89 protein-coding genes (1 of these 89 cut by a window edge) are annotated in these 105,336 nt (G+C 71.4%); 34 read left to right on the top strand and 55 right to left on the bottom strand.

Features of this window, described 5'->3' with window-relative positions:
• A partial coding sequence (locus ACFVYL_RS23555; protein WP_389719194.1) for a trypsin-like serine protease occupies positions 1-1,224 on the bottom strand: 1,224 nt, incomplete at its 3' end.
• 101 nt (positions 1,225-1,325) lie between these two features.
• Positions 1,326-1,838 carry a hypothetical protein gene (locus ACFVYL_RS23550; RefSeq protein ID WP_389719192.1) on the bottom strand — a complete coding sequence of 171 codons (513 nt, stop codon included), beginning with the start codon at positions 1,836-1,838 and terminating at the stop codon, positions 1,326-1,328.
• Positions 1,839-2,271: 433 nt separating this feature from the next.
• On the opposite strand from ACFVYL_RS23550, the gene ACFVYL_RS23545 reads away from it, so the two are divergent.
• Together ACFVYL_RS23545 and ACFVYL_RS23540 are read left to right on the top strand one after the other, a co-directional pair.
• Entirely contained in the window at positions 2,272-5,643 is a 3,372-nt protein-coding gene (locus tag ACFVYL_RS23545; protein WP_389719191.1) for an ALF repeat-containing protein, read from the top strand.
• 640 nt (positions 5,644-6,283) lie between these two features.
• Complete coding sequence (locus ACFVYL_RS23540; RefSeq protein WP_389719190.1) at positions 6,284-6,505, top strand: hypothetical protein; 222 nt, start codon at positions 6,284-6,286, stop codon at positions 6,503-6,505.
• A 1,071-nt stretch (positions 6,506-7,576) separates the two neighbouring features.
• On the opposite strand, the gene ACFVYL_RS23535 is transcribed toward ACFVYL_RS23540, so the two are convergent.
• The 4 genes from ACFVYL_RS23535 to ACFVYL_RS23520 all read right to left on the bottom strand — a co-directional run bounded on the left by ACFVYL_RS23535 (position 7,577) and on the right by ACFVYL_RS23520 (position 11,349).
• Positions 7,577-8,485: an AAA family ATPase gene (locus ACFVYL_RS23535; RefSeq protein WP_389719188.1), complete on the bottom strand. Its 909-nt coding sequence runs from the start codon at positions 8,483-8,485 to the stop codon at positions 7,577-7,579.
• Positions 8,485-9,573: an RNA ligase gene (locus tag ACFVYL_RS23530; RefSeq protein WP_389719186.1), complete on the bottom strand. Its 1,089-nt coding sequence runs from the start codon at positions 9,571-9,573 to the stop codon at positions 8,485-8,487. The genes ACFVYL_RS23535 and ACFVYL_RS23530 overlap by 1 nt, the downstream gene beginning before the upstream one ends.
• A 379-nt stretch (positions 9,574-9,952) precedes the next feature.
• Positions 9,953-10,441, bottom strand: coding sequence for a DUF4265 domain-containing protein (locus ACFVYL_RS23525; protein ID WP_389719185.1), 489 nt, complete (start codon positions 10,439-10,441; stop codon positions 9,953-9,955).
• 455 nt (positions 10,442-10,896) lie between these two features.
• Positions 10,897-11,349, bottom strand: a complete 453-nt coding sequence (locus ACFVYL_RS23520) for an SRPBCC family protein (RefSeq protein ID WP_389719183.1) — start codon at positions 11,347-11,349, stop codon at positions 10,897-10,899.
• 166 nt (positions 11,350-11,515) lie between these two features.
• Here ACFVYL_RS23520 and ACFVYL_RS23515 point away from each other — a divergent pair, with 166 nt between their 5' ends.
• A complete protein-coding gene (locus tag ACFVYL_RS23515) occupies positions 11,516-12,481 on the top strand; it encodes an ornithine cyclodeaminase family protein (RefSeq protein ID WP_389719181.1) in 966 nt (321 codons plus the stop codon).
• Positions 12,482-12,486: 5 nt separating this feature from the next.
• On the opposite strand, the gene ACFVYL_RS23510 is transcribed toward ACFVYL_RS23515, so the two are convergent.
• The 8 genes from ACFVYL_RS23510 to ACFVYL_RS23475 form a co-directional block, all read right to left on the bottom strand.
• The gene (locus ACFVYL_RS23510) at positions 12,487-13,752 is read right to left on the bottom strand and encodes a sulfite oxidase (protein WP_389719180.1); all 1,266 of its coding nucleotides are present in this window, start codon (positions 13,750-13,752) and stop codon (positions 12,487-12,489) included.
• 104 nt (positions 13,753-13,856) lie between these two features.
• Positions 13,857-14,465 (bottom strand): sugar kinase, encoded by a 609-nt coding sequence (locus ACFVYL_RS23505; RefSeq protein ID WP_389719178.1) that lies wholly within the window; start codon positions 14,463-14,465, stop codon positions 13,857-13,859.
• Positions 14,466-15,623 (bottom strand): ROK family glucokinase, encoded by a 1,158-nt coding sequence (locus ACFVYL_RS23500; RefSeq protein ID WP_389719177.1) that lies wholly within the window; start codon positions 15,621-15,623, stop codon positions 14,466-14,468.
• Between the two features lie 226 nt (positions 15,624-15,849).
• On the bottom strand, positions 15,850-16,671 hold the full coding sequence (locus ACFVYL_RS23495) for an ATP-binding cassette domain-containing protein (RefSeq protein WP_389719260.1): 822 nt from the start codon (positions 16,669-16,671) through the stop codon (positions 15,850-15,852).
• An 8-nt stretch (positions 16,672-16,679) separates the two neighbouring features.
• Positions 16,680-17,735 carry an ABC transporter permease gene (locus ACFVYL_RS23490; protein WP_389719176.1) on the bottom strand — a complete coding sequence of 352 codons (1,056 nt, stop codon included), beginning with the start codon at positions 17,733-17,735 and terminating at the stop codon, positions 16,680-16,682.
• Entirely contained in the window at positions 17,732-18,751 is a 1,020-nt protein-coding gene (locus ACFVYL_RS23485; protein WP_389719175.1) for a sugar ABC transporter substrate-binding protein, read from the bottom strand. The genes ACFVYL_RS23490 and ACFVYL_RS23485 overlap by 4 nt, the downstream gene beginning before the upstream one ends.
• Before the next feature lie 95 nt (positions 18,752-18,846).
• A complete protein-coding gene (locus ACFVYL_RS23480; protein ID WP_389719173.1) occupies positions 18,847-19,848 on the bottom strand; it encodes a sugar ABC transporter substrate-binding protein in 1,002 nt (333 codons plus the stop codon).
• Between the two features lie 120 nt (positions 19,849-19,968).
• The gene (locus ACFVYL_RS23475) at positions 19,969-20,706 is read right to left on the bottom strand and encodes a GntR family transcriptional regulator (RefSeq protein WP_389719258.1); all 738 of its coding nucleotides are present in this window, start codon (positions 20,704-20,706) and stop codon (positions 19,969-19,971) included.
• Positions 20,707-20,860: 154 nt separating this feature from the next.
• Between ACFVYL_RS23475 and ACFVYL_RS23470 the strand changes: the two genes are divergently transcribed.
• Complete coding sequence (locus ACFVYL_RS23470) at positions 20,861-21,883, top strand: Gfo/Idh/MocA family oxidoreductase (RefSeq protein WP_389719171.1); 1,023 nt, start codon at positions 20,861-20,863, stop codon at positions 21,881-21,883.
• 36 nt (positions 21,884-21,919) lie between these two features.
• On the opposite strand, the gene ACFVYL_RS23465 is transcribed toward ACFVYL_RS23470, so the two are convergent.
• The 4 genes from ACFVYL_RS23465 to ACFVYL_RS23450 all read right to left on the bottom strand — a co-directional run bounded on the left by ACFVYL_RS23465 (position 21,920) and on the right by ACFVYL_RS23450 (position 25,609).
• Positions 21,920-22,360 (bottom strand): PaaI family thioesterase, encoded by a 441-nt coding sequence (locus ACFVYL_RS23465; RefSeq protein WP_389719169.1) that lies wholly within the window; start codon positions 22,358-22,360, stop codon positions 21,920-21,922.
• Between the two features lie 10 nt (positions 22,361-22,370).
• A complete protein-coding gene (locus tag ACFVYL_RS23460; protein ID WP_389719168.1) occupies positions 22,371-23,573 on the bottom strand; it encodes a cytochrome P450 in 1,203 nt (400 codons plus the stop codon).
• A 78-nt stretch (positions 23,574-23,651) separates the two neighbouring features.
• On the bottom strand, positions 23,652-24,335 hold the full coding sequence (locus ACFVYL_RS23455) for a response regulator (RefSeq protein WP_389719166.1): 684 nt from the start codon (positions 24,333-24,335) through the stop codon (positions 23,652-23,654).
• On the bottom strand, positions 24,332-25,609 hold the full coding sequence (locus ACFVYL_RS23450) for a sensor histidine kinase (protein WP_389719164.1): 1,278 nt from the start codon (positions 25,607-25,609) through the stop codon (positions 24,332-24,334). The genes ACFVYL_RS23455 and ACFVYL_RS23450 overlap by 4 nt, the downstream gene beginning before the upstream one ends.
• Before the next feature lie 156 nt (positions 25,610-25,765).
• Between ACFVYL_RS23450 and ACFVYL_RS23445 the strand changes: the two genes are divergently transcribed.
• Positions 25,766-25,972, top strand: a complete 207-nt coding sequence (locus tag ACFVYL_RS23445) for a hypothetical protein (protein WP_389719162.1) — start codon at positions 25,766-25,768, stop codon at positions 25,970-25,972.
• A gap of 25 nt (positions 25,973-25,997) precedes the next feature.
• Here ACFVYL_RS23445 and ACFVYL_RS23440 read toward each other — a convergent pair whose 3' ends face one another.
• Both ACFVYL_RS23440 and ACFVYL_RS23435 read right to left on the bottom strand, forming a co-directional pair.
• Entirely contained in the window at positions 25,998-26,411 is a 414-nt protein-coding gene (locus ACFVYL_RS23440; protein WP_389719161.1) for a ribonuclease domain-containing protein, read from the bottom strand.
• A 168-nt stretch (positions 26,412-26,579) separates the two neighbouring features.
• Positions 26,580-27,188: a dihydrofolate reductase family protein gene (locus ACFVYL_RS23435; protein ID WP_389719160.1), complete on the bottom strand. Its 609-nt coding sequence runs from the start codon at positions 27,186-27,188 to the stop codon at positions 26,580-26,582.
• A gap of 249 nt (positions 27,189-27,437) precedes the next feature.
• Here ACFVYL_RS23435 and ACFVYL_RS23430 point away from each other — a divergent pair, with 249 nt between their 5' ends.
• The gene (locus tag ACFVYL_RS23430) at positions 27,438-28,178 is read left to right on the top strand and encodes an SDR family NAD(P)-dependent oxidoreductase (RefSeq protein WP_389719158.1); all 741 of its coding nucleotides are present in this window, start codon (positions 27,438-27,440) and stop codon (positions 28,176-28,178) included.
• 73 nt (positions 28,179-28,251) lie between these two features.
• Here the strand turns inward: ACFVYL_RS23430 and alc are convergent, their stop codons facing one another.
• Both alc and allB read right to left on the bottom strand, forming a co-directional pair.
• The gene (alc, locus tag ACFVYL_RS23425; RefSeq protein WP_389719156.1) at positions 28,252-29,367 is read right to left on the bottom strand and encodes an allantoicase; all 1,116 of its coding nucleotides are present in this window, start codon (positions 29,365-29,367) and stop codon (positions 28,252-28,254) included.
• Positions 29,368-29,369: 2 nt separating this feature from the next.
• The gene (gene allB / locus ACFVYL_RS23420; protein WP_389719155.1) at positions 29,370-30,743 is read right to left on the bottom strand and encodes an allantoinase AllB; all 1,374 of its coding nucleotides are present in this window, start codon (positions 30,741-30,743) and stop codon (positions 29,370-29,372) included.
• Positions 30,744-31,103: 360 nt separating this feature from the next.
• Between allB and ACFVYL_RS23415 the strand changes: the two genes are divergently transcribed.
• Positions 31,104-31,919, top strand: coding sequence for an IclR family transcriptional regulator (locus tag ACFVYL_RS23415; protein ID WP_389719153.1), 816 nt, complete (start codon positions 31,104-31,106; stop codon positions 31,917-31,919).
• A gap of 61 nt (positions 31,920-31,980) precedes the next feature.
• On the opposite strand, the gene ACFVYL_RS23410 is transcribed toward ACFVYL_RS23415, so the two are convergent.
• Complete coding sequence (locus tag ACFVYL_RS23410; RefSeq protein ID WP_389719151.1) at positions 31,981-32,547, bottom strand: universal stress protein; 567 nt, start codon at positions 32,545-32,547, stop codon at positions 31,981-31,983.
• 113 nt (positions 32,548-32,660) lie between these two features.
• Between ACFVYL_RS23410 and ACFVYL_RS23405 the strand changes: the two genes are divergently transcribed.
• Complete coding sequence (locus ACFVYL_RS23405) at positions 32,661-34,139, top strand: PLP-dependent aminotransferase family protein (RefSeq protein ID WP_389719150.1); 1,479 nt, start codon at positions 32,661-32,663, stop codon at positions 34,137-34,139.
• A gap of 42 nt (positions 34,140-34,181) precedes the next feature.
• Here ACFVYL_RS23405 and ACFVYL_RS23400 read toward each other — a convergent pair whose 3' ends face one another.
• Complete coding sequence (locus ACFVYL_RS23400) at positions 34,182-34,475, bottom strand: DUF5955 family protein (protein WP_389719256.1); 294 nt, start codon at positions 34,473-34,475, stop codon at positions 34,182-34,184.
• 231 nt (positions 34,476-34,706) lie between these two features.
• Here ACFVYL_RS23400 and ACFVYL_RS23395 point away from each other — a divergent pair, with 231 nt between their 5' ends.
• Both ACFVYL_RS23395 and aceB read left to right on the top strand, forming a co-directional pair.
• Positions 34,707-35,384, top strand: a complete 678-nt coding sequence (locus tag ACFVYL_RS23395; protein ID WP_389719149.1) for an NTP transferase domain-containing protein — start codon at positions 34,707-34,709, stop codon at positions 35,382-35,384.
• A gap of 228 nt (positions 35,385-35,612) precedes the next feature.
• Positions 35,613-37,232, top strand: a complete 1,620-nt coding sequence (gene aceB / locus ACFVYL_RS23390) for a malate synthase A (protein WP_389719148.1) — start codon at positions 35,613-35,615, stop codon at positions 37,230-37,232.
• 74 nt (positions 37,233-37,306) lie between these two features.
• Here the strand turns inward: aceB and ACFVYL_RS23385 are convergent, their stop codons facing one another.
• Positions 37,307-38,212 (bottom strand): HipA family kinase, encoded by a 906-nt coding sequence (locus ACFVYL_RS23385; protein ID WP_389719254.1) that lies wholly within the window; start codon positions 38,210-38,212, stop codon positions 37,307-37,309.
• Between the two features lie 134 nt (positions 38,213-38,346).
• Positions 38,347-42,195 (bottom strand): hypothetical protein, encoded by a 3,849-nt coding sequence (locus ACFVYL_RS23380; RefSeq protein WP_389719146.1) that lies wholly within the window; start codon positions 42,193-42,195, stop codon positions 38,347-38,349.
• A gap of 269 nt (positions 42,196-42,464) precedes the next feature.
• Between ACFVYL_RS23380 and ACFVYL_RS23375 the strand changes: the two genes are divergently transcribed.
• The 5 genes from ACFVYL_RS23375 to ACFVYL_RS23355 all read left to right on the top strand — a co-directional run bounded on the left by ACFVYL_RS23375 (position 42,465) and on the right by ACFVYL_RS23355 (position 49,225).
• Positions 42,465-43,595 (top strand): alpha/beta fold hydrolase, encoded by a 1,131-nt coding sequence (locus ACFVYL_RS23375; RefSeq protein WP_389719145.1) that lies wholly within the window; start codon positions 42,465-42,467, stop codon positions 43,593-43,595.
• Complete coding sequence (locus ACFVYL_RS23370; protein ID WP_389719143.1) at positions 43,592-46,012, top strand: GMC oxidoreductase; 2,421 nt, start codon at positions 43,592-43,594, stop codon at positions 46,010-46,012. Before ACFVYL_RS23375 ends, ACFVYL_RS23370 begins: the two co-directional genes overlap by 4 nt.
• Positions 46,013-46,106: 94 nt before the next feature.
• Positions 46,107-46,925: a putative protein N(5)-glutamine methyltransferase gene (locus ACFVYL_RS23365; protein WP_389719142.1), complete on the top strand. Its 819-nt coding sequence runs from the start codon at positions 46,107-46,109 to the stop codon at positions 46,923-46,925.
• Positions 46,926-47,161: 236 nt separating this feature from the next.
• Positions 47,162-48,181, top strand: a complete 1,020-nt coding sequence (locus ACFVYL_RS23360; RefSeq protein ID WP_389719141.1) for a phospholipase — start codon at positions 47,162-47,164, stop codon at positions 48,179-48,181.
• 99 nt (positions 48,182-48,280) lie between these two features.
• Positions 48,281-49,225, top strand: coding sequence for an aldo/keto reductase family oxidoreductase (locus tag ACFVYL_RS23355; protein WP_389719139.1), 945 nt, complete (start codon positions 48,281-48,283; stop codon positions 49,223-49,225).
• 27 nt (positions 49,226-49,252) lie between these two features.
• Here the strand turns inward: ACFVYL_RS23355 and ACFVYL_RS23350 are convergent, their stop codons facing one another.
• A complete protein-coding gene (locus tag ACFVYL_RS23350) occupies positions 49,253-49,885 on the bottom strand; it encodes a winged helix-turn-helix transcriptional regulator (protein WP_389719138.1) in 633 nt (210 codons plus the stop codon).
• Between the two features lie 84 nt (positions 49,886-49,969).
• Between ACFVYL_RS23350 and ACFVYL_RS23345 the strand changes: the two genes are divergently transcribed.
• The 8 genes from ACFVYL_RS23345 to ACFVYL_RS23310 all read left to right on the top strand — a co-directional run bounded on the left by ACFVYL_RS23345 (position 49,970) and on the right by ACFVYL_RS23310 (position 57,660).
• Entirely contained in the window at positions 49,970-51,181 is a 1,212-nt protein-coding gene (locus ACFVYL_RS23345; RefSeq protein WP_389719137.1) for a pyridoxal phosphate-dependent aminotransferase, read from the top strand.
• 127 nt (positions 51,182-51,308) lie between these two features.
• Complete coding sequence (locus ACFVYL_RS23340; RefSeq protein WP_389719136.1) at positions 51,309-51,599, top strand: hypothetical protein; 291 nt, start codon at positions 51,309-51,311, stop codon at positions 51,597-51,599.
• Positions 51,600-51,850: 251 nt separating this feature from the next.
• Complete coding sequence (locus ACFVYL_RS23335; protein ID WP_389719253.1) at positions 51,851-53,077, top strand: FAD-dependent monooxygenase; 1,227 nt, start codon at positions 51,851-51,853, stop codon at positions 53,075-53,077.
• Positions 53,078-53,179: 102 nt separating this feature from the next.
• A complete protein-coding gene (locus ACFVYL_RS23330) occupies positions 53,180-54,472 on the top strand; it encodes a VWA domain-containing protein (RefSeq protein ID WP_389719135.1) in 1,293 nt (430 codons plus the stop codon).
• Positions 54,472-55,260, top strand: coding sequence for a hypothetical protein (locus ACFVYL_RS23325; protein ID WP_389719134.1), 789 nt, complete (start codon positions 54,472-54,474; stop codon positions 55,258-55,260). Before ACFVYL_RS23330 ends, ACFVYL_RS23325 begins: the two co-directional genes overlap by 1 nt.
• Positions 55,261-55,406: 146 nt before the next feature.
• Entirely contained in the window at positions 55,407-56,012 is a 606-nt protein-coding gene (locus ACFVYL_RS23320) for a histidine phosphatase family protein (RefSeq protein WP_389719133.1), read from the top strand.
• 55 nt (positions 56,013-56,067) lie between these two features.
• Complete coding sequence (locus tag ACFVYL_RS23315) at positions 56,068-56,961, top strand: TIGR03619 family F420-dependent LLM class oxidoreductase (protein WP_389719132.1); 894 nt, start codon at positions 56,068-56,070, stop codon at positions 56,959-56,961.
• 66 nt (positions 56,962-57,027) lie between these two features.
• Positions 57,028-57,660: a hypothetical protein gene (locus ACFVYL_RS23310; RefSeq protein ID WP_389719131.1), complete on the top strand. Its 633-nt coding sequence runs from the start codon at positions 57,028-57,030 to the stop codon at positions 57,658-57,660.
• Positions 57,661-57,667: 7 nt separating this feature from the next.
• Here the strand turns inward: ACFVYL_RS23310 and ACFVYL_RS23305 are convergent, their stop codons facing one another.
• The 6 genes from ACFVYL_RS23305 to ACFVYL_RS23280 all read right to left on the bottom strand — a co-directional run bounded on the left by ACFVYL_RS23305 (position 57,668) and on the right by ACFVYL_RS23280 (position 65,626).
• Positions 57,668-59,365, bottom strand: coding sequence for a class I adenylate-forming enzyme family protein (locus ACFVYL_RS23305; RefSeq protein ID WP_389719130.1), 1,698 nt, complete (start codon positions 59,363-59,365; stop codon positions 57,668-57,670).
• Positions 59,366-59,476: 111 nt separating this feature from the next.
• Positions 59,477-61,378 (bottom strand): anthranilate synthase family protein, encoded by a 1,902-nt coding sequence (locus ACFVYL_RS23300; protein WP_389719128.1) that lies wholly within the window; start codon positions 61,376-61,378, stop codon positions 59,477-59,479.
• Positions 61,375-61,998 carry an isochorismatase family protein gene (locus tag ACFVYL_RS23295; RefSeq protein WP_389719127.1) on the bottom strand — a complete coding sequence of 208 codons (624 nt, stop codon included), beginning with the start codon at positions 61,996-61,998 and terminating at the stop codon, positions 61,375-61,377. The genes ACFVYL_RS23300 and ACFVYL_RS23295 overlap by 4 nt, the downstream gene beginning before the upstream one ends.
• Positions 61,999-62,048: 50 nt before the next feature.
• The gene (locus ACFVYL_RS23290) at positions 62,049-62,819 is read right to left on the bottom strand and encodes a 2,3-dihydro-2,3-dihydroxybenzoate dehydrogenase (protein ID WP_389719125.1); all 771 of its coding nucleotides are present in this window, start codon (positions 62,817-62,819) and stop codon (positions 62,049-62,051) included.
• Between the two features lie 32 nt (positions 62,820-62,851).
• Positions 62,852-64,033 carry a 3-deoxy-7-phosphoheptulonate synthase gene (locus tag ACFVYL_RS23285; RefSeq protein WP_389719123.1) on the bottom strand — a complete coding sequence of 394 codons (1,182 nt, stop codon included), beginning with the start codon at positions 64,031-64,033 and terminating at the stop codon, positions 62,852-62,854.
• Positions 64,034-64,171: 138 nt separating this feature from the next.
• Positions 64,172-65,626, bottom strand: coding sequence for an MFS transporter (locus ACFVYL_RS23280; RefSeq protein WP_389719121.1), 1,455 nt, complete (start codon positions 65,624-65,626; stop codon positions 64,172-64,174).
• Between the two features lie 338 nt (positions 65,627-65,964).
• On the opposite strand from ACFVYL_RS23280, the gene ACFVYL_RS23275 reads away from it, so the two are divergent.
• The gene (locus tag ACFVYL_RS23275; protein WP_389719119.1) at positions 65,965-67,875 is read left to right on the top strand and encodes a LuxR C-terminal-related transcriptional regulator; all 1,911 of its coding nucleotides are present in this window, start codon (positions 65,965-65,967) and stop codon (positions 67,873-67,875) included.
• Positions 67,876-67,958: 83 nt separating this feature from the next.
• Here ACFVYL_RS23275 and ACFVYL_RS23270 read toward each other — a convergent pair whose 3' ends face one another.
• The 3 genes from ACFVYL_RS23270 to ACFVYL_RS23260 all read right to left on the bottom strand — a co-directional run bounded on the left by ACFVYL_RS23270 (position 67,959) and on the right by ACFVYL_RS23260 (position 70,466).
• Entirely contained in the window at positions 67,959-68,243 is a 285-nt protein-coding gene (locus ACFVYL_RS23270; RefSeq protein WP_389719118.1) for a hypothetical protein, read from the bottom strand.
• Complete coding sequence (locus ACFVYL_RS23265) at positions 68,240-68,833, bottom strand: SigE family RNA polymerase sigma factor (protein ID WP_389719117.1); 594 nt, start codon at positions 68,831-68,833, stop codon at positions 68,240-68,242. Before ACFVYL_RS23265 ends, ACFVYL_RS23270 begins: the two co-directional genes overlap by 4 nt.
• Positions 68,834-68,915: 82 nt before the next feature.
• Entirely contained in the window at positions 68,916-70,466 is a 1,551-nt protein-coding gene (locus tag ACFVYL_RS23260) for a sodium:solute symporter (RefSeq protein WP_389719116.1), read from the bottom strand.
• Positions 70,467-70,776: 310 nt separating this feature from the next.
• On the opposite strand from ACFVYL_RS23260, the gene ACFVYL_RS23255 reads away from it, so the two are divergent.
• Positions 70,777-71,601 carry an endonuclease I family protein gene (locus ACFVYL_RS23255; protein ID WP_389719114.1) on the top strand — a complete coding sequence of 275 codons (825 nt, stop codon included), beginning with the start codon at positions 70,777-70,779 and terminating at the stop codon, positions 71,599-71,601.
• Positions 71,602-71,610: 9 nt separating this feature from the next.
• Here ACFVYL_RS23255 and ACFVYL_RS23250 read toward each other — a convergent pair whose 3' ends face one another.
• Positions 71,611-72,501: an aldo/keto reductase gene (locus ACFVYL_RS23250; RefSeq protein WP_389719113.1), complete on the bottom strand. Its 891-nt coding sequence runs from the start codon at positions 72,499-72,501 to the stop codon at positions 71,611-71,613.
• A 97-nt stretch (positions 72,502-72,598) separates the two neighbouring features.
• On the opposite strand from ACFVYL_RS23250, the gene ACFVYL_RS23245 reads away from it, so the two are divergent.
• A complete protein-coding gene (locus ACFVYL_RS23245) occupies positions 72,599-73,297 on the top strand; it encodes a DNA-binding response regulator (RefSeq protein ID WP_389719112.1) in 699 nt (232 codons plus the stop codon).
• Between the two features lie 12 nt (positions 73,298-73,309).
• Here ACFVYL_RS23245 and ACFVYL_RS23240 read toward each other — a convergent pair whose 3' ends face one another.
• The 7 genes from ACFVYL_RS23240 to ACFVYL_RS23210 all read right to left on the bottom strand — a co-directional run bounded on the left by ACFVYL_RS23240 (position 73,310) and on the right by ACFVYL_RS23210 (position 80,931).
• Complete coding sequence (locus tag ACFVYL_RS23240; RefSeq protein ID WP_389719110.1) at positions 73,310-74,146, bottom strand: colicin immunity domain-containing protein; 837 nt, start codon at positions 74,144-74,146, stop codon at positions 73,310-73,312.
• Positions 74,143-74,706: a hypothetical protein gene (locus ACFVYL_RS23235; RefSeq protein WP_389719109.1), complete on the bottom strand. Its 564-nt coding sequence runs from the start codon at positions 74,704-74,706 to the stop codon at positions 74,143-74,145. The genes ACFVYL_RS23240 and ACFVYL_RS23235 overlap by 4 nt, the downstream gene beginning before the upstream one ends.
• A 21-nt stretch (positions 74,707-74,727) precedes the next feature.
• Positions 74,728-75,168 (bottom strand): contact-dependent growth inhibition system immunity protein, encoded by a 441-nt coding sequence (locus tag ACFVYL_RS23230; protein WP_389719107.1) that lies wholly within the window; start codon positions 75,166-75,168, stop codon positions 74,728-74,730.
• An 84-nt stretch (positions 75,169-75,252) separates the two neighbouring features.
• On the bottom strand, positions 75,253-75,726 hold the full coding sequence (locus tag ACFVYL_RS23225; protein ID WP_389719105.1) for an SMI1/KNR4 family protein: 474 nt from the start codon (positions 75,724-75,726) through the stop codon (positions 75,253-75,255).
• Positions 75,726-80,108: an HNH/ENDO VII family nuclease gene (locus tag ACFVYL_RS23220; RefSeq protein ID WP_389719103.1), complete on the bottom strand. Its 4,383-nt coding sequence runs from the start codon at positions 80,106-80,108 to the stop codon at positions 75,726-75,728. Before ACFVYL_RS23220 ends, ACFVYL_RS23225 begins: the two co-directional genes overlap by 1 nt.
• Before the next feature lie 5 nt (positions 80,109-80,113).
• Positions 80,114-80,428 carry a hypothetical protein gene (locus ACFVYL_RS23215; protein ID WP_389719101.1) on the bottom strand — a complete coding sequence of 105 codons (315 nt, stop codon included), beginning with the start codon at positions 80,426-80,428 and terminating at the stop codon, positions 80,114-80,116.
• A gap of 107 nt (positions 80,429-80,535) precedes the next feature.
• A complete protein-coding gene (locus tag ACFVYL_RS23210; RefSeq protein WP_389719100.1) occupies positions 80,536-80,931 on the bottom strand; it encodes a winged helix-turn-helix transcriptional regulator in 396 nt (131 codons plus the stop codon).
• 104 nt (positions 80,932-81,035) lie between these two features.
• Here ACFVYL_RS23210 and ACFVYL_RS23205 point away from each other — a divergent pair, with 104 nt between their 5' ends.
• Positions 81,036-82,487 carry an MFS transporter gene (locus ACFVYL_RS23205; protein ID WP_389719098.1) on the top strand — a complete coding sequence of 484 codons (1,452 nt, stop codon included), beginning with the start codon at positions 81,036-81,038 and terminating at the stop codon, positions 82,485-82,487.
• A 30-nt stretch (positions 82,488-82,517) separates the two neighbouring features.
• Here ACFVYL_RS23205 and ACFVYL_RS23200 read toward each other — a convergent pair whose 3' ends face one another.
• Together ACFVYL_RS23200 and ACFVYL_RS23195 are read right to left on the bottom strand one after the other, a co-directional pair.
• Entirely contained in the window at positions 82,518-83,822 is a 1,305-nt protein-coding gene (locus tag ACFVYL_RS23200) for a phytase (RefSeq protein ID WP_389719097.1), read from the bottom strand.
• 132 nt (positions 83,823-83,954) lie between these two features.
• On the bottom strand, positions 83,955-84,422 hold the full coding sequence (locus ACFVYL_RS23195; protein ID WP_389719096.1) for an ATP-binding protein: 468 nt from the start codon (positions 84,420-84,422) through the stop codon (positions 83,955-83,957).
• A gap of 155 nt (positions 84,423-84,577) precedes the next feature.
• Here ACFVYL_RS23195 and ACFVYL_RS23190 point away from each other — a divergent pair, with 155 nt between their 5' ends.
• Positions 84,578-85,411 (top strand): helix-turn-helix domain-containing protein, encoded by an 834-nt coding sequence (locus tag ACFVYL_RS23190; RefSeq protein ID WP_389719095.1) that lies wholly within the window; start codon positions 84,578-84,580, stop codon positions 85,409-85,411.
• Positions 85,408-85,653 (top strand): DUF397 domain-containing protein, encoded by a 246-nt coding sequence (locus ACFVYL_RS23185; protein WP_389719094.1) that lies wholly within the window; start codon positions 85,408-85,410, stop codon positions 85,651-85,653. The genes ACFVYL_RS23190 and ACFVYL_RS23185 overlap by 4 nt, the downstream gene beginning before the upstream one ends.
• On the opposite strand, the gene proP is transcribed toward ACFVYL_RS23185, so the two are convergent.
• The 3 genes from proP to ACFVYL_RS23170 all read right to left on the bottom strand — a co-directional run bounded on the left by proP (position 85,635) and on the right by ACFVYL_RS23170 (position 90,595).
• The gene (proP, locus tag ACFVYL_RS23180) at positions 85,635-87,113 is read right to left on the bottom strand and encodes a glycine betaine/L-proline transporter ProP (RefSeq protein WP_389719093.1); all 1,479 of its coding nucleotides are present in this window, start codon (positions 87,111-87,113) and stop codon (positions 85,635-85,637) included. The genes ACFVYL_RS23185 and proP overlap by 19 nt on opposite strands.
• Positions 87,114-87,268: 155 nt before the next feature.
• The gene (locus tag ACFVYL_RS23175) at positions 87,269-89,134 is read right to left on the bottom strand and encodes an alpha-L-fucosidase (RefSeq protein WP_389719091.1); all 1,866 of its coding nucleotides are present in this window, start codon (positions 89,132-89,134) and stop codon (positions 87,269-87,271) included.
• A 150-nt stretch (positions 89,135-89,284) separates the two neighbouring features.
• On the bottom strand, positions 89,285-90,595 hold the full coding sequence (locus tag ACFVYL_RS23170; RefSeq protein WP_389719090.1) for an aldehyde dehydrogenase family protein: 1,311 nt from the start codon (positions 90,593-90,595) through the stop codon (positions 89,285-89,287).
• 347 nt (positions 90,596-90,942) lie between these two features.
• On the opposite strand from ACFVYL_RS23170, the gene ACFVYL_RS23165 reads away from it, so the two are divergent.
• Positions 90,943-93,135, top strand: coding sequence for an alpha-N-acetylglucosaminidase (locus ACFVYL_RS23165; RefSeq protein WP_389719089.1), 2,193 nt, complete (start codon positions 90,943-90,945; stop codon positions 93,133-93,135).
• A 130-nt stretch (positions 93,136-93,265) separates the two neighbouring features.
• Here ACFVYL_RS23165 and ACFVYL_RS23160 read toward each other — a convergent pair whose 3' ends face one another.
• Positions 93,266-93,916: a DUF4360 domain-containing protein gene (locus tag ACFVYL_RS23160; protein WP_389719087.1), complete on the bottom strand. Its 651-nt coding sequence runs from the start codon at positions 93,914-93,916 to the stop codon at positions 93,266-93,268.
• A gap of 254 nt (positions 93,917-94,170) precedes the next feature.
• On the opposite strand from ACFVYL_RS23160, the gene ACFVYL_RS23155 reads away from it, so the two are divergent.
• On the top strand, positions 94,171-95,043 hold the full coding sequence (locus ACFVYL_RS23155; RefSeq protein ID WP_389719086.1) for a chitosanase: 873 nt from the start codon (positions 94,171-94,173) through the stop codon (positions 95,041-95,043).
• Positions 95,044-95,251: 208 nt separating this feature from the next.
• A complete protein-coding gene (locus ACFVYL_RS23150; protein ID WP_389719084.1) occupies positions 95,252-96,217 on the top strand; it encodes a hypothetical protein in 966 nt (321 codons plus the stop codon).
• A 36-nt stretch (positions 96,218-96,253) separates the two neighbouring features.
• Here ACFVYL_RS23150 and ACFVYL_RS23145 read toward each other — a convergent pair whose 3' ends face one another.
• Complete coding sequence (locus ACFVYL_RS23145; RefSeq protein WP_389719083.1) at positions 96,254-97,270, bottom strand: helix-turn-helix transcriptional regulator; 1,017 nt, start codon at positions 97,268-97,270, stop codon at positions 96,254-96,256.
• A gap of 124 nt (positions 97,271-97,394) precedes the next feature.
• On the opposite strand from ACFVYL_RS23145, the gene ACFVYL_RS23140 reads away from it, so the two are divergent.
• Positions 97,395-97,793 (top strand): VOC family protein, encoded by a 399-nt coding sequence (locus ACFVYL_RS23140; RefSeq protein WP_389719082.1) that lies wholly within the window; start codon positions 97,395-97,397, stop codon positions 97,791-97,793.
• Positions 97,794-97,844: 51 nt separating this feature from the next.
• Here the strand turns inward: ACFVYL_RS23140 and ACFVYL_RS23135 are convergent, their stop codons facing one another.
• On the bottom strand, positions 97,845-99,326 hold the full coding sequence (locus ACFVYL_RS23135; protein WP_389719080.1) for an MFS transporter: 1,482 nt from the start codon (positions 99,324-99,326) through the stop codon (positions 97,845-97,847).
• 547 nt (positions 99,327-99,873) lie between these two features.
• Here ACFVYL_RS23135 and ACFVYL_RS23130 point away from each other — a divergent pair.
• Entirely contained in the window at positions 99,874-100,800 is a 927-nt protein-coding gene (locus ACFVYL_RS23130) for a hypothetical protein (RefSeq protein WP_389719078.1), read from the top strand.
• A gap of 102 nt (positions 100,801-100,902) precedes the next feature.
• On the opposite strand, the gene ACFVYL_RS23125 is transcribed toward ACFVYL_RS23130, so the two are convergent.
• From ACFVYL_RS23125 to ACFVYL_RS23115, 3 genes are all read right to left on the bottom strand, one after another.
• Positions 100,903-102,264, bottom strand: coding sequence for a nucleobase:cation symporter-2 family protein (locus ACFVYL_RS23125; protein WP_389719252.1), 1,362 nt, complete (start codon positions 102,262-102,264; stop codon positions 100,903-100,905).
• A gap of 380 nt (positions 102,265-102,644) precedes the next feature.
• A complete protein-coding gene (locus ACFVYL_RS23120) occupies positions 102,645-104,045 on the bottom strand; it encodes an 8-oxoguanine deaminase (protein WP_389719077.1) in 1,401 nt (466 codons plus the stop codon).
• A 74-nt stretch (positions 104,046-104,119) separates the two neighbouring features.
• On the bottom strand, positions 104,120-105,336 hold the 3' portion of the coding sequence (locus ACFVYL_RS23115; protein WP_389719075.1) for a nucleobase:cation symporter-2 family protein. It continues 217 nt past the right edge of the window; only the last 1,217 of its 1,434 coding nucleotides appear in the window; its start codon lies beyond the right edge, outside the window — the gene reads right to left on this strand; it ends in the stop codon at positions 104,120-104,122.

The raw sequence follows: 105,336 nt of genomic DNA, 5'->3' as shown, positions 1-105,336 counted from the left end.
CTTGTTCATACGCACAGACACCTTCCCGTCCGTGCCATGGACAACCAGATCCGCCCGAGCATCACCATTGACATCAGCGAAGTAGAGGCGACCCTCACCCGGCCGGCCAAGGAAGTTGCCCCAACCCGCACTCCATTCGGCACCACCGTCGAAGTAACTCCCCTTGTTCATACGCACAGACACCTTCCCGTCCGTGCCATGGACAACCAGATCCGCCCGAGCATCACCATTGACATCAGCGAAGTAGAGACGACCCTCACCCGGCCGGCCAAGGAAGTTCCCCCAGCCCGCACTCCAGTGGGCTGCGGGAGTGAAGCGGTATGCGGGCTTGCCCGGCTGCGGTGCGAAGTTCTTCACGGCGGTCCGCACCGTGATGTTGCCGTCCGCGCCCAAGATGACCAGGTCGTCCGCGCCGTCACCGCTGACGTCGGCCATGTTCACGACCTCACGCAGCCGCTCCCGCGCCTCCTTGGCCCAGTCCTGGATGGCGGCGTCGTCGACGAGGGACGAGAGGGCGCCGGTGCGGGTCTCGGCCGGCTCTTGGCCGAAGCACCCTCCCTGCCAGGAGCGGCTGTTGATGCCCACAAGCTCGGCCTTGCCGTCCTTCTCCCGCACCAGGGGCCCGCCGGTGTCGCCCGCACACACGGCTGCACCGTCCTGCCCGGTGATCGCCGCTTGGCCGTCTCCGGCGGAATCCACGGTGAAAGAGCCCGCGTGCACCGCGAGGGGAGACCACTCGGTGCGGGTCCGGCCGTATCCGGTGGCTTTCAGAGTCTCTCCGGCAGTGGGCGCGGTGGTGGCGAGGGGGATCGGGGAGATCCCGGCGACGCCGGTGGTCGGCTGCTCAAGGCGCGCCAGGACCAGATCACGGCCCTGGTAAGGGACCAGCTCCACGACCCTGGTGACCAGGCCCGCGCTGGTGGTCAGGTCGCTGCGGCCGAGGGTGGCGACGGTCTTCCTCGCCGGGGCTCCGGCTACGGGCGTGGCGCCGGAGGCGGGGTTGTCGACGAAGCAGGACGCGGCGGTGAGCACCCATCGCGGGTTCACGAGGGCGCCGGAGCAGGCGCGTTCGCCGTCGCCGATGGCCAGGCGCGCGGTGTAGGCGGAGGCGGCGGTCGCGGGGGCGCCGGAGACGGTATGGGCGGGCACGGTGACCAGTGCGAGCGGGAGGGCGACGAGGGCTGCCGCGGCGGCGGTGCCGCGCAGGTGTGTGACGGAGGGCATGGCCTTGGTTCCCTTGGTGAGAGGTCCGCGCGTCGGGTGGTCACCGGGGCTTGGTGGTCGCCTGAGCGCGGCACGGCTGGTGACAGGGCGCTGTGCGGGAGCTACTTGTTGGTCCTGATCTCCACGAGCATGTGCTCGCGTCCCTGTTCGTCCGCGCTCTCGCCGACCGCGGTCCAGGCGTTCTTGCCGATGTCGAAAGTCTTCTCGTCGGCGCCGGCGGTCATGTCCACCTGGGCCGCGTAGTCATTGCCCTTGACGGCGAAGACCGAGGGGATCTCCATGGTCAGGTAGCCGCTGTTGCCGGTGGTCCGGAAGCAGACCTTGTCGTTCTTGCGCGTCCAGACTTCGATCAGGTCGGTCGCGCTCGCGCACTCGGCGAGGACGACATGGCCGTCGCCGCGCTTGAGGGTGATCTTCTTCTCCTCGAGGATCTTGTCGGCCCGCGGGTAGTTGAAGTCCTCGATGGCGTAGCCGGGGGCTTCGCCCGCGACGGCGCTGACGGCACTGCCCGGGGCGGGAGTGTCCGGCTGGCTGCCCGTTACTACGAGCCATGCGAGAGCGGCCGCGGCCGTGCCGGTTCCCAGGATGCACGCTATTGGGCTACGTACCTTCATCGCTGTCCTAGTCGTCGGTTCTGAAGGAAGCTCGAAACAACTGTCGAAATGAGGGGGAAATGCGGAGCCGGTGAGTTCGGGGCGCCACCGGATATCCCTCGCTTTGCATGAGAACCCCCGGCTTGCGCCGCGTCCATCGTCATAAATGCCTCATACATGGACGACTACGGGGAGGCTGGGCGTGACGTGCATCACCTGCGCGAACGGTTGTACGGGCTTCTATCAAGGCTCGATATGGAAGCGATTACGGAATCGCATCCCCCCATTTCTGCGATGTCTCGGGATTCAGCCACCTTGCGCCTTTTCCCGCCAGGTTCCCACCCGCATGGGTAGGCAAGGCCCCTCTTATTTGCATAGTTCGGCAGAGACGAAATTCTGTCTGGCGATGTGCCACACGCGCGCCCCGCCAGGCGCCGATCCCAAAGGACCCAGTGTGGAGATCACTTTATGGAGCAGACGGCGCGTCCTGGCCGCCGTCGCGGCCACCACGGCCGCCGCGGCCACCACGAGCCTCGTCCTCACCCCCACGGCCGCCGGCGTCGGCACCCCGCCGGACGACAGCGACGACGGTGACCCGTTCCAACTGCCCGACACCGACCGGGCGAAGGTCATCAAGGCGTGGCTCTTGGGCGGCAAGGCCACCCGGACCGCCGCGGAAGCGGCGCTGACCGGCACCGACACCGACATCCAGGCCTTCCTGACCGCTGAACTCCCCCAGGTGACGGCGGAGGACAACCGCGTCGCCATCATCACCTCCCTCGCCGCGGGCGGTAAGGGCACCCGGCGCGAGGCCTCCGCGGCGATCGAGGGCGGCGACGCCGCGATTGCCGACTACCTCACGGGCGGCTTCGCGGCGGCCATCACCGAGGACCTGCGCGTGGCCACCACGACCGTGATGGCCGCCGGCGACAAGGCCGTGAACCGGGAGGGCAGCGCCGCTCTGGACGCGGGCACTCAGGCTGCGTTGGAGACGTTCCTCACCGAAGGCCAGTACACCGCCCGCGCCGAGGACATGCGGTTCCAGGCGTCCAAGCTCATGGTGAACGCGGGACCGGAGGTGCAGAAGTACGCCTCTCGGGCCCTGTCCGGCAGCGCCGAGGACGTCGACTGGTTCCTCGACACCGGCCAGCACATCGCCCGCGCCCGCGACCAGGAATCCGCGAAGATCGAAGAACTCGTCGCGGTCGTCGAACGCGAGGGCAAGAAGGCCGACGCGAAGACGAAGCAGGCCGAAGAGGCCGCCGCCCGCGCCATCACGGCTGCTGCCAAGGCCAAGGAAGCGGCGGAGAAGGCCGCTGCCGAGGCTCAGGCGGCCCAGGACGATGTGCGCAAGTCCGGCAGGGCGGCCCGCAAGGCGGCCGAGGCCGCGACGGGCGCGGCCGACGCGGCCCGCGTCGCCATCCGCGCCTCCCACGCCGCCGTCCAGGCCTCCCGCCGCGCCGCCTATGCCGCGACCGCCGCGAGCCAGGCCGCTGCCACCGCCGGATCCGCGGCGGCCGCGGCGTACGGCGCCGCCATCGCCGCCTCCAAGGACGCGTCCAAGGCGTCCGCAGCCAAGGATGCCGCCATCACCGCCCGCAACGCCGCGGCCAGGGCCCGCACCGCGGCGACGGCCGCCGGCTTCGCGGCCGCGGCCTCGGCCCAGGCCTCGAGCGCCGGCAGCTCCGCCGCCTCGGCGGCCCGTAACGCCGCCGCTGCCGCAAACGCCTCCGCTACGGCCGCCTCCGCCGCAGGCAAGGCGCAAGCCGAGGCGGCCGAGGCCAAGCGGCAGGCGCAGATAGCCAACGCCAACGCTGCGATCGCCACCAACGCGGCCGGAACGGCACAGGCGTTGGCGAACGCCTCGGCGAAGGCCGCCCGCACGGCGCGGGACGCGGCGAACAGCGCGGCCGACCACGCCGAGAAGTCCGCGCAGGCCGCCGAGTGGGCCGCGAAGTACGCGGGCCAAGCCGTCGAGTACGCGAAGAAGTCCACCGAGTTCGCCAACGAGGCCACCAAGGCCGCGAACGTCGCCACCGATGCCGTCAGCCAGGCGGTCGAGGTGGAGAAGCAGGCGCGGGAAGGCGAATGGCAGCGCCTGGACGAGGACATGAAGCAGGCGATCGAGGAGACCCGGCTGCTCGCGGAGCTCGAGGAGGAGGACAGGGCGGAACTGGTCGACCGGCGTACCCAGGCCGAGCAGCTGGAGAAGACCGCACAGGACGTCATCTCACGGGCCGAGTCCGCCCTGGCCTCCGGCGACCTGGGGCTGTCGGCCACCCTTGGGCGCAAAGCGGCCCTGGCCCTCATGAACTCCCGTGGCACCTGGTCGCGGGAGGCCGCACGGTTCGCGCTGTGCGGTACGGACTCCGACATCCATGTCTGGATCGACACCGACCGGCAGGTCGCACAGCGCCAGGACGACCGGGAGACCGCCCTCTACCTCGCCCAGACCTGCCCCCCGGACGTCGCCGATGCCGTGACCAAGGCGCTGGAGAGTGACGACCCGGACGCCGCCACGACGTTCCTCGGCTCCGGCGCCGTCGAGGCCGCCGCCGTGGACAACCGTGTCGTGGTCACCCGGATCCTGGCCGACACCCCCGGCAGCGCGGTGACGAAGGCGGCGAACGACGCACTCGACGCCGGTACCGCCAAGGCCCTGTACGAGTTCCTGACGGACACGTACGGCGCGGCACAGCGGGAGGACGACGCAGTCGCCACGGCCGCCGTCATCGCCAATGCCGGCCCGTACACCAAGGCTCACGCCCAGGCGGCGATGGCGGGCCCGGCGTGGATGCGCCGCAACTTCCTCGGCTCCGTGCAGTACAAGACCGCGCAGCTCGACCACGACTCCGCCACCCACATCGCCGCCATGCAGGGCGCCATCGCTGCCGCCGCGAAGATCGCACACAAGGCCCAGGTGGACGCCGCGCGTGCGCAGGAGGCGGCGGCGAAGGCCCGCAACGCCGCCGCGGAGGCCCTGCAATGGGCGAACCGGGCGACGAAGTCGGCCGAGCAGGCCGCTGCCTTCGCCAAGCAGGCGGACGCGAACGCGGACGCCGCGGAGAAGTCCGCCAAGGACGCGCAGGCCTCGGCCGACCAGGCCAAGAAGGCGGCCGCCACCGCCCGCACCGCCGCGCGGTCGGCGAACTACTCCGCCAATCGCGCGGTGGACGCCGCCCGCCGAGCGGTCGCCTCCGCCAACTCGGCCCAGGCGTCGGCGGCTTCGGCCCGCGCCTCCGCCATCCAGGCGGGCAAGGACGCCAGGACGGCGGCCACGGCCGCGAGCCAGGCGCAGCAGATCGTCATCGCCAAGCGGAAGGCCGAAATCGCGGAGGCGGCGCGAAGAGCCGCAGAGGAGGCGCGCCGAGCCAAGCAGGCCGGGAAGAATCCGGCAGACTCACCCGACCACGACGACGTCAAGGGCGGGCTTCCCTGGTGGCAGGCGGGCGCACGATGGATGGCGAACGCCACCAACTGTGCCAGCATCGGCACCGGATTCGCTGCCGCGGCCCTCGGTCTCGCTGGCGCGGGGGCGGGCCTCTTCGTCATCACCGCCGGCGCGGTGCCCTTCCTGGCGGGTTTCGCTGTCGGCCTCAGCAAACTCTCGCTCGCCTTCGCCGGCCTCAACGTCCTTTTCACCGGGATCGGCTACGGCTTGGGGAGTAGCGAGTTCAAGTCCTCCCTCGCCAGTGCCGCCCTGAGCGCCATCACCTTCGGCCAGTCCAAGTGGATTGGCGCTCTCGGCGGCTCCCGGGTCGCTACGAAGCTCTCGCAGGCCGGCCACGATCTGATCTCCCCGATCGGCGGCCTGCTGGGGTTCTAGCGGCCCGTGGACGCCCACCGCACGGGGCCGACGGCGACGCTGCCGTCGGCCCCCGTCACACCGGCGGTCGGCGTACGCCGCACGGGGCTCAGGCGACACTCAGGCCGCAGTGGTCAGGATTTCGGGAGCTTCGCCCGCGCTGAGCGGAGTGCCGGTCTCTGAAGTGGTCATCAGGTCGGCTGGCAGGCGTCCGGCCGAGGAAGCACGTCGACCGGTCATTCGGTGGCTCTGCCACCAGCTGCTGCAGGAACGGCGTGCGGGGATAACGGCTGCGCACCCGCGCCGAGCTTCTGCCGCAGTCCGGGCAAGCAACCGGCGCCTCACGGGTGCGGGCGGAAATATGGACCACACCGCTCTCCACCCACGCCTGTTCCACCCGCCCTGCATCCAGATGCGGGGACACGGTCCGAACGAGGTCGTCACACTCACTGACGGGACCCACCACGTGTTACGGAGCGTCACCGGGGCGCGGTGGCACATGCCTTCTTCACGGAAATCTTGCCAGGGCCGTGAACGTGCGCCACCTCGTACGGAGGGATGGGCGCCAAATCTGGTGCAGTGATGGGGAGCGAGCCGTGAGTCTGCTGCTGTCGGTTCGGCCGGTGCCCGCTACGCGGCAGGCGATTCGATTCCCGTGCACGTGCGTCGGCATGACGGGACGTGGACGACGATCACCGACGTCTACTGGCCCCGGGCTGTCCACTACGAGGCGCTGACCGCCGCGGGCTTCACCGGAATCCACGAGCGCGCCCCGCTCTTGGCAGACGCACACGGCATCGCCGAACCGGAGCTGATCACCGCCCGGCCCTGGACCGTTGAGCGCGAGACCGCGCCCTTCCTGCTCGTCACCGCTCAGCGCTGAAGTCCAGAGGCGTTCATTGCACACCCAGATCAACGAGTTGCCACAGCCAGTGACGACCACAACAGCGAACCGGTCATCGTTTCCTCTGTGGCCGTACGGGAACGCGTGTGTGGTCGTACGGGTACGCGTGCGATACATCCGGACCGTGGCTTCCCCGACAGCCTCGGGATGCCGCACGAACACAGGGAGACATGCCATGACCAAGGCACGGGACATCCATCGTAGTGAACCTCCTCGGCGCGGGCAGGGACCCCGCCACCTGTCCGGCCGGTGATCCGGCCAGGGCGAGGCCGTGACCATCGGCGCCGACGAGGACGTGAACGAAGTCTTACGCACGATGAGCGCCCACAAGCTACCTGGAGGATGGCCTATACCTCCACTGTCTACGGCTTGCACGATGGGCGCCGACGGCCCGGGCGGCGCGTTCGGACGGCAGCTCGTCGGTGCTGGCGCGTGCGCCGGCGGAGCGCTGGGCCAGGCCGTACGGCGAGGACGTCGCGGCCCGCATCCGCTGGACGAGGTCCGCGTCGGTGGTCATCGCGGTCGTCCTGGCCTGCGACAGCGCGCCGCGCCCCGCGGGGGCCATCAACGCAGTACTGGCCGGCAGGCGGTGCTCGGCGGCGGTCATCTGGTGCGCGCGGGCGAGGTGCGGGCCCAGGGAGCGGAATCGGCGGCCGCAAGAGAGACAGGTCGCCAGCCCGTCGCGGTCGGTCCGAGGGGCGGCAGGACCGGGCGGCGGCCTGCCGGGAGACTGCCCGGAGGGCGGCCAGGTCCCACAACAGGGCTCTGCCGCGTACGCGGCAGGCGACCGGGGCGGGCCAGCGGTCGCGCTGCTGCTGCATCACGGCCTTCAGGCTGCCGGCGCGTAGCCGAGGAGCGGTCCGGCCTCGCGCCGGGTGACGAGACGGGGCGAGGCATCATCCGGGGTGCGCACGGTCAGCGGCGGCGGTCGCGCCATCTGGTAGAGCCGCTCCCGGACACCCTGGCAGCCCTGGTCATGGCGGTGACGGGCGCCTCCGGGGGTGCGGCGGGTGCACCTTCGGGTACTGCTGCACCCCCGGACCGGTCGCGTCAGAAGTTTCCTTCGGCGACCTGGAGCACGGTCAGGCCGATGGCCCGCCACGCCTGGACGACCTGGCTGCGGTCGTCGAGCACGCAGACGACGTCGTACGTGTCCCGCACATGGGCGTCGAAGAGCTCCACCTTGACGATCGAGTCCTTGCGGGAGTCGCCGGCCGGCCGCATGAACGGACCCGCGTACGGGACGCCGACGTGCTCGGTCAGCCACGCCTCGGTCGCCTCGCGGCATCCCTCGGTGCGGCCGGAGAGGAACACGATGTGGTTGCCCGCCGCGTGCAGCGCCCGTACGACCTGGACGACCGGCGGGTTCGGCCGGTCCTCGTGCACCCGGGTCTCGTCGAACGGGCTGCGGCCCGTCATCTGGGCGACCGTGCCGTCGATGTCCACCAGAACCGCCTTGGGACTGTCGGGCTTCGGCTCGTACAGCCGTCCCGTCGGTGTGGCGGTCCGGCTCTCCTCGGGCAGTGGCAGCGGGGAGGTCTTTCCCGCCAGGTAGCGCAGGTGGAGGTCGCGGATGGCGTCCTCGCCCACGGGGGCCTCGCGGGCCGCGTCCCGCTCCAGGCAGGTGGCGAGCGGGACGGGGGTGAAGTCCCGCACGTGCAGCTCGGCGCCGGCCTGGTCCGCGAGCCGGGCCAGGTCACGGGCGACGCGCTGCGGCAGGTTGGTGTCGTCGCAGACCACGTCGTACCCGCGGCGCAGCAGGTCGAGGATGGCCGCGTCGCGGACCGCCATGACACGCTTTTCCGTCACGCCCTTGACGTGCTCGCCGGAGTCGAGCATGGCGCGCAGGTCGTCACGGTTGACGCGGGCCCGGCCCGCCCGGTCCTCGGCGGTCCAGGCGCGTGCCCACGTGGTCTTGCCGCTGGCGGGCAGGCCACGCGTGAAGTGCAGGGAAGGCATCAGGAGTTGTCCTCGGTGGTGGAGTGGAAGGGGCGCGTGTCGCCCTCGGGCCGCAGGGTCTGCCAGATCCGGTCCGACGGATCGCGGCCGTCCAGGAGCTGGAACAGCCAGCCGCGCAGCGGTGAACGGCCCGCGAGGGCGGCGTACTCCTTGCGCGTCCACCCCTCGGGCAGGGCCGCGAGGACCCGCCGGTACTCGGCGTTCGCCTCGGTGAGGACCGCGTCGCGCCGTGCGGTCAGGTCGGCCGCGACCTCCTTGACCCAGCCGTGGAACTCGTCGGGCAGCCCGTCGCAGATCTGCGCGACGGTGTCGCCCGCGCCGAGGCGCTCCCAGACCACCCGGGCGTTGAGACCGGTGATGATCCGGTGCAGCGCCACGTAGTCGTCCTGCTTGATCTTGATCATGGTGTCGTCACGGCCGGGGAACCGCAGCACGAAGCCCTCTGCGCCCGGACGCGGTGCGGCGGCCAATGCCTCGGCGAGCGTCGCGAAGTCGAAGGTGTCCACTCGGGGCCCCTCCCACGGCAGGTCGGCCGCCGGTATGGGCGCGCCGGTCGCGAGTTCGACGCCGCCGAGCAGCACGAGGTCGTCGAGGGCGCCGTAGTCACAGACGATCCGGTTCTTCGGGAAGATGATCTCGAAGAGGTAGGTGACGCCGGGCGCGATCGTGGCGGTGGCGGCGTAGCGCTCCTGCCATATCTCCGTCGCGTGCAGGGCCTGGTCGGAGGCGAACGAGCCCCGGGTGGCTATCGCGTGGCCGCCGCCGGGGACCGGGTAGAGGATGCCCAGCGAACCGTCGAGCTTGTCGGTGACGACCACGGGGTCGTCAAGGCCGAAGGTGCCTTCGGGGTGTTCCGAGTAGTTGAAGAACTTGGTGTACGGCCGGGCGACGACGTGCCCTTGTCCGTCGACGACGAGCCCGCGACACTGCCGGGTGACCTGGTTCCACTCTCGCTCGAACTGCGCCTTCTCCGTGTAGTTGAGAATGCGCAGCGGCAGCGTGGGGTGGCTCTGCTCGCGGACGAGGCCTTCGTCGAGGCAGCGCGCGAGCAGGGCGGGGTCGAGCAGGTCGCCTATGGGGGCAAGCATCGTCGTCTCTCCTGACGAGCCGAGTGGTCGGAAGATCCGATCATGCCTGAATGCCCGAGAGTTCCGCCTTTGGTTTTTCGCGCGGAGGTGCGTGCCAGACCCCGCGAACCCGGCCTATCCAAACGAAAGGCCCTGCCCGCCACCGAGCCCTCCGCCATGCGCGTTCGCCGGGATCAGCCCGTGACGCCTCCACCCGGACAACTGCCTGCCCGTGACCGCGAAACCGTGGTCACGGGCATGATCGATGAGCTACTGGTCCGCCCGGCCGGGCGACCTCACGCTGTCCATCCTGCGACCGTACCGGCGACCGCCTACACCGCCAGACCTCATTCAGAACTTAGAACTCCTAACGGAATGAGCGCTCGAGTCACGACTCGAGTCAGGAGTCGATCTCCCAGTGGAGGGCGCCGACTTGGGCGGGTGCCTTCAGGGCCTCCACAAAGGCTGTCGGGTCGGTGCCGGGTTGCAGGTCCACCGAGAGGCAGGCGCCCTGGAGCCACTCGTGGGGCAGAGCGGCTTCAACGACCTTGCCGTGCAGGAGCTCATGCAGCTGGTCCCTGTCCTGGTGTTCCGCGACGAGCGCGACGCGAAGGGTCCGGTGGCCGGACTTCTGCACTACGGAGGCCACCAGGTGGTTACTGTCAATGGTCACCACGTCGCGGTAGCAGATTCCGTAGGTGAAGAAGGGCAGACAGGCCACCTCGAACCTGTCCTCGGTGAGCTGGCGGGTCCACAACTGCTCGCGCCAGCCGTCCTGTCGGTCCGACAGGTCAGCGTGGACTATGTAGTTAGTGGGGCCCCTGCCGATGGGGTCCTCGTGCGTGATGATGGTGATGGGGTGCCTCCCGGAGCCGGATCCCGAACTCAAGATCCTCCAGCAGCACCTCCTGCTGAAACACGCCGGGGCACGTTCAAGCGTCGCCAGCAGATGAGTGCGCATCCCAGGGTGAGGAAGGCTTCGTGGATGTCGTCGCGGATCTCCCGGCGGATCCGCAGGCGGCAGAACCAATGCAAATGGGCGAAGGCTCGCTGTTCACCGTGCGCCCTGCGAACTCCCCCGTCAGCTCGTGCCGGGTGCCCACATGTCCTTTCACGCGGGCGAGCTGAGCTTCCGTGGGTGTGCAGGAGCATGAGCATGCTCCTGCACACCCCGAGTAGCGGTGTTCCTTCGGCGGCGGCCCGGCGTATGAGGTGCTCTTCGAGCTGGTCGTGTTCACCAGCATCGCCACCGATGGACATCTGCAAGGGGTCACCGAGCTGGCAGTTGGCGGCACAGCTGCGTGACCAGGCGTGAGAGGCCGGACGCGCGGCGGTCTCGCGGTCTCAGACCTCGCCGCGCCAGGCGCCCGTCTCCACGCCGCCGCGCTCCTCGATGAAGTGCTTGAAGCGGCCCAGGTCGCCGGCGACCTGCCGCTTGACGAAGCCGAGCTTGTCGCCGACCGTCTCGGCCAGGCCCTCGGGGTCGTAGTGCATCTGCAGCATGACCTTGGTACGGGTGTCGTCGAGGCGGTGGAAGGTGACGACGCCGGCCTGCTTGGCCTCGCCCTCGACGGTGGTCCAGGCCACGCGCTCGTCGGGGATCTGCTCGGTGATCGCCGCGTCGAACTCGCGCTCCACGCCGTCGATCTTCGTCACCCAGTGGGTGAGCTTGTCGGTGCGCTGCTCGATCCGCTGCACCCCCTTCATGAACCGGGGGAACGACTCGAACTGGGTCCACTGGTTGTACGCCGTGCGGACCGGCACGTCGACCTCGATGGACTCTTCGACCTTCGACACGGATGACACCTTTCTCGTGAAGTTCCGCGTGCCGTTCGGCGGAGGATTTCCGCGGTGGATTTCTGCCGTGGATTTCCGCGGGAACGGGCGCTTCTTTCCTTCACCTCCGCGAGTGCCCCGAGCCTCTGTTTTCACTCACGTGCTGCCCAGTGGGTAGAGGAACCCCATGAACGCACCGATCCCCGCACCGGCCCCGACCCCCGCCACGCCGCACCTCGACGCCGAGACCGTGGAACGGCTCGTCCCCATGTCGGCCGCGATCGGCGCGCTGGAGGCCGTCCTCGCCGCCGGGCTCGACCCGGCGGCACAAGCGCCCCGCTCGGTCGTCGAGGTGCCCGGCGGTCAGCTGCTCCTGATGCCCTCGGCCACCGCCTCGTACGCGGGCGTGAAGGTCGCCACGGTCACGCCGGGCAACGCGGAGCGCGGTCTGCCGCGCATCCAGGGGCTGTACCTCCTCCTGGACGGGCTGACCCACACGCCCGTGGCCCTCCTGGACGGGATCGCGCTGACGTCGTTGCGCACTCCGGCCGTGTCCGGGGTGGCGGTCGGGCGGCTCGCGGTCCCCGGGGCCGAGCGGCTGCTGGTCTTCGGGACGGGGCCGCAGGCGTGGGGCCACGTCGAGGCGGTACGGGCGGTGCGTCCGGCCCTGCGGCACGTCGACGTGGTCGCGCGCAATGCCCGCCGGGTCGCCGCCTTCGTCGACCGCTGCCGCGCCGCGGGGCTCTCCGCGGCCGCGGCGACGGCGGACGCGGTGGCCCGCGCGGACGTGGTCTGCTGCTGCACCACGGCCCGCGAGCCCCTCTTCGACAGTTCCCTGCTGCCCGGCCACGCGACGGTCGTCGCGGTCGGCTCGCACGAGCCGGACGCCCGCGAGGTGGACGCCCGGCTCGTGAGCCGCGCCACGGTGGTGGCGGAGTCCCGCGAAGTCGCGGAGCGGGAGTGCGGCGACCTGGTCCTCGCGGCCGCCGAAGGGGCCTTCGCCATGGAGCGGCTGCACACGCTGGACGCCTTGGTCCGGGGCGAGGTGCGGCCGGCGGAGGGCGCGCCCCGGCTGTTCAAGTCGGCGGGGATGGCCTGGGAGGACCTGGCGGTGGCGGTCGCCGTGTACGAGGGGTGGGCGGCCGCCGGGTGAGTGCGTCAGGCGCCCACCGTCACCGCGTGCCGCACCACGGCGTCGAACAGGTACCCCTGCGTGTTGTGCACCGTCGTCTCCGGCTGGGTCCGGCCCGTGGAGTCCGTGGCGCGGGAGAGGAGTTCGACGGGTCCGGGCTTGCCCGTACTCCACGGCGTCGACCAGCGGGTCCATGAGCCGGGATGTGAGGGATCGTGCAGGCGGGCCCGGCGCCAGGAGGCGCCGCCGTCCGTGCTGACCTCGACCCGGGTGATCGCGCCCGACGCGGACCAGGCGCGGCCGGTGAGCCGGTGCTCGGTGTGCGCGGGCAGGGTCGCGTTCCAGGGGAGTTCGAAGGCCGACTTGAGGGTCTGGCGGGTGAGCGGGGCGCTGCCCTCGGGCGGGTAGGCGTCGCCGTACAGCCGGTAGAAGTCGGTGTTCCAGGGCGAGTAGAGGGGCACGGTCGAGACCTCGATGTCGCCGAGCCACTTGACCGAGGAGATGCCCACCCAGGACGGGGCGAGGACCCGGACCGGGTAGCCGTGGTCGGGGGGAAGGGGCTCGCCGTTCATCTCGTACGCGAGGAGGACGTCGTCCAGGGCCTTGGAGACGGGCATGGGGCGGCGCACGCGGCCGTAGTTCGTGCCGTTCGACGTGACGTACTCGTCGTCGAGGCCGCGCGGCATCACGTCCACCGCCCGGCGGGAGAGGCCTGCCAGGCGCAGGACGTCGGAGAGGCGTGCGCCGCGCCAGCGGGCCGTGCCGATCGCGCCCGTGGTCCAGGGCGTGCCGGAGACCGGCTGGTCCTGCTGGGTCTTGAAGAAGTTCCTGGAGTTGCCCGCGCACTCGACGAACGCCGTGCGCGTCACCGGGGGAAGGCTCTGCAGCTCCGCGAGGCCGAACTGCCGCGCGCCGCCCGTCAGTCCGTCGCCCCAGACGTTCAGCCGCCAGGCCGCGGCGTCCAGGCGCGGCGTCGTCGTGTGGTTGCGGACGAAGAAGTGGGAGGCGGGGGTCAGGTGGCCGGTGTCCGCGAGGGCCTCGAAGCGGGTCTCCGCGTTCGTGCCGTGCACGATGAAGCGGTCCGGGGGCAGCGGCTTGACGATGCCCTCGCCCGTCGCCGCGCTCGCCGTGTTCGCCGAGAGGCCGGCCGGCGCCGCGGAGACGAGGCCCGCGGCCGCCAGGAGCCGCAGGAGGTCACGGCGCGCCACCCCGTCGGCGCGGGCCCGGCCGCCCAGCCACTGGTGCAGCCTGCGCCGGTCGTACGCCGCTTCTGATTCCGGGAATCTGGTCATGGCCACACGCTAGGAGGGCCGCACTGAGGCGCACCGGAGAACGCCCTGATCTTCACCGGCGCGAAAGAATCGCGCGAGGACGACAGGGGTTCGAAGACAGGCTCTCAGGGCGTCGTCGACGACACCACGTACACCATCGGGTGCTGCGCGTTCGAGCGGTCCACGACCACGTCCTGAGTGGGCGCCGGGTTCTTCCGGTCGTGGGTCAGGCCGGACCAGGGGCCGGGGCCCGTGAACTCCCAGCCGACGACCTTGCGGTCGCGCTTGCTGATGGTGATGTCGTCCGGCTTGAGCTCGTCCTCGGTGGTGCCGATCTGCTTGAGGAACCTCCGCAGGCCCTCGTTGCTGGTGAGGAACTGGACGTAGAGCCGGCTGGTGCGCCAGTTGTTCGTCTCGTAGTAGGCGACCTCCGCCGAGTACGGCTGGACCGGCACGTCGTACAGGCGGCGCTGCACCTTGGAGGGCCAGCCCGCGGTGAGGCCGGTCGCGGAGTACTTGTCCTCCTTGTCCCGGCCGCTGTTGCGGCTCTGGTTCGCGGAGATCACCAGATAGCCGGCGGGGACGCCGATGAGCAGCACGATGATGATCGCCGTCAGCCAGCGGCGGCGGATCATGTGGCGGCGGTCCTCGGTCTTGCTTGCCCTGGCTCCGTCGCGGTCCGGCTCGGGCGGGCCGGGGAGGTCCGGGGACGAGGGCTGGCGGGGCACGGTCATCTACTGGGTTCCCTGGGAGGTGCGGTCGTTGGTGCGGCGCGCCTCTGCGTAGCGCTCGTAACGTTCGTAGCGTTCCACGCGGCGCCGGTTGGCGCGGCGGAAGCGGCGGGCGACCAGGCGGGAGAGGTCGGCGGCGCCCACCATGCCGGCCTCGGGGCCGAGCTGGGCGCGGGCGATACGGGCCTCGGGGCGGTAGCCGCGGCCGGTGAGATGGCGGCGGAAGGCGTCGCGGGCCGGGCCGATCAGGAGGTCGTCGGCGGCCGAGACGCCGCCGCCGATCACGAAGCAGGAGGGGTCGAGCGCGGCTGCGAGGTTGGCGATGCCGACGCCGAGCCACTGGCCGATGTCCTGGAGGAGCTCCACGCACATGGCGTCGCCCTCGCGGGCCAGCTCGGTGATGAGGGGGCCTGTGATGTCGGGGACGTTGCCCTTCACCCGTTCGACGATGCCGTACGCGACCGGGGAGTCGGCGGCGGCGAGCTCGCGGGCCTCGCGGACGAGGGCGTTGCCCGAGCTGTACTGCTCCCAGCAGCCGCGGTTGCCGCAGGGGCAGCGGTGGCCGCCCGGGACGACCTGCATATGGCCGAACTCGCCCGCGACGCCGAACTTGCCGCGCTTGACCTGGCCGTCCTCCAGGATCGCGCCGCCGATGCCGGTGCCGAGCGTGATCATGACCAGGTGGTCCTCGCCGCGGCCCGCGCCGAAGCGCCACTCCGCCCAGGCGGCGGTGTTCGCGTCGTTGTCCACCATGACGGGGACGGCCAGGCGTCCGGAGATCCGGTCGCGCAGGGGCTCGTTGCGCCAGGACAGGTGGGGCGCGAAGAGCACGCGGTTGCGGTCCGCGTCGACCCAGCCCGCCGCGCCGATGCCGACGGCGTGCACGTCGTGCCGGTCGGAGAGGTCGAGGACCAGCTCGATGATGGTGTCCTCGACGACCCTGGGGCTCTTCGACTTGTCCGGGGTCTCCGTGCGCAGGGTCTCCAGGATGTTGCCGTCGGGGTCGACGACTCCCGCCATCACCTTGGTGCCGCCGATGTCGATGCCGACGGTGTTGACGCGTGGCGCCGTGAGGTGCGATCGGCGTTCGCGGGTGCCCACGGTCCGCAGGACGGTGGCTCGTGCGGAGCCGCGGTGCGCGAGGTCGCGGTAGGTGCTCATTGCGGCGATTCTGCCTCAACCTCGCGGGGGCGCGCACAGTGGGACCCCGGGGCGGGGGGCTTATCACGTGGGCCCCGGGGCGGCGTCCCCAGGGGCGCGGGGAACTGCGCGAGCAACCACGAAAGAGCCGCAGACGCATCTGCCGGGCAACTGTGCAGACGCGACTGCGGCTCTTCCTGGGCCGAGCGCGCAGTTCCCCGCGCCCCTGACACAGCTCCCCCAGCCGTCAGGCTGAACCGCGGTCCTCCAGTTCGTGACGGAGGTCGTCCAGTTCGGAGCCGCCCGCCATCTCACGGGTGAGGTCGTCGAGGGAGATCTCCTCGCGGGTGTAGGAGCCGGACATCACTCCTCGCTTGAGGAGGACGAACCGGTCCCCGACCAGGTACGCGTGGTGCGGGTTGTGGGTGATCAGGACCACACCCAGACCCGCGTCCCGCGCCGCGGCCACGTACTTCAGGACGACGCCCGACTGCTTGACGCCGAGCGCCGCCGTCGGCTCGTCGAGGACGAGGACCTTCGCGCCGAAGTAGACGGCGCGGGCGATGGCCACGCACTGGCGCTCGCCGCCCGAGAGCGTGCCGATGGGCTGGTCGACGTCGCGCAGGTCGATGCCCATGCGCAGGAGCTCCGCGCGGGTCGTCCTGCGCATGAGGTCGACGTCCATACGGCGGAAGGGACCCGTGCCCTTCGTCGGCTCGGAGCCGAGGAAGAAGTTCCGCCAGACCGGCATCAGGGGGACCACGGCGAGGTCCTGGTAGACCGTGGCGATGCCGAGGTCCAGGGCCGCGCGCGGCGAGCTGAGCCGCATGTCCTCGCCCTCGATGCGCAGGGCGCCCGCGTCGTGCCGGTGCAGCCCTGCGATGATCTTGATGAGGGTGGACTTGCCGGCGCCGTTGTCGCCGAGGACGCAGGAGATCTCCCCCGCGTGCACTTCGAGGGAGACGCCTTCGAGCGCGCGGATGTTGCCGTAGTACTTGCTGACGTCGTCCAGCTCGACGAGCGGCGTGCGTCCGCTTTCGTCCTCGGGGACCGCGTCGGCCTTTGTCATGTCCGTGGTCACTTCGTCGCCTCCGCGCGCTTGCGGACCCAGTGGTTGAGCAGGGTCGCCAGGAGCAGCATCACGCCGAGGAAGAACTTGAACCAGTCCGAGTTCCACTCGGCGAACACGATGCCCTTGCTGACCATGCCGAAGATCAGCGCGCCGACCGCCGCGCCGACCGCGGAGCCGTAGCCGCCGGTGATGAGGCAGCCGCCGATGACGGCCGCGACGATGTAGATCAGTTCGCTGCCGACGCCCTCGCCGGACTGCACGGTGTCGTACGAGAAGAGCAGGTGCTGGCCGGAGATCCAGGCGCCGAACGCGACGCCCATGTAGAGGCCGATCTTGGTCTTGGCGACCGGGACGCCGACCGCGCGGGCCGCGTCCTCGCCACCGCCGACCGCGAAGATCCAGTTGCCGACGCGGGTGCGCAGCAGGATCCAGGTGGCGACCGCGATCAGGGCGAGCCACCAGAGGATCGTGACCTTGAAGTCGACGCCGCCGACCGGGATCGTCGAGGCGAAGACCTCCTTGGCGGAGGAGAAGCCCTCCATGTCGGAGATCGACTTGGTGGAGACCGTGCCGCTGATCATCTTGGTGAAGCCGAGGTTCATGCCGGTCAGCATCAGGAACGTACCGAGCGTGATGATGAAGCTCGGCGGGTCCGTGCGGGTCAGCATCACGCCGTTGAAGACGCCGATGGCGAGCGTGACCAGGAGCGAGACGGCGACGCCCACCCAGACGTTCGCCGTCATCTGGTAGCTGAACATCGACGAGACAAGGGCGGACGTGGTCACGAGCACGCCCGCCGACAGGTCGAACTCGCCGCCGATCATGAGCAGCGCCACCGGCACCGCCATAATGCCGAGCGTCGAGGCGGCGTAGAGGACCGTCGCCAGGCTGGTGGCCTGCAGGAAGCTGTCCGCGACGAACGAGAAGAAGAGGAAGACGGCGATGGCGCCGACGACGGAGCCGAGCTCGGGACGGCCCATCAGCTTCTTCAGCGGCGAGGCCTTCACCAGGCGCTCGTCGGCCTTGGCGTCGGGGGCGGGCGCGGGTGCTGTCGCGGTCATCGGGTCCCTCGCTTCGCGTAGTCCTCCAGCTCGGCGGCCTGGTCCTTGGTGACGATCTGCGGACCGGTGAGGACGGGCTTGCCGCCGCCGAGGACGTCGGCGTTGTACTTGTACAGCCAGAGCAGGTCGACGGCCTCGTAGCCCTGGAGGTAGGGCTGCTGGTCGACGGCGAAGCCGAGGTCGCCCGACTTCAGACCGGCCGCGACCTTCTCGTTGAGGTCGAAGGTGTCGACCTCGGCCTTGCTGCCCGCGCTGTCCGCGGCCTGCACCGCGGTGTCCGCGAAGGGCGCGCCGAGCGTGACGACGGCGTCGACCGACTTGTCGGACTGCAGCTTGGCCTCGATGGAGGACTGCACGTCGGGCATGTTGGTGCCGGTCACGTACAGGTTCTGCATGGTGCCGTCGAAGGTCTTCTTGGCGCCCGCGCAGCGCTGTTCGTGGCCGACGTTGCCCTGCTCGTGCAGGACGCAGAGCGCCTTCTTCCTGCCGCGCTTGTTGAGCTCTTCGCCGACGGCCTCGCCGGCGATCGTCTCGTCCTGGCCGATATGGGTGAGCGCGCCGAACTCCTTGGACTCCGCGGAGCCGGAGTTCACCGTGATCACCGGGATGCCGGCCTTCTTGGCGCGGGCGAGGGCGCCCTTCATCGCGTCCGGCTTGGCCAGCGTGACGATGATCCCGTCGACCTTCTTGTCGATGTAGGAGTCCACGAGCTGGGCCTGCTGCTGGGCCTCGTCGTCGTGCGCGTACAGGAACTTGATGTTGTCCTTGACCGCGGCCTGCTTGGCGCCGCTCTGGACGATGTCCCAGAAGGTGTCGCCGTCGCCCGAGTGGGTGACCATGCCGAAGGTCCAGCGCGGCGTGTCCACCGCGGCCTTCCCGCCCGCCGCTGCCGCCTTGCGGGCGTCCTCGGCGCGCTTTCCGCCGGTGCTGCTGCATCCGGTCAGTCCGGCGGTCACACCGAGCACCGCCACCAGCACGGCGCCTACCGCTCGTACCCCTGTCTTCACCCTTGCCACGACGCCGTGCCCTTCTTGCTCTGCTGCTCCGTGCGGCCGGTCCGGATCCCCGGCCCCAGCCGCCCAAGTATCGACCACGCGGATCACGCATGTGTTCATCGGGTACCGCGAGCGGTGTACTTCTCCAGCTTCGGCACGTCCTTCCCGGTGACGACGGCGGGTCCCGTGAGGACGGGTTTGCCGCCTCCCAGGACGTTGGCGTTGGTCTTGTACAGCCACAGTTCGTCGAGGGCGAGGTATCCCTGGAGGTAGGGCTGCTGGTCGACGGCGAACCCGACCTCCTTGGCCTTCAGGCGCTTGACGACCTCGGCGTTCAGGTCGAACGTGTCGACCTCCGCCTTGCTCCCCGTCTCGCCCTTGGCCTTCACCGAGTACGCGGCGATCGGCGCGCCGAGCGTGACGACGGCGTCGATGTCCTTGGTGGCCTGGAGCTTCGCGCTGATGGAGGACTGGGCGCCTGGCGCGTTGGTGCCTTCGACGTTCAGGTTCTCCACCGATCCCTCAAAGGTCTTCCTGACGCCGGCGCAGCGCTGTTCGAGGGAGACGTTGCCCTGTTCGTGGATGACGCAGAGCGCCTTCTTCTTCCCGCGCGTGTTGAGCTCCTCGCCGACGGCCTCGCCCGCGACGGACTCGTCCTGGCCGATGTGGCCGAGCGCGCCGAACCGCGCGGAGAACTCGCCGCCGGAGTTGACCGTGACGACCGGGATGCCCGCGGCCTTCGCCTTGGCGAGCACGGCCCGCATCGCCTCGGGCTTGGCGAGCGTCACGACGATCCCGTCGACCTTCTTGTCGACGAAGGACTGGACGAGCTCGGCCTGGCCCTTGGCCTCCTTGTCGTTGGCGTAGAGGAGCTGGATGTTGTCCTTGCGGGCAGCCTGCTCGGCGCCGCTGCGCACGATGTCCCAGAAGGTGTCGCCCTCGCCGGAGTGCGTGACCATCGCGATCTTGAGGCGGGGAGTGCCGACGCCCTTGCCGCTTTCGCCGCCGTCCCCCGATCCGTCCTCGTCGTCCTTGCCGCCGGAGCTGCTGCAGCCGGCGGCGAGTGCGATCACCGCCAGACAGGCCGTGACGCCCCTCGCCGTACGGGATGTGCGCATGGTGGACCACCCCTCTGCTCCCGGCCGCCTCGGTGCGGCTTGAGGAGTTCTAGCGGGGTGCGCGCGGGAGCGTCAATGGCTTTGTCAGAACATTCTGACGGCTGGTGGGGCGCCGGGCTGCTACGGCCGTACGAGGAGCTGGAACTCGAAGGAGTAGCGCGAGGCCCGGTAGACGTGCGCGCCGTACTCGACCGCCCGCCCCGTGTCGTCGAAGGTCGTGCGCCGCATCGTGAGCAGCGGCGCCCCGGCCGGCTCGGCGAGCAGCTCGCCCTCGTCGGCGGTGGCGGCGCGGGCGCCGACGGACTGGCGCGCGCTGTGCAGGGTGTGGCCCGCGGCGCGCATCAGGCGGTAGAGGCCGGTGGCCTCCAGACGTGCGGTGTCGAGGTCGAGGAGCCCGGTCGGCAGGTGGTTGCGCAGATGGGCCATGGGTTCGCCGTGGGCGAGCCGGAGCCGCTCGACGAGGTGCACCTCGTCGCCCTCGGCGACGCCGAGCGCCGCGGCGACCTCGGCGGAGGCGGGCTCGACGGTGTTGCGCAGGACGCGCGTCTCGGGGCGCTGGCCCGCGGCTTCCAGGTCGTCGAAGAGGCTGCTGAGCTCCAGGGGCCGCTTGACCTGGCTGTGCACGACCTGGGTGCCGACGCCGCGGCGGCGCACGAGCAGGCCCTTGTCGACGAGGGACTGGATCGCCTGGCGGACGGTGGGCCGGGAGAGCCCGAGCCGCCCGGCGAGCTCGATCTCGTTGCCGAGGAGGCTGCCGGGGGTGAGGGCGCCGCGCTCGATCGCCGCCTCCAGCTGCTGGGCCAGCTGGAAGTAGAGCGGGACGGGGCTGCTGCGGTCGACGCCGAGCCGGAGGTCCACGGTGGGGTCCTGGACCGGCTTGTCCTGAGCTGCTTTGGCGACTGGTTTGGACACGGGGCGAGCGTAGTCCCAGGAGAGGATGACGGGAAGTTCTTAAGTTCTGTTGTCCGGACAAAGTATTGACAGCGGGGGCAGGCGTCGCGAGGGTGGGGCCATGCGCATCGGACTGATCGGAACCGGCCGGATCGGCACCTTTCACTCGGCGGCCCTGCTCCGCCATCCGGCGGTGACGTCCCTCGTGGTCGCCGACGTGGACGCCGCGAGAGCGGCCGACCTCGCGGCACGGACCGGCGCGACGGCCGTGCCCTCGGTCGACGAGGTGTTCGCCGCCGGGGTGGACGCCGTGGTGATCACGGCGGCGACCTCGGCGCACGCCGCGCTGATCGGCAGGGCGGCGCGGGCCGGGCTCCCGGTGTTCTGCGAGAAGCCCATCGCCCTCGACCTGCCGGGCACGCTGGCCGCACTCGCGGAGGTGGAGGCGGCGGGCACCGTGCTGCAGCTCGGCTTCCAGCGGCGCTTCGACGCGGGGTACGCGGCGGCGCGCGAGGCGGTGCGCACGGGCCGGCTCGGGCGGCTGCACACGGTGCGGGCGATCACCTCGGACCCGGCGCCGCCGCCCGCCGCGTACCTGCCGCTCTCCGGTGGTCTCTACCGCGACTGCCTGGTCCACGACTTCGACATCGTGCGGTGGGTCACGGGGCGCGAGGTGACGGTGGTGTACGCGACCGGTTCCGACAAGGGTCCCGCGATGTTCCGCGAGGCCGGTGACGTCGACACGGCGGCCGCCGTCCTCACCCTGGACGACGGCACGCTGGTCACGGCGACCGCGACCCGCACCAACGGCGCGGGCTACGACGTCCGCATGGAACTGGCCGGGGAACGCGACCAGTTGGCGGTCGGCATGGACGAGCGCACGCCCCTCACCTCGGCGGAACCGACGGGCCCGCCCGCCCCGGTCAAGCCCTGGCCCGGCTTCCTGGAGCGCTTCGCGCCCGCGTACGAGGCGGAGCTCGCGGCCTTCGTCGACGTCGTGCGCGGGGAGCGGACGAACCCCTGCGACGGCCGCGAGGCGCTGCACGCGCTGCGGATCGCGGAGGCCTGCGAGCTGTCGCGGCGGGAGCGGCGGCCGGTGCGGATGTCCGAGATCCCGCGGGACCCGGAGGGCTACGAGGGCTGAGCCCCCGCAGGGGCCGGGAGGGTCGGAGACAGCCTCTCAGCCCGTGGAGAGCACCGTGCCCTGCGCGATCGCGCACAGCGTCTCCGTGCCGTCCTCGCCCACGGCGGACAGCTCGCAGCGGACCACCGCCTGACGTCGGCCCGAGTGGACGACGACGGCGCGGGCGGCCAGTCTGACGCCCGTCGCCGGACGTAGGTACTGGATGGAGAAGCCCGAGGTCAGTACGGCGGGTCCGAGGGTCGTGCCAGCCGCGAACGTGATGCTGTTGTCGGCTGCGTACGCGAGCACGCCGCCGTGCAGGAAGCCGTTCTGCTGGTGGAGTTCCGTACGGATGCCGATCTCCAGCGTGGCCGCCCCCTCGCCGAACCGCGTGAGGCGGGCCCGCACCAGAGTGCTGAACGGCTGGGCGTCCAGGACCTTCTGGGCCCTGGCGAGGTCGAGGGGGTCGGTCGGCTGCGCGGGCGGGGGTTCGGTCATGACCGAACTACTACCACCGGACGGGAAGCCGGCGCACCCCTCTGATCAGCGTCCCCGGCAGCCACTCCCCCGGCGGCCCGTCCGGGGCGAGGTCCGGGCAGCGGGTCAGGAGCGAGCCGAGCGCGATCCGCGCCTCCAACCGGGCCAGCGGCGCGCCCAGGCAGTGGTGCAGGCCGTGCCCGAAGGCGACGTGGCCGCGCGGGGCGCGGCGGATGTCGAAGCGGTCCGGGTCGGGGAAGCGGGCGGGGTCCCTGTCGGCCGCGGCGAGGGAGATCCGGACGACGGAGCCCTGGGGGATGACGAGGCCGCCCAACTCCGTGTCCTCGGTGGCGAAGCGGTACGTCGCGCCCTCCACCGGGCCTTCGAAGCGGAGGCCTTCCTCGATCGCGCCGTCGAGGAGGCTCATGTCGGCGCGCAGCGCGGCCAGTTGGCCGGGGTGGGTGAAGAGGGCGTGCACGGTGTTGGCGAGCAGGTTGACCGTCGTCTCGTGCCCGGCGATCAGCAGTACGAAGGCCATGGCGCGCAGTTCGGCGGGCGAGAGGCGGTCGCCGTCCTCGTCGTCGGTGGCGCGGATCAGGGCGCTCAGGAGGTCCTCGCCGGGCGACGAGCGCTTGGCCTCGACCAGGTCGGCGAGGTAGCCGGCCAGTGCCACGAAGGCGGCGCGCTCCTCCTCCTGGTTCGGCGAGGCCACCACGCCGTTCGACATGCGGCGGAAGGCGCCGCGGTCGATGTCGGGGACGCCGAGCAGCTCGCAGATGACCGTGATCGGCAGCGGGAAGGCGAGGACTTCGAGCAGGTCGCCGCGGCGGTCGCGCGCCGTGTCGCCCTCCGTGAGCATCGCGTCGAGGAGGCCGTCGGTGATGTCCTGGATGCGGGGGCGCAGGGCCTCGACGCGGCGGGCGGTGAACTCACGGGTGATGAGCCTCCGCAGGCGCGTGTGGTGGGGCGGGTCGGCGATCAGCAGATGCGTGCCGATCAGCTCCTCCTCGTGGAAGGCGAAGCCGGCCGCCGCCGACGAACTGGCGAAGCGGGGGTCGGTCAGCGCGGCCCTGCACTCCTCGTACCCGAGGACCAGGTAGGCGTCGCCCATGTCCTCGGGGGGTGGCAGGCGCACGCGGTGGACGGGCCCGAGGGCGCGCAGTTCCGCGTAGACGGAGTGGGGGTCCTGTCTGAACCGCGGGCCGTACGTCGCCAGGTCGATCGTGTCCGCCATGCAGGTCTCCTCCAGAGGTTCAGGTGGTCAACGCGCCGGACGAGGTGTCTGTTCCCCCTCGGCCGTCCGCGTCCTCCCTCAGCCGTCCTGATCGAGGAGCCCCGCGTCGTGCGCCAACAGAGCGATCTGGACGCGGTTGTTGAGGTCCAGTTTCGTCAGGATCCGGGAGACGTGCGCCTTGACCGTGGCGACGCTCAGGAACAGCTCGGCCGCGATGTCCGCGTTGGACCCGCCGCGGCCGACCGCGACGGCCACCTCGCGCTCGCGCTCCCCCAGCGAGTCCAGCCTCTCCAGCGCCCGCCGCCTGCGGTCCAGTTGCGGGTCCACGCCGGTCACCCGGGTGATCAGCTGCTGGGTCACCGTCGGCGAGAGCACCGGCTCCCCGGCGGCCACCGCGCGCACCGCCGCGACGATCTCGGCGGGTGCCGTGTCCTTGAGGACGAACCCCGCCGCGCCCGCGCGCAGGGCGCGCAGGACCTGCTCGTCGGCGTGGAAGGTGGTGAGGACGATGACCTCGGGGGCGCCCGGACGTCCGCGCAGCGCCTCCGTGGCGGCGAGGCCGTCCATCGTGGGCATGCGGATGTCCATCAGGACGACGTCGGGGCGCACTTCACCGACCAGCGCGGCGACCTCGGTGCCGTCGCCCGCCTCGCCGACGATCTCGATGTCGTCGGCGCCGCCGAGCATGAAGGAGAGTCCGGCGCGCACCAGCGGATCGTCGTCGACGAGCAGCAGCTTGATCGGTTTCGTGACCGGTTTCATGGCGCCCACGGTAGCCAGGCCTCCAGGTGGAATCCGCCGTCGGGTCCTGGCGTGTGGTGCAGCCTGCCGCCCGCGAGCGAGGCGCGTTCGGCGAGCCCGATCAGGCCCTGTCCGGAGCCGGGCACGTCGGGCACGTCGCCGGGCGGCGCGGGGTTGCGCACGGACAGGGTCAGGCCCTCGTCGGGCATGCCCGTGACGGTCACCGTCACCTCGGCGCCGGGGGCGTGCTTGCGGGCGTTGGTCAGGCCTTCCTGCGCGATACGGTAGGCGGTGCGGCCGAGGGCGGTGGGGACGGCGGCGGGGTCGGGGACGCGGTTGTCGAGGACGACCTTCATGCCCGCCTCGCGGGACTCGGCGACCAGGGTGTCCAGGGCGGCGAGCGTGGGCTGCGGGCGGCCCGAGGCGTCCGCGTCGCCGCCGCGCAGGACGCCGATCACCTGGCGCAGGTCCTGCAGGGCCTCGTGGGCGCTCTCCCGGATGACGCCGGCCGCCCGGGCGATCTCCGCGCGGGGTGCGTCCGGGCGGAATTCGAGGGCGCCCGCGTGCACGCTGAGCAGGGTGAGGCGGTGCGCGAGCACGTCGTGCATCTCGCGGGCGATGTCCTCGCGGGCGAGCCGCTGGGCCTGTTCGGCGCGGAGCGCGGCCTCGTTCTCCGCGCGGACGGCGCGGTCCCGCAGGCTGATCAGGAGCTCGCGCCGGGAGCGTACGAACATGCCCCAGCCGATGACCGCCGCGCTCGCCACGACGCCGAAGCCGATGGCGACCCCGTACGGCATCTCCGCGTCGGGCCGCAGCCGGTAGACGACGGGAACGGTGGCGATCGAGGCGCCGCCGACCCACGCGACGTACCGGAACGGGCGGTGCACGGCGAGGGTGAAGAGGGCCACCGCCGACGCACCGCCCGCCGTGTCGGAGATGAGCGAGACCGGCACCATCGCGACGGCGAGGCCGAGCGGCCAGCGCCTGCGCAGCCAGACCGCGGCGCAGGCGAGCGCGCCGACCACCTGGTCGAGCTCGGCGGCTCCCGGGGAGACGTTCGGGTTGGCGCCGACCGCGTCGGCGCCGATCATCCCGATGAGGACGGCGGCCAGGAAGCAGCCGAAGTCGGTGAACCAGTCGCGCGCGGTCCGCCGTGACCTGCGCCCCGCGCGGTCAGGGTCGAACTCCCGGGCAACGGCGGACGGCAGCGCCCACGGGCTCCCGGCCAGGGGCGTGCGACCGGGCTCGGACCTCGGCCCGGGCTCGGCCCTTCGCGTGGGGTCAGTGCCGCTCATGGTCGACAAATCTACGCACCGGTGGCCGCCGCGGCCCGCTCCGCGCGTGATCGTCTACCAAAGTCGCGCAGGTCACCGACTTTCGGACCGCTCACAAGGGAGATCCTCGCCCCGCGGCGGATGTCCGCGCGAAGGGTGCGGGACGACGATCTCCCCATGAAGCGGCTACTGGAGTTTCTCGGTGTGTTCCTGCTGTTCCAGGGCGCGGTCGGCCTGGTCAACGAGGTCACCGGCGGACTGCGCGGCTGGGGCCTGGTGCGGCGCCTCGGCTTCCTCGACGGCCATGAGATCTACGCGAGCGTGGCGCTGACCGTACTGGCCTTCGCGCTGTTCGCCGTCGCGGGGAGCCGGGGGACGGACTGAGTGCGCCCAGTGACCCGCAAAGGGGTCAGCAGCCGTGGTCGACCCGGTCGAACGAGGCGTAGTGGTCGGCGGTGTAGTAGTCCTCCTGGCTCTGCTCGCCGGTGACGATGCGGCGGGCACCGCGGTCGTCCGAGCCCGGCGTAATGACCGTGTACTCGTGGTAGTAGCCGGAGCCCTGCTGCGGCAGCTCGTTCTCGCGGTTCTGGAAGACCGTGCCGTCCTGCGGGAACGGGTAGGGGCCGCCCGCCTTGATCAGGTCGAAGGTGTCGTGCGCCTGGGAGGGCAGCGCGGAGTAGCAGATCTTGCCGACGGCGGTGACGGAGTGCGCGACCGGGGCGGCCGGCGCGGCGCTCGCGGTGGCGGCGACGGGACCGCCGACCAGGAGGGCGGCGGCGAGGGCGGTGGCGCCGAGGAACCGGCTTCGTGGGGGGATTCGCATGGGTCCAGTGTGACGCGCGTAGAGGTTGGCGTGTCAACGTCAAGTCTGTGAAGTTTTCCGGGAGTTCACCCCCTACCGCCGACCGGACACCCGAACGCCGTGAAGGAGGCCGCCGCGAGGAACCCCGCGGCGGCCGGACCCGGTTCGGCGTGACCCCGGCCCAGGGCCCTAGTAACTGCCGTACTCCGGGCGCCCCTCGCGCTCGTAGGTGCTGATGATGACGCCCGTGGACGTCGTGCGTGACTGCGCGTGCCGGAAGGCGGTGGGCAGGGCGCCCTCGGTGAAGAGGCGCTTGCCCGTGCCGAGGACGACGGGGAACGTCATCAGGTGCAGGGTGTCGATCAGGTCGTGCGCCATCAGGGAGCGGGCGAGGCCGGCGCTCCCGTGCATCTGCAGCTCGCGTCCCGGCTGCTCCTTGAGCGCGGTGACGTCCTTGACCAGGTCGTCGCGGCCGATGACGCGCGTGCCCTGCCACTCGGGGTCGGTCAGGGTGGTGCTCGCCACGTACTTCGGCAGGGAGTTGAGCCGCGAGGCGACCGGGTCGGTGGGGTCCGTCATCCTCGGCCAGTACCCGGCGAAGATCTCGTACGTCGCCCTGCCGAGCAGGAAGGCGTCGACCCGGTCGAAGTTCTGGCGCATGAAGGTGCCGAAGTCCTCGTCCCCGTAGGGCACCGACCAGCCGCCGTGTTCGAAGCCGCCGTCGCGGTCCTCGTCCGGGCCGCCCGGGGCCTGGATGACGCCGTCGAGGGTGAGGAACTGGGTGAGGGTGAGCTTCATGGCGAGCGCCTTCTCTCCGGTGGGGACCTGCCGAGGCCGTTCCGTACGGCTCTCACCCAGTCAGACCCCGCGGCCGCGCCGAAGTCATCGCTCGCCGCCGGACGTCGTGGCGCGCCCCCCGAACGGGCCGAGATCCGTGTCCGATTGCCGCCAGCCGATGCCGGCCCCGACGGCTTTCATTGAACCCGCAAGCACTTCTCGCCCAGAGCGGTGCGGAACCACCGATACACCTGCGGAAGAGGTACGGACATGTCTTCTCTCAACGGCAAGACCGCCCTGGTCACCGGCGGCAGCCGCGGCATGGGCGCGGCCATCGCGCTGCGCCTGGCCGAGGAGGGCGCGGACGTGGCGATCACCTACGTCCACGACGAGCCCGCGGCCCACGAGGTCGTCGCGAAGATCGAGTCCATGGGGCGGCGCGGCATCGCGCTGAAGGCCGACGCGGCGGACGCCGGGGACGCGGCCGGAGCCGTGGACCGGGCGGCCGACGACCTGGGCGGCCTGGACATCCTGGTGAACAACGCGGGCATCGGAGTCCTCGCCCCCCTCGGCGATCTGACGCTCGCCGATGTCGACCGCGTCCTCGCCGTCAACGTCCGCGGCGTCTTCCTGGCCTCGCAGACGGCGGCCGGGCTGCTGCGGGACGGCGGCCGGATCATCACCGTCGGCAGCGCCCTGGCCCGACGGGTGCCCGGCCCCGGCGCCGCCCTCTACGCCACGAGCAAGGCGGCGCTGATCGGGCTCAACAAGTCGCTCGCCCGGGAGTTGGGCGGCCGCGGGATCACGGCGAACCTCGTCCAGCCGGGCCCGGTCGACACCGACATGAACCCGGCGGACGGCCCCTTCGCCGACGGGCAGCGCGCCATGACCGCGCTCGGCCGCTTCGCCTCCGCCGGTGAGGTGGCGTCCCTGGTCGGCTATCTCGCCGGGGAGGACGCCGCGTTCGTGACCGGCACGGAGCTCACGGTCGACGGCGGGCACGCCGCCTGAGGCGCGTACGGAGAAGTGGGTGTGGGGCGCACCGGGGCTGTCCACCCGGTGCGCCCCACGTTCGAGGGGCGGGTCAGCCGCCCAGCTCCTGGTGACGGGCGGCCAGCTTGGCCGCGCCGTCCTCGGTCAGCGAACCGAACAGGCGCAGGCGGGAGATGCCGCCGTCCGGGAAGATGTCGACGCGGACGTGCGTGCCGACGACCGGCGCGTCGAGGACGAAGCGGTGGTTGGTGTCGGGCTGCAGGCGGGTGCGGGGCAGCGCCTCGGCCCACTCGCCCGATGCGCCGTCGCGTACCGAAAGGGCGGCCCAGCCGGCCGAGTTGCCCTTGAGGTAGGCGGTGTCGATCTCGACGACACGGATCTCGGACTGCTGGACCAGCCGGTAGCGGATCCAGTCGTTGCCGTTGTCGCGGCGCCGGCGGGTCTCCCAGCCGTCGTCCATCTTGCGGGAGCGGCCCGGCTGGATGGTGTTGGTGGCCGGGGAGTAGAAGCGGTCGGAGGCGTCCTCGACCTGGCCGCCGTTCTCCAGGGCGACGACGTCGAACGAGCCGAGCGCGGCGAGCCACTTGGGGTCGGCGACGACCTCGCCGTAGACCCGCAGGCGGGCGATGCCGCCGTCGGGGTGCTGGTTGACGCGCAGGTGCGTGAAGCGCTGCTCGACGTCGACGGCGAAGCCGTTGGCGGCGTGGCCGCCGACCGGCGTGCGCGGCACGAGGGTCGTCCACTTCACGTCGTCGCCGCAGAGCTCCTCGGGCGTCGGCGAACCGTCGACGCTGGTGCCCTCCACGGAGACGGCCTGCGGGTAGTTGCCGCGGAAGTGGGCGGTGTCGATGACGATGCCGCGCACGACGCCCGGGGCGCCGAGCCGGACGAGCGCCCAGTCGTGGTCGTCCGCGGTGGGCCAGGGGTGCTCGCTGGAGACGCCGCGCCGGCGGCGGGTCTCCCAGCCGTCCATGACCTTGCCCTTGTGCCCGAAGTGCTCGGGGTCGAACACGGCGGGGTGTGCGAGCAGCAGGTTCTCGCGCATCGCGAAGAACTCGTCGTTGGCGGCGATCACACCGGCGCCGAGCTGCCGGTCGGCGAGGTTGGCGTACTGGGTGAAGGGGAAGTCGGCCGTGCGGTAGTCGGCGTAGGGCTCGCCGCCGCCGTAGGGGCTGGCGTCGCCGGTGAAGTGAGGTATCGCCGTCACGTTCAGTTGTTCCTTTCCAGAAGTCGGCCTGCGGGTTCGCTGAACTCGCCGCCGTGCAGGATGCGTTCGCCGCGCAGCCAGGTGGACTTCACGACGCCGCTGAGGGTCTTGCCCGCGTACGCGGTGACCCGGTTCCGGTGCTGCAGCTCCGCGGGGTCCACGGTGAAGGTCTCGTCGGGCGCGAGGACCGCGAAGTCGGCGTCGCGGCCTGCCTCGATGGCGCCCTTCCGGTCGAGTCCGACCAGTTCCGCGGTGCGGGCGGACATCCACCGCACCACGTCGTCGAGACTGTGGCCGCGCTTGCGGGCCTCGGTCCAGATCGCCGGGAGGCTGAGCTGGAGCCCGGAGATGCCGCCCCACGCGGTCGCGAAGTCGTCGGTCTTGAGGTCCGCGGTGGACGGCGAGTGGTCCGTCACGATGCAGTCGATGGTGCCCTCGGCGAGCGCGTCCCAGAGCAGGTCCTGGTTGGCGGCCTCGCGGATGGGCGGGCAGCACTTGAACTCACTGGCGCCGTCGGGGACTTCCTCGGCGGTCAGGGTCAGATAGTGCGGGCACGTCTCGACGGTCAGCTCGACGCCTTCGCGCTTGGCGGCGGCGATGAGCGGGAGCGCGTCGGAGGAGGACAGGTGCAGGACGTGGACCCGCGCGCCGATCCGCTTGGCGACGGCGACGAGCCCCTCGATCGCGGTGTCCTCCGAGATACGGGGCCGGGTCTCCAGGTAGTCCGCGTACTTGGGCCCGCTCTTGTGCGGGGCGGCGTCCAGCTCGTGGGCGTCCTCCGCGTGCACGATCAGGAGCCCGCCGAACCCGGCGATCTCGGCCATGGAGGAGGCGAGCTGGTCCTGGTTCAGCGAGGGGAACTCGTCGACGCCCGAGGGCGAGAGGAAGCACTTGAAGCCGTAGACACCGGCGTCGTGCAGCGGCTTGAGGTCGGCCACGTTGTCGGGCAGTGCGCCGCCCCAGAACCCCACGTCGATGTGGGCCTTGGCGCGGGCGACCTCCTGCTTGGTGCGCAGGTTGTCCACCGTCGTCGTGGGCGGCAGGGAGTTCAGGGGCATGTCGACCAGGGTGGTGATGCCACCGGCGGCCGCGGCGCGGGTGGCGGTCCAGAAGCCCTCCCACTCGGTGCGGCCCGGGTCGTTCACGTGGACGTGCGTGTCGACCAGACCGGGCAGCAGCGCGTCGTCGCCGAGGTCCTCGAGGCGTGCGCCGTCCGGCACCTCGGCGTCGTACGCGTCAACCGCCACGATCCGGCCGCCGGAGACGGCGACCGAGGCGGCCCGAGTCCCCTGCGGAGTGACGACGCGGGTCGAGCGGAGCACCAGCTCCACCTCAGCACCCACCGTCGCGTCCACGTCCACGCCCTGTCCGGACACCCGCGTCCCCTCTCTTCTGTTCCGCTACACAGACCTTTTGCTTCCGCTTAACGGAATTCAACGTTCTGTTGAAGGAGTTTTCACGCTGGTGTCCACGGCGTCAAGGGTGGGCTTCGGCACCTCGCCGCCGGTGCACACTGATTCCGCCGCGCACTGGACGTTTCCACAACGTGGAATTAGAATTCCGCCTTACAGAACGTAGCTACGCACAACGTGAGCGCCGAGGGGAGCCGGGACAACCCTGCGAAGACGCGGACAAAGGCCCCCTGACCGGCGACGACGGCAGGCCGAGCAACAGTCCTCGGGAAGAACCGACCGGTAGGCTGCTTCCTTGCCCGCCAGCACCGAAAGGAACGCGCCGTGCCGACGTCAAGCGCCAGCGACGCCCCTGCTGAACTCGCCGCATCCAAGACCCCCGCCGCGAGCGGTGGCGTCCAGTCCCTCGAGCGCGCCTTCGATCTGCTCGAGCGGATGGCGGACGCGGGGGGCGAGGTCGGTCTCAGCGAACTCTCCGCCAGCAGCGGCCTGCCGCTCCCCACGATCCACCGTCTCATGCGCACCCTCGTCGCCTGCGGGTACGTACGCCAGCAGACCAACCGCCGCTACTCCCTCGGCCCCCGCCTGATCCGCCTCGGCGAATCCGCGTCGCGCCTGCTCGGCACGTGGGCCCGGCCCTACCTCGCCCGGCTCGTCGAGGAGACCGGCGAGACGGCGAACATGGCCCTGCTCGACGGCGACGAGATCGTGTACGTCGCGCAGGTGCCCTCCAAGCACTCCATGCGGATGTTCACCGAGGTCGGCCGACGGGTCCTGCCGCACTCCACGGGAGTCGGCAAGGCACTGCTCGCCCACACGTCCCCCGACGAGGTGCGGGCGCTGCTCGCCCGTACCGGGATGCCGGCCGCCACGGAGAAGACGATCACCACGCCGGAGGGCTTCCTCGCGGCCCTGGAGGACGTCCGCCGCGCCGGGTACGCGGTCGACGACAACGAACAGGAGATCGGCGTCCGGTGCCTGGCCGTGCCGGTCCCCGACTCCCCCACGGCCGCGGCGATCTCCATCTCGGGCCCCGCGGGCCGGGTCACCGAGGCGGCCACGGACAAGATCGTGCCGGTCCTTCAGCAGGTGGCGGTGGAACTGTCGGCGGCGCTGGCCAGCGCGGGGTCCGGCTCCTGAGCCCTGCCTTCCTCCTGAGCCCTGCCTCCCGCTGAACCCTGCTTCCCGCTGAACCCTGCTTTCAGCGACTCACCAGGGCGAAGTCCTGCGGGGTCATCCTCCGCAGGGTCCGGCGGTAGCCCCGCGGCTTGCGGGGGGCCGGGACCGTGAGGACCGCGCAGGGCGCGTGGGCGCGGAGGTAGCGGTGGGTGGCCGTCGTGCCGTGCCGGCCTGGGCGCGTGCCCAGGACCAGGAGGTCGTCCGGGTCCGTGGCGAGGCCGCACAGGGCGGGACCCGGACGGGACCTGATCACCCGGCGCTCGGCCACGACGCCGGGCGGCATACCGCCGAAGGCCTCGTCGAAGGCGCGGTCGAGGCGGGCCCGCGCCTGAGTCCACCAGTGCCTGGCCCACTCCGGGTCGGGGCGGTGCAGATATTTCCCCTCCCCCTCCGGCGGCTCCCAGGCCAGCACCGCGACCAGCACGCGGCCTCCGCGCCGGGCCTGCTCCGCGCCCGCCCGCAGCGCCGCGAGGCTCGCGAGCGACCCGCTCACCCCGACCACGACGCGCCCCTCGCGCCGCTCCTCCCCCGAGCCGCTTCCCGACCCGGCCCCTGCTCCGCTCCCCGCTCCCGCCTCGTGCCGCGCCATCAGTGGTACCCCTTCCCAGGCCAAAGCAGCCGTCCGGACTCGTCCGAAGATCTCTGAGAGGGAGTCTGTACGCTGACTGGCCTGGAAGGCAGGGCCAATCAGCGGGAGTTGGCATGGAAGACATACGTGTGGTCCACCCCGTGGACAGGAGGCTCGGAAGCCGTCAGCTGGCCGGACTCCTGACCGGCACCTGCGGCGAGCGCCCCGGCTACCGAGCCCTCGCGCACGGCGTGCGCACCCTCCTGCTCGACGGCCGCATCCCGCTGCACACCCGGCTGCCCGCCGAGCGCGAGCTCGCCTCGGCCCTGACCGTCAGCCGAGCCACCGTCACGGCGGCGTACGACGTGCTGCGCGAGGGCGGCTACGCGCGCAGCCGCCGCGGCGCGGGCACCTGGACCGAGCTGCCGCAGGGCCGCCGGCCGTCCAGCGTGGCGGTGTTCCCCGCGGGCGACGACGTCCTGGACCTGGCGGTGGCGGCGCCCGGCGCACCCGAGGCGGAGCTCACGGCGGCGCTGGCCTCGGCGGGCGCGATGCTGGCCCGGCACGCGCCGACGCCGGGCTACCACCCGTACGGGATACCGGAGTTGCGGGCCGCCGTCGCCGACCGCTTCGCCCGGCGCGGGCTGCCCACGCTGGCGGACCAGATCCTCATCACCACCGGCGCCCAGCACGCGGTGTCCCTGGTCCTCTCCCTCCTCGGCAGGCAGGGCGACCGGGTCCTCGTCGAGAACCCGTCGTACCCGAACGCCCTCGACGCGATCCGCGACGCGCAGCTGCGGGCGGTGCCGGTCCCGGTCACCGAGGACGGCTGGGACAGCGATCTCGTCGAGTCGTCGCTGCGGCAGGCGGCGCCCCGCATCGCGTACCTCGTGCCGGACTTCCAGAATCCGACGGGCTGCCTGATGCCGCGCGAGCAGCGGGTGCGCATCCTGGAGACGGCCCGCGCCACGGGCACCTGGCTCCTGATCGACGAGACGATCGCGGACATCGCGCTGGACGTACCGCCGCCCGCGCCGTTCGCCTCGCTGGCGCCGCACGGGGTGGGCGAACAGGTCCTCACCGTGGGCTCGTTGAGCAAGACGCACTGGGGCGGACTGCGGATCGGCTGGGTGCGGGCCGGGTCGGGGCTGATCACCGAACTGGCGACGAAGCGCGTGGCGAGCGACATGGCCACGCCCGTCATCGAGCAGCTGGTGGCGCTCCAGCTGCTGCGCGGGATGGACGACGTGCTGCGCGAGCGGCTGCCCCGGCTGCGGGCGCAGCGGGACGCGCTTGCCGCGTCCCTCGCCCGCCATCTGCCGGAGTGGCGCTGGCGGTTGCCGCCGGGCGGGCTCTCCCTCTGGGTGGACCTGGGCCGGCCGATCGCGTCGTCACTGGCCCGCGCGGCGCTCGCGCACGGCGTACGGATCGAGGGCGGTTCGCGCTTCGGCGCGGACCCGGGGACGCACGAGCACCGGCTGCGCATTCCGTACACGCTCTCGCCGGAGCGCTCGGAACAGGCCGTGCTGCGCCTTGCGACCGCGCTCTCCGGCGACCTGCGGGCCACGGGCGCCCCGGGGACGGACGTGAACCGCCGCCACTGGGTGGCCTGACGCCGAGCCCGCCCGGGCTGAGAGCCTGGCTCTGACCGGCTCTCAGCCCTTCCCCGGCTCCCCGAACATCTCCACCGCGCCCCGTACCCCCGCAAGGCCCGCGGCGAGTGCGCTGACCGAGCCGATCGCGCCCGCCACGAGCAGGAGGGACCGGCGCATCCTGGGGATCTCGGGGGCGCCGCCGTACGCCATCTCGGCGAGCGCGGCCAGTTCGTCCTCGGCGATGCCACGGTCCGTGAACTCCGCCGGGTGCGCGGCGAGTTCACGGCGCAGCCGGGCCACGGCGGTGCGCAGTTCCGCCACCCGCGGGTCCTCGTCGCTGCCGTTCACTCGCATCTGTCCCACACTCGGCAACACAGTTCTCCCCCTCGCGCGCCTCCGGCGCGCCGTTCTCGTGCTTGTCGTGCTTGTCGTGCTGATTCCAGCGGTCCTCGTGGTGCTGGTCAGGCACCTGGGGACCGCGGGTCAGTAAACCTTCCCCGATAGTGATGCGCCACTTTGCGAGGGCTGTGAAGGACGTGACCACTGCCACGCACACGTGGACCCCGTTGGGTGTATCCAGGAGGCATGACGACTGAAGCGACGAACGCGCAGGCCGACGGGGCGGGGGAGGTCGTCGGGCTACTGCTCGCCGCGGGGGGCGGGCGGCGCCTCGGCGGGCGCCCGAAGGCCCTCCTGGAGCACCGGGGCCGCCCGCTGGTGGAGCACGCCGTACGGGTGCTGCGCGAGGCCGGGTGTGCACGGGTGCACGTGGTCCTCGGGGCGTCCGCCGACGCCGTGCGCGCACGGGCCTCGCTCCCCCACTGCGTACTGATCGACAACCCGGAGTGGGAGGAGGGGATGGGCTCCTCGCTCCGGCTGGGCCTGGACTCGCTGCGGGGCACCGGCGCGGCCGCCGCCCTGGTCTCGCTCGTCGACCAGCCGGGGATCGGTGCGGCGGCCACCGCCCGCGTGCGCGCCGCGTACCGCTCGCCCTCGACGCTCGCGGCGGCCGCGTACGGCGGGCGCCGGGGCCATCCGGTCCTGTTCGGGTCCGCGCATTGGGCGGGGATCGGGGCGACCGCGGTGGGCGACCGGGGGGCACGCGACTACCTGCGGGAGCACGCGCGTGAGATCTCTCTCGTCGAGTGCGGGGACGTGGCGCAGGCGTACGACATCGACACGGCCGAGGACCTCCACCGGCTGGAGCCGGAGCCCGGAATCACGGCCTCCGGGGCGTCCGGCGCCCCGGCCCACATGGAGTGACCGGCATGGCACTCAGCGACACGTTCTGTCGACGAGAAGAATCTCGACATCAACAAACCATTGAACTTCCACCATGAGGAAACTAGTATCCACTGACCAGAAGGCCCGTTACCTCGGACGGGGCCCCTCAGCCGTACCTCGGCTCCTGTGGCACCCAGTGCCACCGTGTCTGCCCGGCGGCTCGGCCGCGGCACCGTCCGTGCAGCTCTCTGAAGGAAGTGACAGCTCATGTCCGCACTAGCGCCGTCGCCGCTGGCCATCGTCGACGCAGAGCCCCTGCCCCGGCAGGAAGAGGTGCTCACCGACGCGGCCCTCGCCTTTGTGGCCGAGCTGCACCGGCTGTTCACGCCCCGGCGTGACGAGCTCCTCGCCCGCCGCGGCGAGCGCCGTGCCGAGATCGCCCGCACCTCCACCCTGGACTTCCTCCCGGAGACCGCCGCGATCCGCGAGGACGACTCCTGGAAGGTCGCGCCGGCCCCGGCCGCGCTGAACGACCGCCGCGTGGAGATCACGGGTCCGACCGACCGCAAGATGACCATCAACGCCCTCAACTCGGGCGCCAGGGTCTGGCTCGCCGACTTCGAGGACGCGTCCGCCCCCACGTGGGAGAACGTGATCCTCGGCCAGCTCAACCTCACCGACGCCTACGAGCGCCGCATCGACTTCACGGACGAGCGCAGCGGCAAGTCGTACGCCCTCAAGGGCGCCGACGAGCTCGCCACGGTCGTCATGCGGCCGCGCGGCTGGCACCTGGACGAGCGGCACCTCCAGGTCGACGGCAAGCCGGTGCCCGGCGCGCTCGTCGACTTCGGCCTGTACTTCTTCCACAACGCCAAGCGCCTCATCGAGCTCGGCAAGGGCCCGTACTTCTACCTCCCGAAGACGGAGTCGTACCTGGAGGCCCGCCTCTGGAACGACATCTTCGTCTTCGCGCAGGACTACGTCGGCATCCCGCAGGGCACCGTCCGCGCGACCGTCCTGATCGAGACGATCACGGCCGCGTACCAGATGGAGGAGATCCTCTACGAGCTGCGCGACCACGCCTCCGGGCTGAACGCAGGCCGCTGGGACTACCTCTTCTCCATCGTCAAGAACTTCCGTGACGGCGGCTCGAAGTTCGTCCTGCCGGACCGCAACCTGGTGACGATGACCGCCCCGTTCATGCGGGCGTACACCGAACTCCTCGTCCGCACCTGCCACAAGCGCGGCGCGCACGCGATCGGCGGCATGGCGGCCTTCATCCCGTCCCGCAAGGACGCCGAGGTCAACAAGGTCGCCTTCGAGAAGGTCAAGAACGACAAGGACCGCGAGGCGGGCGACGGCTTCGACGGCTCCTGGGTCGCACACCCGGACCTGGTCCCGATCGCGATGAAGTCCTTCGACGCCGTCCTCGGCGAGAAGCCGAACCAGAAGGACCGCCTGCGCGAGGACGTGAACGTCGCCCCTGGCGACCTGATCGCCATCGACTCCCTCGACGCGAAGCCCACGTACGACGGGCTGGTCAACGCCGTCCAGGTCGGCATCCGTTACATCGAGGCCTGGCTGCGGGGCCTCGGCGCCGTCGCCATCTTCAACCTCATGGAGGACGCGGCCACCGCCGAGATCTCGCGCTCGCAGATCTGGCAGTGGATCAACGCGGGCGTCGTCTTCGAGACGGGCCAGACCGCCACCGCCGACCTCGCCCGCGAGGTCGCCGCCGCCGAACTGGACGCCATCCGCGCCGAGATCGGCGACGAGGCCTTCGCGGCCGGCAAGTGGCAGCAGGCCCACGACCTCCTCCTCCAGGTCTCCCTGGACGCGGACTACGCGGACTTCCTGACCCTCCCCGCGTACGAGCAGCTGCGCTGATCTCCGCAGGCAGCGCAGGACGAAGCCCCCGGCACCGCACAGCGCCGGGGGCTTCGGCGTTCAAAGACAGGCTCTCAGCCGACGTGCCGCGACCAGTCCTGCTCCGCGGGGGGCTTGCCGTGCAGGTCGGGGACCCGCTTCAGCCAGGCGGGCCGGCCCTTCTCGGTGGCCTCGGCACGGCGTGCGTCGGCGGCCGCCAGCTCGCCCCTGCTGGGGAAGTCGGTCGGCAGCCACGCGGCGGAGGAGCGGGCGCGGGCCAGCAGATGACCGACGTACGCCGCGCGCGCCTCGTCCGGAGAGGTGAAGCCGGGCTCGTCGGCCAGCCAGGCGTCCGGGACGAGGCCGACGATCTCGCGGAGCACCGACTCCGTGACGAGCGGCGCCAGTTCGGCGTCGGCCGCCACCGTGTCCGGGCCGTACACCCCCAGGGCGTGGTGGCGGAAGTCGTACGCCTTCTCGGGCGCGGAGGCACCCCAGCGGTGGTGGAAGACCAGGGCGGCCCCGTGGTCGATGAGCCACAGCTTCGGCGGCCGGACGCCGAAGGTGGGCCAGACCATCAGGTTCGAGCTGTGCACCGTGCGGTCGACGTTGGCCGTGAGGGCGTCGAGCCAGACGACCTTGCCCGCCTCCAGCGGGTCGACGTCGACGGCGTCCGGGGTGAAGTCCTTCGCGCCCGGCAGCAGATCCATGCCGAGGTTGAGACCGGCGCTGGCGTGCAGCAGGTCCTGGACCTCCTGGTGCGGTTCGTCGGCGGCGACGGCCGGATCGAAGTGCACGAGGACCAGCTCCGGGAAGCGCAGCCCGAGACGGCGCGCCAGCTCACCGACGATGATCTCGGCGACGAGCGCCTTGCGCCCCTGTGCGGACCCGGTGAACTTGACGACATACGTACCGAGATCGTCGGCCTCGACGACACCGGGGACGGAGCCGCCGGTGCGCAGGGGTTCGACGTAGCGGATCGCGGTGACCTCTCGCAGCATGTCCACGGCCCCCAGTCCTACGAGGGCGTTACGCCCTTGCTTCCGGCTTCCGGTATCCGGTATCCGGCACGAAGTGAGCATATTAACCGGGCGGGACGCGAGGGGTGGGGTGGTGGTGCCGTGGTGGAGGCGGTTCAGCAGATCGACCGGTAGGGGACGTCCGGGATGTACGTCTTCCACTCCTCCCGCGACAGCGGGCCGCCGACGCGCCCGCACGCGTCGTCGGCTATCCGGTCCGGTGCGACGGTGTAGCGCTGTACGGGGGCGTGCTCACCGGAGACGCGCAGCGCGTCGCCCCGTCGGCTGAAGGAGAGCGCGAGCACGGCGCCGCCGGGGGTCAGCACCCGTGTGCCCAGCTGCGTGCGGGAGGGGATGTCCCACAGGTGCACGGCCCCCGCCCCGTCCCCGACGGCGAGCGTGCGCTCGTCGGGCGAGAACGCCAGGGCGCGGATGGGCAGCGAGTCGTTGCGCCGGCTGGGGGCGGGCGGCCCGGCCAGAACTCCCCGGCGCCTCCTGACGTCACCGTCCCACAGGGTCACGCGGCCGGCCGTGTCACCGACCGCGAGGTACGTGCCGCCGGGGCTGAAGGCGAGGGAGCGCGGCGCTTCATCGCTGAGGGTGTGGTCCGCGAACTGCTGGATGCCGGTCCTCGCGACCTTGTTCCGGGTGGTGGCAAGGAGCCTGCCGTCCGGTCGCAGGGCCACTCTGCCGCCCCCCGTGACGACCAGCGCGGAGCCCTGGTAAGCCATCCTGCTCGTCCGCCTGCCCTTCTCGGTGTTCCACTCCTCGACGCGCCGGCCGTCGGACCGCAGGACCCAGAGATGGCCCGCGTCCGCACCGAGTGCGACCGCGCCTGCGCCGTCGACGACGGGAATTCCCCCGAAGCTCGTCGAGTGGCTCTCGTAGTTCTTCCCGACGTCGCTCTTCCCGACATCGTTCTTCCCGACGTCCCACGTGGTGAAGGCCGTCGGGTGCCGGGCGTCACGTACGGCTGCCGCGTATCCGAAGGTGGCGCCGTCCGAGCTGAACGTCATCGCGGTGGCGGCGGAGCGACGCGGCGGCTTCCGGTGGGGCGGCACCGAGGGCACGAGCCCCGTGACCGAGCGCAGCACTGCGCCGGTGTCCGGGTGCCGGAAACTCAGCGTGTCCTTCCCCGCGTCGCGGCGGACCGTGCTGAGGAGACCGCCGTCGGGGCTGAACAGGGCGGCGTCGACCGGGTCCGCGCTCCACGTGGCATCGGCCATGTCGGCCACGTCGATCGACCGGACCTCTCGCCAGGAGCCCCCGGTCTGGAACCGCAGGGTCCTGCCGTCGGCGCCCCATCGCAGTGCGCGGGCCCGGCTCTGGCCTCTCAGTGGATAGCGCAGCGACGGCGTGTCCGAGCGGGCGGTGCGCCATATCAGGATCTCCCCGTCCACCACACCGGCGAGAAACCTGCCGTCAGGGCTGAAGGCGGCTTCCCGGAGCCCCGGCCTCCTGATGCTCCAGGACTTCTCTCCGCCCGGGAGCCGCCACGCGTCGACCCCGTTGTCGCCCATACGCGCCAGGGTCTTCCCGTCGGGAGTGAATCCGAGGCCGCCGGGGAGGAGTTCCGGGCCTGACCGTGCGGATCCGCACCTCCCGCCGGAGTCGATGGTGACGGTCTTCCTGCGTCGGGCGATGTCCCAGACCTCTATGAGCCCGCCCGGCCCGCAGATCGCCGTCTGCCGGTCGTCCGCGCTGACGGTCCGCGACGACGGGCCGTCGGTCCTAACCTTCAGGAGCGTTCGGTGGTGGGCCAGGTCCCACAGCCGGACGGTCTCCCCGGCCCCGGCCCCGGCCCCGGCCCCGACCCCGACCCCGTGTCCGTCTCCGTCTTCGTCTTCGTCTCCGTCGGATTCGGTGACGGTGAGGATGCGGCCGCTCGGGCTGAAGTCCGCCGCTTCGCCGGAGGAGTTCGGCACAGGGGCACCGTCCAGCCAGCCGGACTCCAGGTCCCAGAGGCTGATCCCCTCCAAACCGTCGAGCGCCAGCTTCTTCCCGTCCGGGCTCAGCTCCACCGGTCTCAGGGAGTTGACCCGGAACCAGTTGCGGGATTCGGTGACCTGCCGGTGCGAGCGCACGTCCCAGCTCTGTGCGTAGTCGTCGCTCACGCTGACGACCCGCCTCCCGTCGCCACTGAGACGGCGCAGGGCGGCGGGGTGGGTGTCGCGCAGCCGGAAGACGTCGTCCTCCCGGTCCGTGGTGAGGCCGATGAGAGCGGACCGCGTCTCGGGGAGGTCGGCGAGCCGGTAGGCGGCGACACTCAGCAGCCGCGCCCTTTCGGGGTCGGTGTCGCGCAGCCCCTCCGCGACCTCGGCCACCTGGCGGGCTCTCGCCTGGAGGCTCTGCCGCTCGCTGGAGCGACTCTGCTGCCACGCGACGGACCCGGCGACCAGAGCCACCACGACCAACAGGGCCAGTGCGCCGATCGCGGCGTGGCGCACGCGCCTCTCGCGGGTACGGGCGGCCGTGCCGGCCGTGAGGTAGCGGCGTTCCCGTGACGTCAGTTCCTCCTGGCGGCGGGGCGTGCCGAAGGCCGCTTCCGCTTCAGCGAGTGCGTTGCCGCGCAACAGTGACCCGCTGTCCTGCCCCCGCTCGGCCCAGTCGCGTGCGGCTTCGGCGAGCCGGTGGTGGAGGAGGAGTGTCCTGCGGTCCTCCTCGATCCAGCTCCGCAGCCGGGGCCAGGCGGTGATGAGTGCCTCGTGGGCCAGGTCGACGGTGCCGTCGGCGACCGTGATCAGCCGTGCCCGGGCCAGACATTCCAGGACGTGGTGGGCGTGCGTGCCCTCGCCGGCTTCCAGCTCGTCCCGCCCGGCGGGCCGCCTGGTGTCCGGCGTGCCCTGGCCGGGGGTGATCAGCCGGAGCAGCAGGCGGCGGGCCAGGACCTGTTCATCCGGTGTCAGCCCGCCGTAGACGGCTTCGGCGGTGCGGGCGACGGCGCCGTCGATGCCGCCCACGGCCTCGTAACTCTCCAGCGTCAGTGTGCGGCCGCGGCGCCGGCGCCAGACTTCGCGCAGGGCGTGCGACATGAGGGGCAGGCCGCCCGGCTCGTCGGCGACCTCGTCCACCAGCCGTGCGGTCAGGGCGCGTTCCACGATCAGGGTGCGCGCCGCGGCGGGCTTGATGATCGCCTCCCGCAGCTCGTGCCGGTTCATGGGCACGACCGGCAGCGCGGCCTCCGCCAGTACGGCGACCAGGGCCCGGTGCTCCAGGCAGCGCGCGTAGAAGTCGGCTCGTACGCCGATGACGACGCGCACCCGGGCGTCGAGCCCGTCCCCCAGGAGCGCGTCCAGGAAGGCGGTGCGCTCCTGGATGTCATGGCAGAGGGCGAAGACTTCCTCGAACTGGTCGACGATCAGCCAGGTTTCTCCCGGTGCGCTCGCCGGGACGAGCTTGTCCCGGTGCGTGTGCAGGGGCCGCGGCCCGGGGGTGAAGATCCGAATGGCGGCCGGTCTGTCGGCTGTGTCGGTGGCGCGTCGCAGGTGGGCGATCAACCCCGCGCGCAGCAGTGAGGACTTGCCGCTGCCCGAGGGGCCGAGCACCACGCTGGTCCGGTGGGCGCGTGCCAGGGCGACCAGGTCGTCCATCAGGCGCCGCCGTCCGAAGAAGCAGTCGCTGTCGTCCACTTCGTAGCGGGCCAGCCCCGGGTAGGGGCCGCTCTCCTCGGAGTCGTCGGCGTCGGGCACCGGCTGCCGGGCCAGTTCGCGGCTCGTCTCCTCCCAGTGCCTCTCCCAGTGCGCGGGGTCACCACCGCAGGCCCGCGCGTACGCGAGCGTGATCTCCAGCGACGGCAGCCTCTCCCCCGCCACCGCCTGGGACAGCGCGGTCACCGAGTAACCGGTCCGCTGGGCCATCGTCCGGTACGGCAGGCTCTCGGCCTCGTGCCGCAACTTCCGCAGCTCGTAGGCGAGACGGGACACCGGTCCGGCCGCGGGATCCACTGGTTTCTCTCGTCGCCCCATCCACGGCCCCCCTGACCATTCGTCACGCGATCACAACCTACGGACGTACGGAGAACGATCACAAGGGCACTCTCGGCCCGCCCCGCCGCACGTCGACAGGCGCACACCCGCAGGTCTGTACCGGGCGCAGCGAATGGCGAATTGTTCGCAGCACGGAACGGGGCTGCTGAACAATTCCCCGGCACGCTGAGATGGGAACGAACCACCGCGCAGGACGGCTGCGCGGGACCCGCACGGCACGAGGTGCGGCACGAGCACCGGGGGGACTCATGCGGCAGGGCATCGCGCGGCACACGGTCGAGGGGGTGCCGGACGCGCGCGTATCGACGTATCCCTTCACGACCGCCGACGGACTGACTCTGCACCTGACCCGCTTCCACCGGGGCGACTGCGACGATGTGGTGCTGCTGTTGCACGGTCTGACCGGGTCCAGCGACATGTTCATCATGCCCGAGCACCGCAACCTGGCGACCCACCTGCTGGACGACGGGTTCACCGATGTGTGGACCCTCGACTTCAGGATGAGCAACCGCTTTCCGTACAACACCGAGCCCGGGGACCACACGCTCGACGACGTCGCGCTGCACGACCATCCGGCCGCGCTGGCCGAGCTGCGCCGGCACATCGGGCAGCGCAGGGTGCACGTCTTCGCGCACTGCCTCGGTTCCACGACCTTCGCCATGAGTCTGGCGGCGGGCACGGTCACCGGCGTCTCCAGCTTGGTGTCGCAGAGCGTGGCCCTGGCCGTACGGGTGCCGAGCTGGTCCCGGTGGAAGCTGGCGTTCGCGCCGACGCTCCTCGAACACGTGCTGGGGCTGTCGGCCGTCGACCCCCGCATGGCCGACGCCGCGCCGTTCACCCGCGCCTGGGCCCTGGCACGGCTGGTGTCCCTCGGCCACCCCGAGTGCGACAACCACGCGTGCAACCTGGTGAGTTTCATGTGGGGGGCGGGGTGGCCCGCGCTGTACAGCCACGGCAACCTGGCGCCGGAGACGCACGAGCGCATCGCCGATCTTCTGGGGCCCACCGGGGTGCACTACTACCGGCACATCCGGAAGATGGCGCGCGCCGGGCGGGCCGTGCGCTCCGACCCGGCGGACCCGCGCCATGCCGCGCTGCCGGTCGACTACCTGGCAGAAGCCGCCGCCGTCCGCACCCCGGTCCTCTTCCTCACCGGTGCGGACAACCACGTCTTCGGTGACGCCAACGTCGTCTGCCACCGGGAGTTCGCACGCCACGCACCCGACCGGTACGAGCTGGCGGTGCTGCCCGGTTACGGCTACATCGACCCGGTCATCGGCAAGGACGCGCACCGGGACGTCTTTCCGCTCGTCTGCGACTTCATCAGGCGACGAGCCGGTGAACCGGAGCAGTTGGATCCCTCGGAGCCGACGACATGAGCGGGGACCGCGCTGTGGCCGAGCACGTGGACGTCCTGGTCGTCGGGTCCGGATTCGGCGGCTCCGTCGCCGCGTACCGGCTCGCGCAGGCGGGGCTCGGCGTGCTGCTGATGGAGCGCGGCCGGGCCTATCCGCCCGGCAGTTTCGCCCGCACCCCCGCCCAGGCCTCCCGCGCCTTCTGGGCCCCCGAAGCCGGGTCGCACGGCCTGTTCGACGTGCGAGGCTTCCGCCACTTCGACTCGGTGGTCTCCAGCGGACTCGGCGGCGGCTCGCTGATCTACGCCAACGTGCTGCTGCGCAAGGACGAACACTGGTTCGTCCAGCGGCAGACGCTGCCGGGCGGGGGCTACGAGACCTGGCCGGTGACGCGCGCGGACCTCGACCCGCACTATGCCGCCGTCGAACGGATGCTGACCCCCACCCCCTACCCGCTGGACCGGCCCGGCCACGACGACGTGCCCAAGGCCCACGCGATGCGCTCGGCGGCCGAACGGCTCGGCCTGGAGCACTCCCTGCCCCCGCTCGCCATCAGCTTCGCGCCGGAACCGGGGGCGGAGCCGGGGATCGGGCTGCCCGTCGCCGCGGCCCCGTACGGGAATCTGCACGGTGTCACGCGCAGAACGTGCAAGCTCTGCGGCGAGTGCAACATCGGCTGCAACGAAGGGGCCAAGAACAGCCTGGACTTCACCTATCTCTCCGCGGCCCGGCAGCACGGCGCGGAACTGCGGATCGGCCACGAGGTGCGTGCGATCCGGCCGACGGCCCGGGGAGGTTACGAGGTCGACTACGTCCGGCACGACATGGAGCCCGCCCGACACCGCGACGCCGCACCCGCCCGGCACCTGCCGGTCCGAACCGTCGGCTGTGACCGTCTCGTCCTCGCGGCCGGCACCTACGGCACCACCCACCTGTTGCTGCGCAACAGCCGGAACCTGCCTTCGCTCGGTCCGACGCTCGGCACCCGCTTCTCGGCCAACGGCGACATCCTGTCGTTCGCCATCCGCACCAAGAGCGGTGACGGCGCCGTCCCCGCCGGGGTGGACCCGAGCCGCGGCCCGGTCATCACCAGCGCGATCCGGTTGCCGGACGACCTCGAAGGCCCAGGAAGCGACGGTGTCGTGCCGCCGGGACGAGGTGCCTACATCCAGGACGGCGGCTATCCGGGATTCGTCGGCTGGCTGGTCGAGGCGGCCGGTCTGCCGCAGGACGCGGGGCGTGCGGGACGCTTCCTCCTGCAGCAGGCACTCCCCCACCTCGCGGGGGCAGGCAACCACCGGCTCTCCGGCGACCTCGCCCGGTTCCTCGGGGACGGCGCCCTGTCCGACACCTCCCTGCCCTTGCTCGGCATGGGCAGGGACATGCCCAATGGTGTCCTGCACCTGCGCGGCGACACCCTCGACGCCCGGTGGTCCCCCGCGGACAGCCGCGAGCACTACGCCCGGATACGTACGGCGATGCGCGCGGTGTCGGAGGCGCTCGACGGGCGCTACGCCGACAGCCCGCACTGGCTGCTCAAGCGCATCATCACCGTGCACCCCTGCGGCGGTGCGCCCATGGGCCGTGGCCCCGTGGAGGGGGTGTGCGACGCGTTCGGGGAGGTGTACGGCCACCCCGGCCTGTACGTCATGGACGCCGCGGCGTTGCCCGGCTCCGTGGGAACCAACCCGGCGCTGACGGTCGCCGCCCTCGCCGACCGCGCCTGCACCAGGCTGCTGGAGCGGCGCGGGGCACACGACAGGCACCGGAGCGCGGCGGCCGCCCACCGTTGGCAGGCCACGCCGCCGCCCCGGACGCTCGCCACGTACGCTCCGCGCGGCTCCGTGCAGTTCACCGAGACCATGAGGGGCCTCTGCGCGCCGGGCCACAGCGATCCGGCGACCGCCCGGCGCGCCGCGTCCAAGGAGCCGCTGGCGGTACGGCTCACCGTCACCGTCGACGACATCGACGCGTTCCTGGCGGACCCCGGGCACCCCGCGCGCGTCGACGGCTGGATCCGGGCGCACGGCCTCGGCGGACGGCGCCCCGTGACCGGCGGAGAGGTCCAGGTGTTCGCCCCCGGCCGCACCCCACGCCACCGCGAGTTGCGCTACCAGCTTTTCGTCTCCGACGCCACGGGCGCGCCCCGCACCCTGGTCGGCGTGAAGGACCTCGCACCCGCGCCGCCCTCCCGGCTGTGGGCCGCCACCACCACCCTGCCCTACGTCCTTCTGGACGGACACGAACTCAAGGACCGCGACGGCGACGCCGACATCGTCGCCGCCGGGACCCTGTCGATCTCTCCGGCCGCCTTTCTCCGGCAGCTCGGCACCTTCCGCGTCACGGGGCCGCGCGGCTCGGCCGCGTTCGCGCGCTTCCACGTCTTCTTCCTGGACCAGTTGCGGCAGCTCTACGGATGGCACGGAGCTCCCCGGAGCTAGGCCCTGTCGGCGGTGGCCCATGCCGACGGGAACAGGGAGAATCCTCCGGACGGCGTCGAAAGAGTCGCGCCGCCTGCGCAGTTGAAAGGCCTTCATGTCGCTTCCTTCGCTCGACCGGTCCGCCTCGGCCTCCGCCCCCGCCCCCGCCTCCGCCGCCGTCGTCGTCGCCCGGCTCCGCGCCGCGGGCTGCGTGTTCGCCGAGGACGAGGCGGAGATGATCATGTCTGCGGCGCGGGACGCCGCCGAGCTGGCGGAGATGGTCGAGCGCCGGGCCGTCGGCCTGCCGCTGGAGCACGTCGTCGGGTACGCGGAGTTCTGCGGCCTTCGCATCGAGGTGGACACCGAGGTCTTCGTGCCCCGGCGGCGCACCGAGGCGCTCGTGCAGCGGGCCGCCGCGCTCGCGCCGTCCCGGGCGGTCGTCGTGGACCTGTGCTGCGGCTCCGGCGCGCTCGGCGTGGCGCTCGCGGACCGGCTCGACGAGGTCGAGCTGTACGCCTCGGACGTGGATCCCGCCGCCGTCCGCTGCGCCCGGCGCAACGTGGCGGCCGCGGGCGGCACGGCGTACGAGGGCGACCTCTTCGATCCGCTGCCCGCCGCGCTGAAGGGCCGCGTCGACGTACTGCTGTCCAACGTCCCTTATGTGCCCACGGTGGAGATCGAGTTGCTGCCCGCCGAGGCCCGCGAGCACGAGGCGCGCGTGGCGCTCGACGGTGGTGCGGACGGCCTCGAGGTGCTGCGGCGCGTGGTCGCGGGTGCGGCCGAGTGGCTGGCCCCGCAGGGGGTCCTGCTGTTCGAGACGAGCGAGCGGCAGAGCGACGAGGCCGTCGCGGCGGTCGCCGCCGCCGGGTTGCGGGCGCGGGTCACCACCGACGAAGAGCTCGACGCCACGGTGATCGTCGCGTCACTCTCCTGACGCCCCGTGCCGACCGGTGGCGCGAAGAGGTCGCGAAGAGGTCGCGACGAGATGCCGCAGGTGGGGCCGTCTCAACGCGTCGGGCGGTGGCGGTGTTTCGTACGGTGCTGGGTGGGCAGGTGCGGTAGCTGAGCCGGATCCCGGGACCAGGGGTCCGGCGCGCCTCCTCCCGCGGTGCCGCCTCCTCGTGCTGCCGCGCCCGGACGGAGCGCACAGGAACGGATGGAGAGACAACCGTGATACTTCGTGCCCGCACCCGCTCGACCGCCCGGGCCGCGACGCTGACCGCCGCGTGCGGCGCCTTGGTGGTGGGGCTCGCCGGCCCCTCCGCCCTCGCCGCCACCGCCCATGAGGCCACCGCCCACGACGCCGCCGCGTCCGGTGCCCAGGAGCAGGGCAAGCGGCCCGTCTGGGCCATCGCGCACCGGGTCCTGACCGTCGGCGGCGTCGACAAGGCGCTCGAGCACGGGGCCAACGCGATGGAGATCGACGCCACCGCCTGGAAGAAGGGCTGGTGGGCCGATCACGACGGGCTGCCCACGAGCGGCGGGAACACCATGGCGGAGATGTTCGACCGGATCGCGGAGCAGCGCAGGGCGGGCAAGAACATCGGCTTCGTCTGGCTGGACATCAAGAACCCCGACTACTGCGACAGCGGCGACGCGAAGTGGCGCCACTGCTCGGTCGCGGCCCTGCGCGACCTGGCCCGCACCAAGCTGGAGAGCGCCGGGGTCCGGGTCCTGTACGGGTTCTACGGCACCGCGGGCGGGGCGGGCTGGAAGGACGTCAGCGGCGGCCTCACGGACCGCGAGGGCGTCGACATCAGCGGGGACACCGAAGACGTCCTGCGCCAGTACGAGGAGTCCGGCGGCGCCATCGCCCACAACCAACGGGTCATGGACAAGGGCCTGTTCAACCTGAACCTGCCGACCGTCCTGGCAAAGGTGCGGGACCAGGTGCGCCTCGGCTCGCAGGCACGCGACCGCGGCGAACTGGCGCGCACCTTCGGCTGGACGACCGCGGCGGGCGACCGCGAGGCGACCGACCGCCTCCTTGAGGAGTCGGGCGGCGACGCCGACGGACTGATCTACGGGCACAGGGCCTCCTGCTACCCCGACGGCGTCTCCGGCACCGGCGGCTGCGGCACGGACGAGTCGTCCGCGCGGCAGGCACTGAGCCACATCCAGGACTTCGTCCGGTCCCACGACGACACGCGCCGTATGGCCACGACGCAGGACGTCCCCTTCGGAAGCTGATCGACCGGCGTGGTCCGGCGGCGTGGTCCTGCGCGAGGATGACGGGGCTCACCGATGACGGGGTTCACCGATGACGGGGTTCACCACGGAGGGAGAGACATGACTGCACAGCTCGACATGCCCGCCGGGCAGCCGCTGTACGGATGCATGGGGCTCGGCGGCACGTGGGACACCGTGCCGTACACCGCGTCGGACATCGCTCACGCGGAGGCCGCCGTCGAGGCGGCCCTCGCCATCGGCATCACGGCGTTCGACCACGCCGACATCTACCGGCGCGGCAAGGCCGAGGCGGTCTTCGGCGAGCTGCTCGCCCGGGCGCCCGATCTCCGGAGCCGCATCGTCCTGCAGACCAAGTGCGGCATCCGGCAGGCCGAGGACGGCCTGCCGGGCATGTACGACCTGCGGGGACCGAGCATCGTCCGGCGCGTCGAGGAGAGCCTCACCCGGCTCCGTACCGACGTGATCGACGTGCTCCTCCTGCACCGGCCCGACCCGCTGGCCGCTCCCGCGGAGATCGCGGAGGCGCTCACGTCCCTGCACCGGCAGGGCCTCGTGCGCCGCTTCGGCGTGTCGAACATGAGCGCCGCACAGATGGACGCACTGCAGGAGCATCTCGAACTCCCGCTGTCTGCCAACCAGTTGGAGATGAGCCTCGGCAGCAGGGACTGGGTCGAGGCGGGGGCCGTGCTGAACACACGGGACGCGACCACGAACGGCTTCCCGCACGGGACGGTCGAGTACTGCGTGGCCCGGGGCATCCGGCTCCAGGCCTGGGGCCCCCTGGCCCAGGGCCGCTTCACGGGCGCCGCCGACTCACCGGCGGCACGGCTCGTCGCCGCGCTCGCCGAGCGCAAGCGGACGACGCCGGAGACGATCCTGCTGTGGTGGCTCCAGCGCCATCCGGCCGAGATCGCTCCGGTCATCGGCACCAGCAGGCCCGAGCGCATCCTCGCCTGCCGCGACGCCGTCACACGCGAGCCGGAGCTCACCCACGAGGAGTGGTACGAGCTGTGGGTCACCGCCCGCGGCGTACCCCTGCCGTAAGAGCCTGCCCTGTGGGCACCTGCCGCGTCACGTCTCGCGCAGCGCCTTGGCGAGCACCGAATCGCCGGTGATCTCGATCCTGCCCTCCCGCGCGCCCTGCCCGACGGTGAGTTCGCCGCGGCTCACCGCCAGGCAGGTGCCGGCGTCCAGGGTGACGCGGGCGTCGGCCCCCTCGGGCGCGGGCCCGTCGCCGTAGGTCCGGGCGCCGCCCGCGAGCCGTACGTGGAAGGGGCCCTCGGCGAGCCGCACCTCCACCACTCCCTCGGCCCCGGACGTCGCAAGATGCCGCAGCAGCGGCAGCGCGAACCAGTGCGCGCGCACCGCGTCCGTCGGCGCGCGCTCGTCGAGGGCGGGCGCGCCCCAGGCGGCGAGGGCCTCAAGGACCGGCAGCAACTCGCGGCCCCTGCCGGTGAGTTCGTAGACGTACGCCGCCGAGGGCGGGGGCAGCTTGCGGCGCGTCGCCAGGCCCCGCTGCTCCATGTCCTTCAGGCGCGAGGCGAGCACGTCGGTGCTGACGCCCGGCAGATCGGCGTGGAGGTCGGTGTAGCGGCGGGGGCCGACCAGCAGTTCCCTGACGATCAGCAGGGTCCAGCGGTCGCCCACGGCGTCAAGGGTCCGGGCTGCCGCGCAGTACTGGTCGTAGCTTCGGCGAGGTGGCATGCGGCATAGTCTATGCAAGTTGTTGGACTTTCCAAGCGGTGACTTGGTAAAACCAAGTAACACACGTCACGGGAGGCGCACCGCATGGAGTTCCGGCAGTCGAGCAAGCTCAGCGAGGTCTGTTACGAGATCCGGGGCCCCGTCATCGAGCACGCCAACGCCCTTGAGGAGGCGGGCCACAGCGTCCTTCGCCTCAACACCGGCAACCCCGCGCTCTTCGGCTTCGAGGCGCCCGAGGAGATCGTCCAGGACATGATCCGGATGCTCCCCGACGCGCACGGCTACACGGACTCGCGCGGCGTCCTCTCCGCCCGTCGCGCCGTCGCCCAGCGCTACCAGGCGCTCGGCCTGACCGACGTCTCCGTGGACGACGTCTTTCTCGGCAACGGCGTGTCCGAGCTCGTCACCATGGCCGTACAGGCCCTCCTGGAGGACGGCGACGAAGTCCTCATCCCGGCCCCCGACTTCCCCCTGTGGACGGCGGTGACGACCCTCTCCGGAGGCAAGGCCGTCCACTACGTGTGCGACGAGTCCGCCGACTGGTACCCCGACCTCGACGACATGGCCTCGAAGATCACCGACCGCACCAAGGCCGTCGTGATCATCAACCCCAACAACCCCACGGGCGCGGTCTATCCGAAGGAGATCCTGGAGGGCGTCCTCGACCTGGCGCGCCGGCACGGCCTGATGGTCTTCGCCGACGAGATCTACGACCGGATCCTCTACGACGACGCGGTGCACCACAGCGTCGCCGCCCTCGCCCCCGACCTCGTCGTCCTCACCTTCTGCGGCCTGTCGAAGACGTATCGGGTGGCCGGATTCCGGTCCGGCTGGCTGGTCGTCACCGGCCCCCAGCAGCACGCCAGGAACTACCTGGAGGGGCTGACGATGCTCGCCTCCATGCGGCTGTGCCCCAACGCCCCCGCGCAGTACGCCATCCAGGCCGCGCTCGGCGGGCGCCAGTCGATCCACGAACTGACCGCGCCGGGCGGGCGGTTGCACGAGCAGCGCGACATGGCCTGGGAGAAGCTGAACGAGATCCCCGGCGTCTCCTGTGTGAAGCCGAAGGGCGCCCTGTACGCGTTCCCGCGCCTGGACCCGAAGGTCCACCCGATCCACGACGACGAGAAGTTCGTGCTCGACCTCCTCCTCCAGGAGAAGATCCAGGTCGTCCAGGGCACCGGCTTCAACTGGCCCCGCCCCGACCACTTCCGCATCCTCACGCTCCCCCACGCGGACGACCTGGACGCGGCGATCAGCCGCATCGGCCGCTTCCTCAGCAGCTATCGTCAGTAGGGCGCCCCGGCGCCCCGTAAGGGGCGCGGGGAACTGCGCGACCAGCCACGGACGGCCCGAGGGCTTCGAACGGCATCACCCCAGCGGCGCGCAGAGCGGTCACCTGGGCGCCTCCACCTGCTGCCGAATGGCGACTCGCCTCGACGCCGAGGTCCACCGCCACCTGACCGTCGAGGAGATCGGCGCGCTCCTCGACGAGGGGCGGCAGGTCATCGCCTCGGTGCACTTCGAGATCCGCCGCCCGCACCGGCCCTCGCCGGGCAGGGGCGGCCACCTGGTCCTGCTCACCCGGCGCACGCCCGAAGGGCTGCTGCACTTCCACAACCCGTCGGGCATCGACGCACCCACCCGTACCGCCACGCTGCCCGCCGACGGGTTCGAGCCGTTCTTCGCCGGGCGCGGTGTCTCGCTGCGCTGAGAGCCTGTCTTTGAACCCCCGCCTGCGCCCCGACGCCCGGCACGCACGCTCGGCGCACGGAGCCCCAGGACAGGTGGCTCCGCCACATGACCTGAGGCTCCGCACACCGATCGCACGCTTCCCCAAGCTCTCGGCTCCGCTCGAGCAGGGGAGGCCCCAATCCGCCGCTGCGCCCACGCTTCGCGCGGACGACGGGGGTTCAAAGACAGGCTCTGACAGGCGGTCACAAGGCCTGTCAGGATGACCACATGATGCGTGGAGGCAACGTCGCCGTCGTGGGCGGCAGCATCGCCGGGTGTGCCGCGGCGCTGGCCGCGCACCGCGGTGGCGCGGACGAGATCACGGTGTACGAGCGCGCCGGGGGCGGCCTGGCCGACCGCGGCGTGGGGCTCGCCGTGCACGACTCCCGTTACGCGGAGCTGGAGTCCGCCGGGTACATGGACGCGGGCATGCCCTGGGTGCAGCTCGTGCGGCGGCGCTGGTACGTGCGGGACGACGCGGCACCCTCGCCCGTGGGGCGGGAGATCGCCGTGCTGCCGTTCCCCTTCCGTACGTACAACTGGGGCCCGCTCTGGCGGGAGTTGCGCGGCCGCATGCCGCAGGACGTGGAGTTCCGCACGGGCGCCACGGTACGGGCGGTGCGTCCCGGCGGCGGAGGCGTCGAGGTGACCACCGACGCGGGGAGCACCCACCACGACCTCGTCATCGGCGCCGACGGCTACCGCTCGGCGGTCCGCGCGGCCCGCTTCGGGGACGTCCGCCCGGAGTACGCGGGCTATCTCGCCTGGCGCGGCGCGTTCCCCGAGGCCCGCCTCGCCGATCCGGAGCGGTGGGCCGATGACGACTGCGTCTACGCGGTCTTCCCCGGCGGTCACGTCATTATCTACCGCATCCCGGACGGCGCGGGCGGCCACCGCGTCAACTGGGTCCTGTACACCGCCCCTCCCCCGGACCTCGACCTCGGGCTCGGCCTCGACCTGCGGCTCACCGGTCCCACGAGCCTGCCGCCCGGCGGCCTCACCGAGGCGCTCGCCGCGCACCTCGCGTACGTCGCCGACGAACTGCTGCCGCCGTACTGGGGCGCGCTGCTGCGCGAGACGGCGCCCGCCGAGCTGTTCCTGCAGCCCATGTACGACTTCACCGCGCCCCGCTGCACCGCCGACCGCGTCCTGCTGGTCGGCGACGCGGCCGCGGTGGCCCGGCCGCACACCGGCGCGGGCGCCGTCAAGGCGCTGCAGGACGCCACGGTCCTGGAGTCCGCCCTCACCGCGGCCGACAGCTGGGCGGACGCCCTGGACGCGTACGACGCCGACCGGACCGCCTCGGGCCGTTCGATGGTGGATCTGGGGTGGCGGCTCGGCGCGGCCCTCGTCCAGGAGACCCCGGACTGGCGTGCCATGGACCAGGCCACGATGGAGACGTGGTGGAAGCAGGCGGACGGCTCCGGGGCGTTCGGCGGCCGGGAGCTGAAGCGCTGACACACCCGCACGCGGCGGCGTGACGTGTGGTCAGGCGGTGGCTGTGCGTGCCGTTCCTGCCTCGTTTTGGGGATGCGCGCCCGAGATCAATAGTATCCGGCGATGATCACAAGACAACGGCCGGCGGCCTGGGCCATCGCCCTGCTCGCTGCCCTGACCGCCGGGCTCGTCACGGCAGGCCCCGCGGCGGCCGCCGACGGCGACGAACCGGCACAGCCCTCCCCCAAGGTCGAGCTGGTCCTCGACGTCAGCGGCTCCATGCGGGCCCGCGACATCGACGGCAAGTCCCGGATGGCCGCCGCGAAGCAGGCCTTCAACGAGGTCCTGGACGCGACTCCGGACGAGGTCGCGCTCGGCATCCGCACCCTGGGCGCCAACTACCGCGGCGACGACCGCAGGACGGGCTGCAAGGACACCGAGCTGCTCTACCCCGTGGAGCGGCTCGACAAGGCGGGCCGCACCGACGCGAAGACCGCCGTGGCGACGCTCGCGCCGACCGGCTGGACCCCGATCGGCCCGACGCTGCTCAAGGCCGCCGGCGACCTGACGGACGACACCGCCGAGCGCAGCCGCCGCATCGTGCTGATCTCCGACGGCGAGGACACCTGTCAGCCGCTCGACCCGTGCGTGGTCGCCCGCGACATCTCCGCCAAGGGCATCCACCTCACCATCGACACGCTGGGCCTGGTGCCCGACGCCAAGACCCGCGACCAGTTGAGCTGCATCGCGGAGGCCACCGGCGGGACGTACACGTCGGTCCGGCACACCGATGAACTCTCCGGCCGCGTCAAGCAGTTGGTGGACCGCGCGGCCGACCCGGTCGTCACGCCCGTCGAGGCGAAGGGCGCCGCGCAGTGCACCGGCGCCCCCGAGCTGAAGTCGGGTCTCTACACCGACCGCGAGAAGTTCGGCGAGCACCGCTGGTACCGCGTGAACGTCCCGGCGGGCAAGGAGCTGCGCGCCTCGGTGAGCGTGTCCGCGGACCGGGCGGTCAACCAGGACTACGGCGTGCTGCTGCGCGCCGAGACACCGCAGGGCCGTGAGCTCGTGCGCGGCCAGGAGTCCGGCGACGGGCGCACCGACGTGATCTCGACCGGCCTGCGCCATCCGACGCCGGAGGCGGACGACGAGGAAGACGAGAACACAGCCGACACCGTGTGCCTGCGCGTCAGCAACTCGTTCTCCGCCCCCGCGTCCGTGAAGACGGCACCCGGCCTGCCGGTCGAGCTCGCCGTCGACCTGGTCGACTCCCCCGACGAGGCGTCGGACGTCGCCTTCTTCGGGCTGGGCCACGGCTGGTGGCTGCTCGGTCTGCTCGTCGTGGTCGGCTTCCTCGCCGGTCTGGTCTGGGGCTGGGTCTCGCGCTGGCGCTTCGCGGTCTGGAGGACCAACTGATGCGTACGACACGTGTGGTGCGGCGCTTCGCCGCGGTGACCGGCGCCGCCCTGCTGGCCCTGACGGGCGCCGCGGGAGTCGCGGCGGCCGATGACGACGAGCCCGCAGAGAAGGTCACGGAGGCGGGTACGTCCTTCCGTACCGCGACCGCGCTCCGCATCGACCAGGAGGCCTCGGCGGAGGCGTCCACGGGCGACTACCTGTACTGGGCGTTCCCCGTGGACACCGGGCAGCGCGCCACCGTGCACGCGACGGTGAAGCTCCCCGACGCCGCCGCCCGGCACGCCGCGTCGACCTGGCGGGTCGACGTGTACGACGGGCTGCGGCGCCGCCAGGCCTGCCGCCTCGGCACCCCGGCGAAGACGGCCGCGCAGGACGCCGCGTCGGTGTCGCTCTCGTGCACGCTGCGCACCGTCAGGGCCTGGTCCGAGGAGTGGGCCGACGATCCGCTGCCGGGCACCTACTACGCGCGGCTCACGGTCACCGGCCTCAAGGCGGACGACCTGGGTCTGCCGGTGCGGGCCGAGGCGAAGGTCACCGCGACCGACGCGGGCGGCGCGCAGGCGGTGGACGGCACGCTCGGTGAGCCGCTGGTGCCGGGCGCGGGTTCGGACAAGCAGCGGACCGCGGCCGCCGTGGAACCGGAGGACGGCTGGTCGGGCGGCTGGTGGTCCTCGCGCTGGCTCTGGACGGCGGCCGGCGGTGTCCTCGCGGCGCTCGCGGGCGTCGGCGGCTACGCCCTGACGCGCGGCTCGGGCCGCCCGGCACGGGTGCCGCAGGGCATGTAGGGATCCGCTCGCGGGGTCCCGCCACACGCACCGCGGGACCCGCTTGCCGGGTCCCGCCGGGCGGACCGCCCGGCGGGCGTGGCAGGCTCGGTGGTGGCGGTGCCGGTCGGTTCCGCCACCACCGGAAGAACAGGATCGGCGCGACCATGGGTGATCTGCTCCTCGTCCGGCACGGCGAGACGGAGTGGTCCCTTACGGGGCAGCACACGGGCTCGACGGACATCCCCCTGACGGACAACGGCAGGGAGCAGGCCCGCTCGCTCGCCCCGCTCATCGGCAGGTTCCGGATCGGGGCGGCGTTCACCAGCCCCCGGCAGCGCTCGCGGGAGACCGCGGAGCTGGCCGGGTTCGGGAACGCGCGGGTGGACCCGGACCTGAGCGAGTGGGACTACGGGGCGTACGAGGGCATCACGACCTTCGACATCCACCGCACCCGCCCCGACTGGTACCTGTTCACGGACGGCGTCGCCCCCGGCCCGCCGGAGCACCCCGGCGAGAGCCCGGAGCAGGTGGGCGAGCGCGCCGACCGCATGCTCGCCAAGGTGGACGCGGCGCTCGCCGACAACGAGGGCAGTGTCGTCCTCTTCGCCCACAGCCACTTCCTGCGCGTCCTGACGGCCCGGCGCCTGGGCCTGCCCGCGTCGGGCGGCTCGATGTTCCTGCTCGCCACCGGCACGGTGAGCCGGCTCTCCACCGAGCACCGGCGGCACGTGGTGGCGAGCTGGAACCTGCGCCCGCAGCTGGTGAGTTGATTCACGACGCCCCCCGCGTTCGACAGCCTCGATGATGATCATCAAGACTGCGCTCATGCGATACGGCGTGAATCTCCTCAACTTCGGCTCCGGCACCACCCCCGACTCCCTCGTGCGGCAGGCGACCGACGCCCGCGAGCTCGGCTGCGAGTTCGCGATGATCTCCGACCACATCGCGGTGACCCCCGACGTCCACGAGGTCTATCCGGCGCCGTTCTACGACCAGTTCGTGCTCGCCGCGCACCTCGCGGGGCGCGTGCCGGGGCTGCGGCTCGGCACCACCATCACCGTGATCCCCTACCGGCACCCCCTGCAGACCGCGCGCCTGGCCGCCAACATCGACCGGCTCAACGAGGCCGGTTTCATCCTCGGCGCCGGTGTGGGCTGGTCCGCCGCCGAGTACGAGGTGCTCGGCGTGCCGTTCCGGGAGCGCGGCGCGATCACCGACGAGTACCTCACCGCGATCCGCGCCGCCTGGCGCGAGGACCCGACGTCCTTCCACGGCACGTACGTCGCGTACGACGGCGTGCGCACCGCGCCCGCCCCCGCGACCAGCCCCTGCCTCCCCGTCTGGGTGGGCGGCAACTCCCCCGCGGCGCAGCGCCGCGCGGCCCGCCTCGGCGAGGGCTGGCACCCGTTCATGCCGAGCCGGGAACTGCTGGCCACGGCGCTGCCCCGCATCACGGCCGAGGCCGACGCGGCGGGCCGCCCCGCGCCCGGCCTCGTACCGCGCCTGCAGATCCGGCTGGGGCAGCGACCGGACACCGCGGACCGGCCGCTCGGCCACGGCAGCCTCGACCAGATCCGCGGCGACCTGGAGACGCTGGCCGGTCTCGGCGCCACGGACGTGCTCCTGGACACCTACCCCGGCAGCCCCGGGGAGCGGGCCGGCGCGGACGAGGACCGCCGGGTCCTCGAACTCCTGATGTCGGTGGCCCCGACCGCCTGATGTCAGTGGCACAGGGCACCATCGGAGGCAGGTGAAGGAACCTGCCGGGGAAGGGGTGCGTGCGCGGTGAAGCCTCCGACAGCCGCACAGCGACGGATCATCGAGGCCGCGGACCCGCAGACCGGGCGCCTGTCCGGCAGCGAGGCCCAGCTGACGGGCCTGGTGCGGGCGCGCCTGGCCTTCCGCCATCCCCGGCCGCCCCACGCGTGTTTCCTGACGCCCGCGGGGCATCGCGTCCGGGAAGAGGGCGACCCCGCCCCCGCCGCCCCGCAGCCGCCTCCCCCGGCGGCCTCCGGGGCCTTCGCGGCGCGCACCGGCACGGAGACGGCGCCGCCCGGCACAGAGGGCCCCGCCCGCGCGCGGGAGGTGCGCAGCGCCTGGGAGGGCCTGGTCGAACTGCGCCGGATGACCAACGCCGACGGGGCCAGGGACCGCCCCTGCGCGTGGGAGCGTACGCATCTCGTGCAGGCGGCGGCGCTGGCCCTGGAGGCGGCCGGGTGCCGCCCGGCGGGCCCCGGCGACGAGGGGTACCGGGTGGTGGAGACGCCACAGCCGGAGGCCGTCGCCGTCCGGGAACCGACGCCGGAGGGGCTGCGGGAGTGCGGTGCCGCCCTGGAGCGGGCGGGCTGGCAGGTCGGCGAGCACACCGAGCCGCGCGGCGGCGGGCGCTATGTCCTCGCGTCGCCGCGGCGGACGTGAGCGGGGCTCACGCCGCCTGCTCCGGAGTCCCGACGCCGCCGTCCGTCGCCGCGGGGCCTGCCTCCGTGGCCGCGCGACCGTCGTCCTTGACCGCGGAGCCGCCGCCCATGGCCGCTGGCCCGGCCTCCGTGGCCGCGGGGCCGCTGCCCGACGCCAGCAGCCTGGCGAGCTCAAGCCGCTTGATCTTCGTGGTGGCGGTCTGCGGCAGCTCCTCCAGACGCCACTGGACGGGCCGCGCCATGGGGGCGAGGGCCGCGGCGGCCGCGTCCCAGGCGGCCAGGTCGAGCGGCTCGTCGCCCTTGGTGCACACGACGGGTACGGCCGTGCCGTCCGCGCCCCGCACCACGATGACTTCGGCGAGCTGGCCGAGCCTGCCGATGAGGTGGTCCTCGGCGGCCAGCGTGCTGCCGAACCCTTCGATCAGATCGACCTCGCGGTCGAGGAGATGGATGCAGCCCCACTTGGTGCGGTAGCCCACGTCGCCCATCCGCCACCAGCCGCCTTCGGAGACCTGCTGGTCGTAGCGTTGCCGCTCGCCGAGGTAGGTCACGATCCGGCCGTCGCTGCGCACCTCGATGTAGCCGGGGTTCTCCTCGGAGGGCGGGTTGCCGTCGCGGCTGACGACGCGTGCGTCGGTCATGCCGGGGAACGGCATGCCGACACAGCGGCCGTCGTCGCTCAGGGTGCGCCGCCTGGTGAAGGCCCGTACGACAGCGGGTCCGATCTCGCTCTGGCCGTAGAGCTGCCCGAAGAGCGGGGCCCTGCGCCGCGTCGCGTGCAGGAGCCGGTGCACGGTGCGCGGGTGGATCGCGTCGAACGTGCTGCTGAACAGCTTGACGTTCGCCAGCGGCCGGCGCGGATCGTCCGCCAGCTCCTCCCACTCCATGAACGAGTTGGGGTGGGCTTCCAGGATCCCCGGGCGCAACCGGGCGAAGAGGTCGGCGACGTGCTCCGGTCCGGAATCGGCCAGTACGAGCACGGGGAAGCCGCGGAGCAGGGAGATGGCCAGGGCGGTGAAGAGCCGGGAGTGCACGAACGACACGTGCAGGGCCGTTGTCTCCCGCTTGCGCACGATCGGCGCGAGGATCGACGCCTGGGGCCGGTAGCGGGCCTGCAGGCTGCGTCCCGTGTGCACGGCGAGCTTCGGAGTGCCGGTCGTTCCCGACGTGTGGGTGATCAGCGTCGGGTGCTCGGGAGGCATGGTGACGGGGGCGACGCGCTCCGCCCCGGCGAACGCGGCCAGCGGCGTGGCGCCCTCGTGGGTGCCGGAGGTGAGCAGCACCCGCCGGGCCGCGTCGAAGACGGCGGCGGGCAGCTCCTGGGTGAGCTTGGCCTCGTCGGTGACCAGGAAGGGCCGGTCGGCCCTGGTGACCAGTTCGGTGACGGTCGCACCGTCCAGCGAGGGCGAAAGCAGCACCGGCACCGCGCCGGTGCGCGCCACGGCGCAGGCCAGCAGGGTGATGTCGAAGCTGTCCGACTTGTGGACGACGACGCGCTCGCCGGGGCGGACCCCCGCGGCCCACAGCCGGGCGGCGAAGTCGTCGACGAGTTCCGCGACCTCGGCGATCGTGGCCCGGCGGCCGAGACCGGGCGCGATGTCGAGGTCGTGGTCGAGGATCAGCACGTTCGTCGGGTGCCGGGAGGCCGCTCGCTCGAAGAGCGTGCCCAGTCGGATACCGCGGTTGGCAAGGCGTTGGAGCAGCATGGCGCCAGGAACTCCTCATCGGGAAACAGGGTGGGTGGAGGCGTGCGGCGGCCCCTCCGACCGGATCGGGCCGGATCAGGGGTTCAGGCCGGCTCAGAGGTTCAGGCCGGTTCAGGCCGGGGCCGCCTGGGGAACGGCGAGGAGCGCGCCGAGCAGCGCGCCCATGATGCGCGGCCCGTCCTTGGTGAGGACCGACTCGGGATGGAACTGCAGGGAGGCGAAGTGCTCCCCGCGCAGTGCGTGGATCTCACCCGTCGCCGGGTCCCTGCTCACCCGGACGGACCCGGCGGCGGGGCGCTCCACCTCGTCCGCGGGGCTCCGCGCGGCGAACGTGTTGTAGAACCCGACGCGCTCAGTGGCGCCGAAGAGGTCGATCTCCCGCTGCACGCCCTGGTTCGGGACGTCGCGACGGACGAGGCCGAACCCGAGTTCCGCGGCGAGCACTTGGTGACTGAGGCACACCGCGAGGAACGGCCTGCGCTCCGCGAGCAGGGTCCGCACCCCGGAGCGCAGACGGTCGATCTTCGGGTGCGCGCTCGCGCGCGGATCGCCGGGCCCCGGCCCCATGACCACCAGGTCGTATCCGTCGAAAGCGTACGGCTCGTCGAATCGACGGATCGTCACATCAAGGCCCAGTGACCGTAGTTGATGACTGATCATCGCCGTGAAGGTGTCCTCGGCGTCCACGACGAGAACCCGCCGTCCCGCCAACAGCGGCTCCCGCTGCCCGCGTTCGCTCTCCTCGGCCAGCCAGAAGTCGGCGATGGACTCGTTGCGCCGCTCCAGTGCCGCTCGGACGGCGGGGTGGGCACCAAGGTTCCCCGGACGGCCACCGCTCAGCGCGCCGATGAGGCCGGCCGCCTTGGCACGCGTCTCCGCGGCCTCCGACGCCGGGTCGGAGTGCCGCACGAGGGTGGCGCCCACTCCGATCCGCAGCCTTCCCTCGCTGTCGATGTCGGCCGTGCGGATCAGAATCGCCGAGTCGAGCGTGCGCTCCCCGCGCGCGTCCCGGCCGATGAGTGCCGCGATCCCGCTGTAGTAGCCGCGCCCCCCGGATTCGTACCGCCCGATGACCCGGCAGGCGCTCTCCAGCGGACTGCCCGTGACAGTGGGGGCGAACATCGTCTCGCGCAGGATCTCGCGGGGGTCCCTGGTGGTCTCGCCCTCGATGAAGTACTCGGTGTGGGCGAGCCGCGTCATCTCCTTGAGGAACGGGCCCACCACCCGGCCGCCCCCGTCACAGATCCTGGCCATCATCTTGAGCTCTTCGTCCACCACCATGTAGAGCTCGTCGGCCTCCTTGCGGTCGGCGAGGAAGTCCATGGCGCCGGTCAGGGTGGGACCGGACGGCGGGAAGCGGTAGGTGCCGCTGATGGGGTTCATCACCGCCGTGCCGCTCTGCAGGCTGACGTGGCGTTCGGGCGAGGCGCCGACGAAGGTGCGCTCCCCGGTGTGGACGAGGAACGTCCAGTACGCGCCGGACTCCCGCTCCAACAGGCGCCGGAAGACCGTGAGGGCGCTGTGCGTGCCGTAGTCGGTGATGTCCGCGACGAAGGCGCGCTTGATGACGAAGTTGGCCCCCTCTCCCGTGCCGATCTCATCGGCGATGATCTTCCGTACGGTCTCGGCGTACGCCGCGTCGTCCACGTCGAAGTGCCCGTCGGACAGTTCGATCGCGACGTCAGGGACCCGGGCGAGCACCTCGGCGAAGGACACCGTGTGCTGGTCGGTGACGGACAGCGCGATGAGCGGCGAGCCGTCGTCGGTGCAGGTGAACCCGCGCTCGGCGAGCTGCCGGTAGGGGATGACGGCGAGGGTCTCGTGGCGCGGCCCGGCAGCCGGTTCCTCTTCGGAGAGGGGCAGGTCGAGCAGCGAGGCGGGGTACGAGACGTCGCCGCGCAGCAGGTCGAGGACCTCCGGGCCCGTCCGCTCGGGGCGGTGCAGCAGGGCGAAGGGGGGCGGGTGGGGCGCCAGGACGTGGGACAGCGGGTCCGGTTCTGTCATGCCAGTCATGCCAGGACCTCCTTGGCGGTGGTGACCACCGCGCAGTTCGCGGCCGCGTACTCGACGGCCTGCCGGTGGAACGCGGACGAGAAGTCGGCGACGCCGTCGGCCACCAGGAACGTCTCGATGTCGTGGCTGTACGCCTCGACGGCGGTGACCAGCACCCCTACGTGCGCGTACACACCGCACACGACGAGCTGGTCGCGCCCTTCGGCGCGCATCCGTGCCAGGAGATCGGTGCGGAAGAAGGCGCTGTAGCGCCACTTGGTGAGCAGCCAGTCCCCGGTGGCCGGGGCGAGGGGTCCGACGACCTCGCGGTCGGCCGGGTCGACGCGCATGCCGGGGCCCCAGAAGTCCTTGAGCAGACCCCGTTGTTCCTCGGTCATGCCGCCGGGCTGTGCCGTGTAGGCGACCTGGACGCCCTGCTCGCGCGCCCGGTCGCGCAGCAGCGTCACATTGCGTACGAGTTCCTCGCGCAGTTCTTCGGGCAGTGGCCGCAGGAAGTAGCGCTGCATGTCGTGGATGAGCAGGACCGCGCGCTGCGGGTCGACGGTCCACTGCGGGACGCGGGCGGGCAGGTCGCCCGCCGTCGGCATGGGGTAGGGCGCGATGGGCGGTATGCCGGACATGGAGACTCCTCGGCTCTTGTGGGGCGGTGGACGGGGGCTTCGCGCGCGCCTCAGGCGCCGAGGGTCGCGCCGCCGTCGACGGTGAGTTCGTGCAGCGTGATGTGGGCGGCCCGGCCGGACAGCAGGAAGGCGACGGCGTCGGCGACGTCGCGGGGGCCCGCGATCCTGCCGAGCGGGATCCCCAGCCGGTACGCCTCCGGCCGGCCCTCGATCGTCGCCCGGCGCCCCGAGTCGTCGTGCCACATCGAGCGGAGCATGGGGGTGTCGGTCGAGCCGGGCGCCACCACGTTGCTGCGGATTCCGTGCGCGGCCACCTCCAGGCCGAGCGACTTCGTGAACATCGAGGCAGCGGCCTTCGACGCGGCGTAGGCGGCCATCCCGGCGCGCGGGGTGGAGGCCGCGTTGGACGCCACGGTGACGATCGCCCCGCGGCGGCGGGGCACCATGCGGGCGACGACGGCCTGGGAGACCTGGAACACGCCGGTCACGTTGACGGCGAAGGTGGCCTGCCAGTCCTCGTCGCGGAAGTCGGCCACGGGGCCCTCCCGGAGGATGCCCGCGGCGTTGACGAGGTGGTCGACGGGTCCGAGGTCCCGCTCGACCGCGTCGACCAGTTCGCGTACGGCGGCGCCGTCCGTGACGTCGGCGGGGAACGCCTCGACGGCGAGGCCGTCCGCAGTCAGCTTCTCGACGGTCTCGCCCAGCTGGCCGGCGTCCTTGTCGACGGCCGCGACGACCGTGCCGTCCTCTCCCAGCGCCCGTGCGACGGCGGCGCCGATACCGCCCGCGGCTCCGGTGACGAGGGCGATCTTGTGCTCCATGGGGGTCTCCTCGGTTCGCTGCGGTGTGGGGGTCAGTGCTGCCAGGCGGCGACCACCGTCATCGCCTGGGCGGGGTTGAGCCGGGGGTCGCAGAGGGTGGTGTACCGAGCGGCCGTCCGGTCGGTGGCGGTCCGGTCGTCGGCCAGGCACTCGTGCACGTCGTCCGGTGTGGTCTCCAGGTGCAGGCCGCCCGCGGTGCCCCCCGCTTCCCGTACCGCGTGCTGAAAGGCCGTCACCTCGCGTACGACCGTGTCCACGAAACGGGTCTTGCGGCCGTCGGGGCCCGTGACGGTGTTGCCGTGCATCGGGTCGCAGAGCCAGACAGCCGGGTGCCCGGCCGAGCGGACGGCCGCCACGAGGGAGGGAAGCCGGTCGGCCGCGGCGTCGGCGCCCATGCGGGCGATGAGCGTGAGCCGGCCCGCCGCCCTCCCGGGGTCGAGGCGCTCGCAGAGGGCGAGCAGCGCGTCGGCCGTCATGGTCGGACCGACCTTGCAGGCCACGGGGTTGGTCACCCGGGCGAGCAGCGCGACGTGGGCGCCGTCCAGCTGCCGGGTCCGCTCGCCGATCCACGGCCAGTGGGTCGAGGACAGGAGCAGCCCGCCCTCCTCGTCACGGCGCAGCATCGGCACCTCGTAGTCGAGGAGCAGTGCTTCGTGGCTGGTCCACACGACGGGGTCGATGCCGGTGCGCCCGGCCGCGTCCCCGCGCCAGCCGAGGTGGTCCGTGACGTCGCTCGCGGCCATGTAGCTGGTGAGGATGCGCAGCGGGTCGGGGCGCCGGCTCTCGGCGTCGGGTTCGGGACCGTTGACCATGTGCCCCCGGAATACGGGGAGTTCGCCGCCGTCGAGGATTTCGGTCGGGCGTGAGCGGGGCTTGGCGAACTGACCGGCCATGCGGCCGACCCGCAGGACGGGCTTGTGGGTGGTCAGTTTCAGCGTGCCCGCGAGGAGGTCGAGGAGAGCTGCCTTGCGGGCCACGTGGGAGGGGGTGCACTCGTCCGGGTCCTCCGCGCAGTCACCCGCTTGCAGCACATGAGCTTCCCCGGCCGCGACGCGGGCGAGCCGGGCCCGCAGCGTACGCACGTCCGCGGCCCGCACCAGCGCGGGCCGGCCCGCCAGGTCCTGCCGTATCCGCAGCACCTGCGCGGCGTCCTCCCACGGCGGTTGTTGCAGTGCCGGTCCCGCGCCTGTGACGTCGAGCAATATGTCGTCCAATGGACTCTCCTCTGACCGGTGGAGCCGGGATAAGGGGCAGTGATTCAAGGATTCAAGGGTTGAGGGAAGCGAAATAGGCATGGGGGTAGTACGGCGGGTTATGCGAATTAACTCTCTATGCGTCAGGAACGCTATGCGTCAGGAACGCGCGGATTCAGCGATGCCCTTGATGATCCAGCACATACAGAAAACGGCGACGACAAGCCCAAGGTCGATCAGCGCGGAACCCGTCATCGCGCGGGCGTAATCATCGGGTCCGGGCTTTTCCCCGAGCATTCCGAAGAAGGTCGCGCCGACGACGGCGACACCCGCCGAGCTCGCGAACTGCTGCGTGGTGGTGAGCACTCCGGAGGCCGCTCCGGCCTTCTCCGGGCGCACCTTGACCAGGGCCGCGCCGATCAGCGCGGGCAGCACGAGGCCGTTGCCGAAGCCGACCAGGCAGAGGCACCCGACGACCAGGGGGACGCCGATGTCCTGCCCGTACGTGTGGAGCAGCACCGCGAGGAGCAGCAGCCCGGACGCCGTCACCGCGCTCCCGGCGATGAGGACCCTCGTACCGAACCGGTCCGCGAGCCTGCGGCCGAGCAGCGAGCTCCCCGCGAAGAGGATGCCCATGGGCGCGAAGACGAGACCGGCGCCGAGCGGGCCGAGGTCGAGCCCGGACTGGAGCAGCAGGGTGAGGGTGAACATGAAGCTGCCGAAGTAGAGCTGGAACGCGATGCCCGCGATCATCCCGGAGCTGAAGGAGGAGCTGCGGAACAGGGTCAGGTCGAGCACGGGGCTGCCCGAACCGCGGGTCAGCGCGCGTTCCCAGAGCAGCGTGGCGACCGCCACGGGCACGGCCGCGCCCATGCAGATCCACGACCAGAGGGGCCAGCCCTCGGTCCTGCCCAGCGAGAGCGGCAGCAGGACGAGTACGAGGGCGAGGCTGACGCCGACCGCGCCGACGGGGTCGAGTCCGACGTTCCGCCTCGGCACGGGGCCGGGCAGGTGGCGGGCGGCCAGGACGGCGGCGACCGCGCAGACCGGCACGTTGATCAGGAAGATCAACCGCCAGCCGGGCACGAACAGGTGGAGTTCAAGGAGCCCCCCGCCGAGGACCTGGCCCGCGATGGAGCCGAGTCCGCTGGCCATGCCGTACCCGGCGATGGCCCGCGGCCTGGCGGCGGCCGAGAAGTGGGCGGTGATCACGGCGAGCACCTGCGGGACCATCAGGGCGCCCGCGGCGCCCTGCACGAGCCGGGCCGCCACGAGCTGCCCGGGGGTGGCCGTGATGCCGCACAGCAGGGAGGAAATGCCGAAGGCGGCCATTCCGATGACGAAGAGGCGGCGGTGTCCGTAGATGTCGCCGAGCCTGCCGCCCGTGATCATTCCGCTGGCGAAGGCGAACGCATAACCGCCGACGACGAGTTCGAGCATTCCCGCACTCGCGTGCAGGTCGCTCTCCAGCGAGGGCGCGGCCACATTGACGACGAAGAAGTCGAACTGGACGATGAACATCGCCGAAAGCAGCACTCCGACGACAAGCCCGCCGCCGGGCGCCGACGGCTTCGCCTTCCTGCCGCGTCCGGCGACGGAGAGATGGTCGATCAACGTGGCTCCTTAGAACAATTTCCTGTACGCGTTCCGTTCCGTTCGTACATCAAGTTGCCCGGCGAACCGGATCGGTTGACAGCGCCAGTCGATCTTCCTCCCGGCGGCTTGAAACTATCGGTCGTCGTTCGCCCGCGGAACTACTCGATGAGGTAGGCCGGGCACCGGAGCACCTACTCGACCGAGTAGTCCCACACCCTCGTGACGCACGTCACACGGCCCGGCCGTATCGCGAGGTAAACCGCACCGCCGGGCCGGGCAACCAAGAGGGACTGCCGGAACCGGGGGAGGGACCCCCGGGCCTCCGGCCTCAACCAGCCGACGCTGATGGGTACTTCATGTTCAAGAACGAAACATGCGGCACACGAGGGCGGACCCCGGAGCGGACGGAGGCCGCCGCACAGGCCTGGCCCCGCGAACTGTCCGAAACGGCACGGCAGTTCGTACGGGCCGCCGCCCTCGTCGGCGAGACCTTCGTGCTGCACGACGTGGCACGGGTGCTCTCGGTGACGACCCTGTCCCTGCTGCCCGCACTCGACGAAGCCGTCGCCGCCTCCCTGATCCGGTTCGACGGGGACCGGCTGGCCTTCCGGTCCGCGGCCGTACGTCAGAGGCTCAGCGCGGACATCCCCGCTCCACTGCGGGAGATGCTGCGGCGCGTCGTGATCGCACCGCCCGCCGCACCGCCCACCGCCGCACCCCCCACCTCCGCAGCGCCCACCCCCGCAACGCCCGACACGACAGCCCCCTCCCCGGCCGCGCCCACCTCCGCGACACCCTCCCCACCCGGCACCCCGCCCCTCGTGGCCTCCCTCCTCCTGGCCCAGGAGAGCCTCTCCCGCCCGCTGCCCGCACGGACGCGAGCCCTGCTGCGGGAGGCGCTCGACGCGGCGCTGCCGGGCCACGAGGACGAGGCGGCCCAGATCCTCGGCCTGTGCCTGGACGACGAGCGGGGGCAGCGGGAGCAGGCACGGTCCGTCCTCGCCCGGTACGACCGCGGCCCCGCAGCGGTGGTCGCGGCGACGGTCCTTTCCAACCTCGAATGGGCAGCGGGCCGCCTGGACACCGGGCTCCTGTGGGGGCGCGCGGCGCTGCGCATGACGGACGGATCACTGCCGCCCGCCTGGCGTCCGTATCCCCAACTCGCCCTGGCCGTCAAGCTGATCCAGGTCGGCCGCGTCGGCGAGGGGCGGGCGGAGCTGGCCCGGATGCGCGTGGAGGCGGAGCGGCAGGACAACCGGCAGGCGATCGCGGACTCGACGATCGAGCACGGCCGGCTCCTGCTCGGCACGGGACGCATCACGGAGGCCGAGACCGACCTGGCCGTGGGGGTCGCCCTGGCCGACCGGCTCGGCGCCGCCACGACGCTCTCGCAGGGCCTTTCGCTGCTCGCGGTGACGGCGCTGCGACGCGGCGCGGTGGACGAGGCGGCGGGGCACGTGCGGCGCGCGCGGGTCGAACTCGCCGCGGAGCAGGCCGTGTTCCCCTCCCTCCGGCACGCCTGGGTCGACTTCCTCGTGACGACCGCGGGGACGGACCCCCGGAGCGCCGGGAAACTCCTCGCGGGTCAGCAGGACGCGCTGATCAGGCCCCCGCTGTTCCTGCGGGACCACGGCGCGGCCGCGCAGCTGGTCCGCCTCGCCCGGGCCGCCGGCCACGCGTCCCTGGCCGCCACCGTCGTACGGAAGGTGGAACGGCTCGCGGCACGGAACGCGGCGCAGCCGTCCCTGCTCGCCACCGTCGAGCACGCCCGGGGGCTGCTGCGCGGCGACGCAACGGCGCTGGAGCACGCGGCCCGCACGCACGGCGACCCCTGGGCCGCCGCCATGGCCAGCGAGGATCTGGGGATGCTGCACCTGGCGGGCGGCCGGGCGGGGGACGGCGGCACGGGCAGGGACTGCCTGCGGGTCGCCTGGGAGCGGTACTCCGACATCGGGGCGCGGGCGGATGCCACGCGGGTCGAGACGCGGCTGCGGGAGCTGGGCGGGGCTGCGGGAGCGGGGACGTCATCGGCTCCGCCGGGCGCGACGGCGGGAATACGGGCCACCCGGGCAACCGCGCTCACGGAGGCGGAGTCGCGCATCGCCCAGCTGGTGGCCACCGGGCTGACCAACCAGCAGGTGGCCAAGCAGGTGGGGCGCTCGCCGCACACCGTCAACTACCACCTGCGCCAGATCTTCCGGAAGCTCGGCGTGAGCTCACGGGTCGAACTGGCCCGGACCTTCCCGGCACCGCTGCCGCAGCCGTAACCGCATTGAGAGCTACGGGCCGATGCCCCGTGCGGCTGCCCCCTCGGAGCTCCCCGTCGGCTGCGCCCCCTCGGAGCTCCCCGTCACAGCGCCCCGGGTGCGAGCCGGAGCACCCCCCGGCCGTGCCCCCGGTCGTCGAAGACCACGTGCTCGGCCGGGGAGGCGCCGGACAGGGCCCAGATCCCTGCCGCGCAGGCGAGGATGACCAGGACGAGGACGAGCGAGACCATGACGGCCCGGCGCCTCAACTCCAGCCGCTGCCAATGCCGTTGGGCCCGACGGTAGGCGTCGGGGGCTTCGTGCACGGTCTCCGCGGCGTCCGCGAGGGCGGAGCGCAGGCGGTCCTCGGCGGACGTGTCCACGTTCACGTCTCGCCCCCTTTCATGACCCGGCTCAGCTTCGCCATCCCCCTGGAGGCGTGCGACTTCACCGCTCCGGTCGAGATGCCCATGGTCCGGGCGATCTCGGACTCCTTGAGGTCGAGCCAGTATCGCAGGACGAGCACCTGGTGCTGGCGGACGGGCAGGGAGCGGAGCGCGCGGACCACCGACCGGTGTTCGTCGCGCAGGAGGGCGTGGTGCTCGGCGGAGAGTTCGAGGCCGTCGACGTGACGCTGCGCGTGGCGCCGTACCACCCTGAGGTGACGCAGCCGCATCCGCGCCAGATTGCACACCGTCCCTCTGAGATAGCCGAGCGCGGCCTTCGGCGTACTCAACCGCCCCCATTTTCGGTGCAGTTGGTAGAAGGCCTCGGCCACGACGTCCTCCGCCTCCCCGTCCGCCCCCAGAAGGAAGGCGAGACGCAGCAGGCCCTGATAGTGCGCGGCGAAGAGATGGGCGATGGCGGCGTCCCGGTCGGCGTGCTCCAGGTCGAAGCCGTCCTGCGCCTCGGCACTGCCGGACGCGTTCGCGCCGCGCCGCAGCTCGACACCGGGATACACGCCCTTCGTCTCCTTCACACACCCTCCCTCTACGTCGATCCCGTCCCGTACGGCCCTTGGGTCCCGTCCCGTACGGCGATCAGGCCAGTCGGTGTCAGCGTCAGTCGACGCGCACGGCGAACGGGGAGCCTCTGCGCGGCACCGGGGCGCGCCCGGCGACCACCTCGCGTCTCCTGCGCACCCCCACCCGGTCGAGCAGCGGCGTGAGCGCCACGACCAGGACGAGATTGACCACGAGCGCCGTGAGCGCGACGTACACCGGGAGATGGAGCGTCCCGGCCCCGACGTCGACCACGGAGGAGAACCCCCGGCTCACGGTCAGGGCCGTCCCCAGGGCCATGCCCGCGGCCCACCCCACGAGCAGCGCCCGGTGGTGGAACCACCGGGTGAAGGCCGAGAGGCCCACCGCGGGCACCGTCTGGATGATCCATACACCGCCGAGGAGATGGAGGTTGACCGCGTCCTGCGGGTGCAGGTCGAGCGCGAAGGCGAGCGCTCCCACCGCGATCACGACCGCCGCGAACCGGGCGACGCGCACCTCGTGCTTCGGGGTGGCCGTGGGGTTGAAGTACTCGCTGTAGATGTTGCGCGCCACCAGGGTCGCCGCCCCCAGGGCGATGACCGCCGCGGGCAGCAGCGCCGCGACCGCGAGCGCCCCGAGCAGGAGTCCGCCGAGCCAGGGCGCCCCGAGCCCCTGGAGCAGGAGGGGGACGGCCTGCTCCGCGTGGCCCGGCGGGGTCCTGATCCCGGCGGCGAGCGACACGAAGCCGAGGTAGCTGAAGAGGCCGAGCGCGAGCGTCCACAGCGGCAGCGCGAGGACGGCGCGGCGCACGACGTCGGGGCTGCGGGCCGCGAGCACGGTGAGGAGCATCTGCGGATACATCAGCTGCGCCAGGGCGGATCCGACGGCGAGCGTGATGTACGCGGTGTACGTCCCGTGCGGCATCGACAGAGCGAGCTGCTCGTCCGCCAGAGCGCGACCGGCGGCGGCGAAGACCTGCCGGGGCGGGCCCGCCCGCCGGCCGGAGAGGACGAGGGCCGTGACGAGCAGGGCGACCAGCAACACCGCTTTGTAGCGCGCCAGTTCGGCGCAGGCCCGCAGCCCGCCCGGCAGGAGGGCGGCGGTGAGCACGACGAAGACCGCGACGAGGACGAGCACTCCGGCGAGGCCGCGCGGGCTTATGCCCATGGCCCGTACGGCTGCTTCGAGGCCCAGCGCCTGCAGCGCGAGGTAGGGCATGGCGGCGAGGAGGCCGGTGAGGGCGACCGCCAGGGCCAGGGCGTGCGAACCGTGCCTGGCCCGCGCGAAGTCCGCGGTCGTCACGAGGTCGCCGCGGTCCGCGAGCTCCCGCATGCGGGGCAGGAAGACGAGCGCCATGGGGGCGAGCAGCAGGGTGTAGGTCAGCGCGTAGAGGCCGAACCCGCCGGTGGCGCGGGCCAGTCCGGGGGCGGCGGTGACCGTGTAGGCGGTGTAGACGGTGCCGCCGAGGAGCACGGCCGCCCCGCCCGCACCGAGCCCGCGTCCGGCCAGCGCCCAGCCGGCCGGGTGCGGGAGCTCGCACGGGGCGGCGCGGCGCGCGAAGGCCCACGCGGCGGTGATCGCGGCGGTCACGAGTGCGGAAAAGGCCAGAAAGGAAGCGTTGTTGGACATCAGCCGCCCTACCGCCTCTCCCCGTCACGTGCGGACGGTCAGAACGGTAGACCGACTCCATGGCCCACGCAACTATCTTATGGAATGTTCTTTCCGCAATACGGAATGCAAGTGAATGGCCGGACTCCACCCATGTGACCGTGTCCATGACATCGTCACCCAACCACCCCATCTCGTTCACGCGGTCGTACACGCATCCGTGTCACCCTCCCGATGGTTGATTAGTCAACTCGCGTAGACCGCCCGCCGATTGGCCGCCCGGCCCGGCGCACGGCACGCGCGAGACCTCCGGGAAAGGACACACCCCCACATGCCCCTCCCGCGTGTACACCGCTGGAAACCACTGGCCCTGACCGCCGCCGCGGTGCTCGTCGGCATCACCCTGCCGGCCACCGCGACGGCCACGCCCTCCCCCGCACCCTCCCCCACACCCGCCCGCCACGCCACGTACGACGACACGTACTACAAGGACGCGCTCGGCAAGACGGGCCCCGAGCTCAAGTCCGCGCTGCACACGATCATCAGCGAGCAGACCAAGCTCACGTACGACCAGGTCTGGGACGCGCTCAAGACCACCGACGAGGACCCCGCCAACAGCGCGAACGTGATCCTGCTCTACAGCGGCACCTCACGGAGCAAGAGCGCGAGCGGCGGCGACCAGGGCGACTGGAACCGCGAGCACGTCTGGGCCAAGTCCCACGGCGACTTCGGCACGGCCACGGGGCCCGGCACCGACGTCCACCACCTGCGCCCCGAGGACGTCACGGTCAACAGCATCCGCGGCGACAAGGACTTCGACAACGGCGGCAGCGCGGTCGACGGGGCCCCCGGCAACCTCACCGACGGCGACTCCTTCGAGCCCCGCGACGCCGTCAAGGGCGATGCGGCCCGGATGATCCTCTACATGGCCGTGCGGTATGACGGCGAGGGCGGCTTCCCCGACCTTGAGCCCAACGACAAGGTGGACAACGGCAGCGCGCCCGCCATCGGCCGCCTCTCCGTCCTGAAGCAGTGGAGCGACGAGGACCCGCCGGACACGTTCGAGAAGAACCGGAACCAGGTCATATTCGACAAGTTCCAGCACAACCGGAACCCGTTCATCGATCACCCGGAGTGGGTGGAAGAGGTCTGGTAGTCGCGTGAACTAGGCCAGACCGGCGAGCTCGGCCAGATCGTCGGCGTCGAGCCGCAGCCCGGCCGCCGCCACGTTCTCCTCCAGATGGGCCGGGGACGACGTACCCGGGATCACCACCATCGCCGGGGAGCTACCGAGCAGCCACGCCAGCGTGAGCTGGGCCGGCGTGGCCCCGTGCCGGTCGGCGACGCGCCGGAGCACCTCCAGGTCGGGTGCTCCGGCGCCGCCGAACGGAAAGTACGGGACGTACGCGATGCCCTGCCGCTCGCACAGCCCGACCAGCTCCGCGTGCTCGCGCGCCAGCGGGCTGAACCTGTTCTGCACGGCGGCGACCGGCGCGATCTCCTGGGCCTCGGCGAGCTGCTGCGGCGTGGCGTTGCTGACGCCGAGGTGCCGGATCAGCCCCTCCTCGCGCAGCGCGGCCAGCGTGGCGAAGCGGTCCTCACCGGGGCCGTCGCTCCGCAGGAACCGGAGATAGACCAGGTCGAGGTGGTCACGGCCCAGCTCGCGCAGGTTCCGGTGCACGGCCGCGCGCAGCTCCGCCGGGTCCGCGGGATCCATCCAGCTGCCGTCCGGGCGGCGGCCGGGCCCGACCTTGGTGGCGATGACCAGGTCGTCGGAGTAGGGGTGCAGGGCCCTGCGGATCAGGTCGTTGGCCGCGATGTCCGCGAAGAAGTAGAAGGCCGCGGTGTCGATGTGGTTCACGCCGAGCTCGACGGCGCGGCGCAGCACCGCGATGCTCCGGTCCGGGTCGTGCGCGGGCCCGTCCCAGTGCGCAGCGGGCAGTCGCATCGCGCCGAATCCCATGCGGTGGACGGCGAGATCGCCGCCGATGCGGAAGTGCCCGGCGGAGGCGGCGGTGCCGCCCGTGTTCCTGGTGGTGCTGTCGGTGATCGCCATGGCCAGATCCTCCGACGTACGCGTTTCGTACGCGAACACCTGGCCACTTGCTGCCAGCGTTGACCCCTTGCGCGGGACACCGCAGACTGTCGCCACCATGCCGACCACATCGCACAACGATCAGATCGTGTCCCTGCGGGGCGAGCGGGAACTGGTGCGCCGGGCGGGCGACGTGTTCACCGGAGCCCGGGAGGAGTTCCTGTGCGCGGCGGCGGACCTGGTGACGTTCTCGCCCGGAGTGAACGCCGCGTTCGCCGGGGGCAGGCGGCCTCCGCTCACCCCCGGCGGCCTGACGATGCGCAAGCTGTACACGCCGCGGGCGCTCGCGGACGAGGAGTCCGAGGAGCGGCTGCTGCGGATCGCCGAGTCGGGCGCGCAGGTCCGCATCTCGGCGGCGCCGCTCGCCCACGAGGCGATCGTCATCGACCGACGGGTCGCGATCCTCGCGGGGGCCCCGGTCCGGGGCGTACGGACCTTCACGGTGATCCAGTCCCCGATCGCGGTCGAGGGGGTCAGGGCCCTGGTGCACGCGGCCTGGGAAACGGCCACGGACCTCGCGGACTACCGCCGCACGCGGCCGCCCGTACTGGACGAGGAGGCTCGTCGGATCCTCCGGGCGCTCGGCGCGGGCCGCACGGACGAGGTGACGGCACGCGAACTGGGCATGTCGCTGCGCACGTACCGCAGGCGGGTGGCCGACCTGATGACGGCGCTCGGAGCGACGTCGCGCTTCCAGGCGGGGTTGCGGGCGCGGGAGTTGGAGTACGGGGAGGGGGGTGGGGTGGCGGGGGGCTGAACGTGCGGCTCCCTATCGCCCGTGCTCAAGGGTGTCGAGGTCGGCGAGGCCTTCGCGGACCCGCGACCGGAGCTGCTCGTTCGTCAGGTCGTCCGCGTCCCGCAGGTCCGGGTCGATGACGTAGTGGTCAAGGGCGTAGAAGATGTGGTCGAGGATCCTGGAGAAGGGTTCCCGCAGACGTTCCCGCAGGTGCAGGGCTTCGCGCCGAGCGCCCAGCCACGCCGCGGCGAATTCCTCGCCACTGATGTGGTCGGCGGCGAACGATTCCATGAGACCCACCTGTTGCGCGGTGGCCGCCCCTTCGGCGATGTCGCTCTTCGATGCCCACGCCATCTGAAACGGCCGGGCCTCCCCCACCACCGCGAGCACAGCCGGATGCCTGTGCCCCACCCGCTTCGCGTACCGGAGGAAATCGACGGTCACCTGATCGTCCCCTTCGGGAAGGCCACCCCGCAGAAAATCTCCCTTCCCGGCGAAGAGCGCGTACCCCTTGCCGGTGACAAGAAGTGCCCCGGTGCCATCGGGAAGTACGATCAGGAACTCCCCGTCGGGCGAGTCCCGCCAGTCCGGCCAGGGGCTCCGCCGAAGGACGCCGTCCTCGGTCGCCGGAACCTCGGTCCCGGGCTCCACGACTCCCACATCCCCCAAGCGACACACGACGATGTGCCCGTGCCCCGCCCGCACGGCTCCGGCGCTCACACGCCGGGCCAGATGCCTGTCCAAGCCGGAAGGGGCTGGAACCGGCACCACCCTCTTGTGCCCCTCGGCAAGCCACTCGCGCCGAAAGCGCCCTGGGCCGTGGCCGGAACCGGAACCGGAACCGGAGAGGATGCTCCGCAGCTCGTTCATCGATCAGCCCCCCGGACCGCCGTATGCCAGCTGTCGGCCTTGGCGAGATACGGCCCGCTCACGTCGTCGGCCCCCGCGACGTAAGCGAGCCAGCGCAGTTCGTCGCAGGCGAAGAAGGACTCGCCCCAGGTGTCGGCCCAGATGCGGACCGTGCCGTCCGCCGAGTGCGTCAGGTCCCACCACGCCCACCCCCGGCTCTCGGAGTCGGGATCGAACTCGTGCAGCCATTCCTGGAGGTCCCAGGACCCGCCCCGGATCGCCGCGGCGTAGCGCTCCCTGCCGCGCCGCGCGTATTTCGGTGCGTTCGCGAAGAGGGGGCCGCTCACCACAGCGAACCACTCGGGGACAGCGGCCGCCGGCAAATCCTCCTCGGCGAAGTCCGACGAGAGGGCGAGGCCGAGCGCAGCGTCGAGTACGGACCGCAGGCGGGCCTCGTACGCCTCGACGGGCACGGTCGTGGTGACGCCGAACCAGCTCAGGACGGGGGGTGCGTCCTGGGCGGCGGGGCGCCGGGCGACGCGGAGCCTCTCCTGCTCGATGTCCTCGGTCTCGTGCACCATCTCTCTGCCCCCTTCTCGGTCTCAGTCGTCCCCGGGAGCCGCCGCGAGGAACGCGTCGATCTCCTGTCGGACGTAGCGCGACAGGCCTGTCAGGACGGCCGCGGTGTCGCGGAGTTCACGGGCGAGTTCGGGGGCGGCGACCCAGACCTCCGGCTTCCTGGTGACGACCGCGTACAGCAGGTCGTCGTCGAACCAGCCGCCCTCCACCTGCTTAGGCGCGGTGTCCCGCAGGATCTCCACGGCCAACGGAAGCAGCCAGGGCAGCCCGACGTCCTGCCCGATCAGCCGCGCCAGCTCATGCGGCTCCAAGGTCCCGACGGGGCGGCGCCGCAGCTCGTGCACGTTCCTGACCATGGGGGTCGCGTCCGCGGGAGGAGCTGGCCAGCGCCGGCCCTCCAGTTCCTCCAGGGAGCTGCCGCGGTCGAAGGCCTCGGGCATCGTGAGGTCCTCTCGTGTTCGCATCTGCATCCTTAGGAGCTCTACAGCTGAAACGGATACGAGACCGTCTGCGGTCTGCCCTGTCGCCGGCCCCGGCCCCGGCCCCGGTCAGGCGTCTCGTAGCCCCAGCCCGCGACGTGCCAGCTCAAGGGCGACCGTCCCGAAATCCGTCCCGATGTATTCGAGTTCGGTCGCGCTGTGCGCGCCGGAGCCCCATGCGTACACCGGAGCTTCACCGTCCGGATTCAGGCGACTGGTGTCGAGGACGAAGTAGCCGCCCATTCCGTCGGGGCGGAAGGCCACCAGCGAGGAAGGCAGGCCCGCGGACTCTCTGAGGTCGAGAGTCTCGGTGACGGCTCCCAGCATCTGGCCGTCACGCATGACGATCCCGTAGAACTCGTCTCCTGCCACGTCGCAGTCGCCGAGCTCGCGCAGGAAGAGCTTGTACGAGTCGGGGAAGGATGCGCCCAATTGCCGCTCCGCCTCCGCGATGTCGGCCTCCGAGCGCCCTCCTGCGAAGACCGACTCCTCCTGATGGTCCCGTACGAGCTGTACGAACTGTTCTGCTTCCCTAATTCCCATCACGAACTCCCCACGTATGCTTTTGCGCGGTCTTTCCAGTATTGCTTTCGCCAGAGGTCAAACTCTTCCCGGTTTATTCCGGACGGAATCTTCGTCCCTGACTTCCAGTGCAATTGATGATAGTTACCGAAGTGCATGCTGTGCGTCAGTTCCGCCATCGGCCCGTCCTCGGTCTGGAGCATATGGTGCACGTTCATCGGCCTGCCGTCGGGGCCGAGAGGAGCGAGCCCCTGCTGCATGCGCTTCAGGTTGGATCGCCCGTACCGGTCGCGCGCCTGTATCGCTTCGGGGTTGTTCAATACGAGGTCGTCGCGCTGGTACACACGCTGGCCCCGGTACTCCACGAGGTTCCAGAACCGGCAAGAGGGCGCGAGGCCCAAGTGGTCGGTCCACAGGTGGGGATTGTGGACGTAGGTGGAAGGGTTCGGCGCGGGCGAGAGGCCGAGGGGGTCGAGCGAGGCGTAGCGGCCGGTCTCGGAATCGTAGTGACGGAAATAGTTGTAATTAAGGCCGGATTCGGGATCGTAGTACTGACCCGGGAACCGCAGTGGTGTGTACGCGGAAGCGTCCGCTGCCCAGGCTGTGACACCCCACAGAGTGCTACGGGCCTGCCAGGCGATGTCGCCGTCTTCGTCGAGGAGCTCGGTCGGCGTACCGACCAGGTCGGTGACGATGGCGAAGAACCGGGAGTCGATCTCGTGTTGAGGCGCTTCGGCGGCACTGATGCGTTCGGTCTGCGTAAGGGGACAGAGACCCCGGTGGTCCCAGGTGACGGTGACCGGGTCGGGCAGCTCGGGGGCAGTGCTGGTCTGCTCGCAGAGCAGTGTCCCGTCCCAGGTGAAGTCGACCCTCTCGACGACTGACTCCCCATCGGCCGCGAGGCGGGCCTTCGCGATGCGCCGTCCGAGCGGGTCGTAGGTGTAGTGCCACCGGGCGCCGTCTGGAGTGATGACCGCAATGAGCCTGTCTTCGGCGTCCCACACGTACCGCCATGTGTCGGCCTTTTGCGAGAGTCGTATCTTCTGGCGGAGCACGAGGCGGCCGGCAGCATCGTGTTGGTAACGGACACGGCCCGCCCGCAGCAGGGTGGTCCCGGCGTACTCGCGCCGCCCCTGTGCCTCCTGACCGGGGTGAGCCGCAGGCCACAAGGCATCCGCTTGGCCGCCCGCAGGGTCGTACGCGTAGGCCTCGAGCCACCCTTCCGCTTGGACACGGGTGACGCGTCCCGACGGATCGAGCTCGAACCTCTTCGTCCCGCCCACTTGTTGTTCGATACCGGTCAGACTGCCGTCGGCACTGTATTGGTACGTGCGCTCTTGGACTCGGCGTCCTCCGGAGCCCGTGATGGACTGAGCCCCGGGCCGGCCCATCACGTCGAACGAATGAGAGATGGTCAGGTGATCACCGACGTGGCGGGCGACCTCCAGTCCTCCGGCGTCGTGCTCGAAGCCGAGACGCCTGCCCCCTGCCGTCAGGCTGGTGCGGTTTCCCACCGCGTCGTACGTCCACGTGCTCATCGCGCCTGACGGGGTTCTGCGTTCCGAACGGCGACCCAGCTCGTCATAGGCATAGGAAACTCTGCGGCCGTTCACGGTTTCGGACAGCACGCGGCCAGTCGCGTCGCGCAGGATCTCCACCACGGCGTCCGGGTTGGTGGCACCGGTCATCCGGCCCGCGGGATCATAGGTGAATTCCGTGACATGTCCGGCCACCTCCTTGCGCCGGACCGCGCCCAGGTCATCGCGTTCGAAACGGATCGTCTCGCCCAGCGGCGTCACCCGTTCGGTGAGCTGTCCCGCCGCGTCATGGTGATACCTGTGCCGCCTGCCGTCGAAATCGACTTCTTCGACCAACCGACCGGCTGCGTCGAATTCGTAGTCCCAGGTCAACCCCAGTGGATTGCGCACCTGGACGAGACGGAGCTCGCTGTCGTAGGTGAACTCGTGGCGGACGCCGTCCGGGCCTGTACTGGCGGACAGTAGGTCGAAGTGGGTGAACTCGAACAGCGAGGTACGGCGCAGGGCATCGGTATGGGACGTGCAGTTGCCCTCGCCGTCGTACGTCCAGGTCTCCTCCGAGCCGTCGGCGGCGACCTGACGGGCGAGGTGGCCCTCGGCCGTCCACTCCAAGAGGGTCCGCGCGCCCAAGGGGTCCGTCAGGACCACCGGCTGCCCGAACGCGTCACGTTCGTAAGCGGTCACGGCTCCGAGAGCGTCGGTCACCCGGATGGGCAGGCCCGCCTCGTTGTTGCGGATCAGGGTGCTGTTTCCGAGTGCGTCGGTGATGCGCTTGACGCCACCGGTGCTGTCGTGGGCGAGGCGCGTGGTGCGGCCGACGGCGTCGGTCACGGTCACTGGATTGCCGGAGCCGTCGTACTCCTGGCACCAGCGCGACCCATCGGCTTCCACCACCAGCGTCGGCAGGCCGAACTCGTTGTACTGCGAGCTGATCTCGCCACCGTCTGGACGCACCACCCGCGAGACGCGACCCTCCCCGTCGTACGCGTAGCGGGTTGCACGGCCCAACGGGTCGGTCACCGCGGTCAGGCGCAGCTCCTCGTCCCACTCCTGCTCCGTGACGTGCCCCAGCGGGTCCGTCTCCCGCACCAGCCGGTACGCCTCGTTGTGCTCATACACCCGCACATGCCCCAGCGAATCCGTCACTCGCGTCGTGCGCGTCGCGTCCTCGTAGGTGAGCGTGGAGGCGAGTGCGTCGCCGGTGCCGCCGGTGGCGGTGACGCGGCCCCGCTCGTCGTAGGCGTACCAGTACGTCGTGCCGTTGCGGTCGGTCCAGGACGTGATGCGGCCGTCCGTGTCGTAGGTGTAACGCATCGGCAGGCCTGAGGAGTTGGTCTCGTCGGTGAGGTGGCCCGCCTCGTCGTAGGCGAAGGTGACCAGGGTCGTGCCGGGGTCCGAGGGAGCTTCGGGGTCCAGCAGGCGCAGGCCGGTGATGCGGGAGTCCGCGTCGTCGCGGTCCAGTGCGATGCGGTAGCCGCCGGTGTGGCTCACCGCCGCGGGGATGTCGCCCTCGGCGTACTCGATGGTGATGCGGTTGCCGTTGCGGTCCTGGATGTACTGGAGCGGGAGGTCGACCGCCTCGCCCGCCGCGGCGGGGACGGGGCTGTGGAAGACCTGGGTCAGGCCGCTGTCGGGGTCGCTCACGCATATCGCGCCGTCGAAGCCGTCCACCCAGGAGAGGGTCAGGCGTGAGCCGGGGGTGTCGGGGCGGGCCGGGGCCCCGGTCTCCGGGTCCGGTATCGGGAAGCAGAGGCGGGCGCCGTCGGCGGCCGCGTAGACGAACCCGTCCTCGTCCGCCTGCACCCGCTGGTCCAGCGTCGAGGCCCAGGACGGGCCGAACCAGCCGCCGAAGCGGTAGGAGGACAGGTGGGTGCGCTCCAGCACGAGGGGGAGCACGCCCGGGAGTTGGACGTCCGTGCGCGGCAGCGCCATGTCGCCGGTGGCCACGTCGATCGGGTCGCGGACGAACTTCTTGAGCGCGTTGCGCACCGAGGCGGGCAGCTTGTCGAAGCCGGGGCGCATCGAAAGGCGTTGGAAAGAGGCGCAGTTGAGCTTCATGGCGCCGCGCAGCCTGGCCAGGTCCTTGGGCTTGAGCTTGCCCAGACCCTTGCCGAGCAGGGTGCCCAGACTGCCCAGGCCGACGCCGAGGGCCGCGCCGAGCGCGAGGGTCTCGGCGAGCTTTCCGGGGTCCTTGAAGGTGGCGGGGTCCTTCAGCAGGGTGTCGAGCGCGGCGAACTTGGCGCCCTCGCCCGCCATCTTCCCGACCCGCGCGATCGCCTTGATCTCCTTGAGGGCCTTCAGCGCCCGGCGCAGGCCCCGGATGACCTCCAGGACCGCGCGGATGGTGCGGGCCATCGCCGTGCCCGCGTGCTCGATCCGGCCGATCAGGGCCATTGCCTTCGCGAAGCGGGCGCCCGCGGCCAGGTTGCCGACCACCGCGGAGGCGCCGCCGGTGAGGACGGACAGGGCCAGGCCCGCCATCTCCACCTCGATGATCTCGACGATGATGACGTTGAGCTCGGTCAGGAGCTCGTGCGCCTCGTCGGCGTACTTGTCGAGCGCGTCCGCGCCGTCGCGCAGCGAGTCGGCCATCTGCGTGGCCTGCGTGCGGGTCTTCTTGGCCCGTTTGTTGAACGCGGTGGCGGTCTTGCCCTCCCAGGTGACGTCCTTGAGGGCGGACTCGGCGTCCTTGACCGAGGCGTCCACGGCCTTGGCCAGGCCCCGCCACTTCTTGGCGATCTCGCGCACGCCGTCCGGGTCGACGGCCGGGTCGGAGATCCCCAGGAACTCCATCATGGAGGCCATGTTGTCGCCGGCCATGTGGTTGAACTTGTTGATGTAGTGCAAGGGGTTGAGGTCGACCACGGGGCTCAGCCCTGCTTCTTGCCGCGCGCGGCGGCTTCGAGCAGCACGTCCAGGACGTCGAACGCCTCGGACAGGTCGGTCATCAGCTTCGCCTCGCCGTGCCACGCGTCCACGAGGTCGTCCGCGACCTCCGCGAGCGTCTCCATGCCCTCGCGCACGTCATCGGTCGCGCTCATCAGCGCACCCAGCGCGCCAAGGGCGGACAGGTCGTGCGAGGCCGCCTTGAAGTCGTGCAGCGGCTTTGCGATGTGGTGCGGCGCCTTGCGCAGCAACGGTGCCGCTTTCGCGATCGACTCCGAGTCCTTGCCCAGATCCCCCATGTCCGACGTCCCCCGATACCTCACGTTGCAATGTGCACAAGCCAACGCGCGACAGTAGCCGTTCCGTGTCACCGGATCGACTCCGTACGGTCATGTACAGGCAAAGCCTACGGCTCCACCAGCCCCCTCTCCGCGTCATACGCCGCCCGCGACTCCGCGATCGTCACGCGGTGCTGTTCCGCCCATCCGGTGAGTTGCAGGAGCGTGCCGTGCAATGCGCGGGCGACGGGTGTCAGTTCGTACTCGACCTTCGGCGGGACCGTGGGGTGGACGGTGCGTTTCAGGAGACCGTCCCGTTCCAGGTTGCGCAGGGTGAGTGTCAGCATGCGGCGGCTGATGCCCTCGATGGCGCGCTCCAGTTCGGTGAAGCGGATGGGGCCGTGCGCGGCCGCGATGATGATCGGGACGCTCCATTTGCCCACGACCCTGTCAATAACTTCGCGGACCGGGCACGCCTCCGCGTTCACCACCTGCGAGGTAACACCGGTGTTCCCCTGGGACATCAAAGTGCCTCCTTACTCCCCGCCCTCGCGGGCATCCACGATGAGCCCCGTTACAAGTCATGCACCTTTGCAGGTCAAAGGCGCCAGATACGGAGGTCGTCACCATGTCCCAGACCGTGTACGAGGTCAACACCCCGGCGCCGCCCCGGCCGTCGCCCCGCCGGCCCGCGTCCCCTTGGGCCTCGCTCGCGGTGCTGTCGTCCGGTGCCCTGATGACGATCATCGACGGCAACATCGTGACCGTCGCGATGCCGGCCGTCCAGAGCGATCTGGGGTTCTCCGCGGCCGGGGTCGCCTGGGTGGTCAACGCCTATCTCATCGCCTTCGGCGGGCTGCTGCTGCTCGTCGGACGGCTCGGTGATCTCGTCGGGCGCAAACGGATGTTCGTGTCGGGGCTCGCGGTCTTCACCGCCGCCTCCGTGCTGTGCGGGGTCGCCACCGATCAGGGGCTGCTGGTCGCGGCCCGCGCGCTGCAGGGCGTGGGCGGCGCGATGACGTCCGCGGTGGTGCTCGGCATGCTCGTCGCCCTCTTTCCCGAGGCGCGCGAGCGGGCCAGGGCCATCGCCGTGTTCAGCGCGGTCGGCGCGGCGGGCGGGGCGATCGGCACCTTTCTCGGCGGGGCGCTGACCGAGACGCTGAACTGGCACTGGATCTTCCTGATCAATCTGCCCATCGGGGCCGTCGCGCTCGTCGCGGCGGTGCGCGTGCTCGACGCCGACCGTGGTGCGGGTCTCGGCGGCGGCGCGGACTATCCGGGCGCGGCGCTGATCACCGGCGCGCTGATGCTGACCGTCTACACCATCGTCACCGCCGCCGAGCACGGCGCGGCGACGACCGTCCTCCTCGCCGCCGCGTCCCTCCTCCTTTACGTCGCCTTCACCGTCCGCCAGGCCCGCGCGGCCCGGCCCCTCCTCCGGCTCCGCCTCTTCCGCTCCCGCGTCCTGACCGGCGCCAACGCCGTGCAGATGGCGATGATCGCCGGGATGTACGGCTTCCAGTACATCGGGGCGCTCTACCTCCAACGGAGCCTGGGCTTCGGGGAGTTGAAGACAGGTACGGCGTTCCTGCCCGCGCCCGTCGTCATCGGGGTCCTGATGCTCGGGCTCTCCGCGCGGGTCATCGGCCGCTTCGGCGCCCATCGCACGCTCCTCGCGGGCCTCACCCTGATCACGGCGGGCCTCGCGCTCCTCGGGCAGCTGCCCGCCGACGGTTCGTACGCCGTCGACGTGCTGCCCGGGATGCTGCTGATCAGCGCCGGATTCGCCGCCGCGATGCCCGCGGTGACGGGGCTCGCCATGGGCGGCGCGTCCGAGGAGGACGCCGGGCTGGCGTCCGGGCTCTTCAACACCACCCAGGTGGTGGGTGGTTCACTCGGCCTCGCGGTCCTGACGACCCTCGCGGCGAGCCGCACGGAGTCCCTCACCGGGCGGGGCACGGACGCCGTCACCGCCACCGCCGACGGCTACCGGCTCGCCTTCTGGGTCGCCGCGGGCATCGCGGCAGCGGGCCTCGCGCTGGCGGCGACGGTGCTGCGGCCCGGCCCGCGGCGCCCCTGAGAGCCTGTCTTTGACACCATGAGGATGCGGTCAGTCGTCCAGCGCCTTCATGACCTTCCCCAAGTCCACGAACTTGAAGTTCGTCGCCGGGCGGTCGCCGTCACCGGGGGCGTCGTGGCCGTCCTGGACGACCAGAAGCCCGTGCGGGTACTCCGGGCCGAGCGGCTCGTTCAGGGCCGCCGCGCCGTCGCACTCCTCGGAGCCGTCCAGGGCGCCGCCCGCCGGGGTGACGCGGAAGCCGCCCTCGTACTCGTTGCGGTCGCTCAGCTCACGGTCGTACGCGGCGAAGGTGTTGTCGCCCTGGCTGGAGGCGAGCAGGTAGCCGTCGCCGTCGGACTCGGCGACCAGGGTCAGGCCCTCCACGTCGGACGCGATCCGCTTGCCGCCGTAGCCGGGATCGGCGCCCGGCGTGCACTCCTCCGTCTCCTCGTCATAGACGCCCGGGACGCCGTACTCCCTTACCTTGTCGACGAGTTGAGGCTTGCCGGTCAGGTCCGCGCGCAAGCGCCAGATACCGACGTCCTCCTGCCCTGCGTACAGCGTGCCGTTGGACGGATCGACGACCATGCCCTCGATCTGCGGGAGCTCACCCGGCTCGGCGCACGGGCTCCACGACGTGCCGTTCGGCAGCCGGAACGAGGACGGCAGGTCCATCGTGCGGACCTTGCGGTACGAGACCTTGCCGCCGCTTCCCGGGATCAGTTCGAGGAGCGCCACGCTGGTCCGCTCGCGGCGGCTGACCAGGGCGTACGAGCGACCGCTCGCCTCGTCCTGCCAGGTCGCGAGGCCGTACGCCGTGCGCTGCTCGTTGATCTCGGCCTGGCCGGCGGAGAACACGGGCGGAGCCGCCGGGTCCGTGACGTCGGTGAGCGGGCCGCCCGGGCGGTCGCGGTCGATGCGGTAGAAGCGGAGCCGGTCGTTGCCCCGGTCGCTGGTGACGGCGAGGTCGGCAGGGCCCGACGACAGCTTCAGGCCGTGCACGAGGTCGACGTTGTTGAAGCGGCCCGGCGCGTCGTCGGGGCCGGTGGCGGGCGGCGCCGCGACCGACTGCACGGGACGTGCGTCCAGGTCGTACGCGCGCAGGCCGCCCTCCTTCGCGGTGGCGATCACCAGACTGCGTGCCGGGTCCGCGGCGTCGCGCCAGATCGCGGGGTCGTCGGCGTCGGCGTTGCCGCCCGCGTCGTCGTCGTGCAGGACGGGGGTCTCAGAACGGGGGGATATCCCCGGCAGCGGGTCGGCGGCCACCGCCGTGGTGGCGGACGTCGCCACGAGGACGGTCGTCAGGGCGAGTACGACCGAACCGATCGTTCGACGGGTCGGACAACGTCTGGTCACGCGATGACTCCTCGTTCCGGAACGGATGGATCTTGCGTGAGACTGGGGCTCCTCCGTGTCGGCCAGCCATACGGCACACGTCCGGTAACACCCCACCCGAATGTACACACGGTTAACTAACTCCCATGCGTCTCAGTCATGTTGGGGCTTCGCGAGCCGCCCCTCCCCCTCCGTGAGAGCCAGCCTCGCCCAGACCGTCTTGCCGACACCCCGCCCCTGCACGCCCCACTCCGTGGCCAGTGCCGCCACGATCACGAGTCCCCGGCCTGACTCCCCTTCGGGCTCCGGGAGTTCGGGTACGTCCGGCGGCCTGCGTTCGGCACGGGTGTCGGCGACCTCGATACGGAGCGTGTCCGCGTGGAGCGTCACGCGCAGCTCGAAGTCGCGGCCCGGCACACGGCCGTGGGTCACGGCGTTCGCGGCGAGCTCGGCGACGATCGCCTCCGCGGCGTCCGAGAGCTCGCTGTCGTACGGAATCCCCCAGCCGTCCAGGTGGTACCTGGCCAGCCTGCGGGCGAGGCGGGCCCCTCGCGGGGTGGCGCTCAGGCGTTCGGTGACCTCGCGGAGCGCGGCGGCGGCGGGTTGGGCTTCGGTCGGCATGCGCCCACCGTGGCCGCACGCCCCAGGGGTCACCAGGCACAAAACTCGTACGCTCCGTAATTGTACGAGTGCGAACGGTGGACAGTACGGGTAACCGAACGTGACCATGGGCGAGTTGGCGGGGACCGGTAAGCGAGCGTCAGGGGATACCCGTGATGTCGTCAAGTACGTCGAGCAGTAACGAGCCAGAACCGACCGATGGGCTCAAGGCCTTCGGCGCGGTCCTGAAGAGCTTTCGCAAACACGCCGGGTACACGCAGGAGTCCCTGGCCCCGGAGATCGGCTACTCGGCCCATTTCCTCGCCTCGATCGAGCAGGGCAGACGCTTTCCGCCGCCCCGTTTCGTCGACCGGTGCGAGGCGTCGCTCGACGCGTTCGGGACGTTGCGGGTGGCTGTGGTTCAGTTGTCGCGGCAGCGGGGGCTGGCTTCTTGGTTCCGGCGGTGGGCCCAGCTGGAGCAGGAGGCGGTGGCTCTCTGCACGTACGAATGCCGGTTAATTCCGGGCTTGTTGCAGACGGCCGCCTACGCGCGGACGCTGTTCGTCAATCAGCTTCCCCCGATGGGCGACGAGCAGATCGAGGCGCAGCTGGAGGCACGAGTCGGGCGTCAACGGCTGCTCACCGAGCGGCCGAACACCGCGTTCAGCTTCATCCTTGAGGAACATCTGTTCCTGCGTCGCATGGGCGGGCATGACGTCACCATGGAACTCATCGACCATGTTCTGGGGCTCGCCAAGCGCCGGAACATCGAGATTCAGATCATGCCGGTGGTGCGGGAGAGCCATGCAGGGCTGGACGGTCCCATCCGACTGCTGGAGACACCAGAGAACAAGTGGTTCGCGTACGCCGAGGGGCAGGAGAGCGGCCAGTTCATCTCCGACCCGAAAGTGGTCAGCATGCTCCAGATGCGGTATGCCAGGATGCGCGCACAGGCTCTCTCGTTCGACGACTCGGTGAGCCTGCTGGAGCGGATGCGAGGAGCGCAATGAGCACCCCCGAACTGGCCTGGTTCAAGAGCAGTTACAGCGGAGGTGACGGCGACGACTGCATAGAGGCCGCCCTTACCTGGCGCAAGTCCAGCCACAGCGGCGGCTCCGGCGACGACTGCGTGGAAGTCGCCCCTTGCCCCACCACCATCCACATCCGCGACTCCAAGCGCCCCGCGGGACCCCAACTCTCCCTGGAGCCCCGCGCCTGGGCGCGCTTCGTGAGTTACGCGTCCCGCAGCTGACGCTGGGACTCCACGAGTTCCCGCGCCTCCTCGTCCGTGCCCACCGACGGCGGGGAGCCCTCCAGCGGCTGGCGGGCCGTCTCCTTCATCGCGGCGACGGCGATGATGCCGACCAGGCCCGCCAACATCGTGTAGAACGCGGGCATCAGGTCGTTGCCGGTGGCGCTGATCAGGCCCGCCACGACCAGCGGCGTCGTACCGCCGAAGAGGGAGACGGAGATGTTGAAGCCGATGGACAGCGAGCCGTAGCGGACGTCCGTCGGGAAGAGGGCGGGGAGCGACGAGGACATGGCGCCCAGGTAGCAGACCAGGGCGAGGCCCAGGATGAGCAGGCCGGAGAAGACCGGGATCGTGCCGCCCTGCTTGATGAGGAGGAAGGCCGGGAGGGCGAGCACGAAGAAGCCGATCGAGCCCGCCATCAGGACCGGCTTGCGGCCGATGCGGTCGGAGAGGCGGCCGACGGAGTTGATGAGCGCCATCAGGATGAGCATCACGATGACGATGGACATCAGGCCGCCGGTCTCGCCGAAGCCGAGCTGGGTGAGGTACGTCGGCATGTACGACAGCAGCATGTAGTCGGTGACGTTGAACGCCGCGACCAGGGCGATGCAGAGCAGCATCGCGCGCCACTGGCCGAAGAAGGAATCCTTGAAGGACTTCTTGTCGCGCTCGGCGGCCGGCCCGCTCTCCTCCATCTTCTGGAATGCGGGCGACTCGTCGAGCTTCAGGCGCAGGTAGAGGCCGATGAGGCCGAGCGGCGCCGCCACCAGGAACGGGATGCGCCAGCCCCAGGACTGCATGGAGTCGTCGCTGAGCGCCATGGTCAGGGTGGTGACGAGGACGGCGGCGACGGTGTAGCCGATCAGCGTGCCGAACTCCAGGAAGGAGCCCCAGAAACCGCGGCGCTTGTCGGGGGCGTACTCGGCGATGAACGTCGCCGCACCGCCGTACTCGCCGCCCGTGGAGAAGCCCTGCACCATGCGGCAGAGGACGAGGAGGACCGGTGCCCAGACGCCGATCGAGGTGTAGCTGGGGATCAGGCCGATGGCGAGCGTCGCCGTCGACATCATGATCATGGTGAGCGCGAGGATCTTCTTGCGGCCGACCTTGTCGCCGAGCGGGCCGAAGAACATGCCGCCGATGGGGCGCACCAGGAAGGCGGCGGCGAAGGTCGCCAGGGAGGAGAGGGTCTGCGCGGTGTCGTTCCCGGACGGGAAGAACTCCTTGCCGATGATGACGGCGAGGTAGGCGTAGACGCCGAAGTCGTACCACTCCATGGCGTTGCCCAGCGCGGTCGCCTTCACCGCGCGTTTGACCTGAGCTTCCTCGGTCACCGTGATGTCGGACTGGCGCAGCCGCGGGTTCTTGCGGCGGTGGATCGCGCGGAAGAGCGCACGGTGGCGGGCCACTGCTTCGGGAGCGGGCGGTGCCGGTGTTTCAGGGGCTTCGGGCGCGCTCACGTTGCAGTCACTCTCTCTGTCGGACACCTGGGACGGTCGTCGATCAACATTGCCAACCCCCGGAAGGGGAAGTGCCCGCCATTGGTCCCAAGGTCAATGGCCCCAAGTCCCTGAAACGAAGGACTTGGGGCCTGATTTTCAGAAAGAGGGTCCCGTCAGCGCATGTACAGCTGCGAACGGGGAACGATCTGCTGCTCCTGGCCCGGGCTCGACCACAGCAGCTTCAGATGGGCCTCGCCCGTCTGCTCCGCGTACTCGACCTTGATCGTGTGACGCCTGCCCGCGGTCAGGTTCACCTGGGCCTTGTCGAGCTTGGGCTCGTGCGGCGTCCAGGAGTCGATGACGAGCTTGCCGTCGATCCATACGCGGGCCATGTCGTCGGAGACGGTGGTCAGCGTGTACGTTTCCGAGCGGCGCGGCACGACCGATCCCGTCCAGCGGACACTGAAGTGGTCCGAGGGGATCGAGACGGCCGGTGAGCCGGTGTACTTCCACGCGTGGTTGAGCGTGGCGTCGGTGCGGGTGATCCTCGGGGCGCCTTCGAGCTTCGCGTTGTCGAAGATCTCCTGCTTGAGGCCCGTGCCGCGGCCGGGGCGGGCGGTGGGCCCGGGGTCGACGGACAGCTCGACCACGGTCGCGGTCTCGTTGGTGGCGGCGCCCGACGGCTTGATGTCGTAGCCGTCGCCCGCCTTGGTGACCGTCACCTTCTGGTCGCTGCCGAGGATCTTGGCCGACGTCACCGTGAACTCGGTGCGCGCCGTGAGGTGCAGTGTTCCGCCCGCCGCCGGCCACCGCGTGACCGCCGCGTACAGCTTGTCGCCCTTGCGGCTCACCGCCCCCCAGGACGGCTCCTCGACGAGTCCGCCGTAGCGGGCGCCGAAGACGGCGTTGCCCTGGCCGTCCTCGCGCAGCCAGTCGCCCATCTGCTTCAGGCGGTCGACGGAGGGCTGCGGGACGCGGCCGCGCGCGTCGGGGCCGACGTTGAGGAGGTAGTTGCCGCTGCGCGATGTGGTGGCGAGGAGGTTGCGGGTCAGGGTCGGACCCGACTTCCAGTTCTCGTCGTAACTGGCGTACCCCCAGTGGCCGTTGAGCGTCATGCACGACTCCCAGAGCTGGCCGTCGACCGGGGCGCCCGGGATCTCCTGCTCGGGGGTGCCGTAGTCGCCGTCGACGACGCGGCGCTTGCCGACGCGGTTGTTGATGACCAGATCGGGGTCGAGGCCGCGGAGGTAGGACTCCAGGCGCTCGCCGTCCTTCGCCGTCCAGGGGTTGTGGGGGTTGTCGGTGTCCCACTCGCCGTCGAACCAGAGCAGCGCCGGGTCGTAGGTGTCGACCAGCTCCTTGAGCTGGGCGTACATGCGCTTCTCGTACGCGGGGAAGGTGGCCGGGTCAGCGAAGTCCTTGTCGTGCCAGTCCCAGATCGAGTAGTAGAAGCCGAGTTTGATGCCCGCGTCGTCGGATGCCTTCTTGAGCTCGGCGAGGATGTCGCGGTTCTTGTCGAAGGAGGAGTGGTCGCGCAGGTTCCAGTCGTTCACCTTCGTCGGCCACATCGCGTAGCCCTCGTGGTGCTTGGACGTGATGACGATGTAGCGCATCCCGGCGTCCTTGGCCGCCTTGACGACGGCCTTCGCGTCGAAGTCCGCGGGGTTGAAGGACTGCGCCTGCTTCTCGTACACGGCCATGGGGATGTCGCACTGCCGCTTGATCCACTCGGCGTCACGGCAGACGCTCCCGTCGGGCCGCTTGTACTCGCCCTCCAGGTTCGAGTACGCGCCGAAGTGGATGAACATGCCGAAGCGGTCCTGGCGGAACCAGTTGGTGCGGTCCGCGGTGAAGGGGTCGTCCGCGGCGTGGTCGGTGCCGGGGCCGGGGCCGGTGGCGCGTGGTGGGTCGGGGGTCGGAGCCCGGTCGGTCGCGGCGGGCGGGCCGTCGGGGAGGGCGGTCGCGGCGGGGGCGGCCGTGCCCGCGAGGGCGGCGGCGAGGAGCAGGGCGAGTGCGGGTCCAGTGGCTCTGTGGCGCATGGGGAGGCTCCCGGGGTTCCCTGGGTTGGGGGTCGCACGGGAACGTAGGAGTGAATACATCGGATGTCAATGGGTCTGCCATGGGCCCAACTGGCGCGATCTGCGGATCATTTGCCCCGCACGTGGCTCAGATCCATCCGATGACTGCTGCTACACGGTGACTTCCGGAGGGAGAGTGTGTCGCGCGAGTGTGGCGCTGATGAGGATGGGGGCGACCTCAAGGATGTCGTCGCCGCGGGAGACGTAGTTGGCCTGGGGGCCGTAGCCGCCGTAGGGGTCGTTTCCGCGTTCCACGTCGAGGACGGTCTGGCCGATGAGGACCGTGGAGGTGGCGTACAGGGAGCGCGGGACGTCCTCGCCGAAGACCGAGACGTACATGGCGTTCGCCGTGTACTCGTCGCGGGCGAAGAAGGCGTCGAGCTCGGCCGGATGGTCGTAGCTCAGTATGTAGAAGACCGGCGCGAAGAACTCGACGAGCCGGTCGTGGCGCGCAAGCGGGCGGACGATGACCGTCGGCTGCACGGTGGCGGCCGGTATGTCGACTCCGCCGCCGTGCACCACGTCGTCGGCGACTGCTTCAAGGCGTTGGGCGAGGTCGCGCAGGGGGCGTGGGTTGAGGATGGGACCCACCCGCACCTGCGGGTCGTCGTAGCTGCCGCAGGGGAGCGCGGACAGGGTGGCGCGCAGCCGTGCGACGAACGCGTCGGTGCGGCTGCTGTGGACCAGGTACGCGTCGGGTCCGGCGCAGTCCTGTCCCCCGTTGAACAGCCGGGCCGCGACGATCCGGTCGAACGAGGCGTCCAGACCGGCGCGCGGCCCGACCACTATGGGATTGGGGGCGCTGCCCTCGAACACGAACAGGGCCGACGGGCATTCCCGTCGTACCTGCTCGGCGTTCTCGTACCGGCCGGTGAAGATCACGGTGTCGGCGTGGCGTACGTGGTCCTCGATGAAGGCGCGGCGGGTGCGGTGGACCAGTTCGAGTCTCTCGAAGTACTCGCCGAGCCCGCTCGCGGCGAGCACGTCCTTGTGCCACTGCTCGGTGGCCGCCGGTCCGCGCACCGTGACCGCCTCGGCGGCCAGGGAGGGGATGGCGGCGAACAGCACCATCGAATACAGCGGCAGATTGACCGGCAGGAACACGGCGACGCGGCCGGCCCGCGCGGCTCGCAGGTCAGGCACCTCGCGGTGCAGGTTCCGCAGCGCGTCGACGGCGCCTTCGAGCTCGTCGGCGGCTGTCTCGGCGCTTTCGTGACGCGTGAGAACGGCCATCAGCTCCGCGCGCCGTGAGACGAGGCGGTCGGCTGCTGCTGCCGCGGCGGCCAGGGCGTCCGGGAGGTTCATCCAGGTAGCTGTGCCCAGGTGTTGGACGCCGAGGGTGGGCTCTAGGGTGGGCTCTTCGGTCGCGTGTACCGGATGTGCCGTGTGCGTCACGTGCGTCATGTGCGTCACGTGTGCCATGTATGTCTCCATGTGCGCCGGGGCGGTCAGGGGGCTGTTCGGTGCGCGAAAGCTACCTGCTGTTCTCCGGCGGTGTGTGGGTTCCGTGATCATAGAGGGGCGCTCGGTCACGGTTCCGGCGCCGCCGGACAGGCGTGCGGCAGGCTTGCCTCCGGATCAGAGGCGTGCCCCGGACCAAAGGCGTGCGTGCCCCCGATCAAAGGCGTGCCCCCGGATCAAGCCGGGGAAGAGACACCTCGGAATGCACCGCGCACCCGCACCGCAGCGTGCACCTGCACCGCGCACCCACATCGCGCACCGCGCACCGCGCCCCCGCACGCTCCCTCCCTCCCGATTACGGAGCCCGTATGCCTCTCCCCCGCCGCACTCTCCTCACCGGCCTCGCCGGTACGGCCGGTGCCGCAGCCGTCGCCTGTTCCGGCAGCACGGCCGACGGAGCGCCCGCCCCGCGCCGGACCGCCGCAGCCGAGGCGGCCCGACGCCTGCTCCCCCGCCACTGGGACCAGATCACGTTCAGGGCCGTCCCCAAGGAGCCGGGCGCCGAGGACTCCTTCCGGGTCACCGGCGAACGCGGCCGCATCACGGTCACGGCGACCGGACCCGCCACCCAACTCACGGGGTTACGCCACTACTTGAAGCACACCGCGCACGCCAACATCACCTGGGCGGGCAGCCGGACGGACCTGCCGAAGCGGCTTCCCGCACCCACGGCCCCGCTCACCGGCACGGCCAACGTCCCCCACCGCTTCGTACTCAACGACACCAACGACGGCTACACCGGCGCGTACCACGACTGGGCCTACTGGGAGCGCGAGATCGACGTGCTCGCGCTGCACGGCTACAACGAAGTGCTCGTGTACGTGGGCGCCGACGCCGTGCAGCACCGCGCGTTCCAGGAGTTCGGCTACGCGGACGAGGAGCTGCGCGCCTGGATACCGGGGCCCGCCCACCAGCCGTGGTGGCTCCTGCAGAACATGTCGTCGTTCCCGCACCCGGTGTCCCGGCAGCTGCTCGACGCCCGCGCCCGCCTGGGCCGCCGCATCTGCGACCGGCTCCGCGAGCTCGGCATGACGCCGGTCCTGCCCGGCTACTACGGCACCGTGCCGGCCGGTTTCGCCGACAGGAACCCCGGCGCGAAGACGGTGCCGCAGGGCAGTTGGGTGGGCTTCACGCGACCGGACTGGCTGGATCCGCGCACCGGCCACTTCGCGCGCGTGGCCGCCGCGTTCTACCGGGCGCAGGACGCCCTCTTCGGCCCGACCACGATGTACAAGATGGACCTCCTGCACGAGGGCGGAAAGCCCGGTGACGTGCCGGTCGGGGAGGCCGCGAAGGGCGTCGAGAAGGCGCTGCGGGCCGCGCACCCCGGCGCCACCTGGGTCATCCTCGGCTGGCAGCACAATCCCCCGAAGGCCATCACCGACGCCGTCGACAGAGAGCGGATGCTCGTCGTCGACGGCCTCTCCGACCGCTTCCCCCATGTCACCGACCGCGAGGCCGACTGGGGCGCCACGCCGTACACCTTCGGCTCCATCTGGAACTTCGGCGGACACACCGTCCTCGGCGCCAACACCCCCGACTGGGCGGCCCTCTACGAGAAGTGGCGCACCAGGGACGGCAGCACGATGCGCGGCATCTCCCTCATGCCGGAGGCCGCCGACGACAATCCGGCGGCCTTCGAGCTCTTCTCCGAACTGGCCTGGAGAAAGGGCGACTTGAACCTCAAGCGCTGGTTCGACGAGTGGGCCCGTACCCGATACGGGGCCGAAGATCCGCACGCCACCGCCGCCTGGGACATCCTGCGCCGCACCGCCTACGGCACGACCCGGGCCGACTCATGGGCCGAGGGCGCCGACGGCCTCTTCGGGGCGCGCCCCGACCTGTCCGCGACCTCGGCGGCGGCCTGGTCCCCCAAGAAGATGCGCTACGACCCGGCGGACTTCGAACCGGCCCTGGGCGAACTCCTCGCCGTACGACGCGAGTTGCGCACCTCGTCCGCGTACCGCCGCGACCTGCTCGACGTCGCCCGGCAGGCGCTCTCCAACCGCAGCCGCGTCCTGCTCCCCCGGATCAAGCAGGCGTACGACGCCGGGGACGCGGCGCGCTTCGACCGGCTGACCCGCGACTGGCTCGCCCTGATGGACCTGCTCGACCGGCTCGTGGCCACCGACTCGCGCCACCTGCTCGGCCGTTGGGTCGCGGACGCCCGCGGCTGGGGCGCCACCGACAAGGAACGCACCGAACTCGCCTACGACCAGCTCTCCTTGCTCACGGTCTGGGGCACGCGCGAGGGCGCGGACGCGGGCCTGCGGGATTACGCCAACCGTGAGTGGGCGGGCCTCGTCGGTGGCCTCTACCGGCAGCGCTGGTCCCTCTACTTCAAGGAACTCCGCGCCGCCCTCACGGAGGACCACGCTCCCGCCGACATCGACTGGTTCACCGTCGAAAACACCTGGGCCCGCGATCCGGGCCACCTGGCGACCCGCCCGTCGGGCAGCACGTACGCGGTGGCCGCGGTGGTGCGGAGTTCCTTGCAGTAGCGGGGCCAGTGGGGCGGTCGGCTCGCGATCTGCGGGTGCGTCGTGGCTTGTCGCGCAGTTCCCCGCGCCCCTTATGGGGCGCCCGGCCCCACCCCGGCGCGCGGGGCAAGGGGCGGGCCCCTACATCACCTCACGGACGACGCGGACACTCCTTCCAGGCCATGTGGTACACGGTACTGATGTCCCCGTCGGTCGAGTCCATCGTCATGAAGCTCGACTTCGCGGGGTCAGACGTTCCCGCGTCGACACGCAACTCCGTGTTGATGTTGAAGTTCCGCTTCACCCCGCACGGCGCCCACACGAGCTGCGCCCAGTCCGTACTGTCGGTGGCCTGCCAGTTGTCGCTGTAGGCCCCCTTGAACTCGTGGCTGATCGCCCCCGTCTGGGGCGACCCCTGGAAGTAGTACGAGGCCTTCTCCGTGCCCTTGGCGCCGGGCTGGAGCGAGGCGTAGCCGCGATAGTCCGCGCTGGCGATCGCGTACGTGAAGCCCTGCGGGACGTGCACGACGAGGTTGAGCTGGCAGTTTTTGCGGAAGGCCGTGGGGTCGGACCCCGCACCCGTACGGGCGAGATAGTCGCTGTAGGTGACCGTGAAGGCCGTGTTGTCCTCGGACACGGCGACGGCCGCGGTACCGGCGGGGCAGCCGGAGCCGTTGACCGTGGCGACCTCGATCACGATCTTGTCGGGGGGCGGGTCCAGGATCGAGGTCGCGTCCTGCGCGGGGAGTGTCGAGCCGAAGAGCGCCACTAGGGCGCCGCTCAGCAGCAGTGCACCGGCCATGGTTCTCCATTCCATTTCTGCGGAGGGGGGTTGGAGAAGTGCCTGTGGTGCGTGGAGCGCATTGCGGGTGCCTGGAGCGGATTGCGTGAGCGAGGCGGAGCGTACGGACCCGTGGGGCGCGCTGCCAGAGCGAGGTCCGGCCATTTCGCGCCGCAGACGTATCGCGGCTTGACGGGTATACGTCATCTCAAATCTCTGGTAGGAAACCTTCCTAACAGACGCGGAACCATGAACTCCCCCACCTGGAGGCCCTCGTGGAGACCCCTCACATACGCACGCGCACCACCCTCACCTCCCGCCGCACCCTGCTCGCCTTCATGGGCGCGGCGGCCGTCGCGGGGCCGCTGCTCGCCACGCAGTCCGCTAACGCGACCCAGACCTCGGCCTCGGCCCCGACCTCCTCGCTGTTCGCGGCCGCTGGGCTCGACGATCCGGCGAAGAAGGAGATCGCGATGCAGATCGTCTGCAGCGCGGAGAACTCCTCGCTCGACTGGAAGAAGCAGTATCGATACTGCGAGGACATCGACGACGGCCGCGGCTACACCGCGGGCATCATCGGCTTCTGCTCCGGCACCGGCGACATGCTCGACCTGGTCGAGCTCTACACGCAGCGCAAGCCGGGCAACATCCTGGCCAAGTACCTCCCGGCGCTGCGCAGGGTCGACGGCACCGACTCGCACGAGGGCCTCGACCCGAACTTCAAGCGCGACTGGGAGCGGGCCGCCGACACCGACGCGGAGTTCCGCAAGGCGCAGAACGACGAGCGCGACCGCGTCTACTTCAACCCGTCGGTCAAGCAGGGCAAGGCGGACGGCATCGGGGTCCTCGGACAGTTCTGTTACTACGACGCGATCGTCATGCACGGCGACGGCGGCGACTCCACCAGCTTCCGCAACATCCGTAAGCGCGCGCTGCGTTCGGCCAAGCCGCCGGCCCAGGGCGGCGACGAGGTGGCGTACCTGAACGCCTTCCTCGACGCGCGCGTCTGGGCGATGAAGCAGGAGGAGGCCCACGAGGACACCAGCCGGGTCGACACGGCGCAGCGAGTGTTCCTGAAGAAGCGGAACCTCAACCTGGACACGCCGCTGGAGTGGAAGGTCTACGGGGACCCGTACCGCATCGGGTGACGGTCGGCGGCCCTCCCCGGCCGCCTTCCTGGTCACCTTCCCGACGGCCTTCCCGCGCGGGGTGCTTCGGCGCCCCGCGCTCCCGGCCCCCCCTCTCTCACGCACCTCCAATGCCACACGCCTCTTGCCTCACCAGGGCCCCCATGGATACGGTCCCGGCCAACTCCCTGTCTACGCGCGTCTACCTGCACCGAGGTGAGAGAGCTCCATGTTCTTCCGTACGACCGTGCTGACCACCGCAGCCGTCTCCGTCGCCGCGCTCGCCGTCACAGGCGCCGCATCGGGCGCCACCGCCCCCGCCACCGCCCCCGCCTCCGCATCGGACGGCGGCTGGCAGCGGGCCGGTGACGACATCACCTCGGGCATCAGCGGCTCCGCGCTGACCGGCCGCTCCGACGGCGCGACGCACGCCGTCGTCGTACGCGACAACAAGAAGCCCGGCCAGAACCGCGTCGCCGACCTCACCTACCGCCCCGGCCGCTCCGCCACCGTCGAGCCGCTCACCTGGGCGGGCGGCGCCGAACCCATAGACCTGGAGGCGATCGAGGCGGTGCCGGGCACCTCCGACGAGTACGTGGCGCTGGCCAGCCGCGGCCTCGTCTACCACCTGAAGGTGAAGGGCTCCGAAGCCGAGGTACTGGACACCTCCCCGCTCCCCGCGATCGCCGAGGGCGACGACTACGAGAGCTTCGCGCTGACCTCGCGGCACGGCAGGATGGCGGCGGTCTGGGCCGACCGGGGCGCGGGCAGGGACCGTCCGGCGACGCTGCACGCGGCGCCGTTCTCCTTCAACAAGTACGGCGAGGCGGAGTTCGGCCGGGTCACGACGGCCCGCTTCCGCGCCCCCTACCCGTCGGGCGACGTCCGGCACGCCTCGGACATCACGGTCACGGGCTCCGGCCGCCTCCTCATCAGCTCGGCCTCGGACGCCGGGGACGACGGGCCCTTCGACTCGGCCGTGAACGACGCGGGCAGCCTGTCGGTGAGCCGCTCCGGCGCGGTGCGCCTCTCGGTCGCCAAGTCCCCCGACGTACTACGGAAGTTCAAGGGCCACAAGATCGAGGCGATGGAGTACGTGCCGGAGACGAAGTCGCTGCTGCTCGGCACGGACGACGAGAACGCGGGAGGGGTCGTCACGACGGTGCGGCTGCCGCGCGGCGGCACGTCCCGCTGACCGCCGGCCCGCCTTCTCGCATCAGACCTTCTCGCATCAGGTCCGGCGGGCCCAGGAAGCAATACGGTCCGCGAACTCGCCCACCAGGTCCCGGAGTTCATCGGGTCGCTCGATGACGAAGGGCCGGTCGAGGGAGGCGAGCACCGGCGGCAGCCAGTCGAGCCGCTCGGCCCGCACCTCGACGCGCAGCCAGGGCTCGGCCGCCGGGTCCGTGCCCGCCTCGGATTCGGGGCCGAGCTCCTCCAAAGTCGCGACGGAGGCCGGGAGTCGGGCGCGGATCTGCTCGGCCGTGCCCTGGATCCGCAAGGTCACCTCGTACCGGTACGGGGCTGTGGCGAGCCCCGCCAGGACGCGCTCGGCCGGATCTACTCCGTCCGGCACCTCGAACGAGCCGGGCAGGTTCCGCACGCCCTCGATGCGGTCGAGCCGGAAGGTCCGGTCCTCGCCGGTGCCGGTGCGGTCCTCGCCGGTGCCGGGGACCGCGCCCGTGACGTACCAGCGGCCCGCGTGGGCGACGATCCCGTACACGTGCAAGGGGCGTTCGCTGCGGCGGCCCTCCCGGTCGACGTATCTGATCGAGACCGGGCGCCGGTGGCGTGCCGCGTCGGCGACGGTGAGCAGGACCTCTGCGTCCGGGGTCGCGGACTCGCCGGGCGGCGCCGTGAAGGCGAGGGAGTCCAGGACCGCGTCGAGCCGGTGCGCGAGGCGCTCGGGCAGCACCCTGCGGATCTTGGCCGCCGCCGTCTCGCTCGCCGTGTCCGCCGCCGTCATCAGCCCCGCCCTGCGCCCGGCGACCAGGCCGAGCAGCGCGGCGAGCGCCTCCTCGTCGCTGAGCATGAGCGGCGGCAGACGGTACCCGGGGGCGAGCCGGTACCCGCCGTAGCGGCCGCGCACCGCTTCGACCGGCACGTCGAGGTCGACCAGATGGTCCACGTACCGCCGCACGGTCCGCCCGTCGACGCCCAGTTTCTCGGCGAGTTCCGCGACCGTCCGGATGCCGCCCGACTGCAGCAGCTCCAAGAGGGTCAGCACACGCCCGGTAGGTCGAGACATGGTCGGAGCCTAGCGCCAATACCGGACCGATTCTGTCCTCTATTTGTCCTAGCCTGCGGAGTGCCACGACATCGCGGCGCGGCGGCCGCCGTTTGCGACCACCCTCTTGACCTGGGAGAACACCATGAACTTCGTCTCGATCCGCATCATCACGCACGACGTCGCGCGCCTCGTCGCGTTCTACGAGAAGGCCACCGGGCTCTCGGCCGCCTGGGCCACCGAGGACTTCGCTGAGCTCAGCACCCCCACCGCGGCCCTCGCGATCGCCGGCACCCGCACCGTCCCGCTGTTCGCCCCCGGCTCGGCCCGCCCCGCGGACAACCACAGCGTGATCATCGAGTTCCTCGTCGACGACGTCGACCGCGTCCACGAGAACCTGACCGCCCTGGTCACCGACTTCGTCGCGCCCCCCACCACGATGCCCTGGGGCAACCGCTCCCTGCTCTTCCGCGACCCCGACGGCAACCTCGTCAACTTCTTCACCCCGGTGACCCCGGCGGCCGTCGCGAAGTTCGCCCGGTGAGCACCGGCTGCTCATCGTCGGGCGGGCCGCCGGGGCGCGCCACGGAGTGGATCAGCGATCGGCCGGGCTGTGCGCCCGCTCGGGCAGGCAGAACATCAGGGCCCACAGCAGGGCGAGGAGGCCGCCGACCCACCACAGCACGGTGGTGAACGCCTCGCGGTTGAGTCCGGCGCCGGGTGATCCGCCGGTGGTGGCGAAGAAGACCAGGGCGGTCAGCGCGGTGCCCAGCGCGATGCCCAGGTGCATGGCGGTGTTGAACAGACCCGAGGCGGAACCGGCGTTCTCGTGCGGGACCCCGGCCAGCGACATGTCGGCGAGCGGGCCGCTGACCATGCCGAGGCCGAACCCGATCAGTACTACCGGAGGGGTCATCGCCAGCAGGGTCAGGTCCGCCTGACCCGCGTCGGCCTGGAGTCCGTAGGCGGCCATCGCGGCGAGCGCGATGAGGGCTCCGGCCTGGGGAAGGCGGCGGGCGAAGCGTCCGGCGCTCTTCGCCGCGATCGTCGCGCCGGCCAGTTCTCCGAAGGAGAGCAGGACGAAGGCGATGGCCGCGTGGAAAGGGCTCATGCCCAGGCCGCGCTGGAGGTAGAGGGTCCAGGTCATGAAGAACAGCCCGCACAGCAGGCCGTGCGTCAGCTGCGCGGCCGTGCCGCCGGAGAACTGCCGGCTCCGGAAGAGGGGCAGGGGCACGAGGGGTGCGTTGTCCTGCTTGCACTGCTGGTGGCGCAGGAAGACACCGAGCGCGAGCAGGCCGGTGGCGAGCATGACGAAGCACCACAGCGGCCAGTGGTGGAGGTGCCCCTCGGTGAGCGGGACGAGGATCAGGACGATGGCCAGTGCGGACAGCAGCATGCCGGTCAGGTCGAGCCGGTCGGCCTTCTGGACGGTCGATTCGGGGACGAACCGGCGCCCCAGGAGGAGCACGGCGAGGCCGACGGGCACGTTGATCAGGAAGATCGGCCGCCAGGACAGCCCGAACAGATCGGCCTCGGTGAGCAGCCCGCCAAGGACCGGGCCCAGCACGTTGGCGAGGGAGAGGACCGCCCCGTACAGGCCGAACGCCTTGCTGCGGTTCTGCCCCTCGAAGGTGACGTGGAGGGTGGCCAGGACCTGCGGAATCATCAGGGCCACTCCCACGCCCTGGAGCATGCGGGCGCCGATCAGTACGCCGGGGCCGGTGGCGAGGCCGCACAGCAGCGACGCCGTGGTGAACACGACGGTGCCGCTGAGGAGCATCCTGCGTCGGCCGTAGAGGTCGCCGAGGCGTCCGCCGGTGATCAGGCCGACGGCGACGGGCAGGGAATAGCCGGTGGTCAGCCACTGCACGGCGGCCGGTCCCGCGCCGGTCGATTCCTGGATCGCGGGCAGGGCGGTCAGGACGACGGACTGGTCGAGGATGTCCATGAGCTCGGCGACCAGCAGCACCAGGAGGGCGATCCGGGCCGCCAATGCCATTTTCGGGTGGTGGGGTGCTGGGTGGTCCGGGGGCTGGGGGGTGTGCTGTGGCTCGTTGCCGAGCGCGGCGGAAGACACGACGGGAACTCCTGATCCAAGGAATCGGGGAGCCCTGCCGACAGCCGCACCGGGGCGGGAAAACGCGAAACCCGGGGCAGACGGCAGAGCTGCACCCGGGACAGAGAAGAAGACAGAAAACTGCGGGGGGGGGTGACGCAACTCAGGCCAGCGCGACGTCCGCCCCCGGACACGTGCGACACAACAGCACGTGGGGAACGCGGACGACTACATGGCCTGGTTAATAGGACGTCACCTCAAGATCGACACAGCAGGAACAAGAACTCCGGCCGCTCCGGCCGAGACCTCCGGCGCAGCAGCTTGACCACGGTATGACATCTCGGGGCCCTTCGTACAACGGATTATGAAGTAACTTCCGCCGTACGGTCGGCGGCGGCACGGACCTACTCCGGCGCGCCCCGGAAACGGAAGACCCCCCGGGCACCCCCGCACCGACCGCCCGCTTCCGGCACCTGCCCGTTCAGCCATGCGACGCTGCCCTTCGGTCTCTGGTCGGACCCGCCTCCTGTCAGGGAGACTTGGTGGCTCTGTAGATCGAGGAGTCCCGTTGCGCGAACACGACCACACCCGTACGAACGCCGCCGGGAAGACGCGAAACACGGCCCGCAGACCCACAACCGGAACCGAAGACCCGCTCCAGCGGCTGCGCGCCCTGCAGGGAGCGGCCGGGAACGCCGCCGTGGTGCAGATGCTCCGCCAGAACGGCGGGCAGGGCTCCGGCGAGCAGGAGCAGGAGCGGCACCGGCACGGCGCCGGTTGCGGCCATCAGCAGGACGGGCAGCCCACGGTGCAGCGCGCGCCGGGCCAGGACCCGATGGCGATGGACATCGACAGGCTGGACTTCTCCGACGCCGAGGAGCTCTCGGACGGCGGCACCGACTCGGAGGCGGGCGAGTACGACTTCCCCGATTTCATGGCCGAGCGCGACAAGCACCCTCGTTCCACCACGCCGACTCCCCAGCCCGCGGCGGGCTTCGGGGACAGCACCTACGGCATCGACCCCGGCAAGGTGAAGTCGATGCGCGAGGACAGGAAGCAGGGCCGCGACGTACCGCCGCTGCGCTACCGCAAGGACACCGAGCCCCTGTACCGCTGGGACGGCAGGACGCCGGACCAGATAATCGGCAAGGGGTTCAAGCCCTGGAACGAGAAGCTGCCGGCCAGCCTGCGGCACTATCAGAAGCTCCTGCAGAGGACGGGTTTCGTCAGCACCACCCGCTCCCCCGGCGGGTACGTGCCCGACTGGGCGCGGCAGCCGGACGGCAGCGGCTGGCGCTACGTGATCCACGCGCCCGGCGGCATCGACCTGGTGGACACGCTGGGCACCACGTCCTTCGCCCAGCAGCAGGAAGTCATCTTCTGGAAGGGCATCCAGGCGAATTACGTCGTCCGCGCGGAGCTGTGCGACGCGAGCGGCAAGGTCATCAAGGTCGTCAAGGGCGGCGACCCGGACGCGATGGACGTCGACGGCTGAGAGCCGTCGGGTGACAGGCCGTTGCCTCGCGCGGGACCTGACCGCGCGAGGGAACGGTGTACGTGAGCCGGTGAGCCGTGACCGCGGCAGGCAGCCGGTACCTCAGTGCGCCACCGCCTGCCCCTGCCCCTGCCCCGGCACGCGCGTCTTGGCGATCTCCCCGCCCGGCTCCATCGGAGCCGTCACGTCGTCCTCGTCGCGGCCCCTGCCGATGTGGTTGAAGACCAGGTTCAGGAGCACGGCGGCCACGCAGCCCGTCGAGATGCCCGAATCCAGGATGATCTTCGCCGTCTCCGGGAAGGCGTGGTAGAACTCCGGCGCCGCGATCGGGATCAGGCCGACGGCCAGCGAGACGGCCACGATCAGCACGTTGTTGTCGCGCTCCAGGTCCGCCTTGACCAGCGTCTGGATGCCGCTCGCCGCGACCGAGCCGAAGAGCACCACGCCCGCGCCGCCGAGCACCGGACGCGGCACGACCGCGATCAGCGAGGCGGCCATCGGACAGAGGCCCATCAGGACGAGGAAGCCGCCGCCGGCGGCGACCACGTACCGGCTGCGGATCTTCGTCATCGCGACCAGGCCGATGTTCTGCGCGAAGGCGCTGCACATGAAGCCGTTGAAGAGCGGGCTGAGCGCCGAGCCGAGGGTGTCGGCGCGCAGGCCGGCGGCGATGGTCTTCTCGTCGGCGGGGCGTTCCACGATCTCGCCGAGCGCCAGCATGTCCGCGGTGGACTCGGTCATCGAGACGACCATGACGACGCAGAGGGAGACGATCGCGGCGGCGGCGAACTGCGGCGCGCCGAAGTGGAAGGGCGTCGGGAAGCCCACGACGTCCGCGTCGCCGACCGGGCCGAAGTCCGTGACGCCGAACGGGATCGCGACGAGCGTGCCGACGACGAGGCCGAGCAGGACGGCGATCTGCTTCAGGAAGCCGGTGGTGAAGCGGCGCAGCAGCAGGACGATGACGAGCGTGATGCCCGCCAGGCCCAGGTTCTTCATCGAGCCGTAGTCGTCGGCGCCGGGGACGGGCCCCTGCGCCCAGCCGAAGGCCACCGGCATCAGCGAGATGCCGATGAGGGTGATGACCGTGCCGGTCACCACGGGCGGGAAGAAGCGGATCATCTTCGAGAAGAACGGGGCGGCGATGAAGCCGAGCACGCCCGCGACGATCACCGCGCCGAAGATGAGCGGCAGCGCGTCGTCCTTGTTGTCGGTCGATTCGACGACCGCGAGCATGGGGGCGACACCGGCGAAGGTGACGCCGTTGACGAAGGGCAGCCGGGCACCGATCTTCCAGAAGCCGAGGGTCTGCAGGAAGGTCGCGAGACCCGCGGTGAAGAGGCAGGCGCCCGTGAGGAACGTGAGGTCCTTGGCCGAGAGGCCGATCGCCGCGCCGACGATGAGCGGCGGGGCGACGACGCCCGCGTACATGGCGGCCACGTGCTGGAGGCCGGTGGTGGCCATCTTGAGGGCGGGGAGCTTCTCGTCGACGGGGTGTACGGCCCCGTCGGTGCGTATGGACCCGTCGTCGGTGTCCGGGCCGGGGGCGGCACCTGGGCCGGTGCCTGGGGTGTTGCCTTGCTTGGTGAACCTGGGCTGAGTGGCCACTGTGGCTCCTCCGGTTGTTTTCCAGTACCGGCTGGGCCGCCGGCACTTTTCGCTTCTGGGAGGTGGTGCGTGGTGCAAGGACTTGCTCGGTATGCGGTTGTGGAAATGCGCCCAGGTATTACTGACCGCCCCGGGAACGCGAAGCTTTGGGCCGCGTTCCGGGGCGGCACTTGAGCAGCCCGCTCGGCTGCTCAAGTCCGGTCAAGGGCCGTCCCCCCTGACCGGAATTCTTGGGTTCAGCTCCCGGCGGCGATCCGCGCGAGACGCTGCGCCTGGTCCCGCGTGGAGCGGGCGATGGCGTCCTCGTCGGCGTGCAGCAGGCGGCCGTTCTCGACGACCGGCCTGCCGTTGACGAGGGAGAGCGTGACCGGGGCCGCCGCGCCGAAGACGATGGCGGTCACCGGGTCGGCGATGGACGCGTGTCCGATGCCGTCGATCTTCCAGAGCACCAGGTCGGCGAGCTTGCCGGCCTCCAGGGAGCCGATCTGCGCGCCGCGGCCCAGGACCTGCGCGCCGCCGTACGTGCCCAGGCGCAGGGCCTGACGGGCGTTCAGGGCGGCTTCCTTGTGGGCGCCGAGGCGGTTGATGAGGAGGGCGTTGCGCAGCTCGGTGTGCAGCTCGCCGGACTCGTTGGACGCGGTGCCGTCGACGCCGAGGCCGACGGGGACGCCCGCCCTGAGCATGTCGGGGACGCGGGCGATGCCGGCCGCGAGGCGGGCGTTGGAGGACGGGCAGTGCGCGACTCCCGTACCGGTACGGGCGAACGCGGCGATGTCGGAGTCGTTCATGTGGACGCAGTGCGCCATCCACACGTCCTCACCGAGCCAGCCGGTGGACTCGAAGTAGTCGGTCGGGCCCATGCCGAAGAGCTCGTGGCAGAACTTCTCCTCCTCGACCGTCTCGCTGCCGTGGGTGTGCAGGCGCACTCCGAGGCGGCGGGCCAACTCGGCGCCCTGCTTCATGAGTTCGGTCGACACGGAGAAGGGCGAGCAGGGCGCGACGGCGACCTGCGTCATCGCGTCGAAGGAGGCGTCGTGGTGCTTCTTGACGGTCTCCTCGGTCGCGGCGAGCGCGCCCTCCAGGGTCTCGACGGCGAAGTCCGGCGGCAGGCCGCCGTCCTTCTCGCTGCGGTCCATGGAGCCGCGGGCCAGGGTGAAGCGGACGCCCATCTCGGAGGCGGCGCGGATGATCGAGCCGGAGAGGTCGCCGGAGCCCTGCGGGAACACGTAGTGGTGGTCCATGGCGGTGGTGACACCGCCGCGGGCCATCATGCCGAGGGAGCCCTGCGCGGCCGCGTACGTCATCTGCTCGTCGATGCGCGCCCACGTCGGGTAGAGCGCCACCAGCCAGTTGAACAGGTTGTGGTCGGTGGCCAGGCCCCGGGTGATCCACTGGTAGAAGTGGTGGTGGGTGTTGACCAGGCCGGGGGTGACGAGGTGGCCGGTGGCGTCGATACGGCGTACGACGTTCGCCAGGCCCTCGGGGGCCTTGCCCGCGCCGATCGACTCGATCTTGTTCCCGGCGACCACCACGTACCCCGAGGCGTACTCGGTGTCGTGGGCGTCGACCGTGGCGATGGCGGCGTTCTCGATGACGATGCGCTCTACGGCGCCTGCAGGGTTTGCCGAGGTTGCCATGGTGCTTCCTTTTCCGGTGAGTGGCTGGGGTCCCCCCTGCTCATGAAGAGCTTGGGGGAGGGCACGGCATGACCCTAGGAAGATTTGAGTGCCGCGGCGGTGGAGCCACGGGTGCCGAGATGGTTGAAGAACAGGTTGAGCGAGACGGCGACCAGGGCGCCGGCGCTGATGCCGGAGCCGAGCACGGTCTGCGCCCAGGCGGGGAACTCCGCGTAGAAGGTGGGGGCGGCGAGCGGAATGATGCCCGCGCCGAGCGCCACGGCCACCAGGATGATGTTGGAGCTGTCGTCCAGGCCCGCCTCGGAGAGCGTACGGATGCCGCTGACCGCGATGGAGCCGAAGAGGACGATGCCCGCGCCGCCGAGTACCGGCATGGGGACCACGTTGACGACCGCGCCGAGCACCGGGAAGACGCCGAGGACGATGAGCGCGCCACCGGCGACGGCGACGACGTAGCGGCTGCGGACCCGGGTCAGCGAGACCACGCCGACGTTCTGCGCGAAGGCCGAGGTCGGGAAGCCGCCGAAGACGGGTCCGACCAGGGTCGCGATGCCGTCGGTGCGCAGGCCGCGGGTGATGGTCCTCCCGTCGGTCTTGCGCTCGCAGATCTCGCCGAGGGCGAGCATGCCGGCCGCGGACTCGGTCATCAGGACCAGCATCACGATGCAGAGCGAGAGGATCGCGGCGGGCTGGAAGACGGGGGCGCCGGAGGCGAACGGCGTGGGCAGGGCGGCGAGCGGGGCCGTCTGCACCGATGTGAAGTCGGCCATGCCGAACGGGATCGCGGCGAGCGTGCCGATGAACAGGCCCGCGAGCAGGGCGACTTGCTTGAAAAAGCCGCGGCCGAAGCGCTGGAAGAGCAGGATCACGACGAGCGTGAAGGCGGCGAGCGCCAGGTACTTCATGTTGCCGAAGGCCGGGTCGGTCTCGTCGCCGCCCTGCGCCCATTTCACGGGCACGGGCATCAGCGTGACGCCGATGAGGGTGATGACGACGCCGGTGACCAGCGGCGGGAAGAAGCGGAGCAGCCTGCCGAAGAAGGGGCCGACCGCGAGGCAGAAGACGCCCGCGACCATCACCGCGCCGTAGATCGCGGGGAGTTGGTCGCCCTTGGCGTTGGTCTCGGCGATGGCGAGGATGGGCGCGATGCCGGCCGAGGAGGCGGCGTTCACGAACGGCAGGCGGTTGCCGACGAAGCCCTTGACGCCGAGGGTCTGCAGGATGGTGGCGAGACCGGCGATGAGGAGCCCGGCGGCGATGAGCCGGGTCTGGGCGACGGTGTCCAGGCCGC

This window comes from Streptomyces sp. NPDC058308, assembly GCF_042880275.1.
In the GTDB taxonomy this organism is placed as follows: Bacteria; Actinomycetota; Actinomycetes; order Streptomycetales; family Streptomycetaceae; genus Streptomyces.
This window is presented reverse-complemented; position numbering and strand designations above follow the sequence as displayed.

Bases quoted from the DNA above. Each gene is read 5' to 3' on its own strand.
- aceB (WP_389719148.1), top strand. From the start codon at position 35,613: ATGTCCGCACTAGCGCCGTCGCCGCTGGCCATCGTCGACGCAGAGCCC.
- ACFVYL_RS23515 (WP_389719181.1), top strand. From the start codon at position 11,516: ATGAACGCACCGATCCCCGCACCGGCCCCGACCCCCGCCACGCCGCAC.
- ACFVYL_RS23375 (WP_389719145.1), top strand. From the start codon at position 42,465: ATGCGGCAGGGCATCGCGCGGCACACGGTCGAGGGGGTGCCGGACGCG.
- ACFVYL_RS23325 (WP_389719134.1), top strand. From the start codon at position 54,472: ATGCGTACGACACGTGTGGTGCGGCGCTTCGCCGCGGTGACCGGCGCC.
- ACFVYL_RS23505 (WP_389719178.1), bottom strand. From the start codon at position 14,465: ATGACCGTGCCCCGCCAGCCCTCGTCCCCGGACCTCCCCGGCCCGCCC.
- ACFVYL_RS23450 (WP_389719164.1), bottom strand. From the start codon at position 25,609: ATGAGCGGCACTGACCCCACGCGAAGGGCCGAGCCCGGGCCGAGGTCC.
- ACFVYL_RS23550 (WP_389719192.1), bottom strand. From the start codon at position 1,838: ATGAAGGTACGTAGCCCAATAGCGTGCATCCTGGGAACCGGCACGGCC.
- ACFVYL_RS23260 (WP_389719116.1), bottom strand. From the start codon at position 70,466: ATGTCCAACAACGCTTCCTTTCTGGCCTTTTCCGCACTCGTGACCGCC.
- ACFVYL_RS23440 (WP_389719161.1), bottom strand. From the start codon at position 26,411: ATGCGAATCCCCCCACGAAGCCGGTTCCTCGGCGCCACCGCCCTCGCC.
- ACFVYL_RS23120 (WP_389719077.1), bottom strand. From the start codon at position 104,045: ATGGCAACCTCGGCAAACCCTGCAGGCGCCGTAGAGCGCATCGTCATC.
- ACFVYL_RS23275 (WP_389719119.1), top strand. From the start codon at position 65,965: ATGTTCAAGAACGAAACATGCGGCACACGAGGGCGGACCCCGGAGCGG.
- ACFVYL_RS23295 (WP_389719127.1), bottom strand. From the start codon at position 61,998: ATGTCCGGCATACCGCCCATCGCGCCCTACCCCATGCCGACGGCGGGC.
- ACFVYL_RS23255 (WP_389719114.1), top strand. From the start codon at position 70,777: ATGCCCCTCCCGCGTGTACACCGCTGGAAACCACTGGCCCTGACCGCC.
- ACFVYL_RS23500 (WP_389719177.1), bottom strand. From the start codon at position 15,623: ATGAGCACCTACCGCGACCTCGCGCACCGCGGCTCCGCACGAGCCACC.
- ACFVYL_RS23330 (WP_389719135.1), top strand. From the start codon at position 53,180: ATGATCACAAGACAACGGCCGGCGGCCTGGGCCATCGCCCTGCTCGCT.
- ACFVYL_RS23535 (WP_389719188.1), bottom strand. From the start codon at position 8,485: ATGCCTTCCCTGCACTTCACGCGTGGCCTGCCCGCCAGCGGCAAGACC.
- ACFVYL_RS23165 (WP_389719089.1), top strand. From the start codon at position 90,943: ATGCCTCTCCCCCGCCGCACTCTCCTCACCGGCCTCGCCGGTACGGCC.
- ACFVYL_RS23495 (WP_389719260.1), bottom strand. From the start codon at position 16,671: ATGACAAAGGCCGACGCGGTCCCCGAGGACGAAAGCGGACGCACGCCG.
- ACFVYL_RS23345 (WP_389719137.1), top strand. From the start codon at position 49,970: ATGGAGTTCCGGCAGTCGAGCAAGCTCAGCGAGGTCTGTTACGAGATC.
- ACFVYL_RS23480 (WP_389719173.1), bottom strand. From the start codon at position 19,848: ATGCGCACATCCCGTACGGCGAGGGGCGTCACGGCCTGTCTGGCGGTG.
- ACFVYL_RS23385 (WP_389719254.1), bottom strand. From the start codon at position 38,212: ATGCTGCGAGAGGTCACCGCGATCCGCTACGTCGAACCCCTGCGCACC.
- ACFVYL_RS23490 (WP_389719176.1), bottom strand. From the start codon at position 17,735: ATGACCGCGACAGCACCCGCGCCCGCCCCCGACGCCAAGGCCGACGAG.
- ACFVYL_RS23215 (WP_389719101.1), bottom strand. From the start codon at position 80,428: ATGGGGGATCTGGGCAAGGACTCGGAGTCGATCGCGAAAGCGGCACCG.
- ACFVYL_RS23145 (WP_389719083.1), bottom strand. From the start codon at position 97,270: ATGTCTCGACCTACCGGGCGTGTGCTGACCCTCTTGGAGCTGCTGCAG.
- ACFVYL_RS23205 (WP_389719098.1), top strand. From the start codon at position 81,036: ATGTCCCAGACCGTGTACGAGGTCAACACCCCGGCGCCGCCCCGGCCG.
- ACFVYL_RS23380 (WP_389719146.1), bottom strand. From the start codon at position 42,195: ATGGGGCGACGAGAGAAACCAGTGGATCCCGCGGCCGGACCGGTGTCC.
- ACFVYL_RS23430 (WP_389719158.1), top strand. From the start codon at position 27,438: ATGTCTTCTCTCAACGGCAAGACCGCCCTGGTCACCGGCGGCAGCCGC.
- ACFVYL_RS23230 (WP_389719107.1), bottom strand. From the start codon at position 75,168: ATGCGAACACGAGAGGACCTCACGATGCCCGAGGCCTTCGACCGCGGC.
- ACFVYL_RS23470 (WP_389719171.1), top strand. From the start codon at position 20,861: ATGCGCATCGGACTGATCGGAACCGGCCGGATCGGCACCTTTCACTCG.
- ACFVYL_RS23195 (WP_389719096.1), bottom strand. From the start codon at position 84,422: ATGCCGACCGAAGCCCAACCCGCCGCCGCCGCGCTCCGCGAGGTCACC.
- ACFVYL_RS23210 (WP_389719100.1), bottom strand. From the start codon at position 80,931: ATGTCCCAGGGGAACACCGGTGTTACCTCGCAGGTGGTGAACGCGGAG.
- ACFVYL_RS23410 (WP_389719151.1), bottom strand. From the start codon at position 32,547: ATGGCGCGGCACGAGGCGGGAGCGGGGAGCGGAGCAGGGGCCGGGTCG.
- ACFVYL_RS23455 (WP_389719166.1), bottom strand. From the start codon at position 24,335: ATGAAACCGGTCACGAAACCGATCAAGCTGCTGCTCGTCGACGACGAT.
- ACFVYL_RS23225 (WP_389719105.1), bottom strand. From the start codon at position 75,726: ATGGGAATTAGGGAAGCAGAACAGTTCGTACAGCTCGTACGGGACCAT.
- ACFVYL_RS23175 (WP_389719091.1), bottom strand. From the start codon at position 89,134: ATGCGCCACAGAGCCACTGGACCCGCACTCGCCCTGCTCCTCGCCGCC.
- ACFVYL_RS23240 (WP_389719110.1), bottom strand. From the start codon at position 74,146: ATGAACGAGCTGCGGAGCATCCTCTCCGGTTCCGGTTCCGGTTCCGGC.
- ACFVYL_RS23315 (WP_389719132.1), top strand. From the start codon at position 56,068: ATGCGATACGGCGTGAATCTCCTCAACTTCGGCTCCGGCACCACCCCC.
- ACFVYL_RS23510 (WP_389719180.1), bottom strand. From the start codon at position 13,752: ATGACCAGATTCCCGGAATCAGAAGCGGCGTACGACCGGCGCAGGCTG.
- ACFVYL_RS23405 (WP_389719150.1), top strand. From the start codon at position 32,661: ATGGAAGACATACGTGTGGTCCACCCCGTGGACAGGAGGCTCGGAAGC.
- ACFVYL_RS23365 (WP_389719142.1), top strand. From the start codon at position 46,107: ATGTCGCTTCCTTCGCTCGACCGGTCCGCCTCGGCCTCCGCCCCCGCC.
- ACFVYL_RS23395 (WP_389719149.1), top strand. From the start codon at position 34,707: ATGACGACTGAAGCGACGAACGCGCAGGCCGACGGGGCGGGGGAGGTC.
- ACFVYL_RS23340 (WP_389719136.1), top strand. From the start codon at position 51,309: ATGGCGACTCGCCTCGACGCCGAGGTCCACCGCCACCTGACCGTCGAG.
- ACFVYL_RS23445 (WP_389719162.1), top strand. From the start codon at position 25,766: ATGAAGCGGCTACTGGAGTTTCTCGGTGTGTTCCTGCTGTTCCAGGGC.
- ACFVYL_RS23150 (WP_389719084.1), top strand. From the start codon at position 95,252: ATGTTCTTCCGTACGACCGTGCTGACCACCGCAGCCGTCTCCGTCGCC.
- ACFVYL_RS23370 (WP_389719143.1), top strand. From the start codon at position 43,592: ATGAGCGGGGACCGCGCTGTGGCCGAGCACGTGGACGTCCTGGTCGTC.
- ACFVYL_RS23190 (WP_389719095.1), top strand. From the start codon at position 84,578: ATGTCGTCAAGTACGTCGAGCAGTAACGAGCCAGAACCGACCGATGGG.
- ACFVYL_RS23305 (WP_389719130.1), bottom strand. From the start codon at position 59,365: ATGCTGCTCCAACGCCTTGCCAACCGCGGTATCCGACTGGGCACGCTC.
- ACFVYL_RS23185 (WP_389719094.1), top strand. From the start codon at position 85,408: ATGAGCACCCCCGAACTGGCCTGGTTCAAGAGCAGTTACAGCGGAGGT.
- ACFVYL_RS23335 (WP_389719253.1), top strand. From the start codon at position 51,851: ATGCGTGGAGGCAACGTCGCCGTCGTGGGCGGCAGCATCGCCGGGTGT.
- ACFVYL_RS23170 (WP_389719090.1), bottom strand. From the start codon at position 90,595: ATGGCACACGTGACGCACATGACGCACGTGACGCACACGGCACATCCG.
- ACFVYL_RS23300 (WP_389719128.1), bottom strand. From the start codon at position 61,378: ATGACTGGCATGACAGAACCGGACCCGCTGTCCCACGTCCTGGCGCCC.
- ACFVYL_RS23400 (WP_389719256.1), bottom strand. From the start codon at position 34,475: ATGCGAGTGAACGGCAGCGACGAGGACCCGCGGGTGGCGGAACTGCGC.
- ACFVYL_RS23290 (WP_389719125.1), bottom strand. From the start codon at position 62,819: ATGGAGCACAAGATCGCCCTCGTCACCGGAGCCGCGGGCGGTATCGGC.
- ACFVYL_RS23435 (WP_389719160.1), bottom strand. From the start codon at position 27,188: ATGAAGCTCACCCTCACCCAGTTCCTCACCCTCGACGGCGTCATCCAG.
- ACFVYL_RS23355 (WP_389719139.1), top strand. From the start codon at position 48,281: ATGACTGCACAGCTCGACATGCCCGCCGGGCAGCCGCTGTACGGATGC.
- ACFVYL_RS23140 (WP_389719082.1), top strand. From the start codon at position 97,395: ATGAACTTCGTCTCGATCCGCATCATCACGCACGACGTCGCGCGCCTC.
- ACFVYL_RS23320 (WP_389719133.1), top strand. From the start codon at position 55,407: ATGGGTGATCTGCTCCTCGTCCGGCACGGCGAGACGGAGTGGTCCCTT.
- ACFVYL_RS23125 (WP_389719252.1), bottom strand. From the start codon at position 102,264: ATGGCCACCACCGGCCTCCAGCACGTGGCCGCCATGTACGCGGGCGTC.
- ACFVYL_RS23350 (WP_389719138.1), bottom strand. From the start codon at position 49,885: ATGCCACCTCGCCGAAGCTACGACCAGTACTGCGCGGCAGCCCGGACC.
- ACFVYL_RS23245 (WP_389719112.1), top strand. From the start codon at position 72,599: ATGCCGACCACATCGCACAACGATCAGATCGTGTCCCTGCGGGGCGAG.
- ACFVYL_RS23460 (WP_389719168.1), bottom strand. From the start codon at position 23,573: ATGGCGGACACGATCGACCTGGCGACGTACGGCCCGCGGTTCAGACAG.
- ACFVYL_RS23235 (WP_389719109.1), bottom strand. From the start codon at position 74,706: ATGGTGCACGAGACCGAGGACATCGAGCAGGAGAGGCTCCGCGTCGCC.
- ACFVYL_RS23160 (WP_389719087.1), bottom strand. From the start codon at position 93,916: ATGGCCGGTGCACTGCTGCTGAGCGGCGCCCTAGTGGCGCTCTTCGGC.
- ACFVYL_RS23465 (WP_389719169.1), bottom strand. From the start codon at position 22,360: ATGACCGAACCCCCGCCCGCGCAGCCGACCGACCCCCTCGACCTCGCC.
- ACFVYL_RS23530 (WP_389719186.1), bottom strand. From the start codon at position 9,573: ATGCTTGCCCCCATAGGCGACCTGCTCGACCCCGCCCTGCTCGCGCGC.
- ACFVYL_RS23250 (WP_389719113.1), bottom strand. From the start codon at position 72,501: ATGGCGATCACCGACAGCACCACCAGGAACACGGGCGGCACCGCCGCC.